The following is a 113,923-nucleotide window of genomic DNA, read 5'->3' on the forward strand; positions in this document are numbered from 1 at the left end:
GCGCCTACTTGCTCGGAGCTGCCGGAGCCGTCGACGGGGTAGTGGCGCCGCCCGCAGCAGGGGTCGAGGTCGAAGACGTAGTCGTCCGGTCGGTCTCGGCCTGCTTGTCTGCAAGCGTCTTGAATTCCGGGGCAGCCTGAAGCGCCTCGGCAGTTTCGGTTGTGGTCAGCTTGACCTCGTTGTTTTCACGGCCGACAGTGATCTTGTCCATCGGCACTGCGACGCTCTTTTCGCCGATGCCGAGGAAGCCGCCGACGCCGATCACGGCTGCGACGATACCGCCCTTTTCTTCGAAGATCAGGTCGTTGACGTCACCGATGCTCTTGTTATCGGAATTGTAGACGCCCTTGCCGATATAATCGTTGGCGCTGATCTGGGTTTCTTCCTGTTCGGTCAGATATGAGCCGGAAGCGGCTGCCATATCGTTGCCGGTAGCCGGAGCGGGCTTCGCGGCGCTATCGGCCGGCTTAGCTGCCGGATCGGCCGGTGCCATCGGGGCTGCCGGAGCCGGGGATGCCGGGGCGGCGGGCTGGGTCTGGGCGAATGCCGGTGCCATGGCGGTGGATGCCAGGAGAACGGCTGCTACCATCGTGCTAAGAGTCTTCTTCATAATCCTAACCTTCCTCTGCTCAAGTCTTTATCGAACGCGCGACTTTTCCGGGCTTTCGGCCTGCGGTTGTCGCGCCGGTTCGAGAGGAGAATGTCAAGGATAGGCCTTTGGTTCCGGCAAAAATTGCCGAAATTTTAGGCGATTTTGCCGGAACCTTTTGTTATTTCAGATGTTCGGAATGTCTTTTTGCGCGGATCAATGTCTTTTTGCGCGGGTTAAAGAATGTAAGCCGGTTCTGGTTCTGCAATCACCGGTACCGCGATCTCGAACAGGCCTCCAGCTTGCGGATCGGCCTTGCGCGCCGCTTCATCCAGCCCTTCCCATGACGAGGTGACCGCCATTCTGCCTTCGCCGATAACGGCCGGGCAGGTGGTGCGGCGAGCCGGAATATTGTAGCGCGCCAGGTGCACGCCTTCCTTCGAATAGTGGTCGACCGCGCCGGCGCCCCAGCGGGCGTTCCAGATCGTGCCGTCCGCGGCGCAGATCGATCCATCTATGCCGCCCGGCTTGCCGTTCTCGTCAACGAATACCTTGGCCTCACCATTGGGAAGCCCCGTTTCCGGATCGAGCGGTACCCGCATCATCAGGTTGACGCGAGTATCGACATAATAGCCGGTCGCTCCGTCGGGCGAGAAGCAGATCGAGTTCGGAATGCTGATACGATCGAAAAGCTTCGTCACGACACCCTGCCGCACGTGATAGATGGCGCCGGCGCCGTCCTCGGCCTTTTTGCCCATCGTGCCGATCCACAGGCTGCCCGACGGGTGAACACGCCCGTCATTGGAGCGATTGCCGGGTTTATCCGCCTCGAGTTCGACATAGGGTGTCAGCTCGTTGTTGGCGCGATTGCGGATGAAGAGGCCCTTGTCGCTGGCGATCAGCTGGCGCTCTGCATCGATCGCCGCCACGACGCTGCCCATGAAGGGCAGGCGATGGACGATCTCGCGGCCGGTCGGGAGATGGAGTTCATGCAAGGCCTTGCCCAGAATGTCGAACCACCACAGCGTCGAGGTTTCCGCTTCGAAGGACGGACCTTCCCCCAATTCGCAATAGGACGAGGAGAGGACGGAACCTTCGAATTCATAGGTGGTCGGCATGCGATATCTCCATTCGATATGTCGGGATATGTCGGTTTTGAAATCACTAGCACCATCCGGCGTGTTGCCAAACTGCATCCCTAATTGATTTGATCCCCAACAATTATCCACTGACAACGAATCGCAAAGCGTGCGACAACAATCTGGCAGGTTGCCGCATATTGAAATTGATAATAGTCAAGAATTTGAGATAATTCTAAAATTCAAGATAGATGTTGAGATAGGTAAACACTCCTTGCGGGATGATTTTTCGGATATATGCTCAGATACGGGCGGTGAGGCGGAGATTCTTTTCGGCTGGTCGCGGGAGGCTTTTGCCGCCCGGGGCCGGCTCTCTAGCTGTGTTGCAAAGGCCAGTGAGCGCTCGAATCTGGCAAGCGAGCAAAGAAACACGTGATGTCAAATATCGAGAGAGCCGCCGACCACCGCAACTTTGATGGAAATGTCGAGGAGATCGCTGGCTTAAAGACGCAGTTTGACGTCTTTCGCTTCATGAAGCGCATAACCGAGCAATATGGTTGCCGCGTCTTTTTGGTGATGACTTTGCCGGCAGCGACGTCGCTGGATCTTTCCAGCAACAGCGTCATCACCAACTGGCCTGCCGAGATGATGGCGCATTTCGACCGCGAAGGGCTGATGCACACCAGTCCGGTCATTCGCCGGCTGCGCAATTCCACCCTGCCTTTCACCGTCGATCTGGAAAACGTCAGTGCCGATCGCCGCGGCCCGCTGGTTCGCGGCATTTTCGGCCGGTTCGGCATCGTCCGCGGCGCCTACTTCCCGGTGCATGACATGACCGGCAACCGGGGTGCGGTTTCCTTCGCCGGCGATCAGGTGACCTTCAACCCTCAGCAGATGATGGAACTGATGTATGTCGCGGTTCACGTCTTCGAGCGGCTGGCGGAAATCCGCAATCTCGACGTCAGGCCGACCGACACGCTGACCGACCGCGAGATCGACTGTTTGAACTGGACCGCCGCCGGCAAGACCAGTGCCGAGATCGCCGATATTCTCGGCCTCTCCGAACACACGGTGAATCACTATCTGAACCGCGCCGCCAAGAAGCTGGATACCGTCAACCGCACCCAGGCGGTGGCAAAAGCGCTGCGCGTCGGCTTGATCAAATAGTAAAATCTGTGCTGCGTTGCACATAAAATCATCGCCGCTTGCGTCTTAATCGCCACCGGAAATGCCGCCAATTAAGGCTTTGCTGCGTTGCAGCGAGAAATCACGACCGAAGTGGTTGAAAAGCCTCAACAAAGGAAGCATCTTCCCGTCTGGCATAAATCATGCTTCTGTAGGAACAGGTCCAGAGGGGACTGCAAGCGCCCCAAGAGGCGTGACAAGAAAAGCCGCCGTCTCGATCAGTGCGCCATATGGCAGCCGATCGGGCGGCGGTTTTCTTTTCTGCGGTGTTCTGGCGCCTTGCTCAGGCCGAGTGCGAACTCCTATATATCGCCAGGCGCCGCCAACCTGTGTGGCCAAATCGAAATCGGGAGTTTTGGGATTATGGCCGACGTGACGAAGCAGGACGTTCTGGCAGTGCTCGCAAAGGTGCGCGGGCCTGACCTCGAGGGCGACATCGTTTCGCGCAACATGGTCTCCGACGTCTTCATTTCCGACAGCAAGGTCTATTTCTCGATCACCGTCCCGGCAGACAGGGCGCAGGAGCTGGAGCCGCTACGCGTCGCCGCCGAGCGCACGGTCAAGGCCATGCCCGGCGTCAAGGGCGCGCTCGTCACCCTGACGGCCGACCGCAAGGCCGGCTCCGCTCCTGCACCGCGTCCGCAGCCGGCTGCTGCGCAGGGACATTCTCATGGGCATGATCACCACGGTCACTCCCATTCACACTCTCACGCTCCTGCCGCCGGCCAGCAACAACCGCGCGCGAAATCCGGCGTGCCGGGCGTCGGCGCCATCATCGCCGTCGCGTCCGGCAAGGGTGGCGTCGGCAAATCGACCACCGCCGTCAATCTGGCGCTTGGTCTTCAGGCAAACGGCCTGAAGGTCGGCCTGCTCGATGCCGATATCTACGGCCCCTCCGTGCCGCGACTGATGAAGATCACCGGTCGGCCGCAGCAGATCGAGAACCGCTTCATCAAGCCGATGGAGAATTATGGCCTCAAAGCCATGTCGATGGGTTTCCTCGTCGATGAGGAAACAGCGATGATCTGGCGTGGCCCGATGGTCCAGTCGGCGCTGCTGCAGATGCTGCGCGAAGTCGCCTGGGGCGATCTCGACGTTCTCGTCGTCGACATGCCACCAGGCACCGGCGACGTGCAGCTCACCATGGCGCAGCAGGTGCCGCTCGCCGGCGCCGTCATCGTCTCCACCCCGCAGGATCTGGCGCTGCTTGATGCCCGCAAGGGGATCGCGATGTTCCGCAAGGTCGAGGTGCCGCTGCTCGGCATCATCGAGAACATGAGCTATTTCCTCGCGCCCGACACCGGCAAGCGTTACGACATCTTCGGCCACGGCGGCGCCCGCGGCGAGGCTGAACGCATCGGCGTACCATTCCTCGGCGAAGTGCCGCTGACGATCGACATCCGCGAGCGTTCCGACGCCGGCACGCCTGTCGTCGCCTCCGATCCGGATGGCGCTTCGGCGAAAATCTATCGCGACATTGCCGCCAAGGTCTGGGCGGAACTCGGCGGGCGCACCCCGCGCGAGGCCCCGGCGATCGTCTTCGAATAGGAATTATCGAGGCCGCTATAAAAAGACTGGTTCTGCGGGTCTTCGACTTCCGTCGCGGGCACCGCTGGCCGGTAAATTCGCCAAGCCTTTGATCTGGGTCGCGAATCGGTCTGCCGAGCGAGAGGTCTTGAACATCTCCCTCGCAAGGTCCATGGTGCAGCGCCACGAGCGAGATAAAGGCACCACTTGATTTTGACTATGGCACTCTTTATAGGCGCGTCCCGCCGGAGCCTTGCTGGTGGTTCCGACCGATTGGAACCAGCAAGCCCGCTTTTCAATTTAGGCCGATATTTCTCGGCCGGAGATCACGATTGATCAATGCCTATTGCGCCAATGGCTCGATGAAGACGCTTGCGCCGGCTGAGGCGCAGCGCGAGCTTTCCGACGATATCGTCTGGATTGATCTCGTCGAACCGACGATCGAAGAAGATCGTTATATGGAAGGCCTGCTCGGCATCCAGGTGCCGACCCGCGACGACCTGAAGGATATCGAACCGTCGAGCCGTCTCTATATCGAGAAGGATTCGGTGTTCATGACCGCCTCTCTGGTCTGGCGCGCCGACGGCAGCGATCCGCAACTGACCGATGTCGCCTTCATCTTGACCGGCAACCGGCTGGTCACCGTCCGTTATGCCGATCCGAAAAGCTTCCAGCTGTTCATCGCAGCCCTCGGCCGCATTCCGGAAGGAAGCCGTGACGGCACGACGCTTCTGGCACGGCTGCTGGAGACGATCGCCGACCGCACAGCCGAGATCATCGAGCACACGGTCGATCATATCGACGCGCTGTCCACCGATATCTTCCGCGAGCGTGGCAGGCGCCGCCCCCCGCTTTATCTGGAAAGCAAGCTTGCCAAGATCGCCGAATATCACCGGCTGGTCGCCAAGGTACGCGACAGCCTCGGCTCGCTGTCCCGCCTCCTGACCTTCCTGATGAACGTGCCGCTCATCCACAAGGAAAAGTCGGATGGCAGCCTCTGCGCTACGATCGCCCATGACGTGGAAACGCTTTCGGAACATGCAGGCTTCGTCGCCGGCAATATCGCCTTCCTGCTGGATGCTTCGCTCGGCCTGATCAGTGTCGAGCAGAACGCCATCATCAAGATCTTCTCGATCGCCTCCGTGGTCTTCCTGCCGCCAACACTTGTCGCCTCCATCTCCGGCATGAACTTTCACTTCATGCCGGAGTTGGATTGGCACTTCGGATATCCCCTTGCGATCATCGGAATGGTTACATCCGCGATCGTTCCCTTCTTCGTTTTCCGCTGGAAAGGCTGGCTCTGACGCCAGACACCCCATGGGTCACCCCGCTGAACATCACGCTGCCGAAAAGACCAAGGTCCAAGGCCTCTTCGCGCTCGCGCTCGGCTCCATCGGCGTCGTTTACGGCGATATCGGCACCAGCCCGCTTTATGCATTCCGCGAAGCGCTGAAGCCGATCGCCCATGACGGCGTCACCCAGCTCGAGGTCATCGGCCTCATCTCGCTGATGATCTGGACGCTGACGATCATCGTCACCTTCAAATACGTGCTGTTCCTGCTGCGCGCCGATAACGACGGCGAAGGTGGCACGCTGTCGCTGCTCGCCCTGTTGACCAAGGGCGGCAACGGCCATCGCGCATTCCTGATGCTGCTCGGCCTGATCGGCGCAGCACTCTTTCTGGGCGATGCGATGATCACGCCGGCTCTATCAGTCATGTCGGCGGTCGAAGGCCTGAAGCTCGTGGCACCGAGCCTGGAACGCGCCGTCCTGCCGGTTTCGGTGGTCATCCTGGTCGCGCTTTTCGCCATCCAGTCGAAGGGTACCGGTCTCGTCGCGCGCTTCTTCGGCCCGATCACCGCTGTCTGGTTCTTCGTCATGGGGGCGGGCGGTATCGCCCATATCTCCGACGACTACAGCATTCTCGCCGCTTTCAACCCGTGGCACGCCATCGAGTTCATGCTGAACGAGAGTTTTACCGGCATTGTCGTTCTGGGTGCGGTCTTCCTGACCGTCACCGGTGCCGAAGCACTCTATGCCGATCTTGGCCACTTCGGCCGTCGCCCCATTCAGTGGGCGTGGTTCGTGCTTGTTTTCCCGGCGCTGACGCTGAACTATCTTGGGCAGGGCGCTCTGGTGCTGAAGCATCCGGAAGCCATGGAAAACCCGTTCTACCTGATGTTTCCAGAATGGGCGCTGCTGCCGGTTGTCATTCTGGCGACTGCCGCGACCATCATCGCCAGCCAGGCCGTCATTACCGGCGCCTTCTCGCTGGTGCGTCAGGCGATCCATCTCGGTTATCTGCCGCGCATGCAGATCCTGTTTACCTCCGAGACCAATACCGGGCAGATCTTCCTGCCTTCGGTCAACACGCTGCTGCTGGTCGGCGTCATCGCCCTGGTCCTCGGCTTCGAAAGTTCGGATGCGCTCGCCACCGCTTATGGCATCTCGGTGACTGGCGCGATGGTCGTCACCACGCTGATGGCCTTCGAATTCGTGCGCGTAAAATGGAAATGGCCGCAGGGGCTGGCCATCGGCGCATTGGCGCCGCTGCTGGCACTCGAACTGGTTTTCCTCGGCGCCAACCTTCTGAAAATCCATGACGGCGGCTGGGTGCCGGTCATGCTGGCGATCGTTTTCACCATCACTATGCTGACCTGGCGCCGCGGCACGGGCATTCTCTTCGAAAAGACCCGCCGCATCGACGTGCCGCTCGCGACCTTCATTCCGATGGTGGAAAAGAAGAGCGACCACGCGCCGGTTTCCGTCCCAGGTGTCGCGATCTTCCTGACCAGCGACCCGGAAACCGCGCCGGCAGCACTTCTCCACAACATCAAGCACAATCACGTTCTGCACGAAAAGAACGTCATCCTGACGATCATTACCGTCAGCAAGCCGCGCGTTTCGCTTGAAGAGCGTTACAGGATCGAAAAGCTCTCCGACCGTTTCACCCTGGTCGAACTGCGTTTCGGCTTCATGCAGTCGCACAATGTCTCCCAGGCGCTCGCCTATCTGAGAAAGACCGGCTTCAAATTCGACATCATGTCGACCTCATTCTATCTCGGCCGTCGCAAACTGGTGCCGGATGCGGCTTCGGGCATGCCCATGTGGCAGGATCGCCTGTTCATCGCCATGGCGAATACGGCGACCGACCCTTCCGATTACTTCCATCTGCCGGCCAACCGCGTCGTGGAACTCGGCTCGCATGTCATCATCTGAGGTGGCCGACGGGCCACACGGGATGCTGACATTTATGTGAAACTGCTGATAAAGCCTGTGTTCCAGGCCTTTCTCATGTGAGCGTTAACCGCTCATCAAGGTTAATGAGAGATTTTCACAAGGTCCTTGTTGCCTTGTGGAGTTACCGGTTTTGCGTTCGAAGAGCGTTAAGCGTCGCAAATCCTCTGTTTTCCCGAACGTCGGTGTTCGGCTGAATGCATGGATTTCCCCGGCCGTCTTCGGCCTTGCCTCCTGGCTTGCCTTTCCGTCCGCTCCCGCGCACGGGGATCTTTCCGACCTTTTGACCGGCTTCAACGGTGCCAAACAGTGGCGCATGATGCTGATCGACTCGCCGGCCGGCTCCATCCATCAGGCCTCCCTCGCTTTCCCGGGCGCCCGCAATGCCTTCTCAGGCAATGCCGGTCTCCAGCTTGCCGACGGCCGCAAGATCGCTCTCGTCGATGAGAACAAGACGCCCGATCCGCGCCCCGACGAGGAGAGGGTGAACCGCGCCGAGAAGAAGGGCCGCATCGTTTCGGTCGAGCCGATGCTGCCGCCAAAAGCCTTCACGGCCGGCTCGGTGCTGGACAGGCAGAGCTCGCTGACCTTGCCGGTTGAAGATAAGGACGCGATGACCGCCTTCCTCCGCCCGGGCAAGAACGACGAGCCGATTGAGATGGCGTCCTTCTATTTCCGCAGAGACGAGCCGAAACCGGCCGAAGGCGATCTCATGCCGATGATCGCCGAGCTGATCAATAATCCGACCGCCGATGTGCTCGCTACCGCCTATGCCGAACCGGCGCCGGATTTCGCGCGGCAATCGCCTTTCGATGCGCTCCTGAATGAAAAGCCGAAGCCTGGCCGCTTCATTCCGCCGATCGGTGCGGATGATCATGCTTGGGCCGCCACCCCGCTGCCGGTGGATTCGTTCTCCGCCAAGCAGCAGCAATGCCTCGCCTCCGGCATCTATTTCGAATCGCGCGGCGAATCCGCCCGTGGTCAGGCGGCGGTGGCACAGGTTATCCTCAACCGCGTTCGCAATCCGTCCTATCCGAAGACGATCTGCGACGTGGTTTATCAGAACGAAGACTGGCGTAACCGCTGCCAGTTCTCCTTTGCCTGCGATAATATCGCGGACCGGGTGCGCTCCGAATATCACTGGACGATGGCCCGCGAAGTGGCAATGGCGGTGACGGCTGGCAAGATCTGGCTGCCGGAAGTCGGTTCCGCTACACATTATCATGCAGCCTATGTTCATCCCTCCTGGGCGCGCACCATGAAGAAGGTCGGCCGCATCGGTCTGCATATCTTCTACCGCACCTATGGCGGCGGCTGGAGCTGACGAGCCGCATTCCGCCGATTGGCCCGCTGATTCCCGCGACAGTTTTACCCGATCCCGGTTGCGTGGCGAATAAGTCGCTGATTTTATTCGGTTAATTTAGCTCAAACGAACGCCCTGCAACGCCTTGACTATAGGGGCGGTCAAAACTATGTTGCGCGCGACTTGAAAGCGGGCCGGAAGGCGCGAAATCCCTCGTTAGTTGCCCATTTGGGCGGTTGAAGGGCTTCCGGGGCGGAGGCTTGAAGAGGGAAGACGCAAATGACGGATGATCGTGACGATAGTCTGGAAGAGCGCCGTCGGCGCCTGTCTACCGAACTGGCGGGCAGGAAAGCTGAAGACGCGGCAGAGGCGAAGAGGGACGCACAATCTGAGGAAAGCCGCAAGGGCATGGCCCTCGGGCTGAAGATTTCCTCGGAGTTCATCTCCGCGATCGCTGTTGGTGCGATTTTGGGCTTTCTTCTTGACCGTTTTGCCGGTACGTCGCCTTGGGGATTGATCGTTTTCCTTCTCCTTGGTTTCTGCGCCGGTGTGCTGAATGTGCTTCGCACGGTGGGAATGGTGGCTCCGTCGCCTTTCTCCCAGCAAGCCGCCAAAGATAAGAAGCGGGACGGCCTCTAGGTCGTTGCATGTGAATAGGTGCCGCCTCGCGCGGCGAAGGATAAGAGGTAGACGGTGTCAAACGATCCGATCCATCAGTTCCAGATCAGCAAGATCGTTCCGATCGAGGTCGGCGGCATCGATTTCTCCTTTACCAATGCTTCTCTTTTCATGGTCGCCACCGTGGCTTGTGCCGCCGGCTTCCTTTATTTCGCAACCTCGCAGCGTGGCCTCATCCCGGGCCGGGCGCAGTCGGTTGCCGAAATGTCCTATGAATTCATTGCCGGCATGCTGCGCGAAGGTGCGGGAAGCCATGGCATGAAATTCTTCCCGTTCGTCTTCTCGCTGTTCATGTTCGTGCTGACCGCGAACCTGCTCGGCATGTTCCCTTACTTCTATACGATCACCAGCCAGATCATCGTCACCTTTGCATTGGCGGTCTTGGTCATCGGCACCGTGGTCGTTTACGGCTTCTACAAGCACGGCACGCATTTCCTGCAGATCTTCGTGCCGAGCGGCGTTCCCGGCATTCTTCTGCCGCTGGTATCGACCATCGAAGTCATCTCGTTCCTGTCCCGCCCGATTTCGCTGTCCGTTCGTCTTTTCGCGAACATGCTGGCCGGCCATATCACGCTCAAGGTCTTCGCAGGCTTCGTCGCCTCGCTCGGCACCATGGGCGCGCTCGGCATCGGCGGTGCAGTCCTGCCTCTCATCATGACCGTCGCCTTGACCGGTCTCGAATTCCTGGTCGCCTTCCTCCAGGCCTACGTCTTTGCGGTACTGACTTGCATGTACCTCAACGATGCGGTCCATCCGGGCGGGCACTAAGAATAACGACATTGGCGTCCTGGGCGTCAGTCTATAGCCGCAACAACCATTTCGAAGGAGTTTCTCATGGAAGCGGAAGCAGCAAAGTTCATCGGTGCAGGTCTGGCTTGCTTTGGCATGGCTGGTACGGCCCTCGGCCTCGGCAACATCTTCGGCAACTACCTCTCGGGCGCTCTGCGTAACCCGTCTGCCGCTGACAGCCAGTTCGGTCGTCTGGTATTCGGCTTCGCCGTTACGGAAGCTCTGGGCATCTTCTCGCTGCTCATCGCTCTCCTGCTCCTGTTCGCAGTCTGATACCTGCCAGGATATGGATCGCGGCCGCTTTTCTTGAGTGGCCGTGATCCTTCGCATTTGGAATACACCTGCCCGCCTTGGGTACTTGGAGGTGATGATGTTCGTGACCTCGGCATATGCGCAGACCGCGCCGGCCGCTACAGACCCGCATGCCGCGCCCGCAGGCGAAGTGCATACCGAAACCGGCGCTGCCCATGGTGGCGAGCACGGTGGCGGTGTTTTCCCGCCCTTCGACTCGACGCATTTCTCGTCGCAGCTCCTGTGGCTCGTCATCACCTTCGGCCTCTTCTATCTTCTGATGAAGAAGGTCATCGTTCCTCGCGTCGGCGGTATTCTCGAACACCGCCACGACAGGATCGCTCAGGATCTCGACGAAGCCGCCCGCCTCAAGGCTGAGGCCGACGCTGCCGTCGAAACCTATGAAAAGGAACTGGCTTCTGCCCGTTCCAAGGCAAATTCGATCGCCGAAACTGCCCGCGAAGCTGCAAAAACCAAGGCTGCTGCCGATCGCACTGCGATCGAAGCGGAACTGGCTGCCAAGCTTTCGGCCGCGGAAGCCCGTATCGGCGAGATCAAGACCGCTGCTTTCGCGCAGGTCGGCCAGATCGCCGAGGAAACCGCGTCTGCCGTCGTCGATCAGCTGATCGGCGCCAAGGCGACCGGCGACGACATCAAGGCTGCGGTTGCAGCCGCGAAGACGGAGGCCTGATCCGATGGCATTTGATGCAACATTCTTTGCCCTCGTCGGCCTCGTTCTTTTCCTCGCGCTGATCGTGTACCTCAAGGTACCGGGCATGATGGCGAAGTCGCTCGACGAACGTGCGAACAATATCCGCAAGGAACTCGACGAAGCCAAGCGCCTGCGCGAAGAAGCCCAGGCCCTGCTCGCCGAATACCAGCGCAAGCGCAAGGAAGCCGAAGCGGAAGCAGCCCAGATCGTTGCCGCCGCCGAACGTGAAGCTGCAGCGCTCACCGCCGAAGCCAAGCAGAAGACGGAGGAATTCGTCGCCCGCCGCAACGCGCTGTCCGAGCAGAAGATCAAGCAGGCCGAAGCCGACGCCATCGGCGCCGTCCGTGCCGCTGCCGTCGATCTCGCGATCGCCGCTGCCGAGCGGGTCATTTCGGCCAAGACCGACACCTCCACCCAGGATGCCCTGTTCAAGGACGCCGTCGGCAAGGTGCAGTCTCGCCTGAACTGATTTGATCAGACAGAGATTTAAAAAGGCCGGGGCAAAACCCCGACCTTTTTGTTCTGGTTGACAGGAGGATCGCGGATGGCTTTGATCGGTGGAAATCTGTCGCGGGAACAGGCGCTATCCCTGACCGGGCGGTTCCTCGCAGAACGCTTTGCCGATGCCGACTTCGCTTTCGTGGCCGGCTCGATCATGCGTGGCGCGGGCACTCCGTCTTCCGATATCGACCTCGTGGTTCTCCATTCGGCTCTGCCGAATGCCCATCGCCGGTCGCAGCTTTTCGAAGGCATGCCATTCGAAGCCTTCGTTCGATGGCACGCTCCGCTGGTTCCTTGAGGCAGATGTGAAGGCAGGACTGCCAGTCCTGATCCGCATGGTGGTGGAGGGCGTGGTGGTCGGCCCACGTCCGCAGCGCGCAGAGGCGCTGCGCAGCGAAGCGGCCGCTCTCCTGGCCAAGGGCCCGTCACCGCTGGGCCGAGATCAGCTCGACCGGACGCGATATGGCATCTCAAGCTTGCTGGAAGATCTGGGCGACGAGCGGCCGGATTTCGAACAGGTGGCGATCGGTGCGGCGCTCTATCAGGCACTGGGCGATTTTATCCTGCGCGCCAATGGCCATTGGTCCGGCTCAGGCAAATGGCTTCCGAGGCAGGTGATGGCCTTCGATGAGACGGTGGGCAACGCATTCACTGCGGCCTTCGATACGCTGTTTCGCGACAGGGAAGCCAAGCCAGTTCTGGAAATCGCAGAACGGGTCCTCGCACCTTATGGCGGGTTTCTGTTTGATGGCTATCGTGCCGACGCGCCGGCGGAATGGCGGCGGGAAAAGCCCGACGTCTGAGCGTCGTTGTCGTTTCCGCCGAAATCCGGGGAAGGGAGAGCCGGTAAGGCCGAGATTCTTCGCCCATGGATGCGAGACAAAGCAAGCGAAATATCAGCCCTCCGGCATGATATCCTTCTTGAGAGGTCGAAAGCTCATCCGGTGCAGTGAGCAAGGGCCATGTTTCTCGATGCCGGCTCTATGTTGTGCTGTGCCGTAGCCGGCGTGGTTGGCAAAGCCATAGGCCGGGAAAACGAGATGAGCGCGGGTCATCATCCGGTCGCGGGTCACTTTGGCAATGATCGAAGCGGCGGCGATGGAAACGGAGCGGGCATCGCCCTTGATGACGGCCTTGCCGGGGCAACAGAGGCCCTGCGGCACGTCCCGGCCATCGGCCAGCACATAGGCAGGCGTCACCGAGAGACCGGCCACGGCGCGGCGCATGGCATCGAGGCTGGCACGCAGAATGTTGCGTTCGTCGATATGGCGCGGACCGGAGGCTGCGATCGAAACCTCGGCCGTCGCCATGATGGCTTCGAACAGCACCTCGCGCTGGTTCGCCGTCAGCTGCTTGGAATCGTTGAGGCCGTCGGGAATATTGTCCGGATCGAGGATCACCGCTGCGGCGACGACAGGCCCCGCCAGCGGCCCGCGGCCTGCCTCATCCGTGCCGGCGACCGGCCAATGCCCGGCCTTGCGGGCCAGAAGCTCCAGGCTGAAATCCGGAACGAGCGGCAGGTCTTCAAAAAGCTTCGGAGAATCGGGTGGCGTGCGAGGCAACATGGCGGCAACCTCGCACGCCCACCCGACCTCCTGCAACCCCCGGCTAGGACGATGCGGCGTCGTATCCACCGGGGGCGGCGGTGGAACCGGGGAACATTTCGGCGCGAGGGGACAGGACGGCGGCGCGCCGAAAATCACAACATGTCGCGCAAAGTGGGTCGTGGTTTTGCGAGAACGACATGCGATAACAAGGCGCCAAAGCGCATGAGCAGCGCTTCGGAATTCTAAAAGGCTTGGGCATCATGCCCGATCAAAACCTGCGGGAGCCGTCATCCTCTGGCGGCGGGATGCCGGTGCCCCATGCAGGTGGCTGGAGGTGCAGGGTGCCACCTCAGAGCAGCGAGAGCTGGATGCCCCCACCATCCGGGCGGATGAACATGTCGTCGCGCATCGGCAGGCCACGGCGCACCAGGCCGAGCCGTTTTGTGGCCATTTCGAAACGCCGGCCGATCTGCCAGGCATAAGGGCCGGAGCCCTTCATCCGCTTGCTCCATTCGGCATCGTAATCCTTGCCGCCGCGCATCGAGCGCACCAGCGACATCACATGCCGGTAGCGATCCGGATAGTTCTGCAGCAGCCAGTCACGGAAAAGCGGAGCGACCTCAAGCGGCAGGCGCAACAGAACATAACTTGCCTCCAACGCGCCGGCCGCATGGCCGGCTTCGAGAATGCGCTCTATCTCATGGTCGTTCAACGCTGGAATGATGGGCGACACCATGACCGCCGTCGGAATACCGGCATCGGTCAGCGCCTTGATGGCGTCCAGGCGCTTGGGAGGGGTCGAGGCGCGCGGCTCCATGCTGCGGGCGAGCTTGCGGTCGAGCGTGGTGACTGAAATACCCACCTTGGCGAGGCCTTTGGAAGCCATGTCGGCGAGGATATCGATATCGCGCATGATCATCGCCGACTTGGTGACGATCGCGACCGGGTGATTGGCCTTCTGCAACACCTCGAGGATCTGCCGCATGATGCGCCATTCCTTTTCGACCGGCTGATATGGATCGGTATTGGTGCCGATCGCGATGGCGCGCACCTTGTAATCCGGCTTGCTCAGTTCGCGTTCGAGCAGCTTCGGCACGTCGGGTTTGACGAAAAGTTTGGATTCGAAATCGAGACCCGGCGACAGGCCCATATAGCTGTGGGTCGGTCTGGCGAAACAATAAATGCAGCCATGCTCGCAGCCGCGATAGGGATTGATCGAACGGTCGAAGGAGATATCCGGTGACTCATTGCGGGTGATCGCCGTGCGCGGTTTTTCCACCTGCACTTCGGTCCTGAACGGCTCCAGTTCCTCAAGGCTCTGCCAGCCATCGTCGAAGGCTTCGCGGCGCTCCTCCTCGAAACGGCCGCTTGGATTGAGCCCCGCACCGCGCCCGCGGCGGCGATCGACATCGATCCGCAGGCCGGACGCCTTGACCAGCGCATCGGCAATATCCGCCGTATGAGCAGGCGCTAACGCGTCCTGCCGCAAATGGGACAGCTCGTTCATTGGGTGCTCCTGACGAGGAATTCTCCCCGCTCTCGATGATTAAATTCCTAGCGCCAAAATAAGAACATTGCAAGAACAAAAATCGCGATACAGTTTGTGGCATTCCCTGTTGCAATGCGATAAATGTCAGGGATGCTGACTGTCATAATGGAATGCCGCGACAAGGAATCCGAACTGGCCCAGACGCTTTCCGTGCTGGTTTCCGGCGCCGTGGAAGGCCTGGTGAGCGACGTGGTGGTGCTGGATCACGGCTCCCGCGACGGCTCGTCGCGCGTCGCCGATGCAGCCGGCTGCCGTTTCCATACCCATTGGGATATCAAGGACATATTGCGCAGTGCGCGCGGCGAATGGCTGCTTCTGGTCGAGCCCGGCGCACGCCTGCAGAGCGGCTGGATCGAAGAGGTGATGGAATATATCGCGCTGAACAGGCAGCCGGCCAGGTTTGCGCCGTCGCGCACCTACAAGCGGCCGTTCCTCAAGCGCATCGGTCGCACTGCGCCGCCGTTGGAATGTGGCCTGCTGATCCAGAAGAAGCAGGCGATAGCGCTCGCCAAGTCCGGCATGAATCTGGAAACCTTGGCCCAAGGCCACAAGGTATCAAAGCTCGCCAGCGAGATGATTCCCGCCTGGGTCGCGGCCTCGATCCGCTAACGGCGATTACTTGCCGCCGCCGCGCTTCAGGTGCTCGTCGAGCCGCGGCATGATCTCGATGAAATTGCAGGGCATGTGGCGATAGTCGAGCTGCGCCTTCAAGATGCCGTCCCATGCATCCTTGCAGGCACCGGGGGAGCCGGGCAGCACGAAAATGAAGGTGGCGTTCGCCACGCCGCCGGTGGCGCGCGACTGGATCGTAGACGTCCCGATCTTGTCGTAGGAAATCCGGTGAAAGACTTCCGAAAAACCGTCCATCCGCTTTTCGAACAGCGGCTCCAGCGCTTCCGGCGTCACGTCGCGGCCGGTAAAGCCGGTGCCGCCGGTGGTGATCACCACGTCGATATCGGGATCGAGTGTCCACTCGCGCACCTGGCCGGCGATCTTTTGCTTGTCGTCTGAGACGATGGCCCGGGCCTTCAATACGTGGCCGGCATCCGCTATGCGGGCGACCAGAGTGTCGCCGGATTTGTCGTCCGCCAGCGTGCGCGTGTCGGAGACGGTCAGCACCGCGATGCCGACGGGAATGAAGCTGCGCGTTTCGTCGATCCTGTTCATGTGTCTCTTCCAACCGTTTGAACCGCCTGAAAATACCAGTCCGGCTTCTGGCCGTTAAGGTTTTCCGCCGCGCGATTTGCCGCGTCAGGGGAGGAAAATATCCCGAAACAGGTGGCACCGGAACCCGACATGCGGGTGAGCAGCGCACCCTCGGCACCAATCATCGCGGAGATCTGGTCGATCTCGCGCACCATTGAACGGGCCGGCGGTTCGAGATCGTTGCGAAGCGCCTTCAGATGGATGATCCATTCGCCTTCGAATGCACCGACCGGCGGATTGTCTTTGCGCGTCAGCCGCTTGAAAATATCCGGCGTCGAGACGACAACGAGCGGATTGCCGAGCACCAGCGACAGCGAGGGAAAAGCGGGCAGGGGGGTGAGATCCTCGCCAATACCCTTCACCATCAGCGCTTCGCCTTTGAGGCACATGGGCACATCGGCGCCGAGCGAAAGGCCGAGCGCGAACAGCTCGGCTTCGGGCAAGTTGGCATTCCAGAGTCGCAGCAGGCCGCGCAGGGTCGCGGCCGCATCCGCCGAACCGCCGCCGATCCCAGCTGCCACCGGCAGGTTCTTTTCAAGGTGGATCGCGACGGGCGGGCAGCGGACGCCGCGCGCGGCAAGCGCTTGACGCAGCAGATCGCGGGCCTTCAGCACGAGATTGCCGTGATGACCTTCGGCCTCCGTTGGAACGAGATGGCCGAAACGCCCCGATACAATGAAGTCGTCAGCATCCGCCGATGTAAACCCAAGCCTGTCGCCGGTATCGGCAAAGGTCACGATACTTTCGAGCAGGTGATAACCATCCGCCCGCTGCCCCACCACATGCAGGGCAAGATTGATCTTCGCGGGCGCCAGTTCAAAAAGGCCCGCGTCATCGGCGGGCCTTTGTGTGTTCAAAATGTCGGAAAACATCAGGACTTCTTGTCTGGATTTTCCGGTGCAGGCGCAACCGGTGCAGCCGGCTCGGGCTGACGGTCGGCTGTCGAAGGGTTCTGATCGATCGCCGGCAGGCCGCTGGCGATCTTTTCCTTCACATGCTCGCGGTTGATGTCTTCGCCCTCGGAAATCAGCGCCCGGTTCCACTGGTACACGGCTTCGAGCTTGCGCCCGACGCGCCAGTAGGCATCACCCAGGTGATCATTGATCGTCGCGTCACCGGCGCGCAGCTGCACGGCGCGCTCCAGCTCGGTCGTCGCATCTTCGAACTTGCCCATGCGATAGAAGGCCCAGCCAAGCGAATCGACGATATAGCCATCATCCGGCCGCGCATCGACGGCACGCTTGATCATGCCGAGACCTTCGTCGAGGTTCTTGTTCATGTCGACGAGCGAATAACCGAGATAATTGAGGACCTGCGGCTGTTCCGGATTGAGCTCCAGCGCGCGGCGGAAGCTCGGCTCGGCCTTGTCCCACTGCTTCAGCCGCTCATAGGCGATGCCGCGCTGGAAGAAGATCGACCAGTCGGAAGGCCGCGGCACGGGCCCGATCACATCGACCGCCTTGTCGTAATTTTCCGCCATGGCCTTGTAGTCCTTGGCTTCGGAAAGCACGCTGCCATAGGCGATATAGCTGCGGATGTCGGCCGGATCGGAATCGATCAGCGACTTCAGGTGCTGCTTGGCTTCATCCACCTTGCCGGTGTCGGACAGCGTCACGCCGAGCTGCAGTTCGGAAACGCGGCGCATCGGCGAATCCGCCGGCACCATCGCATAGAGCTTGATAGCGCGCTCCGGCTGTTCCAGCTTTTCGGCAATGCCACCGAGCAGGATCAGCGTATCCGGGCTCTTCTGGTCGAGAGCGTGGGAAATCTGCAGGTAGAGCGAAACCATGTCTTCGGCGCCCTGGCGGTTCAGCGCGCCGCCGATGGAGAAGAGCACGCCGGCGGCACCTTCGGAAGCGGAGGTGATCTGCTGTTCCGGCTTGTCACCCTTGTCGATGCTCTGGCGCAGCGCCTTCAGCGGCGCGTAATTGGCAACCGCGCCGTCACCGACGGCAATCGCGTCGAGTGCCTTCTGCTTGTTGCCGGCAGCGGCTTCCAGGCGGGCAAGCGCCATCACGGCACGCATGAACGTGTCCGGCGCGGTGGCGACCGCATCCTTGTTGGTAACGGCATTGTTCAGATACTGGCGGGCGGTCGAGACGTCGCCGCCGACCAGCGCCATGGCGCCGACGTGATAATCGGTGAATACCTTGAACCAGGCCGGGCCCTTGAGGCCGTTGATGGTATTGATCGCCTGCTTGGTCTTGCCGGCGCCGACATCCGTCCAGGCGGAGAGAAGCTGATGGGTCAGGCGGTCGAGATCGTTCGGGCCGGTGTAGGCAAGCACCTTCTTGGCGGTATCGAACTTTTTATCGCGCAGCGCATCGAGGCCGCGGACGATCTTGGTGATGCGCTCGACGGAGGCATCGTCCTTCAGGTTGTTGGCTTCCTTCAGGCCATCGTCGAAATCGCCGTTGAGAAGCAGCGAGATCATCAGCCGTTCGCGAATTTCAAGGTTCGCCGCATCAAAGCCGAGCGCCTTGCGATAAAGCGCGATTGCAGTCGGGTAGTCATGGTCCACGTCGGCGGTGCGGGCGGCCAGAAACGCGCCGGAGAAGGACTTCACGTTGCCGGGTGTAAACGTTACCGCTTCTTTTGGCACGGGCTTCGCTTCCGGAGTGGCCGCACCGGCAACCGTGCCGAACAGGAGAACGGTTGCGAGAGCCGCGCTGGAAAGCAGAAGGAGACTGGATCTCTGCCGCATAAAAGTGCCTTTCATGAAGAGCCGAAGCGGCTGCGAAATACCGCCACTTGTTCAAGCTCATTGATTCACAACAGAATGGCTTTTTTGAAGCACGTCCGCAAGGAAATCTCCGGCCGGGAACGGGCACTTCTCCAATCCGTGATCCGATCTTGACCCAGCGCTCAGGATAACTTTGACGATCGTTTAGTCGCCTGCCGGCTTTTCCAAAAGCGTCAGCCGTGCAAGGTCTTTAGGCCGCCCGGACAGCCTGAAGATCCGGGCGATATCGTCGATGTCGGCGATAAAGACGGTGGCCGCACCGAATTTCATTTCGATCCGGTCGCCCACCCGAACTTCCTGCCATGAACCATCCGTGAAGATCTCGAAACCGGCGAGGATTTCCACCGGCAGAGCACCGAGATCGGGATGCAGAAGGATGCGGGAGCAGAAACGCCCGGTTCCGCCATCCGCTACGTTTTCCAGAGCTTTCGACGCGATCAGCCGCTCGCCGTCGGCTGGCGAAACAAGAACGTCGATATCGGCAATCGGCATGTCACGATAACCGTGAAGCCGCATCGCAGCACCGCCGAAAACGCACCACGGATCGCGGCAATCCGCCATCAGATCGGCAAGCCGGATCAGTGCCTGCTCCAGCATTCCATCCGAAACGGTCAAGGGCGGCCCGTCAGTTGACGCGCTGGATCGAGAAATCGATGACTTCCAGAAGCGCGTCCTTGAGCGGCGAGGCCGGCAGCGGTGCCAGCGCATCGCGGGCGATCGTGCCGTAATGCAGCGCCCGGCCGATCGTGTCGTTCAGCGCGCCATATTTGGTGATCAGCCCGAGCGCCTTTTCAAGGTTCTCGTCGCTGCTCTCACCTTGCTCGATCGCCTGGCGCCAGAAGGCGCGCTCTTCCTGCGTGCCACGGCGATAGGCAAGGATAACCGGCAGGGTGATCTTGCCCTCGCGGAAATCGTCGCCGACATTCTTGCCGAGATCAGCAGCCTTGCCGCCGTAATCCAGCGCGTCGTCGACGAGCTGGAAAGCGTAACCAAGGTTCATGCCGTAGGATTTCAATGCGGCACGGGCGCTCTTGTCGGCATTGGCGATGATCGGGCCGACTTCGGCGGCGGCCGCAAACAGGGCTGCCGTCTTGGCGCGGATGACCGAGAGATAATCGTCCTCGGTCGTCTCCATGTTCTTGGCGACGGAAAGCTGCAGCACTTCGCCCTCGGCGATGACGGATGCGGCGGTCGCGAGCACGTCCAGCGCTTCGAGCGAACCGACATCCACCATCATCTTGAAAGCCTGACCGAGCAGGAAGTCACCGACCAGCACGCTGGCCTGGTTGCCCCAGATCATCCGCGCCGTCGATTTGCCGCGGCGCAGGTCGCTTTCGTCCACCACGTCGTCATGTAGCAACGTGGCGGTATGCATGAACTCGACGCTGGTCGCGAGCTTCACATGGCCGTCGCCCTGATAACCGTAGAGTACGGCGGACGCGAGGGTGAGCATCGGCCGCAGCCGCTTGCCGCCGGACGAGATCAGATGGTTGGCCACTTCCGGGATCATCTGCACATCGGACCCCGCCTTGGACAGGATCAACTGGTTGACCCTTTCCATGTCCGCCTTGGTCAAATCCACGAGGGGTTTGACGGATGCGGATTTGTTTTTACCTTCTTCCAGCGGTATGACGACGCCCAACGATCAGGCCTCCTAAATGAATTCATTGGGGCGACAATAGAAAGTGGCGCATAGTGCGGCAAGCGCAAATCGCATCCGGCTGGATTTAAAGGGGTTTTATGCAGGAGATCATCCGCACCAACGACGTCGTCGTGCTTTCGTTGTCCGAAAGCCTGATGAAGGACGCCGGTATTCACTGCCTGATCGCCGACCAGTCGATGAGCGTTCTGGAAGGCTCGCTCGGCCTTTTGCCGCGGCGATTTCTGGTGGAGACGGACCGGGCGGACGAGGCACGACGGATTTTGAAGGATGCCGGGCTTGAGGCGGAGCTGAGGCCTTGAGTGAAACTGCGGCGGTGAGCGTCGGTGGGAAATACCCCCCTCTGCCCTGCCGGGCATCTCCCCCACAAGGGGGGAGATCACAGGCGGGGGGACCTTCCCGTAAAGCTGATGATTTGCCGGGTAGAGATGTGCCGGACAGAAACGATATTTGTTTGGGGAAGCCGGTGCGCCCAGCCAATCTCCCCACTTGTGGGGGAGATGCCCGGCAGGGCAGAGGGGGGCTGGCAACCTCCGGCGTCCAATGGCGCCCCACAGCATGACCCCCACCCACACGATCGACGCCTTCCACCGCGGCAATTTCCACGTCATGCAGCCGAAGGGCGGCGGGCATCGCTCCGGCGTCGACGCCATGCTGCTTGCGTCGCTCGTGGCCTCGGACAAACCCGTCCGCGTCGCCGATCTCGGCTCGGGTGCTGGCGCGGCCGGTCTTGCCGTCGCCTCCCGCCTTTCCGAAGCCAAAATCACGCTGATCGAAAAGTCGCCGCTGATGGCCGACTATGCCCGCAAAACTCTCGAACTACCGGAAAATGCGGCCCTGAAAGACCGTGTCGAAGTCATCGAAGCCGACGTGACCCTCACCGGTAAACCGCGGGTCGCTGCCGGTCTCATCGATGAAGTCCACGATCACGTCATCATGAACCCGCCCTTCAACGACGCCGCCGACCGCAAGACGCCGGATGCGCTGAAGGCCGAGGCGCATGCGATGACGCAGGACCTGTTCGAAGCGTGGATCCGCACTGCCGGCGCGATCATGAAGCCCGGCGGGCAGCTGTCGCTGATTGCCCGGCCGCAATCGATCGTCGAAATCATCGAGGCCTGCGGCAAGCGTTTCGGCGGCCTGGAAATTACCGCACTTCATCCGCGGACCGACGAAAGCGCCACCCGCATTCTGGTCACGGCCATCAAAGGCTCGCGCGCCCGGTTGACGATGCGTGCGCCGCTTTTCGTGCATGGCGGGGAGGGGCACGCCTTTTCCGCCTTCGTCGACGACCTGAACAACGGCCGCGCCGCCTATTCCCGGCTCAGCCCGAAACGAAATCCATCAGCAGCTTGACGTTCAGTCCGGCGATCGCGACTGCAATCAGCCAGGCGATGGTCGAGAGCCAGCGCGGCGCGACAAGGGCACCCATCTTCGCCTTGCTCGCCGTGAACATGACGAGCGGAAAGACGGCAAACGAGAGCTGCAGGCTGAGCACGACCTGGGTGAGGATCAACAGTTCCGCCGTGCCCGCATCGCCATACCAGATGGTTACGAAGGCCGCTGGGACGATGGCTATGGCGCGGGTGATGAGGCGGCGCACCCACGGCGCCACTTTCATCTGCAGGAAACCTTCCATGACGATCTGGCCTGCAAGTGTGGCCGTCACCGTCGAATTCAGGCCGCAGCAGAGAAGCGCGATGCCGAACAGGGTCGGGGCGATCGCTAGGCCGAGCAGCGGCGACAGCAGCGAATGCGCCTCGCCGAGTTCTACAATATTGGTCTGGCCGTTGGCGTTGAAGGCGGCAGCCGCAAGGATCAGGATCGACGCGTTGATCAACAGCGCGAAACAGAGCGCCACGGTGGAATCGATCGTCGCATAGGTCAGCGCCTCGCGCTTTTCCGGCAATGTGTCGCCATAGGCGCGGGTCTGCACGATGCCGGAATGCAGGTAGAGATTATGCGGCATGACGGTGGCGCCGAGAATGCCGAGCGCCAGATAGAGCATTTCCGGATTGGTGACAATTTCCGTGGTCGGGAAGAAGCCTCGAATGACGCCGCCCCATTGCGGATCGGCCAAGAAGATCTGTACGCCGAAACAGAACGCGATGACGCCGAGCAGCGTGATGATGAAGGCCTCCACCCAGCGGAAGCCCAGCTTCTGTAGATAAAGGATGATGAACACGTCGAGCGCCGTGATCAGCACGCCGAGTTCCAGCGGAATGCCGAAGATCAGGTTGAGGCCGATCGCCGTGCCGATGACTTCGGCAATGTCGGTGGCAATGATGGCGATTTCCGCCAGCGCCCAGAGCGGCACGGAAACCCATTTCGGAAACGCATCACGACAGGCCTGCGCGAGATCGCGGCCCGATGCGATGGCAAGCCGGGCGCAGAGCGATTGCAGCACGATCGCCATCAGGTTGGAAAGCAGCGCCACGGCCAGCAGTGCATAACCGAACTTCGAGCCGCCGGCGAGCGACGTCGCCCAGTTGCCGGGGTCCATGTAACCGACCGCCACCATATAACCGGGGCCGGCAAAGGCGGCGATACGCCGGAGCTTCGAGCCATGCGAGGAGACGTGAACGCTGCGATGCACGTCGGAAAGCGAGGCTTCGCCGCGCTTATGCCGCCATCCATCCTGGCCGGGCCGGGAATCCTGCTTGGAACCTAGAATATCCATGATGCGCAATGCTTTCAGTTTTTCTGTAAGCGATAATGCCTGATTAGAATGATAATGCAAGTCATTCGCAACTGGAAAATTGAGCGCCGGTTTCGCGTTCGTTTTCCGGCGTTTCCGCAGGTCTGCCATTGCGTTTGTAAATCCGTCACATACATGTTTTGGCAGGTTAAACGCGATTGAGGAGTAGAGATGGCCGGGTTTTTGAGAAGGCTGATGCCGAAGCGGTTCCGAAAGCAGGGAGTGACCGTTCCGGTTGTTCGGCTGCAAGGCGCCATCATGGCCGGCGGCAGCCAGTTCAAGCAGAGCCTCAACCTCGCCAATGTCGCGCCGATGCTGGAAAAGGCTTTTTCCAAGAAAGATGCCCCGGTCGTCGCCATCTCCATCAATTCGCCGGGCGGCTCGCCTGTCCAGTCGCGGCTGATCTTCCAGCGCATCCGGTCGCTGTCGGAAGAAAAGAACAAGAAAGCCCTGATCTTCGTCGAGGACGTCGCGGCGTCCGGCGGTTACATGATCGCGCTGGCCGGCGACGAGATTTTTGCCGATCCGACGTCGATCGTCGGTTCGATCGGCGTGGTCTCCGGCGGCTTCGGCTTTCCGGAGCTGCTGAAGAAAATAGGTGTCGAGCGCCGCGTCTATACGGCCGGCGAAAACAAGGTGATCCTCGATCCTTTCCAGCCGGAAAAGGAAGGCGACATCGAATATCTGAAGACGCTGCAGCTGGAAATCCACAAGGTTTTCATCGACATGGTGAAGACGCGCCGCGGCGAGCGGCTGACGGACGATGCGACCATTTTCTCCGGCCTGTTCTGGAGTGGCCAGCGCGGCCTCGATCTCGGCCTGATCGACGGGCTCGGCGACATGCGCGAAGTGATCAAGCGTCGTTATGGCAAGGATGCCAAGCTGGAACTGATCGGCAGCGCCCGTACGCTGTTTGGCAAACGCGTCCCGGGTGTAGTATTCGGCGGGGCAAAGGCCGACGAAATCGCCGCGGGTGCGGCATCGGGTCTTGCTGCAAGCCTTGAAGAAAAGGCATTGTGGAGCCGATACGGTCTCTGAAGTCGTATCAACATACCAAAGGAAAAGCGGCAGGGGGAAATGGCGCAACTCTTATTTCTGATCATCCTCATCGGCGGTGGCTGGATGCTCTACAAGAAGTTCATCAAGGACGCCGAACGGCTGAGCGCCCGCTCTCGCCAGAAGGAGAAAGAGCGCGAGACGGGTGCGATTGCGACGCTGGAGAAGGACCCGGTGACGGGGGAATATCGGGTGAAGCGGGAAGAGGAATAGGCGCTCAGAGGCGCTCCTTGACACGAGACGCCCAGTCCGATCCGGCATAGCTGATGCAGATGATGAAGACGGTTAGCGTCTCGTCATCGACGGTGAAGCAGATAACGCCTTTTCCAGCAATGGGAAGGGCCCGCAAACTGGGGGCGAAGTCGTTTCTGATCGAACCGATCTTCGGCAGGTCTTCAAGCCGGTAGGTGGCGGCTTCTATCTCCGCCAGTTTTCTGTTTGCGATAGCGCGACCAGCATAATCCTCAATAAGATTATGGATATCGACAAGATCCTGAACGGCGTCCGAATGATATTCCAGCCGGTAGGTCGGCATCATTTGGCCTTATATTTCTCGTCGAGACGGGCGCGGACACGATCGAACATGTTATCCGCGTCCATTGGAATGAACTGATCCCGCGGCGTCGCCAGCCGGCGGCGGATTTCGTCGGCCATTCCGGCAAGTGGATCGTTCGGGCCGGCCGGCACAGGATCGTCGTTCATCAGGCTGTCGATGCCTGCTTCGATCACCTTCTCGATCGACGGAAACTGTCCATTCTCCACCAGCCTTTCGGCCTGGCGCAGATAGCGGTCCGATAATGTCACCGTGTTCTTGATGTTCATCGATCATCTCCGAAACTCAGCGCCAGTCTTATCATGGTTCCCTCACCAAAGGCAGGGCCCAACATCTGCCGACGCATAAATCCTTGACCCACGCCCCTGATGCATGGCACTCGTCCGCATCCACAAAACCGAAGATATCGCCATGACCGAACTGCCAGATCACATGTCTCCGACCCGCTCCTTTCAGGGGCTGATCCTCGCGCTCCATAATTATTGGGCCGACAAGGGCTGCGCCGTGCTGCAGCCTTACGACATGGAAGTCGGTGCCGGTACCTTCCATCCGGCGACCACGCTGCGCGCGCTCGGTCCCAAGCCCTGGAAGGCCGCTTACGTACAGCCGTCGCGTCGTCCGTCCGATGGCCGTTATGGCGAAAACCCGAACCGCCTGCAGCACTACTACCAGTATCAGGTCATCCTGAAGCCGAATCCGCCGAACCTGCAGGAACTCTATCTCGGTTCGCTGAAGGCGATCGGCCTCGACCCGCTTCTGCATGACGTGCGCTTCGTCGAGGATGATTGGGAAAGCCCGACGCTCGGCGCCTGGGGCCTAGGCTGGGAATGCTGGTGCGACGGCATGGAAGTCTCGCAGTTCACTTACTTCCAGCAGGTCTGCGGCATCGAATGCTCGCCGGTCGCCGGCGAATTGACCTATGGTCTCGAGCGGTTGGCCATGTATGTCCAGGGCGTCGACAATGTCTACGACCTGAACTTCAATGGCCGCGAAGGCGAGGAAAAGATCAGCTATGGCGACGTCTTCCTGCAGGCCGAGCAGGAATATTCTCGTCACAACTTCGAATTCGCCGATACCGCCATGCTGCACCGGCATTTCATCGATGCCGAAAAGGAATGCCAGGCGCTGCTCGCCTTCGGTGCTCCGGGCGCCAGTGACAATCAAATGCTCCACAAATGCGTCTTCCCGGCCTATGACCAGTGCATTAAGGCCAGCCACGTCTTCAACCTGTTGGACGCCCGCGGCGTGATCTCGGTCACCGAACGCCAGAGCTATATCCTGCGTGTCCGCGCGCTGTCCAAGGCCTGCGGCGAAGCTTTCCTGCAGACGGATGCAGGTGGGCTGAACTTCAGCCAGGCAGCGGCATAAGGCAAAACATCGGCGCTCGGCCTGTCGGACTGGCGTCATGATTATTTCTGAAACATTCGTTGGGGACGCTGTAAATAAGTCCCCGCGAATTTGACGGCCTTCCGGAACTGTGGCTAGTCTCCTCGCAAGGATATTGCGTCATCTGGGGGATTCGCGCATGTATATCGCTCTCGGCATAGTTGCCATTGTCGGCCTGTACGTCGTTATGATCTATAACGGCCTCGTCAAATCGCGTCAGATGGCGGAGGAGGCGTGGTCCGGCATCGACGTGCAGCTCAAGCGCCGCGCCGATCTCATTCCAAACCTTATCGAAACCGTCAAAGGTTATGCGGCCCACGAAAAGGGCACGTTCGAAGAGGTCGTGAAGCTGCGCAACCAGGCCCAGGCCGTGCCGGCCGGCGATGTTGCGGGCCGCGCCCAGGCGGAAGGCCTTCTGTCCCAGGCGCTCGGCAAAGTTTTCGCGCTCGCGGAAGCCTATCCTGAGCTCAAGGCCAACCAGAATTTCTCCGAACTTCAGGCTTCGCTCGAAGGCATCGAAAGCGAAATCCAGATGTCCCGCCGGTATTACAACGGCGCGGCCCGCGACCTGAACGTCAAGGTCGAAAGCTTCCCGAACAACCTGATTGCCGGCCAGTTCGGCTTCTCGAAGCGCGAATATTTCGAAATCGACAACCCCGCCGACCGCGTCGTTCCGACGGTCAAGTTCTGAAAACCGTCATTGGACCTTTGTGCCGCGAGGGTTTAAGAGCGCGGCCTAAGGGTTCAAATAGCGCGGCGCCTTCGAACGGGCGCCGCATCAGACGGAAGAGACGATCACCATGGGCCGAGCCAAACTTACCATCCTGCCGCCGGGCAGGCCGCTTTCCGGTCGCGCCATGCCGCCGGGCTCGAAGTCGATCACCAATCGCGCGCTGCTTCTGGCCGGCCTTGCCAAGGGCAGGAGCCGGCTGACCGGCGCGCTGAGGAGCGACGACACCCGCTACATGGCCGAAGCCCTGCGTGCCATGGGCGTCAGCGTCGAAGAGCCGGATGCCACGACCTTCGTCGTCACCGGTTCCGGCGCGCTGAAGCCGCCGGCCGGGCTGCTTTTCCTCGGCAATGCCGGCACCGCCACCCGCTTCCTCACCGCAGCCGTCGCCTCCGTTGACGGAACCGTCGTCGTCGATGGCGACGAGCATATGCGCAAGCGGCCGATCGGCCCGCTGGTCTCCGCCCTCAACGCTCTCGGCCTGAACGCTGAGGCGCCGACCGGTTGCCCGCCAGTCACGGTGCGCGGCAATGGTCATTTCGCCTCCGGCCGCGTCGAGATCGATGCCGGCCTTTCCAGCCAATATGTCTCCGCCCTGCTGATGGCAGGCCCGCTGGTGAAGCCCGGCGCCAATGCGCCGCTGACTGTTGCACTTGCCGGCACGGAAATCGGCGCGCGCGGTTATGTCGACCTGACGCTCTCCGCCATGGAAGCCTTCGGCGCCAAGGTCGAGCAGGTCGACGCGGCAACCTGGAAGATCGAGCCGACCGGCTACAAGGCTACCGATTTCGTCATCGAGCCGGATGCGTCCGCCGCGACCTATCTCTGGGCCGCCGAAGTGCTGACCGGCGGCACGATCGATCTGGGCGTTGCGAACGAGGCTTTCACTCAGCCGGATGCCAAGGCTTACGACATCATCGCAAAGTTTCCGCACCTGCCGGCCGAAATCGACGGCTCGCAGATGCAGGATGCGGTGCCGACGCTTGCCGTGCTTGCGGCCTTCAACGAAACGCCGGTGCGCTTCACCGGCATTGCCAACCTGCGCGTCAAGGAATGCGACCGGGTGCGGGCTCTGTCGCTCGGCCTCAACGCCATCCGCGAAGGGCTTGCAACGGAAGAGGGCGACGACCTTGTCGTCGCATCCGACCCGTCGCTTGCCGACCAGACGCTGCCGGCCTCGATCAATACCTTTGCCGACCACCGGATCGCCATGAGTTTCGCGCTGGCGGGCCTGAAGATCAACGGCATCACCATTCTCGACCCCGATTGCGTCGCCAAGACTTTCCCGGATTATTGGGATGTACTGGCCTCGCTCGGGGTTTCTTATACGGATATCGAATAGGGCTTTTGTTTCGGCGGGGCGCCGGGCAAGGCCAAAAGGGGGAAATCTCGTGACACGGTGGCTCTCCGGTTTTTGCCTGGCGCTTCTTCTGGCCCTGGCGGCCCTGCCGGTCCGGGCGGAAGAAACCATCCGTACCTATAATTCGGATATCCGGATCGCCGAAAACGGCGACCTGACGGTGGCCGAAACCATTACGGTCAATTCCGAAGGCGACCAGATCAAGCGCGGCATTTTTCGCGACTTTCCGCTGACCATGGTGGATGGCAACGGCCGCACGGTGCGGGCCGGGTTCGATGTCGTTTCGGTTACCCGCGATGGGCACAACGAGCCCTGGCGCACCGAAAGCATCACCGGCGGCATCCGCATCTACGCGGGAGACAAGGACGTGCTGCTGGACGATGGCCAGCATACCTACGTCTTCACCTACAAGACCGACCGGCAGATCCGTTATTTCGACGATCATGACGAGCTTTATTGGAATGTCACCGGCAATGGCTGGCAGTTCCGCATCGGCCAGGCTTCGGCGCGGGTCACGCTGCCCGGCGGCCGCGTGATCCAGACCGCAGCCTATACCGGCCCGCTTGGCTCCACCGCCCGTAACGCCCGCATGCAGTCCGCCGGCAATCAGGCGGTGTTCTCCACCACGCAGCCGCTCGGCCCGCAGGAGGGCCTGACGATCGTCGTCGGCTTTCCAAAAGGGATCGTAGCCACGCCGTCCAAGGACCAGAAGGATGCCTGGTGGATGCGCGACAATGCCGGAATGCTGCTCGGCGTCGGCGGCCTGATCGTCGTCGTCGGTTATTACATGCTGTTCTGGGTCAAGGTCGGCCGAGATCCCGCCCGTGGCGTTGCCGTGCCGCGCTGGGATCCGCCGGAAGGGCTTTCCCCCGCGCTGGTCAATTACGTCGACAACAAGGGCTTTTCCGGCGGCGGCTGGACCGCGTTTTCAGCGAGCGCCCTTGATCTCGCCGTCAAGGGTTATGTCACGTTCGACGACCTCAAGGACAAGATCGTCATCCGCCGCACCGACAAGCCCGCGCCGCGGGATGTGGGGGTCGGTCAGGCCTCCATTCTCAGTGCTGTCGGCGGCAGCGGTCAGAGCCTCGTCATCGACGAGGCGAACGGCGCCACCGTGCAGTCGGTCGGTTCGAGCTTCCGCCAGGCGATCGAGAAGGAACATCGCGGCAAATATTACCACGGCAACAAGGGTTATGTTTTCGGCGGCGTCGCAATCAGCGTGCTGTCCATCCTGTCGCTGATCGTCTTCGGCAACCTTGAGCCGGACATGCTGGCGCTGCTGCTCATTCCGGCCTTCCTGGCGGTTTTCCTCGGCATTTTCGCGGTCAAATTCGGCCAGGGCCTGCGCCGCGGTTCCTCGCTGTTTTCCAAAATCATGTCGATCTTCATGCTGGCGATCTTCGGTCTCGTCGGCCTGTCGATCGCCTCATCGCTGATCGTAGTCATCCTTTCCGAGCTGACGGGCGGCGATCATTGGCCGATCCTCGTATCGGTCGGCGGCATCGTGCTGTCGAACGTCATCTTCTTCTTCCTGATGGGCGCCCCGACGCCACTCGGCCAGAAGCTGTCGGACGGTATCGAGGGCTTGCGCATCTACCTGACGCTGGCTGAGCGCGACCGGATGAACATGGCCGGCGTGCCGACCATGTCGCCGACGCATTTCGAAAAGCTCCTGCCTTACGCCGTCGCACTCGGCGTTGAAAAACCCTGGAGCCGCGCTTTCGAAGCCTGGCTGGCGACGGCCGTTGCCGCGGGTGCCGCAGCCTCCGCCTATGACCCCACCTGGTATAACGGCAATAGCGGCGGTCGTTTCGGTGACCGCATCGGCGGCTTCTCTTCCTCCATGGCCGGCACCATCGCCTCGACCATTCCCGCACCGAAGTCTTCCTCTTCGTCCTCCGGTTTTTCGGGCGGGTCGTCAGGCGGTGGCGGAGGTGGCGGCGGAGGGGGCGGCTGGTAAACGGCAGCCCCCGCGCTCCCGCTGACGGTTCGACCTATGGCTTCATGCGTCCGTCATGATGTATATCTAGGGTGTATCCGAGCGGAGGACATGCCATGCGGGTCGTGAAGGACGGTATCAGCGTCAGGCCGATTGTAGGGTCGCACACGGTGCTGTTCGGCTTCGATGCCACGCCGGAAGCGCGCGAAGGGCTTCTCGGTTTCACGCTCGGTCGCCGAAAGTCCGGTGCCGGTGAAATCCGCTGGATGAAGGGCTTCAAGTTCTTCGAGGAAACCAATCCGCATCCGCAACCCGGCGACAGCAAGTCGACGCGTCAGCACCCGATCCAGGATTTCCAGTGGGGCGACTATGCCGCCGAACCTGCGACCTCCTACGACTATGTCGTCCAGGCGGTTTACGGCAAACCTTCCGCACTGACCTACGGGCCCGAAATCGAGCTCGACAATGTGAAGACCGCCAATGCGGCCGGCGACACCCACGGCGTCTATTTCAATCGCGGCGCCATCCCGAGCCAGTCCTTCGCGGATCGTTTCGGCAATGTCGGCCCGACGGACGAGGAGCAGAACGACCCGGCCAATGACAAGGTCAAATGGCTGTCACGCGGCCTTCTCGATGCGGCGCTTGCCTATATCGCTCAGGCGAATGGTACGAAGTTCGAGCTGCGTGTCGCGGCCTACGAATTCCACTACATGCCCATTCTCGAGGCCTTGAAGATCGCTGCCGGCACGGGTGCCAAGGTACAGATCTGCTACGACGCGGGCGACCGCAAGCAGAACGGCGATATCGTCCTCGACGAGACCAGCGAGAAGAACGTCGCCACCATCGCGGCTGCAAAGCTTGCCGAGACGAAAAACCTGACGCTCCACACGCGCTGCAACTTTTCGAAAATCCCGCACAACAAGTTCATCGTGCTGCTGGAAGACGACAAGCCGGTGCAGATCTGGACCGGTTCGACGAATTTCACTTCGTCCGGTTTCCTCGGGCAGAGCAATGTCGCCCATGTCATCCGCGATCCGGTGCTGGCTGCCACCTATAACCAGTATTGGGAAAAGCTCGCGAGCGACCCTGAGACTAGCCCGTTCAAGGCGTTCAATACCAAGACCTTTCCCGATCCGGTCGGGGCGCTGGCGCCGAATGCGGTCAAGGCGGTCTTCGCGCCCCGCAAGGCCGGTCTTCTGGAATGGTTTGCGGACCGAATGGACGCGGCCAATTCCAGCGTCATGTTCACCGCTGCCTTCGGCGTCGCCAACCAGCTGGTGGAGAAGTTCGCCAAGGACAAGGATTTCATCCGTTTCATCCTGATGGAGCGGCCGGACAGCAATGCTGAGGCTCAGGCGACGCTGGCGATCGACCGCGATACGCGCATCGCGCTCGGCGCCAGGCTCAACGAAGAGACGATCAAGCTGAAGCTGAAGGGCTATGCTTTGGACCAATGGTTCCGGGAAGAGGAGCATTTCCGCGCCAAGGGCAATATCTTCTACATCCACACCAAGATCATGCTGATCGACGCGCTGTCGGAAGATCCGCAAATCTATTGTGGTTCAGCCAATTTTTCCGATCCGTCGGTCACCGGCAATGACGAGAACATGATGCTGATGCGCGGCCCGGATTTTCGCTCGGTCGCCGATATCTACGTCAACGAATATATGCGGCTGTTCAACCACCTCTATTTCCGCACGGTGGCGATCAAGCTTGCCAAGGAAAAGCGCGGCGATCCGCGCAAGGCGGCGATATTGGAACCGGACGACAGCTGGGTCGGCTCCTATTTCAAGTCCGGCAGCTATCACGACCGGATGCGCAACCTCTTCCGGTAAGCCACGCGCCCCAAAGGCCGCTGCGGAACGGTCGGCTCCCTGCTTTGCTTTCAGCGCGATCCCCCGCTTTCATGGATGACTTTTGGCGGCGGGCTTGCTAAGTCCGCCGCACGTCATTTCCAGCGCAAAGACTTAAAGCCATGCCCGATCTGCTTCTCGAACTCCGCTCGGAGGAAATTCCCGCCCGCATGCAGCGCAAGGCGGCGGGAGATCTGAAAAAGCTCGTCACCGACGCGCTGGTGGAAGCGGGTCTGACCTATGAGGGTGCGCGCGAATACTGGACGCCGCGCCGGCTGACACTGGATATCCGCGGCCTCACCGCCCGTTCCGCCGATCAGCGCGAAGAGGTGAAGGGCCCGTCCACCAAGGCGCCGGAACAGGCGATCGCCGGCTTTCTGCGCAAGGCAGGCCTGTCGGATGTTTCCGAGGCACAGGTCGTCAGCGATCCGAAAAAGGGCGATTTCTACGTCGCGATCATCGCCAAGCCCGGTCGTCCGGCGGAAGAGATCATCGGCGATGTGATGCCCGGCATCATCCGCACTTTCCCCTGGCCGAAATCGATGCGCTGGGGTGCCGCCTCGATGCCGAAGGGTGCCCGTTTCGGCGGCGTTGACGGCAAGGGCCCGGAAAGCCTGCGCTGGGTGCGCCCGCTGCAGTCGATCGTCTGCGTCTTCGGCCCCGAGCATGAAGAGACTCAGGTCATCCCGTTCGAGATCGACGGCCTTACCGCAGGCAACGTCACCTACGGCCACCGTTTCCACGCGCCGGACGCGATCACCGTGCGCCGTTTCGACGATTATGCATCGAGCCTCGAAAAGGCGAAGGTGATGCTGGACGCCGAGCGCCGCAAGGACGTGATCCTGCACGACGCCCGCGATCTCGCTTTCGCCAATGGCCTCGAACTGGTCGAGGATGAAGGCCTGCTGGAAGAAGTCTCCGGCCTCGTCGAATGGCCGCATGTGCTGATGGGCGAGTTCGAGAAGGAATATCTCGAGATCCCTGCCGAAATCATCCGTCTTACCATCAAGACGAACCAGAAATGCTTCGTCACCCGTCCGCAATCCGGCGAGGGGCTTTCGAACCACTTCATCCTCATCTCGAATATCGAGGCGAAGGATGGCGGCAAGGAAATCATTCACGGCAACGGCAAGGTCGTGCGCGCCCGCCTATCGGATGCCAAGCACTTCTGGACCCGCGACCAGGGCAACCTGCCGGACCTTCAGACGCTGGAAGCCTCGGCTCAGAAATTCGATCTCGACCTTAAAAAGCCGCTCGACCAGCGCATGTCGAAGCTCGATGCGCTGAACGTCACCTTCCACGCCAAGCTCGGCACGCAAGGCGAACGCGTCGCCCGAATCCGCGCTCTCGCCGCCCAGCTCGCGCCGATCGTCGGCGCCGATCCGGTGCTGGTGGATCGCGCAGCGGTGCTCGCCAAGGCCGACCTGCGCACCGAAGCCGTCGGCGAATTCCCCGAACTGCAGGGCTTGATGGGCCGCCGTTACGCGCTGCTGCAGGGCGAAAACGCAGCCGTTGCCGCCGCGATCGAGGATCACTGGAAGCCGAACGGCCCCTCCGACCGCCTTCCGGAAGACAAGGTCGGCCTGACGGTGGCACTCGCCGACAAGCTCGACACGCTCGTCGGCTTCTGGGCGATCGACGAAAAGCCGACCGGTTCGAAGGATCCGTTCGCGCTGAGGCGTGCCGCGCTGGGCGTGGTGCGGATTATAATGGAGCGGAAGGTAAGGTTGGGCTTGCTCAGGGTATTGGCAAAGGGGCTTGAACCTGTCGTGGCCGCTGAGCTGACCAAAATGGATCGTGATATCGAGCAAAGAATTACGGATGCGGAAGAAGTCCTCGGCCGATACGATCTCTTGGACGAAATTCATGAGCAAGGCTGGTACACTGAAGGCCACTGGGGCTATAAGTTGGAGCGTCTCGAAGATACTGTTCCTGACCTTCTCTCCTTCTTCCATGACCGCCTAAAGGTCTACCTGCGCGACATGGGCGCCCGTCACGACCTGATCGACGCCGTCCTCACGCCCGATGCTGACGATCTTCTGATGGTCGCCCGCCGTGTCGAAGCACTGACGGCCTTCATCACCTCGGAAGACGGCAAGAACCTGCTGGCCGGCACCAAGCGCGCCGTGCAGCTGCTGGCCGCCGAAGAGAAGAAGGGCACCGTCGTTGCCGATGGCGTCGCCGACACCCTCCTGAAGCTCGATGCCGAAAAGGCGCTCTGGGCGGCCGTCCAGACAGCCTCGAAGGAAGCCTCTGAGGCGATCGCCAAGGAAGATTTCCGCTCTGCCATGGAAGCGCTCTCGATGCTGCGCGTCCCGGTCGACAAGTTTTTCGAGGATGTGCTGGTCAATGACGACGACGCGGCGATCCGCGCCAACCGTCTGGCACTCCTGAAGGCGATCCGCGAAGCCACGGGCACCGTTGCCGACTTTTCGAAGATCAGCGGGTAGGGACTGTTCGGCGAAGCCGATGGAATGATCCAGTGAATCATTCCGGAGAACCAACGCCCTGAGCTCAGGCGAAGGGCAGGGAGGATGTGCATGGAACCGGATGCTCCTTATCTCGTGCGGAGTTTCCGGCTTCACACTATCTGCATGGGCGAGGACGGCGTGCTGAACGTCGTCATGTCGCTGTCTTTCGTGGCGTTCTCCCTACTGTTCCTGGGCTTGATGTTCGTCATCTGGCGGCAGGACAAACATCGCAAGACGATGAAGGGCATGTGGCGCGGCCTGGTTTTCGACAAGGACCAGATCGTTATGCTCAAGACCTATTTTCGCAGGGGAGGCGGCCTTGCGCATGCTGCAGCACTCGCCCTGTCCGGCGGGGCGTTGGTTGTTACGATCGCACTGGCCGCCTCGATCCACGGCGTGCAGAAGGGCGATTGCCCGGCGTCGCAGGCGGCAGTTTCGGCCAGATAAACTCTCAGCACAAAACAAAACCGCCGGGCTTTTGACCCAGCGGCATGATGATCTTGTCTGAAAATATCCGGCTCAGCCGGCTTTGCGCATCTTGTAGGCCATCTGCTGCAGGCCGCCGGCAACGCTGCCGCCATTGCCGATGCGGAAACCGCGGATGAGCTCGAGCAGTTCGTCGGTATCGGCAGCAAGCGTTTCCGCCGATGCTGTGGTCTCTTCCGCCATCGCAGCATTGTGCTGGGTGGCCGCGTCGAGCTGGTTCAGCGACGAGGAGATCGAGCGCAGCGTCGTATCCTGCTCGGAAGCCGAATGGGCGATCTTGCCGACGATTTCGCTCGCAGCCTTCACCTGATCGGAAATCCGCTTCAGCGCTTCGCCAGCCTCGCCGACGAGGCGAACACCGTTCTGCACTTGACCGGACGAACGCGAGATCTGGTCCTTGATTTCCTTCGCGGCCGCCGCGGAGCGCTGTGCCAGTTCGCGGACTTCCTGTGCGACAACCGCAAAACCCTTGCCGGATTCACCGGCGCGGGCGGCTTCGACGCCGGCGTTCAGAGCCAGCAGGTTGGTCTGGAAGGCGATTTCATCGATGACGCCGATGATCTTGGTGATCTCTTCCGACGAATGCTCGATGCCGCCCATGGCTTCGATCGCCTGGGCAACGATCTGGTCGGAGCGGCTGGCTTCCGAGCTCACCGAAGTGACGCGCTTCGACGCCTCATGAGCGCCTTCCGCGGTCTGGCGGACGGTAACCGCGAGTTCGTCGAGAGCCGCAGACGTTTCTTCCAGATTGGCAGCCTGACGCTCGGTGCGCTGCGACAGCTCGTTCGAAGCGCGACGGATTTCTTCCTTGGAGCCGCCGATGTCGATGCCCTTGGCATTGACCTTGGCCATGGCGGCTTCCAGATGGGTGAGGGCGTCGTTGAAGTTGTGACGGAGCGTTTCGTAGCGCGGGCCGAGATCGTCGCAACGGACCGTCAGGTCGCCCTGAGCGAGGGCTTCGAGAGCTTCGCCGATGGTGGACACGACGCGAGCCTGCGAGGTTGCATCCTTCTGCTGCATGTCGAGATTCTGCTGGCGCTCGCGGTCGAGCTCCTGCTTCTGGCTTTCCTCGCGGGCAACCATGGCGTGGCGCTCGCGGATCTTTTCCTGCAGGGCCTGGGTGGCCTTCGCCATCATGCCCACTTCGTTCGACATCTCCGTGTGAGGGATCTTGATGCCGACATCCTCGTTGGCAACGGCGCCCAGCGCCTGATGGATGTTGCCGAGCGGCTTGGAAATGCCGCGGATGACGAAAAAGGCGGCCGCCATGCCGAACGCGAAGACGATTGCGCCGATCAGCACGGCATTGGCGATCATGCCGTTCACCTTGGCATCCAGGTCGTCCATATAGACGCCGGTGCTGATCGTGATCTTCCAGGGCTCGAAGGCCATGGCGTAAGAGGCCTTTTTGGCCACCGCGCCGCTGGTATCGCCGGGCTTCGGCCAGAAGTATTCGACCACGCCGCCACCCTTGCGGGCGATGGCAACCATGTCGCGACTGAAGAACGTGCCGGCCTTGTCCTGCTGTTGCTGCTGGTTCTGGCCGACCAGGGTCGGGACCGGGTGGATGCGCAGCGTGACGTCGTAGTCGATACCGACGAAATAGCCGTTCGGCTGGTATTTCATCTTGGTGATGGTTGAGAAAGCACGCTTCTGCGCCTCCTCGTTCGAGAATTCGCCGGCCTTTTCACGGTCGGAATAGGACTGCATCACGGAGATGGCGGTTTCCACCTGGGTGCGCAGCATGTCGATGCGCTCGTTATAGGTCGATTGCGCCGCGCCCCGGATCTGGAAATAGGAATAACCGGCAAAGGCGACGAACAGCGCCGCGATCAACAGCACGAGCTGATGGGCGATCTTCAAATTTTTCATGGCAACGGTTTCTTTCGGAAAAGCGGCGGCGGACGCCCATTGCTGCGATGGATGGAGGGGAAAACGCATCATGCGCGAGAGCCGAACGGCATGCCGAAAAGATTATGACAAACTGTTAAATATTTAGCTAAATACCCGTCCTCCGACAGAGGATCTTTGGCCGATGCAACCCCTTGCCGGACAAAGAAAAACCGCCGGGTTTTGATCCCCGGCGGCTTTTTTTGCTGAATGCCTGATCTGCCTTGCGACAGCCTCAGCTTGCCTTGCGCATGCGCTGGGCCATCTGGCCAAGGCCGCCGGAGTTCTGGGCGCCGCTGAGGCGGAAACCGCGGATGAGGCCAAGCAGTTCGTCCGTGTCGGCGGCCAGCGCCTCGGCCGATGCGGTAGTCTCTTCGGCCATCGCGGCATTGTGCTGGGTGGCCGCGTCGAGCTGATTGAGCGACGACGAGATCGAGCGCAGCGTCGTGTCCTGTTCGGATGCCGAATGGGCGATCTTGCCGACGATTTCGCTGGCGCTCTTGATCTGGTCGGAGATGCGCTTCAGGGCCTCGCCGGTTTCGCCGACAAGACGAACGCCGTTCTGTACCTGACCGGAAGACCGCGAAATCTGGTCCTTGATTTCTTTCGCGGCAGCGGCGGAGCGCTGCGCCAGTTCGCGAACTTCCTGGGCGACGACCGCAAAACCCTTGCCGGATTCACCGGCGCGGGCCGCTTCGACGCCGGCGTTCAGAGCCAGCAGGTTGGTCTGGAAGGCGATTTCATCGATGACGCCGATGATCTTGCCGATTTCTTCGGAAGAGTGCTCGATGCCACCCATAGCCTCGATCGCCTGGGCGACGATCTGGTCGGAACGGCTCGCTTCGCTGCTGACCGTGGTCACGCGCTGTGCGGCCTCGTGGGCGCCTTCGGCCGTCTGGCGGACGGTGACGGCAAGTTCGTCGATTGCAGCGGACGTCTCTTCCAGATTGGCGGCCTGACGCTCGGTGCGCTGCGACAGTTCGTTGGAGGCACGGCGGATTTCTTCCTTCGAACCACCGATATCGATGCCCTTGGCATTGACGCGGGACATCGCAGCTTCGAGGTGGCCGAGCGCATCGTTGAAGTTATGACGGAGCGTTTCGTAGCGCGGGCCGAGATCGTTGCAACGAACCGTCAGATCGCCCTGTGCCAGTGCTTCGAGAGCCTCGCCGATGGTGGAGACGACGCGCGCCTGGGAGGCCGCATCCTTCTGCTGCATGTCGAGGTTCTGCTGGCGCTCGCGGTCAAGTTCCTGGCGCTGCTGTTCTTCGCGGCCGGCCATGGCATGGCGTTCGCGGACCTTTTCCTGCAGTGCCTTGGTGGCTTTCGCCATCGTGCCGACTTCGTTGGCCATCTCGGTATGCGGGATGGCCATCGTCACGTTTTCGTCGGCAACGGCGTCAAGCGCGGAGTTGACGGCCGCCAGCGGCTTGGTGATGCCGCGGATGACGACGTAGGCTGCGCCGAGGGCGAGGAGGAGGGCACCGACGCCGATCGCAACAGCCTTCAGGATCATCCCGCGGATCTGGGCAGCCAGGTCATCCGTATAGACGCCGGTGGCAAGCACCAACTGCCAGGGCTCGAACGCTTTTGCGTAGGAAGCCTTGGCATAGTCGGCATCCGGCAGTCCCGGCTTGCTCGTGCTCAGATATTCGATGATACCGCCGCCGGCCTTGCCGATGACGATCATCTCGTCGCGGAACATCTTGCCGGCGGAATCGGGCTTGCCCTTGCTAACTTCGCCGACCTTCTTCGGATCCGGATGCATCAGCATCTTCACGTCGTAGTCATAGGCAAAGAGATAACCGTCGGGCTGGAAGGTCATGGCCGAGACCGCGGCAAATGCCTGCTTCTGGGCTTCGGCGCGCGTCAGTTCGCCTGCCGCTTCACGCTTCTGGAATTTCGACAGGATTCCGATCCCGGACTCGACCTGCGTCCGCAGCATTCCGTAGCGCTCGGCATAGATCGCCTGCGTCGAAGAGCGGAGTTCGAAATAGGTCACGACGGCGAAGCCGGCGATCAGGGTCAGAACCAGCAGGACGAGCTGATTTGATATCCTCAGGTTTTTCATGTTCGTTCCATCGTGATTGGCCGCCGCGTGCGACAGGTGGGGTCGTTCTGAGTGGGAAAGGCGCGTCCTGCGCATGGATTGTGCCGCATTGCACGGTGCTAGAATATGATGGGATATTTGAATAAAAATTTAACGTTAATTCAATTGTAGACCAAAAAAACTAATATTATCAAAGGTAAAAATACAGCGAGAGTGCAGGACGAGATGTGCGGCGCATGCGCTATGAAATAGAGATGGTCCAATTAAATATGAGATTTTAGGCCGGAGCTTGAGTTTGATCTTCGGCGAATGTGATAATTACCGTTTTTATAGCCTCCAGTCGAAAAATTTGACTTTTGTCAAAAGAAACCGCCGGGCCTTTCGACCCGGCGGCTCCCCGTCCCCCGACTATTTGTTGGATTACCCGGCCCTGCGCATGCGCTGAGCCATCTGACCGAGGCCGCCGCTGTTCTGCGTCGCGTTCAGGCGGAAACCGCGGATGAGCTCGAGCAGTTCGTCGGTATCGGCAGCCAGCGTTTCCGCCGAGGCTGTGGTCTCTTCCGCCATGGCGGCATTGTGCTGGGTGGCCGCGTCGAGCTGGTTGAGCGACGACGAGATCGAGCGCAGCGTCGTATCCTGTTCGGATGCCGAATGGGCGATCTTGCCGACGATTTCGCTGGCAGCCTTTACCTGATCGGAAATCCGCTTCAGCGCTTCGCCAGCCTCGCCGACGAGGCGAACGCCGTTTTGCACCTGACCGGACGAACGCGAGATCTGGTCCTTGATCTCCTTCGCCGCAGCGGCGGAGCGCTGAGCCAGTTCGCGGACTTCCTGGGCGACAACCGCAAAACCCTTGCCGGATTCCCCGGCGCGGGCGGCTTCGACGCCGGCGTTCAGAGCTAGCAGGTTGGTCTGGAAGGCGATCTCGTCGATGACGCCGATGATCTTGCCGATTTCTTCGGAAGAGTGCTCGATGCCGCCCATCGCTTCGATCGCCTGGGCAACGATCTGGTCGGAACGGCTGGCTTCCGAGCTGACCGAAGTCACGCGCTTGGAAGCTTCATGCGCACCTTCAGCGGTCTGTCGGACGGTGACGGCCAGTTCATCGAGAGCTGCCGAGGTTTCTTCGAGGTTTGCCGCCTGACGTTCGGTGCGCTGGGAAAGCTCATTCGATGCGCGACGGATTTCTTCCTTGGAGCCACCGATGTCGATGCCCTTGGCATTGACCTTGGCCATCGCCGCTTCGAGATGGGTGAGGGCATCGTTGAAGTTGTGACGCAGCGTTTCGTAGCGCGGGCCGAGATCGCCGCAGCGGATGGTCAGGTCGCCCTGCGCCAGCGCTTCAAGCGCCTCGCCGATGGTGGACACAACGCGAGCCTGACTTGCTGCATCCTTCTGCTGCATGTCGAGGTTCTGCTGGCGTTCGCGGTCGAGCTCCTGCTTCTGGCTTTCCTCGCGGGCAACCATGGCATGGCGCTCGCGGATCTTTTCCTGCAGTGCCTGGGTGGCCTTCGCCATCATGCCGACTTCATTCGACATTTCCGTATGAGGGATCGCCGACCGGACGTCTTCGTCGGCGACGGCCTGCAGGGAAGCATGCACAGCCGTCAGCGGCTTGGTGATGTTGCGGATGACCATGAAGGCCGCGCCGAGCGTGAAGAGGAAGGCGACGAACCAGACGGCCACGACTTCGAGGATCGTCTTGTTGATCTTGGCATCGAGGTCGTCGGTATAGACGCCCGATGCGACGACGATCTTCCACGGTGCGAAGACGCGGGAATAGGTTGCCTTTTCAAACACCTGATCCGCCGGCTGGCCGGGCTTTTCCCAGTAGTAGAGGGTGATGCCGCCGCCCGCCTGGCCCTTGGCAACGATCTCTTCGCGGAAGAGATTGCCCATCTTGTCCGGCTGGCCCTTCTGGTTCACGCCGACCTGCTTCGGGTTGTAGTGGAAGCGGGTGACGGTGTCGAAGTCGAGGCCGAAAATATAGCCGGCCGGCTCGTATTTGATGCCTGAGACTGCCGTATAGGCATATTTCTGAGCGTCTTCCTGAGTGAATTCGCCCTTCTGCGCCCGATCGTAATAGGATTGCAGGATCGAAATGCCCGATTCCACCTGCGTGCGCAGCATGTCGTAGCGCTCGGCGTAGATGGCATTGATCGAGGTGCGGACCTGATAGAAGGTCACCGCGGCGAAGGCCACCATGAGAATGGCGACCATCCCCAATAACTGATGGGAAATCTTGAGGTTTTTCATTCGACTCACTTTCAGGCAGCCGAAATCTCCCGGAGGAGCCGGAGCGGAACCAATGTTTGGGAAAAAGCGCATTCTGCGCGGACCAACGTGCTCACATCGCACTGTGGTGATGAGAGTGATCCCGGATAATTGAATAAAATTTTAATGATGGCGGGGTTGACAGTCGCAAACGCAAATATTTTAGCAGCGATGCGAAAGTCGCCGCTTAAATTTCGCGTATTCGGCGAAGTGATATTCGCAGGTCAATTTTTACTCTGTAAATATTCTAAATTTCTAATTTAGAATCAATTTACTCTGAGCTGAAAACCGTCGATCGCGAGTGGAGCAGGGGCCATTGCGGCGGCAGTGATTCCCGACACGCCGTCGATCTCCTTGGGGAGAGCGCCGGTTGTGGATTCGACATCGACGCCATCGCCGGTCGAGGCCGTCGTGGCGAGTTCGTTCTCGGTCGAACCGTTGCTTTGCGGATGAAGCGCGGCGACAGCCTTCTCCTCCGCCATCCAGTCGGGAAGCTTGCTGACATAGATGACCGGTGAGCCGCCGAACCAGACTTCGGTACGGACGAGTTTTTTCTCGCCATTGATCTCGACGATATCCGTCTTCTGGGTACCGTTTGCCAGCTCGGGCACCTTGTAGGTGGAGCTGCGGTTTTTCTCTACAATCGGCGGGCAATCGGTGCAGCGCTTCTCGACGATGCTCGGGCCGGATGCATGGCCGCTGCCGATCGCGACGATCGACGAGGCGAAAGCCGAGCTGCTTGCCAATACCATTGCAGTCGCGAGGAGGAGACGCATCACCGAGATCCTTCTTTTAGTAAGCCAAGAAGTATCGCGGTTTCGTTTCGATCCCGTCAGGAGAATCGGTAAATTTTGAATGAAACGGCCTCAGCCGGATCAGTTTTTTTCACGCGCCACAGCCTGCCAGCCGATATCGCGGCGGCAGAAGCCGTTCTGCCATTCCACGCGGTCCACCAGCGCGTAGGCGTGCGCCTGCGCCTCGGCGACGGTCTTGCCCGTCGCGGTGACGTTCAGCACGCGACCGCCGGTCGCGACCAGTGCGCCGTCTTTCAAAGCGGTCCCGGCATGAAACACCTTTTCGCCGGGTCCTGTCTGTGGCAGCGCCGCGATCGGCGTGCCCTTGTCATAAGAACCCGGATAGCCCTTCGACGCCATGACGACAGTCAGCGCCACGTCGTCGCTCCATTCGGCGGAAACCTGGTCGAGCGTGCCTGACGCCGCGGCGTAAAGCAGGTCGAGGAGATCGCTCTCCAGGCGCATCATCAGCACCTGCGTTTCCGGATCACCGAAGCGGACATTGTATTCGATCAGTTCCGGCCCCTTGGCGGTGATCATCAGGCCGGCGAAAAACACGCCGGTGAAGGGATAGCCGCTCTCCGCCATGCCGCGGATCGTCGGTTCGATGATCTCCTTCATGGTGCGGGAGACCATCTCTGCCGTCATGACAGGCGCCGGCGAATAGGCGCCCATGCCGCCGGTATTCGGGCCGGTATCACCATCGCCGACGCGCTTGTGGTCCTGTGCGGTGGCGAGCGCCAGCGCGGTCTTGCCGTCGGACAGGCAGAAGAAGCTCGCCTCCTCGCCGTCGAGATAGGCCTCGACCACGACTTCAGCACCGGCTGCGCCGAACGCGCCGTCGAAGCAGTCGTCGATTGCCGCCAGTGCTTCCTCGACTGTCATTGCGACCGTGACGCCCTTGCCGGCCGCCAGCCCATCCGCCTTCACGACGATCGGCGCACCTTGTTCGCACACGTAGGCCTTTGCCGCAGCGGCATCGGTGAAGCGCTGGTAGGCGCCAGTCGGGATGTCGTAGCGGGCGCAAAGATCCTTGGTGAAGCCTTTGGAGCCTTCCAGCTGTGCCGCGGCGGCAGATGGGCCAAAAACGGTAATGCCCGCACCGCGCAGGGCATCCGCAAGGCCCGCGACCAGCGGTGCTTCGGGTCCGATGACAACAAGGTCGATCGCCTTGTCGCGACAGAAGCCAGCGACGGCCTGATGATCGTCGATATTGAGATCGACGGCGGCCGCATGTTCGGCGATGCCCGGATTGCCGGGGGCGACATAGAATTCGGAAAGTTTCGGAGACTGGGCGAGTTTCCAGGCCAGCGCATGCTCGCGTCCGCCCGATCCGATCAAGAGAACCTTCATGTCCCGCCCTCGCGCCTCATCTGGAAACATATCCTTTGGGGCGGTTAAGGGGAGGGCGGGAAAAGGTCAAGGGCCGTTGAACATTCCGCCTCAGTTCGGCGGCCCTCGATTGCTGCATCTTGTCTGAATGTGGCCGGCAGCCTCTACCGTCTGAGAGAAACGGAGGAAAGGCCGTCGGCAAATCCCCTTAGGTTCGCCCTCGTCGAATGTTCAGTGTCGTCTGGAAGATCACCCTGTTGCGATAGGCCAGAAACGGCACGGGCTCGTCCCTGGCCCGCGCGTTGTCGAGCTTTTCGTCGAGATAGGAAATGACGGCTTCGAGTTCTTCGGTCGCAACCGCCGTGTCTGAGGCCAGAATCCTGGCTGCTTTCTTCGGCATACATACCTCCATTCCTGTCCGCTTCATGCGGCGGAGGGGAATGTAGGCCTCAACTTGGAAAGGTGAGAGGTTGTCACCTCTTTTCCACAGCAGCGTGGTTAGCATTTGTCAAACGCGTATCGTTCCGGCACATCCGCTGCTCTCCATCAATCTGTGGAACCGGTGAGGGCCTGCGTTGCCTTGCCACAAAGTTTGATTATGTTCGCCCCTCCTGTTTTGGAAGAGGACCTACATGGCCGCCGATATCCGTTTCCTTTCCGCCGCGATCGCCGCTGAAATCAACGCCCGCCCCGAACAGGCGGCTGCCGCGATCGGGCTGATCGACGAGGGCGCCACGGTTCCCTTCATCGCCCGCTACCGCAAGGAAGTGACCGGCGGCCTGGACGATACGCAGCTGCGCAATCTCTCCGAACGGCTTGTCTATCTGCGCGAGCTGGAAGCTCGTCGCGCCTCGATCGTCGACTCGATCAACGGCCAGGGCAAGATGACCGACGAGCTCTCGGGCAAGATCGCCAGGGCCGCCACCAAGGCGGAGCTGGAAGACCTCTACCTTCCCTACAAGCCCAAGCGCCGTACCCGCGCCGAGATCGCCCGCGAGCGCGGCCTCGGCCCGCTGGCGGATGCGATCTGGGCAGACCGCTCCATCGACCCGGCGAAGCTCGCCGAGACCTATGTGACGGGCGAAGTTACCGACGTGAAGACGGCGCTGGATGGCGCCCGCGATATCGTCGCGGAAAACATCTCGGAAAACGCCGACCTGCTCGGCAAGCTGCGCCAGCACATGCGCGACGGCGCGCAGCTGAAGGCGCGTGTCGTCGATGGCAAGCAGGAAGTCGGCGCCAAGTTCTCCGACTATTTCGACCATACGGAACGTTGGGCGAATGCCCCGGGCCACCGGGCGCTCGCCATGCTGCGCGGTTGGAACGAGGAATTCCTGACGCTGACGATCGATGTCGATGCCGACGATCCGTCGCCGGTCAAGCCCGCTCAGCGCATCATCGCCCTTGCCTTCGACATCCGTGACAAGGGCGCTGCCGACCGTTGGTTGATAGAGGTTGCGGGCTGGACCTGGCGCGTGAAACTCTCCGTTTCTCTGTCGCTCGACTTGATGCGCGAACTGCGCGAGAGGGCCGAGGAGGAGGCGATCCATGTCTTTGCCCGTAACCTCAAGGACCTGCTGCTGGCCGCCCCGGCCGGCTCGCGTTCCACGATGGGCCTCGATCCGGGCATTCGTACCGGCGTCAAGGTCGCGATCGTCGATGCCACCGGCAAGCTGCTGGAAACCACGACGGTCTATCCTTTCCCGCCGAGGAATGACGTTCGCGGCACCCAGGCGGAGCTGGCCTCGCTCGTCCGCAAGCACAATGTCGAGCTGATCGCCATCGGCAACGGCACCGGCAGCCGCGAGACGGAAAAGCTCGTCACAGACATGCTGACGGCGCTGCCCGCTCCGAAGCCCACCAAGGTCATCGTCTCGGAAGCCGGCGCATCGGTTTATTCCGCCTCGGAAACCGCCGCATTGGAATTCCCGCAGCTCGACGTGTCGCTGCGTGGCGCCGTGTCGATTGCCCGCCGCCTGCAGGATCCGCTCGCCGAACTCGTCAAGATCGAGCCGAAATCGATCGGCGTCGGCCAGTACCAGCACGATGTCGACCAAAACAAGCTCTCACGCTCGCTCGATGCCGTCGTCGAAGACGCGGTGAATGCCGTCGGTGTCGATCTCAACATGGCGTCGGCCCCGCTACTGTCTCGCGTGTCCGGCCTCAGCCGCTCGATTGCCGAAGCGATCGTTGCCCATCGGGACGCCAATGGTGCCTTCGCCAGCCGCCGCGACCTTCTGAAGGTTGCCCGCCTCGGCAACCGCACCTTCGAACAGGCCGCCGGCTTCCTGCGCATTCCGAATGGCAAGGAACCGCTCGATTCCTCGTCCGTCCACCCGGAAGCCTATGGCGTCGCCAAGAAGATCGTCGCCGCCTGTGGCCGGGATCTCCGCAGCCTGATGGGCGATAGCGCGACACTGAAGGCGCTCGATCCGAAAAAATTCATCGACGAGCAGTTCGGCCTGCCGACGGTCAAGGACATCATCTCGGAACTGGAAAAACCCGGCCGCGACCCGCGCCCGAGCTTCAAGACGGCCACCTTCGCGGAAGGGGTCAACGAGATTTCCGACCTGGTGCCGGGCATGATGCTGGAAGGTACGGTCACCAACGTCGCTGCTTTCGGCGCTTTCGTCGATATCGGCGTACATCAGGACGGGCTCGTCCACGTCTCGCAACTCGCCGACCGCTTCATCAAGGACCCGCATGAAGTGGTGAAGGCCGGCGACGTCGTGAAAGTGCGCGTCGTCGAGGTGGACGCGAAGCGCAAACGCATCGCCCTGACCATGCGCAAGGACGGCGGAGAGGCGGCTCCCGCACCCCGCGGCGGCGAGCGAGCCAAGCCCTCGGATCAAAAATTTATGAAAACGGAGAAGCCTTCTTCGCAGGGGGCTTTCGGCGCAGCACTCGCGGAAGCTTTAAAACGGAAGTAATTTTTATTGGCTTTCGTCAAGTTTCAATCACAGGATGCAGGTCGTCGAACAGAGGTTTGACGACCTGTTTTTTTGTGTCATTTTGATGTCGGGAATGCGCTTGAAACTCGGCAGAAACATATTAAGTTTTGCAATTAGTAAGGCAGCCTTAGTATATCGGAGGTGAGTCTATGGCCTCGTCCCTTCACATTCTTCTCAGCAAAATCATCAAAATCGGAACGCTTACCGTCAGGGGATCCGGCGGCGAGCAGCACTATGGCGGAGGAGGGGGCAGGAAAGTCACCATCCGCTTCACCGACGAGGCGGCCGAGCGCGCCATGGTCGGCGACCCGCAGCTTCAGCTCGGCGAACTCTATATGGACGGCCGGCTCGTGGTCGAAGAGGGGGACATCTACGAGTTCCTCGCGCTCATCAAGGACAACACGCTGAGCGAAGGCCTGACATTCGGCATTATCATGCGCAGCGTCGGCCGGATGATCGCTTCGCAGTTCCGCAACCGCGTGCCGATCAACCACAATCGCAAGAACGTCGCCCATCATTACGATCTCGACGAAAAGCTGTTCTCGCTGTTTCTCGACGAGGACTGGCAATATTCCTGCGCCTATTTCAATCCGCCGGGTATTTCGCTCGATGAGGCGCAGATCGCCAAGAAGCGCCACATCGTCGCGAAACTTCTTGCCGAGCCAGGCCAGAGAGCGCTGGAAATCGGCTCCGGCTGGGGCGGCATGGCCATGTATCTGTCGGAGTCCTCCGGCGTCGACGTCACCGGCATCACGCTCTCGACCGAGCAGCTCAAGATTTCCCGCGAACGCGCGATGAAGCGCGGGCTTGCCCATAGCGTCCGTTTCGAGCTGCAGGACTATTATTATATGCCGACCGCCGACAAATTCGACCGCATCGTCTCGGTCGGCATGTTCGAGCATGTCGGCCGGCTGAACTATCGCAAGTTCTTCAACAAGGTGAACGACGTGCTGGCCGATGACGGCGTCATGGTGCTGCACTCGATCGGTCAGCCCTATCCGGCGATCTACAACAATCCGTGGATCGAGAAATACATCTTCCCCGGCGGTTACATCCCGGCGATCTCGGAAGTGCTGCCGGCGATCGAAAAGGCGGGCTTGCTCGTCTCTGACATCGAAATCCTGCCGATGCATTATGCCCACACGCTGCGCCACTGGCGCGAGCGCTTCATGGCGAACAAGGAAAAGGCGATCGCTCTTTATGACGAGCGTTTCGTGCGCATGTGGGAATTCTATCTCGCCGGTTCCGAAATGGCCTTCACCCACGAGGCGTTTCACATTTTCCAGATGCAGATCGTCAAGAAGCGCACCGCGGTGCCGGATAATCGCGATTACATCTACGAGAAGGAAGCAGAGCTGAGGGCTTTCGAACAGCAGCGCATTCCACTGGATAAGATTGCGGTGTGAGGCTTCAAGCAAAGACGGATGCCGCAATCTTAGCGCGCGTCTAGGAAAATATCCCGGTTCCCCTTAGCTTGCAGAATTGGGTCGGCAACGACCCGATTCATTCGATCGGGCAGTCGTCCGGTCCAGGGGGCTTTTCAGTATGTATGCGCAGATTTTCTCGATTATCGTTCGAAACTGGACGTTTTATCTCGCCATGGTGCTTGTTTCTCTGGGGCTGACGCTATTTCAGGAAACGACTGGAACCTCTTCAACCAGCGGAGTTGGGATCTTCCTGACGATATACCTCGCCATGATCGTGCAGGGCGCGGTAATCTATTCGACGACGTTCAAGTCGATCACCAGGCATGTGCCCAGCTTCTATAAGGGCATGTGGCGCTATAGCCTGAAAGCGATCGCGCTCGCAGTGATCGCGCTGATCCTGTCCAGCCCGGCGCTCATCTGGCAAATAACCGTATCCAACGGACAAAACCTCCACGGTCTTGTATTTTTCCTCGTCGCATTCATCGTCGTCTATTCGGTATTGATGTCGTGTGTCGGAACCTGGCCGACATCCAGCATAACGGGCGTAGGGACCTCACTAAAGGATGCCTGGCGCAGGGGTATTGCAAGTTTCCCCAAGACATTGGGACACCTATTCCTGTCGTTGGTGGTGATGCAGATCGCCACCATGCTGATAGGCTTTGTTGCGGTTTTCTACTTTCCGGGTGATTTCATCACAGACGGATCTCCGAATGTGCCGATGATATTGCTATCTGCGCTTGCATCCTTCATCCAGTGGGTAAGTGTTACTTACGCGGCTGTTGCCCTGGCGCGCGTCTATGTGAGGTTTGGAGCAGACAGCTTGCCGCATAGGCTCGCACCCGTCGGCGCTTGACCGCCTCGTCAGCCAACCGATAAAACCGCGGCATGATGACGAACGCCGATAATTTTGCCGGCCGTGTGGCCGATGCTCCGTCGAACAATTGGGTATATCGGGTGCTGCCTCGGCAGGCCTGGCCCTATGCGCAGCTCGCCCGCTGGGACCGGCCGATCGGCTGGCAGCTTCTCATGTGGCCCTGCTTCTGGTCGGCGGCGCTGGCGGCCAATGCGGCGGCAAATCTCGGCACCTTTTCGCCTGGCCTGCTCATCTGGCACCTGATCCTGTTTTTCATCGGCTCGGTCGCCATGCGAGGGGCCGGCTGCACCTACAACGATCTGGTCGACCACAGAATAGACATGGAGGTCGAGCGCACCCGCTCGCGGCCGCTGCCGTCCGGCAGGGCGTCGCGTTTCGGCGCGAAAATCTTCATCCTTGTGCAGGCGATTGTCGGCCTGCTCGTCCTCATCCAGTTCAACGGCTTTTCGATCCTGCTCGGCATCGCGTCGCTAGTGGTGGTGGCAATCTATCCCTTCGCCAAGCGCTTTACCGACTGGCCGCAATTCTTCCTGGGTCTGGCCTTCTCCTGGGGGGCGCTCATGGGTTGGGCAGCGGTATTCGGCGGCCTGTCCTGGGCGGCGATCTGGCTTTATCTGGCGGCGGTCGCCTGGACGATCGGTTACGACACGATCTATGCACACCAGGACAAGGAAGATGACGAACTCGTCGGCGTGCGCTCGACGGCGCGCCTGTTCGGAGACGATACGAAGGCCTGGCTGATCGGCCTTTACGGCCTGACACTGCTGTTCATGATCCTGGCCTTCGTTTCAGCGGGCGCAGGCCTGATGGCCTATCTCGGCCTTCTTGTCGCGGCCGGCATGTTCGCCCGGCAGATCGTCGTGCTTGATATCGAGGACGGGGACCAGTGCCTCAGGCTCTTCAAGTCGAACCACCATGTGGGGGCGATCCTGTTTGCCGGTCTGGTGTTGGCGCTGGTTATTTAATGGAAAAGCCCGATCGGCTGTGATCGGGCTTCCATCGGGCGTTTCAGCGCTCCATTCTGGAGCGGCTGGAAACGCTCACTATCGCGCGGGGCGGTGGACAAAGGGACAAACAAAGCCCTAGCGGCGCGCGATAATCTCCTTACCTTCGATCTTCATCGTGACACCCAGGCTGCCGGTGGTACGGCGCACCAGGAAGCGGGGGCGGCGGGCGGCGAAATAGGAATGGCGGCGGCGCGGCTTGGTGGCGCTGGATCGTACGTCGCCGATGTGGTTTTCCAGCGGACGGGCGATGCCGTCGGCTTCGACCATCAGCATGGGAATGCGGAAAGCATCCGACCAGGAGCGCCAGTCTGCGGCGATATCGCAGAGGTCGTGGGCCACCAGAAGCGGGATGCAGAGATCCGGATCTTCGTGATGCAGTTCCAGCGTCACGGTCACTTCGCCGTCGCCATGATCGATGGCGCGGGCGGCGACACCCTTGAAGGCGCGGGCCGGAAGAGCGAAGGACAGCGGCAGGCCGCTGGCGGGAAGGATCTTGCGCAGCACGGCGCCGCGCTCGTCGATGGTGATGGTGACATCTCCTGATGTCTCGCGCAGCGCATAGGTAACCTGCTGCGGGAAACGAGACGGATCGAGCCTCAATGTCGACCCTGCCCAGACGGGCTTCAGAACAGTGTTGGTCATCGTTATGCTACCCTTGTTTTACCTGAGAGCCGTTCCGGTTTCCCGGCTTGCGTTCTCTGCGGGACTTTTGTCCTCTGATAGCTGAAGCATAGGGCGGGCATGTTCGAGACAGCTTAAAAATCGCGGTTAAGGAAAGTTTGCCTGATCGAATGGTTAGCAAAACCACCCGGGTTTGGGTTTCCGGAAGGTGAATCGGCCTGAAAAAATGCAGTCCGGCCAAGGGCTTGGTAATATCGGCACAGGTCTGAAAAGCCCCGGGCAAGGTGAGTGGGTGATGCTTGCGAAAGCATCATTCCGACTCGTGGGGCCGCCCGTCCATGGTATCGACCTATCTCACCTTCGATCTCGTCAACCGAGATATTCAGAAAAGCCTGAAGCAGGTCTCGAGCCAGACGACCGTGGCCAACGACAGCAAATATTATCAGGACAACATCGGCAAGGTGAAGAGCGTCGACGAGTTCCTCGACAACTATCGCCTCTTCTCCTTCGCCATGAAGGCCCATGGCCTGGAGGACATGATCTACGCCAAGGCGTTCATGAAGCAGGTTCTGGAAAGCGACCTTTCCGACGACAACAGCTTCGCGAACCGCCTGACGGACGATCGCTACAGCAATTTCGCATCCGCCTTCAATTTCGGCGCCGCGTCGGCCGATGCCGCCACTGCGCAGTCCAACGGCCAGATGGACAAGCTGCTCGACACCTATGACCAGACGATTGCCGCGCAGAACGACGAGATCGAAGAGAGCAACCGCTACTTCAAGGTGATGTTCGGCCCACCCGGCCTGCTCAAGAACGTCGACCAGTTCCTTCAGAACGAAGACTTGCGCCAGTTCGTCTTCACGGCTTATGGCATCGACCAGAAGTATTTCGACTTCAACAAGCTCAAGGGCGTGTTGACCAGCGATCCGAACGACCCGAACAGCTACTACCAGCAGAACTATGGCAGTACGGTCGACGAATACACCACGGACCTGACCGAATATAACGAACTCGGTGAGCGCAAGAAGCTGCTCACCAACATCGGCACCCTGACGGATTCGGTCCAGCTCGGCCAGGAAAAGAAGACGGCGCTGACGCAGCAGAGGGACGCCAAGCAGGCGGATCTTGATGCTGGCAATGGCGACGCTGTCCAGCTCCAGAAGGATATCGATGCTCTCAACAAGACCATCCAGGATACGGACGACCTGATTACGAAGGATCAGGCCAGCCTTACGACCGCACAGACCCGTGTCGACGAGCTGAACGGCCGCCTGGTGCCGGTAGCCGACGCGGACGCGCGGATGGTGGAACTGGACAAGGGCCTGAGCGGCGGCGCGCAGACCGAGATCAACGACCTCAACGAGCGCCAGACGCTGTCCACCCAGATTCCGACCTATCAGCAGGCGATCGCCGCGGGGCAGGCCAAGAAGACGGAGCTGGAAAACAGTATCGCCGGCTGGCAGGCAGAGATCGATGCCGGCGGTGACGCATCCGTCCTGCAGCCGAAGATCGATGAAGCACAGGTGAGCCTCGACGACATCAACGATGCGCTGCCGACGACCCAGCAGGCTCTTGCCGATGCGCAGGCCCGCTATGACGTGCTGAACGCTCACCTGGTGTCACTCTCTCAGGCATCCACCCGCCTGAGGGAACTGCAGGCGAAGATGCAGCAGAAAACCAACGACATGTCTTATATCGGCGTCATGAAGTCGTTGATGACGGATTTCCAGTTCAATACCGATGGCACAGTTCCCGCCACCGGCGCCCTGACGGCGGATAAGATGCAGGAGATCACCAAGGGCTTCTTCAACAAGCAGACGAAGCTCACGCATGCCGAGGCGATGTTCAACCAGGAATATTTCGAGAAGAAGGCCAAGACGGCCACGACCTTCAAGGACCTGACGGACGATCCGCGCATTCTTCAATACCTGAAGACCGCCTTCAATCTCGACAAGGCAACGGTCGTCAAATCGACCATCGAAAGCATCCTGACGACCGACCTTACCGATCCCAACAACTACATCGTCAAATTCGGCAACAACAGTCCGGACTATCTGGCGCTCAACAAGGCCTTCAATTTCAATACGGATGGCACCGTCAAGGCCGGCGGCATCCAGGACTCGCTGCAGGTCAGTACCAGCCGCAACAACTATATGAGCCGCTGGGACGACAAGCAGGAAACCCAGCACACCAAGGACGTCAAGTTCTACAAGATCGATATCGCGCAGATCAAAACGCTCGATGAATTCCTCGGAACCGAAGCTCAGACGAGCTATGAGTTTGCACTGGAAGCGGTGGGCATCGATCCTTCCACCGTCTCGAAGATCACCATCAAGAACGCCCTGAAAAGCGATCTTTCCGATCCGAACAGCTATATCTACAAGCTGAAGGACGAGCGCATCCTGTCGCTTGCCAAGCTCTTCAACTTCGGTACGGACGGCAAGGTCGCGACGCCGGTCCTGGCTCAGTCCAATTCGACGATCACCAACGTCGCCAAGGACTATATTCTTCGCCAGACCCGCTTCCTGAAAGGTGACGAACTGGACGCCGCCAAGAAAAAGGCGAGCGACGAGGCGAAATATTATACCGATACGATGCAGAAGATCGACACGCGCGATGCTCTGCTGAAAGATCGCAAGCTCATGGATATCCTGCTGACGTCAAAGGGCATCGACCCGAAGTCAGTCACCGACGATTTCCTGAAAAAGGCTTTCACCTCCGATATCAGCGACCCGACGAGCTTCATAAATACGCAGGCCGACAAGCGCTTCGCGCAGATCGTCGGCACCTTCAACTTCACCGAAAAGGGCGATATCGATCGCAGCGTCGGAAACCTGGCCCAGAACGGCGGCGAAGTCGCGGCGACCCAGGCCAATTACGTGCAGCAGCTTCTGGAAGCACAGGAGGGCGAGGAAAACAACGGTGTCCGCCTGGCGCTTTATTTCCAGCGCATGGCCGACACGATCACCGACCCCTATGTCATCCTCGGTGACGAGGCGCTGATGGAGTTCTTCCGCGTCACTTACCAGCTGCCAAGCGAAATCGGCAACATGGACGTCGACCAGCAGGCCAAGCTGGTGAAGAAGAAGCTCAATCTGGAAGAACTGGCGGATCCGGAAAAGCTGAAGAAGCTGATCCAGCGCTTCACCATCATGTACGACATCGAGAATGCAACGGTGAACTCACCGGCGCTGGACATCATGAACAGCAACGGCGGCGGCGTCAGCGCCGATACGCTCTGGGCGTTGTCGCAGCTCAAGGTCGGCTAAGCCCAAGGTTCGTTTGGGGGCCGCCTCAGGTGTCGTCGGCTTTGCCGAGCGGCTGGAAATTGGGGTCCGTATTGGCAACCAGCCAGTCGAGATCGGCGCTCATGGCGTTACGGCTTGCCTCCTCCATGCGCCGGTAGCGCGACAGAAGCTCCCGCCCGAATTCCGTCAGGCCCGCGCCGCCGCCGCTTTTTCCCCCGTGGCGGGTGAAGATCGACGGTTCGCGGAACATCCGGTTGATCTCGTCTGCCAGCAGCCAGGCGCGGCGATAGGACATGCCGATCGCCGCCCCGCCCGCCCGGATCGAGCCGTGTTCGGCGATCAGCTCCAGAAGCTGCGCCTTGCCGGGGCCGAGGCGCACGCCGTTGTCGAGATCAATGCGGATCGTCGTGCGGGGAGATTGGCTCATCAGAGGCCCGCTCCAGGGATCGCCACCACCTTGCCGGGGTTCATGATTCCGGCCGGATCGAAGGCCTGCTTGATGCGACGCATCAGGTCCATTTCGATCGGCGTGCGGATATCCGCCAGCTCGTCGCGCTTCAATTGGCCGATGCCGTGTTCGGCGGAAATCGAACCGCCGAAGGAGATCGCCAGCGGATGGACGATCGCGTTGACCTCCCTCCAGCGGGCGAGATAGGCCGCCTTGTCGGCCCCCATATCGGCAGTGACCGGCTGGGAAATGTTGTAGTGGATATTGCCGTCGCCCAGATGGCCGAAGGCGCAGATGCGGGCGCCGGGGATCGCTTCCAATACCGCCTTGTCGGCCGCCGCCATGAAGGCCGGCACCTTGGAGACGGGCACGGAAATATCGTGCTTGATCGAGCCGCCTTCCGGCTTCTGCGCATCCGACATGCTTTCGCGCATGTTCCACAATGCCCGCTGCTGCTGCAGGGAAGAGGCAATCACTGCATCCTGGATCAGGCCGTTTTCGAAACCCTGCTCCAAAAGCGACTGGATCATCGCCTCGGCCGTCTCTGCGGAATCTGACGTGGAGATGTCGATCAGCGTGTACCAGGCATGCGGCCCTTCCAGCGGATCGCGAACGCCGTCCGTATGACGCACGGTGAATTCGACGCCGATGCGCGGCATCAGTTCGAAGCCAGTCAGCGCTGTGCCGCAGAGATTGGATGCCAATTCGAACAGCTTCAGCGCATCCTCGGTCGAATTCAGCCCCGCCATCGCCACCTGGTGGCCGACCGGCTGCGGGAAAAGTTTCAGCACCGCGCCGGTAATGATGCCGAGGGTGCCTTCCGCGCCGATGAACAGGTCGCGCAGGTCGTAACCGGTATTGTCCTTCTTGAGACGGCGCAGGCCATCCCAGATTTCTCCCGTCGGCAGCACGACTTCAAGACCGAGGCAGAGCTGGCGCATGTTTCCGTAGGCCAGCACAGCGGTGCCGCCGGCATTGGTGGAAAGATTGCCACCGATGCGGCAGGAGCCTTCCGAGCCGAGCGACAGCGGGAAGAGCCGGTTTACTGCTTCCGCCGCCTTGTGGACGTCGGCCAGGATCGCGCCGCCATCCGCCACCAGAACATTGGCGACCGGGTCGACATCGCGGATGCGGTTCATGCGTTCCAGCGACAGGATGATATCATGGCCGCCGGTGCGCGGTGTCTGGCCGCCCACCATGCCGGTATTGCCCGTCTGCGGCACGATCGGCGTGCCGGTCTCGCTGGCAAGCTTCATGATCGCCGCGACTTCCGCCGTCGAACCCGGCTTCAGGAGCATGGGGGAGGAGCCCTTGTAGAGCCCGCGACCTTCCACCAGATGCGGCGCGAGATCCTTCGGGTCCGTCAAGACGTGATTGGCGCCGACGATCGCCGCGAAACGATCGAGAAGTTCGGGTTTCGGTCCGGAAATATCCATCGGCGTTTCCTTCTTTATGGTTTGTCCCGGCTATTCCCGCGGCGCTGCGGCGCGGGCCAGCCGGTCGTTGATCGCCTCGCCGAGCCCGTGATCGGGTATCGGGGAGACGGCAATACGGGTAGCACCGGTGGCATCGGCGCGCTTCAGGTAATCGAACAGGTTCGAGGCCGCTTCCGCAAGGTCTCCAGAGGGGCTGAGGTCGAAAACTGCTGCAGAATGTTCGATCCCCTTCGGGGATCTCGAACCGAAATTGATCAGCGCCTCGCCGGCCTCGATGTGATCGGCGTTGAGACGCACCGCTGCACCCGGCGCATAATGCGAGGCAAGCATGCCCGGCGCCTCGATGATTGCCGCCGGACCTTCCGGTCGGATGACCGTCAGCCCTGTCGCCTTCTCGATTTCCTCCGCCGCCACGCCGCCCGGCCGCAGGAGACGGATCGCGCCGTCCTCGACGCGAACGATAGTGGACTCGACCCCGACCGGAGCCGAGCCGCCGTCGAGGATCAGTTTCAGCTTTTCGCCAAGATCGTCGGCGACATGTTGCGCGCTGGTCGGGCTGACCTTGCCGGATGTATTGGCGCTCGGCGCCGCCAGCGGCTTGCCAAAGGCGCGGATAAGCTCCGACGCAAAACCTTTGGGCAGCCGGATGCCGACCGTATCGAGCCCGGCTGTCGCCAGTGAGTGGATACCGCTCTCGGCCTTCAGCGGCAGGATGATCGTCAGCGGTCCGGGCCAGAAGAGTTCCGCGAGTTTCCGCGAAATCGGATCGAAGACCGCATAATGCTCCGCCATCTCAAGGTCGGCCATATGGCAGATCAGCGGATTGAAGCGCGGCCGTCCCTTGGTCTCATAGATGCGGGTGATTGCCACCGGGTTCGTCGCATCCGCCGCCAGCCCATAGACCGTCTCGGTCGGAATCGCGATCGGAAACCCCTCGCCAAGCACGTCGGACGCGCGGCGCAGGGCAATATCGTGATCGCGGGTGATGTCGATGATGGTGGCGGTCATGTCGGTCAGTCCATAACGCGGACGGACCCGTCTTCAAAGCTTTTTGATGATCTCGCGCAGCGTATCGTTCGAGGCGCCGAGCAGCAGCACGTTCTTGATCGCTTCCAAAGGATCGCTGGTCTGGAACAGCAGGCCGTTCTTGCGCAGCGACCGGTTGATCTTGAGCGGTTCGCCTTTTTCGCGTTCCACGGCAACGGCGAAATACATGCGCGAATAATTGGCGCTGATCCGCTCGAAGAACTTTTCGTCCTCGCCGATCTCGGAAAAGAAGTTGGCGATATAGAAGGACCAGCTGACCGGAATACGCTTGCCGATCATGCTTTTCGCCGCCGTCACATGACAGTAGCCGAGATGCGGCCGCTCATCGAGCGTCTTGTGGAAGACGATTTTCGGAAACTGGATCGACCGGTGGAAGGAATTGATCCGCTCGTGGCTCTTTTCCCCGGCCGCTTCCAGCCGCTTGCCGGTGCGCTCGGCAACTTCATTATGGGTAAGGTAACGGCGCTCTTCCGGAAGCCAGACCGGACTGTAACGGGCGATGCGCCCGGTGCGCAGGAATTCAGAATGGGCGGCGAGCTTGGACACCACCGGTGCCGGAGGCTTCGGCGGCGGGGTCTCGAAATAGCGGATCTTTGCCTTTTCCTGCACGGCAGCTGCGCTCCCATGGATGGCGCGAGTATGAGATTTCATCCCTTAATGAATGGTTTCCCTTTTGCGAGGCTGGAGGCTTGTTCACGCGTCGTTGAACTCCCGTCGCCATTGCGGCTTCCGATGTCGCAATGTCGCCTATGCGACACGCCGGGCGGATGATTATATCCTCTTCAAGCTCAAGGTGCCGCCCTGCTAGGGAGGGTGGAGAATTGGGAAGCCGGCGAGGGCCTCAAAACCTTTATCCGGCGCTGCCCCCGCAACGGTGGTGGAGTTCAAAGGTCTGGCGAATGCCACTGGGAAAGAGCCGCAAAGGCCGCCCGGGAAGGTGCCGGATCGGTTCCCGCAAGGGAACGGCTCCTCAGCCCGGAAACCAGCCTTGGGACATATGTTTGACCGATCGCGGCGGGCGTTCGGGGCAGGGAAGCAGGCGGGCGAAATCCGTCCATGCTTTTCCGTGTCCTTCCCGCGGAGATTTTCGACGAGGAAGGCAATGATGGAATTCCGCAACCAGGTCCTGCGACAGCTCAAGAACCGCCGCGAAGGCTTCAGCCTCGAACAGCCGTTCTATACCGATCCCGAATATTTCAAGCTCGACATGCAGATGATCTGGTATCGCGACTGGCTGTTCGTCGGCCACGATTGCGAACTGCCGAAGAAGGGCGCCTATTTCACCCTGCAGATCAGCGACTATCCGGTCGTCGTCGTGCGCGGCAAGGACGACCAGATCCGCGCGCTGCACAATACCTGTCGCCATCGCGGCAGCCGCGTCTGCACCAAGGAACACGGTTCTGCGGTCCGTCTCGTCTGTCCCTATCACCAGTGGACCTACGAGCTCGACGGCTCGCTGCTCGTCGGCCGCCAGATGGGCGCCGATTTCGACAAGAGCCAGTTCGGCATGAAGAAGGTCCATTGCGAAAGCGTCGGTGGCTATATCTTCATCTGCCTCGCCAACGAAGCGCCGGATTTCGCGCCGGTGCGCGCCGCGATCGAGCCCTATATGAAGCCGCATCGCCTGTCGGAGGCCAAGGTCGCCCACCAGTCGACGATCATCGAAAAGGGCAACTGGAAGCTCGTCTGGGAAAACAACCGCGAATGCTACCACTGCGCCGGCAACCATCCGGAGCTTTGCCGCACCTTCCCGGAAGCCCCGAGCGTCACCGGCGTTGCCGGCGCGATCGACGATCCCGTCATTCTCGAACACTGGCAGCGCTGCGAGGCGGCCAATTTGCCGAGCGAGTTCAACATGTCGCCGGACGGCCAGTTCCGTGTGGCTCGCATGCCGCTGATCGAAGGCGCCGAAAGCTACACCATGTCCGGCCGCAATGCGGTGTCGCGGAAACTTTCGGACGACGTGACGATCGATGGCATCGGCACCATGCTGCTCTTCCATTACCCGACCACCTGGAACCACATGCTCGGCGACCACGCGATTTCCTTTCGCGTCACGCCGATCGGTCCGGAAGAAACGGCCGTCACCACCAAATGGCTGGTTCACAAGGATGCGGTCGAGGGCGTCGATTACAATCTCGAAGAACTGACCCACGTCTGGAACATGACCAACGACCAGGACCGCCAGATCGTCGAGGAAAACGCTTTCGGCATCCGCTCGCCGGCCTATGAGCCCGGCCCCTATTCGGCAATGCATGAAGGCGGCGTCATGCAGTTCGTCGAGTGGTATTCGAACTTCATGGTCGGCCGTCTCCAGGGCGAACAGGCCAAGCTTTCCGTGGTCGCCTGATCCGGTTCACATCCTCCGACCCGGTCGCTTATTCGTGATCGACCGGGTCTGGAAAAGACGGAACTAAGCCTCCCTTACCATGTTGTTTTCTCGACAGAACAAGAAGAGGAAACATCAGGATGACCAATCTCCGTCTGCGCGTCACGGCCATGGCCGTCGCGCTCGCATCCACCTTCACGACCTTCGTACCAGCGCAGGCTTTTCAAGTGCCCGTACCTTCCGGCATATCGACGGCAAGCCCCGTGACCGATGTCCAGTACCGCCGCGATCGCGAGTGGCGGCGTGACCGTGGTGGCTACTATAACGGCCATCGTGGCTTTCGCGACCGACGCCCGGGTTATCGTTATCACAACGGGTTCTGGTTCCCGCTGGCGGCATTTGGCGCAGGCGCACTGATCGGCGGCGCCATCCAGTCCAGCCGGCCGGCAAGCGGCCACGTCGCCTGGTGTGAAAGCCGCTACCGCACCTATCGCGCGTCCGACAATACTTATGTCGCGAGCGGTGGCGTGCGTCGCACCTGCGTTTCGCCGCGTTGAGGCGGTGAATAAACCAGGAAATCGCGAAATCGGCCGGGCATCTGCCCGGTCGTTTTCGTTTGTGTTATCAAGCGTGCATTCAGCATGATTTTTCTACCAAGGATGCGAAATGGCCGGCTTTGCGTTAATCGCAGGCCATAGGCTTCGTTCACCGGAGCTGGGGAAACAGATCGAGGGATTGGAGATTTCAATGACGTTGATGAAGAAGATCGCGGTTGCGGGGATCGCCGCTGCCGTTCTGGCCGGCTCGCTTCTGCCGGCTGAGGCCATGCCGCGCGTTGCCGCGCCGGCACCCGGCATCGATACCACCTCGGATGTGGTCACGGTGCAGTATCGCCGCCGCCATGGTGGCGACTGGTATAACGGCCATCGCGGCTACCGCGACCGCCGCGCCGGTTACCGTCACTATAACGGTTACTGGTTCCCGCTGGCTGCCTTCGGTGCTGGGGCGCTGATCGGCGGTGCGCTGGCCGCACCGGATTACGAGCCCGAACCCCAATACGTGGAACCGGCTCCCCGCTACGTCGCCCCGGCTCCGCGATATGTGGAGCGCAGCGATATCAATCCGCGCCATTACGAATGGTGCTACGACCGCTACCGGTCCTACGATTCCGCCTCCAACACGTTCCAGCCGAATTACGGCCCGCGCCAGACCTGCCTTTCGCCCTATTATTGAGCGGGAACGCATGGAATTGAAAAAGCCGTCCGGTCATGCCAGGCGGCTTTTTCGTTTGGCCTCAAATAATGCCGGCGCGTTTTAGCAACCACCAGGCCGCAAGCACGGAAAGCACGATCAGGCCGAAAGCATAGGCCGTCCCGCCGTTGCCGCCCTCCGCCGCAAAGGGCAGGGAGGATGTGTTCATTCCGAAAAAGCCGGTGATCAATGTCGGCGGCAGCATGAAGGCGGTCATGATCGACAGGATGTAGAGATGCCGGTTGGTCTCCGAAGACTGCTTGGAGTCTATTTCTTCATGCAGCAGCCGGGCACGCTCCTGCAGCGCATAGACGTCGTGATCCACCGATTCCAGCCGGCCGACCAGCCGAGATGCCGCATCGTCGAAACCCGGCGGCATCTCGTCGTCATCAGCCGCCGCTGCCCGGCGCATCAGCGTCAGTACGGTGCGCAGATGCCGGTGCAGCCGCACTACCGTGCGCCGCACGGGGGCGAGGCGGCGCCGCTCGTCGCGCGGAGCATTGTCGTAGACAAAATCCTCGATCAGGTTCAGCTCTTCCGTCAGCTCCATGACCAGCGAGATCAGCGTCCGCTGGAATTCCGCGACGATCGTCTCGAACACGTCGATCGGTTTGCCGTAGCGCGAAGCGTTCTTCTCGATCGCCGCGCGCACCCGGTCGACGGAGCGCAGCGGCTGCAGCCTTGTGGTGATGATCACCCTGTCGGACACGAAGAAATGCAGCCAGCCGATATCGCGCGTGTCGCTGTCAAAATCCCGCTGGAAATCCACCAGCGTGCCATAGATCAACTGCTCGTCGAGCGTTACCGCCGCATGAGTGTCATGGGTGGTGAGCGCGGCCGCGGCCGGTGGCGTGATGCCGGGAAAATTCTCCAGAAACGGCGTGACGCGCGTATCAGCGAGGTTGAGATGCAGCCAGACGAATCCGTCCTTCACATCGAGATCACGCCGCTCGACCTCAAGCGGCAGGCGCGTACAGGGAGAGGCGCCCGGATGGAAATGATAGGCCCAGACGAGACCGGGAACGGCGGGGGTGAGGATCGACATGGGGGAGGATTCCGGGAGCATGTGACAATCCATAGGCCTTTTGTGTGACGCAAGTTTCAACACGATTCTCTAAATCGCCAAGAGGACAATGGGAAGCAGATCGTAGAATGATTGACTTTTACGTTTACGTTTACGTAAAAAGATATGCGGAGCGTGCGTGAGCCGAAGAATCGGTTAGCATGCAGGTAGAACGGCAAACGCCGGCAATGAAGCGTCTGGGAGGAGCATCATGTACAAGGCACCGGTCGAGGAAATCGCCTTCACCCTCAATCATGTGGCAGGTCTCGCGGAAGCACTGGAGATCGGCCGTTTTGGCGATCTGAGCGCCGATCTTGTCGATGCGATCCTGGAAGAGGCCGGCCGTTTCGCCGGCAACGAGATGGCGCCGCTCGGTGAGACGGGCGACAGGCAAGGCGCGCGGCTGACGGATGGCGAAGTGAAGACGCCGGACGGCTGGCCAGAGCTTTATCGCCATTGGCGCGAAGGCGGCTGGAACGGGTTGACTGCGCCGGAAGAATTCGGCGGCCAAAAACTGCCGCATATGCTGAATGTCGCAGCGCTGGAAATGTGGAACTCCGCCTCCATGGCGTTTGCGCTGGCCCCGACGCTCACCATGGGCGCGATCGAGGCGCTGGTCGCGCATGGCAGCGACGCGCTGAAAGCAAAATACCTTGAAAAACTGGTGTCCGGCGAATGGACCGGCACGATGAACCTCACCGAGCCGCATGCCGGCTCGGATCTCGGCGTCCTGAAATCCCGCGCCGAGCGTGCCGAAAACGGCACCTACCGCATCTTCGGCCAGAAGATCTTCATCACCTGGGGCGAGCACGACGCGGCCGACAATATCATCCATCTGGTACTGGCCCGCCTGCCGGATGCGCCCGTCGGCACGCGCGGCATCTCGCTATTCCTCGTGCCGAAATTTCTGGTGAATGACGACGGGTCGCTGGGCGCTCGCAACGACGTGTTCTGCCATTCGATCGAACACAAGCTCGGCATTCATGGTTCGCCGACCTGCACGATGATCTATGGCGACGGCAAGTTCGGAGAGGAAAAGGGTGCGATCGGCTGGTTGGTCGGCGAGGAGAACAAGGGCCTTGCCTGCATGTTCACCATGATGAACAATGCCCGTCTCGCCGTTGGCATGCAGGGTGTAGCGATCGCCGAGGCGGCCACGCAGAAGGCGGTCGCCTATGCGAAGGAGCGCACTCAGGGCAAGGCGCCCGGCTGGTCGGGCACTGGAATGAGCCCGATCATCGAACACCCGGATGTCGCCCGCACGCTGATCACCATGAAGGCGCTGACCCAGGGCGCCCGCGCCATTTGTTATGCTTGCGCCCATGCGATCGACATGTCGCATCATACGGAAGGCGACGAGGCCCGCCACTGGACGGAACGCGCAGCACTGCTGACCCCGATCGCCAAATCCTTCGCGACCGATATCGGTGTCGATGTCGCCTCGCTCGGCATCCAGGTACATGGCGGCATGGGTTTCATCGAGGAGACGGGTGCGGCCCGTTACCTCCGCGATGCCCGTATCGCGCCGATCTACGAAGGCACCAACGGCATCCAGGCGATCGACCTTGTAGTCCGAAAACTGCCGCTCTCTTCCGGCAATCAGGTGAAGGGTTTTATCGGTGAGCTGAAACAGGTGGCCGACGAGGTTGCAGCCTCCAATAACCCGGCTTTCGGTGAAACCGCCGACCGGCTGAAGGCGGCGATTGCCGCGCTGGAAACCGCCACGAACTGGCTGCTCGAAGCCCAGACCGCCGGCCGCGCTTCCGATGCATTGGCGGGTGCCACGCCCTATCAGCGGCTGTTCGGCCTCGTGCTAACCGGCATCTATCTAGCCAAGGGCGGGCTCGTCTCAGTCGATAACGGCATGGGCGACCAGCGCGCCACGCTCTGCCGCTTCATGGCGGAAAACCTGCTGGCCGAAACCTCGGCTTTGAAGGATCGCGTCACGTCCGGTGCCGCGAGCCTCGAAGCCGCCCGCGCCATCCTCGCCTGAAGGAGCCTTTCGTGAGCGACAACCACATTCTCGTCGAGCGTCCGGAAGCCCAACCGGGCCTGATGGTCATCCGCTTCAACCGGCCGGAAAAGAAGAACGCCATCACCTCGGCCATGTACAACCGCATGACCGCGGCTCTGGAAGAGGCCAATGGCGACGATGCCATCCGCGCCGTCGCCTTCCTCGGCACCGAAGGCTGCTTTTCGGCCGGCAACGACATGGGCGATTTCCTGAGCTACGCCATGTCCGGCTCGAGGGAAGCGCCCGCCGCCGCCGTCTTCATCAAGGCGCTGGCGCTTGCCGAAAAGCCGCTGGTCTCCGGTGTCGATGGTCTGGCGATCGGTATCGGCACCACGCTCAACCTGCATTGCGACATGACCATCGCCTCAGCCCGCAGCCAGTTCAAGACGCCCTTCGTCGATCTCGCTCTGGTTCCGGAAGCCGCGTCCAGCCTGCTGGCGCCAAAGATCATGGGCCATCAACGTGCCTTTGCCATGCTGGTGGCGGGTGAGGGGTTTTCGGCCGAAGCGGCGCTTGAGGCCGGTGTGATCTGGAAGATCGTCGCTCCCGAAGCGGTGGAGGCGGAGACGCTGATGCTTGCCGCAAGCCTCGCCAGGAAACCGCCGCAGGCCCTGAAGATCGCCCGCGATCTGGTGCGCGGCCCGCGCGATGCGGTGTTGGCCCGCATGGACGAGGAACTCGTGCATTTCTCCGCACAGCTGAAAAGCGCCGAGGCGCGTGCCGCGTTCGAAGCCTTCATGCGGCGTTAACGCGGCCCTAACACTAGTTTTGAAGATTGCCGCTTCCCCGTCTTTTTTCGGGGCAGGGACAGGATTAGATGTTGCTCAAACGAGGAGGTATCCCGATGCGCAATATTCTGACGCTTACCGCTGTCCTGCTGCTTTCCTGCACCGCCGCATCCGCCGGTGGGTTCTCGACCGGCGCCCCTGATGCGCCGATGAGCCTCATCCAGTATGGCGGCAATACCAAATCCCGCACGGACGACCGCCAGCCGCGCCCGCAGCGTTATATCTGCGTCGTCCAGCCGGCCCAGAGCGACAACCGCAACCGCCCCTATGTCTGCCGCGCCAGCGCCGGCCGCGTCGGCGGCAGCTGCCGTTGCGACAACGTCACCGGCAGCGGCAGGCTTGATCTGGACGACTGAGGTTGCTCACTTCTCCAAAAGCGCCACCGCTTCCACATGCGGAGACCAGAGGAACTGGTCGATAGGCGTCACGGATTTGATCCGGTAACCGGCATCGACGAGGATGCGCAGGTCGCGCGCCAGCGTTGTCGGATTGCAGCTCACCGCCACAACGGTCTTTACCGTCGAACGGGCCAGTTCCTTCATCTGCTCCTCGGCGCCGGCGCGCGGTGGGTCGAAGACGACGGCATCGTAGTTCTTCAGCTCCGACACCATCATCGGCCGGCGGAACAGATCGCGTTTTTCGACCGTCACCGGCTTCAGGCCCTGCGTGTTGCGGGCGGCGAAATCCAGCGCCTTCACCGCCTTGTCCTCGCCTTCGACCGCATGCACCTTGGCCTTGCGCGCCAGCCTCAGCGAAAACGTGCCGGAACCGGCAAACAGGTCGATGACCCGCTTCGCCTTGCCGACATGCGCCAGAACCAGCTCGGCCATCGCGTCTTCCGCCGGTTTGGTCGCCTGCGTGAAGCCGCCGGCCGGCGGCGAAACCCGCACGCCGCCGAAATCGATGATCGGTTTTTGCGGCTCGATGACGATCTCGCCATTCACCGAAACCCGGGCGATACCGCGCATGGCGAGCACCGTCTCGGTAACGGCGCGGCGCTGCTTGTCGGAAAGTTTCAGGCCTTCCGCGGCGATATCGAGACCGGAAAGCGTCTCCAGCACGCTGAGGCGGAAGACCTCCGCGCCGGATGCGAGAGCCGCGCCGATCGCCCGGATGGCGTCAAGCCGCGCCACGATGCCGGGCGCGGCGATCGGACATTCCTCGATCGAGACGATATGGTTGGTCTCGGCACGGTTGAAGCCGAGCAGGAATTCCTTTTCCGTCTTGCGGGCGGAAAACACCGTGCGCCGCCGTTCGCCCGGATGGCAGGCGATCAGCTCATTCACGTCCGGCGTCAGGCCCTTGGCCTTCAGCGCATCGATGATCAATTCCCGCTTGAAGGCGCGATAAGGCGCGTCGGCCAGATGCTGCAGCGAACAGCCACCGCAGGCATCGCTGTCCGGTCCGAAATGGCGGCAAGCCGGCTCGACGCGATGGGGCGACAGGTTGGACGTCGACATGACGGTGCCGTGATCGCCGTTGCGGGCGATTGCCAGCACTTCGCCGGGCAGCGCATAGGGCACGTAGACCGGACCATCCTCGCCATTGGCGATGCCGTGCCCCTGTGCGCCGAGCCGGTTGATCGTAACGGTGACTGTGCTCATTTGGGTGTCTCCGCTTTGCGCCCTGCAAGCAGGAATTCCTGGTTGCCGTCGCCGCCGGCGATCGGGGAGGGAATGAGGCCGAGGCTCGTCCAGCCCATGTCTTCGGTCAGCCAGCGCTCCAGTTCGGCGGCCACATCAGGCGCGCTGTCGGGATCGCGCAGCATGCCGCCCTTGCCGACCGCTTCGCGTCCGGCCTCGAACTGAGGTTTGACCAGCAATACGCATATGGCGTCGGGAAGCGCCATATCCAGCGCGGGCGGCAGCGCCAGCTTCAGCGAGATGAACGAGACGTCCGAGACGATGAAGTCGATCTCTTCGCCGTTCAGGTCGTCCTCGGTCATGCCGCGGGCATTCAGCCCCTCGATATTGGTCACGCGCGGGTCTTCGGCGATCCGCTCATGCATCTGGGCGTGACCGACATCGACGGCGGTGACATGTGCCGCGCCACGCTCGAGCAGGACTTCGGTAAAGCCGCCGGTCGAGGCGCCGACATCGAGACAGTTGCGGTCTGCCGGGTGTAGGCCGAAATGGTCGAGCGCGGCGATCAGCTTCAGCGCGGCGCGCGAGACATAGGCCTTGGCGGGATCGTCGATCTCGATCGCCGCGTTCGTGGCGACGACTTGGCCTGGCTTGGTGATGACCTGGCCGTTGACGGTCACGGTGCCGCGCGCAATCGCGTCGCGCGCCCGCGAGCGGCTGTCGAACAGGGAAAGCGTCACCAGAAGCTGGTCGAGACGCTGGGTTTCTTGGGGTTTTGACATGATGGCAGTCAATGCCTGCGAGAAAGGGCGGATGCAAGCCTTTCCTTGTGGCAAAGATCGTTCCTGCAGACGGCCGGTCTTCTTTCTTGCGTAAATCTTGGCTATCGTCCGGCCTCAACAAAGGGAGAGGCGAATGCGCGGGATACTTCTGGCTGGCGGTCTTGTGCTTTGCGCATCGCAGGCATTGGCAAACGATACGACGGCGGAACTGACGACCGGCGGGCTGATCTACGTTCAGACCAGCGATGTCAGCATGGAGGAGGAAAACCTCTATATTTCCCGCGAGGAAGTGCTGGTCGATTATGTCTTCCGCAATACAGGCGACAAGGAAATCGAAAGCGTTATCGCCTTCCCGATGCCCGATGTCGTGGGCGGTTCGATGAGCGACATTGCCTATGGCGATCCGGAGGCCGACAACTTTCTCGGATTTTCGGTGGTGCAGGACGGACGGCAGATCAAGCCGGAACTGCAGCAGCGGGTGATCGCCACCGGCGTCGACCGCACCGACGAGTTGCTGGCCCAGAAAGTGCCGTTGCTCCCCTATAGCGACAAGACGGCCGAAGCGCTGAAATCGCTGCCGGCGGACGTCAAGCAGCGCTGGATCGCCGAAGGGCTGATCTATGTGGACGGTTATGATGCCGGCAAGGGTTTGCAGGAAGATCTGCGCCCCACCTGGACACTGCGCTCCGCCTATTGGTGGAAGACGAAGTTCCCGGCCGGCAAGCCGGTCAAGGTCAGCCATCGCTACAAGCCGAGCGTCGGCGGCACGGTCGCCATGAGCTTCATCCAGAACGGCAAGCCCGCCTACGAATACAAGAGCTATGTCGAGCGTTACTGCGTCGACGACGCCTTCATGAAGACCGCCGCAAAACTGGAAGCCGCCGCCGGCAAGAGCGGCCCGAACTATACCGAACAGTGGGTTTCCTACGTGCTGACCACCGGCGCCAACTGGAGCGGCCCGATCTCCAAGTTCAAGCTGACAGTCGATAAGGGCAATGAAAAGGACTATGTCAGCTTCTGCGGCAGCGGTGTGAAGAAGGTCGGACCGACCACATTCGAAATGTCGGCGACGGATTTTAACCCGACGAAAGACCTTCACGTCCTGTTCTTGACGGCGGGTGATCAGTAACGTCGCTTCACGGTCCAATTCTTGAAGATTGAAGGAAACGTGATGCCGGGCTGCTTGTGACGCCCGGCTGAAAGCGCGATCTTCTGCGGCAGAAAATTCAAAGACTGCCGGGTACCCGCATGCCGCGTTCTGCCGCCGACCGCTACGATCTGCTGACGATCATTCTGCACTGGCTGATCGCAGCACTCATTGCGGGACTGTTGGTGCTCGGTTTCGTGATGACCCGTTCGTCGATCGATCCGGCTTTGAGTTTCTCGCTTTTCCAGTGGCACAAGTCCTTCGGCATGCTGGCGCTGCTGCTGGCGGCCGTGCGGCTGCTGCATTCGTGGCTTGTGGTGCGGGTAAAACCTACGGACGGCATGGGGCATGCCGAGCATCTGGCGGCAAGATCCATGCACCATGTCCTGCTTCTGCTCGCGGTCGCGGTGCCCCTGGCCGGTTGGCTGATCGCCTCGGTCTCGCCCCTGGAAATCCCCACTTTCGCATTCAACACCATCGTCATTCCGCACCTGCCGGTGCCGAAATCCGATGCCGCCGAAGCCTGGTGGACGACGGTCCATGCGGTTCTGGCCTATTCCACGCTGGCGCTGGTCCTGCTGCATTCGCTGGCCGCGCTTCATCATCACTACCATCGGCATGACGGCGTGCTGGCGAGGATGTTTCCCCGCCGGCACCGTTCCGCCGAAACCTCCATCCGTGAGTTGAAACCATGACCCAGAAATCCGTTCTCCTCGCAACCCTGCTTCTTTCCGCAGCCTTCCCGGCGGTCGGCCGATCGGCGGTCGAAGTTCCAAGCCTGAGTGCAGCGGCCGGCCGTTATGCGATCACGCCGAAGTCGAATATCGGCTTTGCCGTCGATCAGGTCGGCGGCGGCGGCATCAAGGGCCGGTTTGGCAAATTCTCCGGAACCTTCAATCTGAAGGCGGGCGATCTTGCCCATTCCATCGTCAATTTCGAACTGCAGCCGGAAAGCGTCAGCACCGGTCAGGATCGCGTCGACGCCTTCCTGCGCTCCGGCGCGGTTTTCGATACGAGCCATTTCGAGAAGATCACGTTCCGCTCCGAGCGAGTGGAGCAGACCGGCCCGGACAGCGCCCACGTCAGCGGCACCCTGACCGCCAAGGGACATAGCTCGCCCGAAAGTTTCGACGTGAAGCTGACATCCTTCGGTGACCGGTCGATCGCCTTCAACGTCAGCGGCAAGATTTTCCGCTCGCGTTATTCCATGGATGTGGGAACGCCGATCTATTCGAACGTCGTGCAGTTCGACATGATGATCGAGGGGCAACGCGACTGACCTTACGGCCGCAGCCATCAGCTGTCGCCGCTAGAACGCGATTGGCATGATCCGATAGCCGATTGGCATCGCCTGCCAGTGCGCAGGGTGCGTTCTGCCCATAGCTTGTGCTCATCAACCCCGAAGGAGCACATCATGACCAAGACCATCCTCATCACCGGCACATCCAGCGGCCTCGGCCGCGCCACCGCCAAGCTTTTCCAGGAAAAAGGCTGGAATGTCATCGCCACGATGCGTTCGCCGGAACAGGAAACGGAGCTGACGCAGCTCGACAACACGCTGGTGACCCGTCTGGACGTCCAGGATGCCGAGACGATCCGTTCGGCGGTGGAAGCGGGACTTGCACGGTTCGGCCGTATCGATGCCCTGGTCAACAATGCGGGTTACGGCGCCTACGGCCCGCTGGAAGCGACGCCGTTCGAAAAAATCCGCCGCCAGTTCGATGTCAACGTTCTCGGCTTGCTGGCCACGACACAGGCGGTTCTGCCGCATTTCCGCGCTAACCGCAGCGGCACCATCGTCAACGTGTCGTCGATCGGCGGCCGTATGGCTTTCCCCATGGGTACGCTCTATCACGGCACGAAATTTGCGGTGGAAGGCCTGTCGGAATCGCTGCAATACGAGCTGGCGCCGCTGGGCATCGCGGTCAAGCTCGTCGAGCCGGGCGGTATCAAGACCGATTTCGGCGGTCGCTCCTTCGATCTGACCAATGATGAAAGCATTGCCGAATATCAGCCGCTCATGCAGGCGCTGTTCGGTTTCTTCGGCCCGATGATGGAAAATGCGTCGGAGCCCGAGCAGATCGCCCAGGTCATCTATTCAGCCACGACTGACGGAACCGGCCAGCTTCGTTATGCGGCAGGCGCGGATGCAGTGCAGGTTCTTGGTCAACGGGCCGCCGTGGATGACGCCACGTTCTTTGCCGGCATGAGATCGCAGTTCGGGCTCTGATCATTCCCGTCGCTCCGTCTTGCCCACAGAGGCGGAGCGATGGACAACCGGCTTCTGCCGATTCTAAGGTCACTCATGCAAACCCTCACCTACGCTCTCGACACGACCTGGCGCATTCTCCTCGCGGACCTCGGGGTCTCGGCCGCCAATGTGCTGCGCCGCGCCGGACTTCCCGACGATTTGCTGCACCAGCCGTCCGTGCGGCTTGTGCCGGAGGACTATTATCGCCTTTGGAATGGCGCCGAGCAGGAGAAGGGCGATCCGCTCTTTGCGATAAGGGTCTGCGAAGCCGTCCGCAGCGAATCCTTTTCTCCTCCGCTGTTTGCGGCGCTTTGCAGCCCCAATCTCTCGGTGGCGGCCCAGCGCGTGGCCAAATACAAGCGGCTGATCGGCCCCATGCAGATGGACGTGCGCGAAGACCGTGATGCGCTGACGATAGAATTCGCCTGGCAGGGCGGGGCACAAGCGCCTCCGGCCTCGCTGGTCATGATGGAACTGCTTTTCTGCGTCACGCTGGTCCGGATCGGCACCCGGGAAGCGATCCGGCCGATCGATGTGACGACGACCGACCTGCCGTCACCGCTTGTCCCTTACGAGGAGTTCTTCGGCACGCGTCCGCGCCGCGGACCTTTTCACAGCGTCAGTTTCGCGATCTCCGACGCGGTTCGCCCCTTTCTGACGTCGAACGAACCTCTCTGGGCCGCCTTCGAACCCGATCTTCGCCAGCGTCTCGCAGATCTCGATGCTTCCGTAACGGTCGCAAAACGCGTCCGGGCAGCGCTTCACGAAGGCATCCCGAGCGGATTGACGACGATGGAAGCGATCGCCGGCAAGCTGGCGGTCAGCAAACGCACGCTGCAGCGGCGTATCGAGGCCGAGGGCACGAGTTTTCAGCAGATATTAAAGGAAACGCGGGAAGCCCTGGCGCGTCACTATCTTGAAAAGACGGCGCTCCCCGCATCCGAAATCTCATTCCTGTTGGGCTTCGACGAGCCCAATTCCTTCTACCGTGCTTTCAGAGGCTGGACGGGCAGGACGCCCGACAGCGTGAGACAAGGCGCCTGACAGGATGTGGCAATTGAGGCCCACGCCCCCGCAATGCGGTCGCAGCTTGAGCCTCAGCCCGCAAACCCGACGCCGACCCGGCTCTGGCCGAGCGCCTTGAACACGGTCGAGACGATACCGGCGCGATCGAGCCCGGCCTTGGCATACATCGCATCCGGGCTTGCCTGTTCCATCCAGACATCCGGCAGGATCATCGAGCGGATTTTTAGGCCATGGTCGAGCAGGCCCTCCGAGCTCAGGAACTGCAGCACGTGGCCGCCGAAGCCGCCGACGGCGCCTTCTTCGATGGTGATCAGCACTTCATGATGGCGGACGAGCTGACGGATCAGGTCATGATCCAGCGGCTTGGCGAAACGCGCATCGGCGACAGCGGTAGAGAGGCCCGCGGCATCGAGGTCTTCGGCCGCCAGCAGACAATCCTTCAGTCGAGTGCCGAAGGAGAGGAGGGCCACCTTGGCACCCTGCTTGACGACACGGCCCTTGCCGATTTCAAGAATCTGACCACGCTCCGGCAGCTCGACGCCGACGCCTTCGCCGCGGGGATAACGGAAGGAGATCGGGCCGTCGTCATAAGCTGCGGCGGTGCGCACCATGTGCTTCAGTTCCGCCTCGTCGGCGGCGGCCATCACCACCATGCCCGGCAGGGTGGCGAGGAAGGTCGTGTCGAACGAACCCGCATGGGTCGGCCCATCGGCACCGACGAAACCGGCGCGGTCGATCGGGAAACGGACCGGCAGACCCTGGATCGCCACGTCATGCACGACCTGGTCGTAACCGCGCTGCAGGAAGGTGGAATAGATGGCGCAGAATGGCTTGTAGCCTTCCGCCGCGAGACCGGCCGCAAACGTCACCGCATGCTGTTCTGCAATGCCGACATCAAAGGTGCGCAGCGGAAAGGCTTCCTGCAGTTTGTCGAGACCGGTGCCATTCGGCATGGCGGCGGTAATACCGACGATCTTGTCGTCGTAGCCCGCTTCCTGCACCAGCGCTTCGCCGAAGACGCTCGTATAGGAGGGCGCGTTCGGCTTGGCCTTGGCCTGCGCGCCGGTGATGACGTCGAACTTGTTGACGCCATGATACTTGTCGGCAGCGGCTTCCGCCGGCGCGTAACCCTTGCCCTTCTGGGTGACCACATGGATCAGCACCGGACCGCGTGCATGGTCGCGCACGTTACGCAGCACCGGCAGAAGGTGGTCGAAAGAGTGACCGTCGATAGGGCCGATGTGATAAAAGCCCATTTCCTCGAACATCGTGCCGCCGGTCACGTAACCGCGGGCATGTTCGACGGCGCGGGTAATCGCCCGGTCGACATTCTTGCCGAGATAGGCCGTCAGTTTCTTGCCGAGATCGCGGAAGCCCATATAGGTGCGGCCGGAGGCAAGCCGAGCCAGATAGGCGCTCATCGCGCCGGTCGGCGGGGCGATCGACATGTCGTTGTCGTTGAGGATGACGATCAGCCGCGCATCGAGCGCGCCGGCATTGTTCAGCGCCTCATAGGCCATGCCGGCCGACATCGCGCCGTCGCCGATTACGGCGATCACATTGCGCTTCGAGCCGGAAAGATCGGCCGCGACTGCCATGCCGAGACCGGCGGAGATCGAGGTCGACGAATGGGCGGCGCCAAAGGGGTCGTATTCGCTCTCGGCCCGCCGGGTGAAGCCGGAAAGCCCGTCCTCCTGGCGCAGCGTCCGGATACGGTCCCGGCGTCCGGTGAGGATCTTGTGCGGATAACACTGGTGGCCGACATCGAAGATCAGCTTGTCGTCCGGCGTGTTGAACACCTTGTGGATCGCGACCGTCAGTTCGACCACGCCCAGGCCGGCGCCGAGATGGCCGCCGGTACGGGAGACGGCATCGATCATCTCGTCACGCACTTCGCGGGCAAGCTGCGGCAGGTCACGGTCCTCGACCTGGCGCAGGTCGGCGGGAATGATGACCTTGTCGAGCAGCGGCGTGGCGGGCGTTGATGTCACGGAATGCGGCCTCTCATCTCGTCGGCAAATCGTCTTGCCGGAAAGTCTGTCATCCTCAACATGAGAAGAAAACAGGCTTTTTCAAGTTATATGATCCGGCGTTCTAACCGATTTTAACCTATCGGCAAGGGGACAAACTCTTCCTCGTCGCCCGGTACGATATCGAAACGGCCGGTGCGCCACTCTTCCTTGGCCTTTTCGATCCGCTCCTTGGAGGAGGAGACGAAATTCCACCAGATATAACGCTTGGAGTTGAGCGCAGCACCGCCGAACAGCATCAGATGACAGCCCATCTCGCCGGCTTCCAGCGTGATATTGTCCCCCGGCCGGAAGACGAGAAGCTGGTCTGCCGCGAACCGGTCGCCGGAGACGACAAGCTCGCCGGACAGGATGTAGATCGCCCGCTCCTCATGTGCCGCCGCAAACGGGAAGCGCCGGCCAGGCTCGAGCCGAAGATCGACGTAGAGCGTGTCGCTGAAGGTCGGAACCGGCGAGCCGAGCCCTTCAAACGAACCGATCACCACGCGACCGGTCGCGCCATCCGCTTCGATCAGCGGCATGGATTCCTTAGCCGTATGCGCAAAGGCCGGATCGATCTCCTCCTTGTCGTCCGGCAGCGCCAGCCAGGTCTGCAGGCCGGAAACCGACATCGGATGGCCGCGCAGGTTTTCCGGCGTGCGTTCCGAATGCACGATGCCGCGGCCGGCGGTCATCAGGTTGATGTCGCCTGGACGGATGACGAGTTCGGTACCGAGGCTGTCACGATGCTTGATCTCGCCGTCGAACAGATAGGTGACGGTCGAAAGCCCGATATGCGGATGCGGCTTGACGTCCAGCGCCTCGTCGGCGCGCAGCAGCGCCGGCCCCATCCGGTCGAAGAAGATGAACGGCCCGACCAGCCGCCGCCGGCTTGTCGGCAGCGCGCGCCGCACCTGGAAGCCGCCGATATCGCTGGTGCGCGGAATGATCAGGTTCTCGATCGCATCGCAGGCAAATGCATCACCCGCGACCGGGTCTTTTCCGGGAAAGAAGGACATGGCCGGTCTCCGATTGTTTGAACCGAACCTAGCCTTTCGGAACGGGTATGAACAGGTTCCGTATGGAGATGGACTGTCTACTCCCTGCAGGGTTCCAGCACGACGTCCTCGCCTGCCTTCGCGCCAAGCTCCAGGCACCCGCCGTTATAACAAAGCGTCCATGCGCTCGGCGTCATGCCGGATGCCGCCAGCGAAACACTGCTCTGAGCCGGTAGCGAAGGGCGCCAGACCCACCAGCCATCCCGCAAAACCGCATCCGGGCCGGGCTCCATGCCGGCACCCGAACCTTTGATCGCGGCTTCGCGGATTTCCAGCCCGGCAGGCGTCACGCCCCAGGTCTCCCGCCATTCCGTCTTCTGTACCGAATGGGTCCACGACAGCGTGAAGAGCGACAAAGCGAGCGCCGTCACCTTGCCGCCGGCGAGGATGCAGAGACTCAAGGTTTAAGCCTCCTTGGTTCAGCCGAGCGCCGGAGTGGCCGTCGCATTTTTCGTCCGCCACCAGTGCCAGCCGATCAGTGCGACAGTCATCACCCAGCCCAGTTCGTCGGTCCATGGCAGGGCCAGAACCAGCAGCACACCGGCCAGGAATGCGAGCATCCGTTCCCAGATCGCCAACCGTGCAAACAGGAAGCCGACGACCGTCGCGCCCCAGAGCACGATACCGGCACAGGTCTTGACGAAGACATAAGCCACCTCGCCCCAATAGCCGATATAGGCGGAAAGCGGGCCGGGGTCCTGCAGCATCAGGGCAGGGGTATAGACCGCCATGTAGGGCACGAGGAAACCGGCGATTGCCAGTTTCACCGCCTGCACGCCGATCTTCATGCCGGATTCCTTCGCCATCGGTGCTGCCGCATAGGCAGCCAGCGCGACGGGCGGCGTCAGATCCGCCATGATGCCAAAATAGAAGACGAACATATGGCTGACGATCAGTGGCACGCCGAGTTCCAAAAGCGCCGGGCCGGCCAGCGACGAGGTGATGATGTAGTTCGGAATGGTCGGAATGCCCATGCCGAGCACGAGGCAGACAAGCATGGTCAGGACCAGCGAAATGAACAGGTTATCGCGGCCGATATCGATGATCGCACCGATCATCGTGGAGGCGATGCCCGTCAGCGTCAGCGTGCCGATGACGATGCCGACGATGGCGCAGGCGATGCCGACGGGCAGGGCGTTCTTGGCGCCTTCTGCCAGCGAGTCGACACAGATCATCAGCGTTTCGCGACCACCCTTGAAGACGAGGCAAGCGATGATCAGCAGGATGATCAGCCCCATCAGGAAGGTGACGCCGAATTCGAAGAAGCTTGCGGACGCCAGACCGACGGCGATCCAGAAGACGACCCGGAAGGCGGTCGGGCCGATCATCGCGGCAATCGGCGTCGAGAGGATCAGCACGATCGTCAGCGCCAGGCCCATCGTGCCGGCAAAGATCGGCGTATAGCCGGCAAACAGCAGGTAGATCAGCGCGGCAAGCGGCAGGATCAGCGGCCAGTGCTGCTTGATTGCGGCCCAGGCACTCGGCAGCTCGTCCTTGGACATGCCGCGCAGGCCCGCCTTGCCCGCCTCCAGATGCACCTGCCAGAAGCAGGCGCCGAAATAGAGGATGGCCGGGATGATCGCCGCCTTGACCACTTCCGCATAGGAAATGTTCAGCGTCTCCGCCATGATGAAGGCGACCGCGCCCATGACCGGCGGCATGATCTGTCCGCCCATCGAGGACGTCGCCTCGACCGCGCCGGCAAAGGCCGAGCGGAAACCAAAACGTTTCATCAGCGGAATGGTGAACTGGCCGGACGCAACCACATTGGCGACGCCCGAACCGGAAATCGTCCCCATCAGTGCCGACGACAGCACGCAAACCTGCGCCGGCCCGCCGCGCCAATGGCCGACGAGCCCGAGCGCCACGTCGTTGAACAGCGCGATCATGCCCGCCCGTTCGAGGAAGGCTGCGAAGACGACGAAGATGAAGATATAGGCCGCCGAGACATAGACCGGCGTGCCGTAGATCCCCTCCGTGCCATAGGCGAAATAATCGATGATCTGGTCGAAGAAATAACCGCGCGTCTGCAGCGCGCCGGGGGCATATTGCCCGAAGAAACAATAGGCGAGGAAGATGGCGCAGAGAATGGTCAGCGGCAGGCCCATCAGCTGACGGGCGCCCTCGAACACCAGAACGATCAGCACCACGCCGCAGATGATGTCCGGCGTGGTGAGGAAACCGCTGCGCTGCAGGAGCGGCGCATATTCTACCCAGTTGTAGATACCGGTCGCGAAACCGGCGATGCCGAGAAACCAGAACCAGCTCTTGCTAAGCGGCGTCCTGGCGCGCAGCTGCGCCAGAAGGCCGAAACCGAGCAGCAGCAGGAAGGCCACGTGCATGGCCCGGATCACCTGGCTCGGCAGAAACGCATAAGCCGCAGTTGCGAGCTGGAAGGTGGAAAATGCCAGCGCGATCCCGAAGGTGATCTTCGCGCCGATCCCGTCTCCCCATCCGGCCGGCAGGCCCTCGATCGGCTCTTCGGCGCTTTGCGGCGTCATCGGGTGGTGCATGGCGGGTGAGGACATGGTGTCTCCGGTAGGCTGCCCCTCAGCAAAAGAGCAGCTTTTGCTGCTCTCAACTTCTCCCCGTCGGCGGGGAGGGGAACGCGCCATTCGGCAACGTCCGATGAGAGACTTCGAGGGTGCGGCATGTATCCTTCTCCCCACGAGCGGGAAGAAGGTGCCCGGCAGGGCGAATGAGGGGCAAACCCTCCGGTCTTACTTCAGCAGCCCGACTTCCTTGTAATAACGCTCGGCACCGGGATGCAGCGGCACCGGCATGCCTTCCAGCGCCTTCTTGATGTTGATTTCCTTGGCGGCGGCGTGCGCGGCGGAAAGCTTCGGCAGGTTGTCGAACAGCAGCTTGGTCATCTGGTAGACCGTTTCGTCGGAAACGCCCGAATGGGTGATCAGGAAGTTGCCGACCGCAGCCGTTTCGACATCCGCCGTCTGGCCCTCATACGTGCCGGCCGGAATCTTCACCGAAATATACGGCGCGCCGATCTTCTCGACCTCCGCCTTCGGGATCGCCACGACATTGATCTTCAAAGAGGTCGCAAGGTCACGAATCGAAGCGACGCCAAGACCGGCGGACTGAAGTGTCGCGTCCAGCTGGCGGTTCTTGATCAGTTCGACGGATTCGGCGAACGGCAGATATTCGGTCTTGCCGAGATCCTTGTAGGAAAGGCCGGCCGCCGTGAAAATGGCGCGGGCGTTGAGTTCGGTGCCGGAGGCCGGCGCGCCGACCGAAAGGCTCTTGCCCTTGAGATCTGCCAGCGTCTTCACGCCGGATTCAGCCGAGGCGACGACCTGGATATAGTTCGGATAGATGGCGGCGATGCCGCGCAGTTTGTCGAGCTTGCCGGGGAAGCCGGCTTCCTTGTTGCCCTTCCAGGCTTCCTGAACGGAATCGCCCAGCGAGAAGCCGATCTCACCGCGGCCGGCCTGCAAAAGGTTGAGGTTTTCGACCGAGGCCTTGGTGGCCTGTACCTGGGTGCGGGCGTCCTTGATGCCCTTGCCGTAGATTTCGCCGAGCGCCACGCCGAGCGGATAATAGACACCCGAAGTGCCGCCGGTCAGGACGTTGATGAATTCGGCCGCCTTCGCGCCCGCAGCGGAAAAAGCCGTCGAAACGGCAAGCGTCGCCGCGAACATGAGATTGATTTTGCTGGACTTCACGATGCGCTCCTCCCAAAGCAACCCTTCAGATGGCGGTTATCATGGGGAGGCGGTACCGGCAGGTCAACCGCTTTATGGCCCGAATACGGCGAGGGTCTTACAACTTTAGTGGTAGATTTCGGGGCGATTAAGCGGTGGCTTACCGCATCAGGCCGGCCTTGACCCGGTCGATGAAGGCGCCTTTCAGCACATTGTAGCGGGCCCGGCTTTCCGGCGCCTCGGACACCGCCTGTTCCTTGAGCGCGACGTATTCGCGCCTCAGTTCCGGGTCGCTGCGCAACGCATCCCGCAACGCGATGTTCGATATCCACGAATAGCCGCCAAGCTCGACGAGGTGGACGAGATGCGTGCGTTCGGTGGTATCGCGCCCGCGGCCGAAAATGTGGTGCCCCGGCACGCCCGCATGGGCGGCATAGTCATAACCGAGCGCCAGAAGTGGATCATGACAGTCTTCCCAGTCGGAAAGCGGATCGAGCGCCACGATGATATCGAGGATCGGCTTGGCGCGCAGACCGGGTACGGCAGTCGAACCGTAATGCTCGATACCTTTGGCGATATTTCCGATCGCCCCTGCAAGCCGCTCGTGCTCACGGGCAAATTCCCCCGGCCATTCAGGATCGTAGTCGACCAGCAGATTGGTATTGTGCTTCAGCCCTAGCACCATGCCGACGTCATTCGCCATCGAGCGGCTCGACGCCCTGCGGTTTGCCGGCACGGTCGAGGCGGATCTTTTCGATGCGGTTTTCGGCGGCGGTGAGCAGCTTTTCGCAATGCTTCTTCAGCGCTTCGCCGCGTTCGTAGATAGCGATGGATTCGTCCAGCGCCACGTCGCCGCGTTCCAGCCGGGCAACGATGCTTTCCAGTTCGGCGACGGCCTTTTCGAAGGAATAGCCGGTGACGTCAACGGTTTCGGTGCTGTCGGTCATGGTCTATCCCTTCATCAGTCGCGAAATGTGCATGCCGGCCGATTCGGCCAGACCTTCCAGATCATAGCCACCCTCGAGCAGGCTGACGATCCGGTTGTTGGCGTATTTCCCCGCCAATTCCATCAGCCGGCCGGTCGCCCAGTCGAAATCGTCGCCGACAAGATTGATCTGCGCCAGCGGATCGCGGTGATGCGCATCGAAGCCGGCCGAGATCAGGATGAAATCCGGCCGGTAGTTTTCGAGCGCCGGCAGGACGCGGCTCTTGAAGGCTTCGCGAAAATGCTCGCTGCCGGTATCGGGCGAGAGCGGCGCGTTGACGACGTTGTTCTTCACACCCGTCTCGTCCTTGGCGCCGCTGCCGGGATAAAGCGGCATCTGGTGCGTCGAGCAGAACAACACGGACGGATCGTCCCAGAAGATGTCCTGCGTGCCGTTGCCATGATGCACGTCCCAGTCGACGATCGCGACGCGCTCGATACCATGTTTCTGCTGCGCATGGCGGGCGGCGATCGCGACATTGTTGAACAGGCAGAAGCCCATGAACTTGTCTTTTTCCGCATGGTGCCCCGGCGGCCGGGATGCGACGAAGGCATTGTCCACCTTGCCGGACAGAACGTCATCGACTGCCGCCATCGCCCCGCCGACGCCGGTCAGCGCCGCCTGGAAGCTTTTCGGGCCGACATAGGTGTCGGACTCGATCTGCTTGACGGTGTCTTCCTCGGGGATCGAGCGCATCACGGCGGTCAGATGTTTTTCCGGGTGGGCGAGCAGAACCGAATCCTCGTTCGCCTGCGGCGCCTCTTTGCGGTCGAGGCTCGCGAAATTCGGATGCTCCAGCGCGATATTGAGCGAGCGCAGCCGGTCCGCCCGTTCGGGGTGCCCTTCAGGTGTGCGATGCTCGAGGAAGATCGTATGCTCGTAAAGGCGCGTGGTCATGAGAGGCGGCCTCGTGAAGGGGGGAACTTGCAGGTGGACATTCCGGACATGGCGCAGATACTGGATTTTTTCAAGCGGACTCCTCTTGCTCTTCCGATAGTTTAGACTGCAAGAAAGATCTCACGTGTAAAGCGACGCCAGGGGGCAAGGTGGTCAAGGATACGGTCAAAGCGCAGGAGTTCCGGGTGCCGTTCCGGGACGTCGACATGAACGGAGAGATGTTTCGCTCCGCCTATGTCGTGCGCGCCGAAGAGGCGGTGACGGAATTCTGGCGCAAGCGGAAGGTAAAGGATGGCGATCCCTTCTTCATCGTCGGCAAGATCACCTGCACCTTCCATGCGCCGGTGAAACTCGGCGAGCTCGTCAAGACCGAAGTCGGCATCAGCAAGATCGGCGGCAAGTCGGCCGGTTTCCTGGTGCGCATGCTGCGCGCCGGCGAGGCCGTGGCGGAGGCCGAGGTAGTCTGGACCGCCTCCGATCCCGAAAGCCGGGAGCCGGTCGCGCTACCGGAAGAATTGCGCGACTGGCTTTATCAGTATCTCGACTGAGACCGGTGTCAGGCCCGCTGCGGCAGCAGAGGGTAGCCCACCATGACCGCGCGGCCGGCAAGCGCTGCGATCATTGCCTTCAGCACGTCGCCCGGCACGAAGGCGAGGTCGCCGAGGAAAGCGGTCGCAAGGCCGGTGCCGGTGCCGAAGGCGAGATAGGCAATGCCCATCAGGTGATCGACCACCACGCCGCCGAGCAGCGCCGCCAGGAAAAAGCCGGCGATCTGTACGATGCCGTTCTGCGAGCGGTCGACGAAATGTTCCGAGCAATAACCCGTGACGACGGCAGCGAAGAACCAGCCGACCAGATAACCTGCGGTTGGCAGGAAGAAGGTGGCAAGACCGCCGCGTCCGCCGGAGAGAACCGGCAGGCCGATCGCGACCAGGACGAGGACGAGGAGAACGGCAAGGCCGCCGCGCTTGGCCCCGAGGATGACGCCGGCCAGCATGACCCCGAGCGACTGGGCGGTGATCGGTACCGGAATGAAACCCAGCATGATCGGGGGAACGAGGCCGAGAGCCACGATGATCGCTGCAAACAGGGCTGCGAGGACGAGATCACGGGTAGACATGGTATAAAATCCCTTAACGCTGATCTTGTGTCATTTCTGACTGCGGATGCCGCGTGCGTCAATGGCGGCGGCTATCTCGTCGGCATTGCGCAGGGTCAGTATAATCAATGGCACGGCCAATGTTAGGGGTTTCGGTTTCAACCCGCGGGCGTGGTGCGCGTCGCGGATAGCCTGATACCGGTCGAGCACTTCCGGCAGGAAACGGATGACGAGGCCGATGGCGAGACCGATATCGGAGGCGGTTATCAGGCCGGTCTTTTCGAGCGGCTTCGCAGCCGTTGTGACGACCGCGATGAAGTCTCCCGTGCTGGTGGTTGCCGTTATGGTTGCGGCAAAAAGGAACAGCGCGATCAGCCGAAAAAACACCGCCGCCGCATCGACCGGGCTGTTGATAACCAGCGTGAAGACCGAAACGACGACGATGGTCAGCAGAATCACCCGCAGTCGCTGCCACGAATTGCGCCACCCGAGCCCGAGCATCGCATAAAGGCCGATGCCAGCCACGGCGGCAAATGCAAGCAACAGAGGCGAATGCAGCAGGAAGAGCAGCAGGCTGACGGCCGCGAGCCCGGCAAGCTTCAAGCCCGCCGGCAGGCGATGCAGAAACGTATCACCCTCCACATGCAGGCTTTTCATGCGGCGATCTCGCGATAACGGGCAATGACGTCGCCCGGCGGTCCGTCCGCCGCAAGCCGCCCCTCATGGAAGCACAGCACCCGGTCGAAACCGCCAATCAGGTCGAGATCGTGGCTGATGACGATGATGTTTTCCTCGAGGCCATGAATGGTCTTCTCGACGAGGCCGCGGTTTTTGAGGTCGAGCTGGTTGGTCGGTTCGTCCATGATGAGAACGTCAGGCCTGGTCACCAGTACCGAAGCAAGTGCCGCGAGCTGCAATTCGCCGCCCGAAAGCTCATGGACGCGTCGGTCGGCCAGGCGCCCGATGCCGAAACGGGCAAGAATGCCTGACACGGCTTCCTGTTTTTCGGTTTTCGACAGTTTTCGGGTGGAAAGCCCCAGCGCGATATCTTCTTTCAGGACCGGCAGGACGATCTGGTTCTGCGGGTTCTGGAAGATGAAACCGGCCAGTGCCCGCACCCGGTCACCGTCTTTGGAAGTATCGAAACCACCCACGCTCACCTTGCCGGCAGCGGGCAGAACCAAGCCATTGATCATCCGCGCAAAGGTGGTCTTGCCGGAGCCGTTGAGACCGATCACGCCGATCCGCCGCTCGGTCAGCGAAAGGGTGAGGGGATGAAGAACGGTGCGTCCCTCGAAGCGCGCTTCTGCCTGTTCGAAACGGATATCCAAGCCGGGTCCCTCGTTTTGCCGGTTCTATAGACATTAAGTGCAGAAAGGGCAAAGTGGAACTTAACATGAACATTGAAACTCAAGCCGCGGCATCCTAGTCTCTTCCCATGGCGATTCTCCTTCCGAACGATCAGGCCCGCAAAATCTTCCTCGAACGGCAGCGGCTTTCCGAACCGCCCGGCCGCGCGCTGACCAAGCTAGGGCTGTTGCAGCTCGTCGACGATCTCGGTTTCGTGCAGGTCGACAGTATCGCGACCGTCGAGCGCGCCCATCACATGATCCTCTTCTCGCGCAACCAGACCTACAAGCGCGAACACCTGACCTTGCTTCTGGAAAAGGACGGCGAGCTGTTCGAACACTGGACGCATGACGCCTCGATCATCCCGTCACGCCTGTTCCGCTACTGGAAGCACCGCTTCCGCCGCCGCGAACCGATCATTCAGGAGCGGTGGAAGAAGTGGCATGGCGAAGGCTTCGACTCTGCCTTTGAGGAAACTTTCCAGCACATCGCTGAAAACGGCGCGATCATGTCGCGCGACATGAAGGCGGAAGAGCACAAGTCCGGCGGCTGGTGGAATTGGCATCCGAACAAGACGGCGCTCGAATATTACTGGCATACCGGCAAGCTCTCGATCGCCGGCCGGGTGAATTTCCAGAAGGTCTATGACCTGACCGAACGGGTCATCGCCCAGCATCATCACGAGCCGGAAGTCGACCACGACACATTCGTCGACTGGGCCTGCCGCAGCGCGCTGGACAAGCTCGGTTTCGCAACATCCGGCGAGATCGCCGATTTCTGGGAAATCGTCACGCCGCAGGAAGCCAAGGACTGGGTGAAGGACCATCGCGACGAACTGGTCGAAATCCTCATCGAAACCGCCGACGGCAGCCGCCCGCGACCCTCTTTCGCCTTCGCCGGCTTCCCGGAACACCTCGGCGACATCCCAGAGCCGCCGGCCCGCGTTCGCGTTCTCAGCCCCTTCGACCCGCTGTTGCGCAACCGCGACCGCGCCGAACGGCTGTTCAACTTCTTCTACCGCATCGAAATCTTCGTGCCGGAGCCGAAGCGGCAATACGGTTATTACGTCTTTCCTCTGCTCGAAGGCGACCGGATGATCGGCCGCATCGACATGAAGGCGGATCGCAAGGCCGGCACGCTGGATGTGAAGAAGCTCTGGCTGGAAAAGGGCGTGCGTGCTTCGGCGGGCCGGTTGGAAAAGCTGGATGCGGAACTGCAGCGCGTGGCGCGGTTCGGCGGGGTGGAGAGGGTGAACTATGTCGACGGCTGGCGGGGGGAATAGATCAATCGTCCAGCCGGTGAACGAACGGGCCTGTTAAGAAAAGCCACAGGCGGCGCAGCAGCGTCGGCCTGTCGAGATTTTCCAGATGGCGTCGTCCCTTGAACGTCACCTCGATGCGGACTGCCGGTGTCTGGCCGGGTGTGATCGAGACAAGTCCCCTGTTCGCCGCTCGTATCAAAGCCTGACGGTCGAAATGCCGTGGGATTTCGCTTTCCAGCAGCCAAAGGGAGCCGCCATGGGCCATGAGTTGGTCCAGCACTTTCTTCATGCCTTTCATTCCGGATCATAAGCCGGCCCTGACTTTCGTGGGGCCGGCAGGATTTCTGATCCGACAACTAATCGGCATTGCAGGGTATAGCCTCCCCAATATGGGGGAGAAGACGTCTCAAACCGGCGGTTTGATGCTGGCGATCGCTGCGACGAAATCCGCCTGCCGGTTCATGCCGGATTTCTGCAAGATTGATTTCACATGGCTGCGCACGGTTTCGACGCTGACCGTATGCTGCTTTGCCGTGGCGGAAACATCGTTGCCCGCGGCAAGCGACCAGGCGACGCGGGCTTCGGCCGGGCTGAGGTCGAACAGGCCCTGGATAAGCTCGGCCGAGGGAACGCGCGAGCGGTCGACTGGCGTGACGATCGTGAAGCTGCTGGCGCGAGTGAAGATGTCGCGCGCATTGCCGCGCACCGGGATGAGATGCACGATCGCCGGCGGCGCATCGTCCAGGCGCGGCAACGGAAAGGAATGCGAATGGCCGGGGCGGGCCTGGATAGATCGCGCAATCTCTGCCTGCGCGGCGGCAAAAAGCGTGTTGGCAGGTTCATGCGCGAAACGGATCTGGTTGCCGGCGGTCAGCACGATCTGCGGCGTAAACCGTTCCATCAGCGCATTGACGGCCAGCAGCTTGCCTTCGTCGCTGAACACGGCGGAAGGCAGCCCGGTCAGCTGCAGAGCCTCGACGGCGGCGGTGATCCGCTCGAATTCCAGCCGGCTCGACATCAGCGCGGCGCGCGCCAGATGCGGCCGCAGCTGATCGAGGAAAGCGATCGAATCCTTGGTGACTGGCCCGGTTATCTTCTTTTTCTCGATCGCTACAATGAACTTGTCGCCGGTCGGCGCCTGGATGAAGGTCGACGTTCCGAGGCCGTAGCCTAAAGGCGTTAGCATCTCGGTGAAAATCGGATGCGTGTTCAATTCTTCCTCGGTGACGTATTCTGCTTCGTCGACGAAACCGTGATGGGCGATGCTGAGCAGCTTGTCCGCTCGCGTGTTTCTGTTTGCCCATCCCTCGTCGATCATCTTCTTCGACATATCCATGAGCGATGCAGACGCGAGCCAACGCGGCGGGCCGTTCGGGACGATATTGCCGAACGAAGTCCCCTGCGCACCGATCGAGAATGCCAGATCGTCGAGGACTTTTTCCCAAAGTTCCGGAAGGAACGCAGCTTCATAGATGAGATCAAGAGAACGCGTAAAATTCTGCATGACGAAATATCTTAAAAAGAACGAAGGAAGCGGCACAATGTCATCCCCTCCGTTGCCAATACGCTAACGGAGGGTTGTGATATCCAGCTACATATACCCTCGGATTACTGCTTCCACTTCAGGAAAACCGTCGAGAGCGGCGGCAGCATTACGGAGATTGAAAACTCCTTACCATGTGCCGATCCCGGCTGAGCCCAAACGTCCATCAGGCCGAAATTGGAGCCGCCATAGATTTCCGCATCGCTGTTGAACACGACCTCCCAGCGACCCTCTTTAGGTACGCCGACACGATAGCCGTGCCGCGGCACCGGCGTCATGTTCGACATTATCAGCATGTGCGACGAGCGGTCTTCGGATGTCCGCAACATGCCGTAGACGGAATTCTCCGCATCGTCGGCCACCGCCCATTCGAACCCTTCGTGGTGCAGGTCGCTGAACTGCAGCGCCGGCTCGCGGGCGTAAAGCACGTTGAGGTCGCGGATCAGCCGCTGCATGCCCGCATGCGGCGGGCTGTCCAGCAGGTCCCAGACGACCGAACCGTCATGGTTCCACTCGGTTTCCTGCGCAATCTCGCTGCCCATGAACAGTAGTTTCTTGCCCGGATGGCCCCACATGAAGCCGTAATAGGCGCGCAGGTTCGCCATCTTTTGCCAATGATCGCCCGGCATCTTGCCGAACAGCGAACCCTTGCCATGCACGACTTCGTCATGGGAAATCGGCAGCATGAAACGTTCGGAATAGGCATAGACCATCCCAAAGGTCAGGCCGCCGTGATGGTATTTGCGGTAGACCGGATCGTCTGAGATGTAATGCAGCGTATCGTGCATCCAGCCCATGTTCCATTTGAAATCGAAGCCGAGGCCGCCGTCTTCCGGCTTGCGGGTAACGCCCGGCCAGGCGGTTGATTCCTCCGCCACCGTGAAGGCATGCGGGCAGCGTTCATGGATGATGCTGTTCAGATGCTTGAAGAATTCGACGGATTCGAGGTTTTCCCGCCCGCCATATTTGTTCGGCACCCATTCGCCTTCGTTGCGGCTGTAATCGCGATAGAGCATCGAGGCGACCGCATCGACGCGCAGCGCATCCACGTGGAAATGCTCCAGCCATTCCAGCGCGGAGGCGATCAGGAACCCCTTCACCTCGTTGCGGCCGAGATTGTAGATCAGCGTGTTCCAGTCTTTATGGAAACCTTCGCGCGGATCGGCATGCTCATAGAGCGCGGTACCGTCGAACTTGGCCAGCCCCCAGACATCGGTCGGGAAATGCGCCGGCACCCAGTCTAGAATGACGCCGATGCCGGCCTGGTGGCAGCGGTCGATGAAATAGGCGAAATCTTCCGGCGTGCCGTGCCGGCCGGTCGGCGCGAACAGGCCGAGCGGCTGGTAACCCCAGGAACCGCCGAACGGATGCTCCATGATCGGCAGCATCTCGATATGGGTAAAACCGAGGCTCTGGACATAGGGCACGAGGCGCTGGCTGAGCTCGACCCAGTCGAGCGCCCGGTTGCCTTCTTCGGCAATCCGCACCCAGGAGCCGAGATGCACTTCGTAGACGGAGATCGCCCCGTCTTCGCCGCGGTTTTCGCGACGGGCACGCATCCAGTCTTCGTCGTTCCAGCGGAACGGCTTGGAGGACGCGACGATCGAAGCGGTCGAAGGCGCGGCCTCGCTGGCGCGCGCCACCGGGTCTGCCTTTTGGGCCAGGAGATTGCCATTGGCGTCGATTATCTCGAACTTGTAGCGCTCGCCATGCGTCAGGCGGGGCAGGAACAGTTCCCAGACCCCGGCCTGCGGGCGAAGCCGCATCGGATGCCGGCGTCCGTCCCAGGAATTGAAGTCGCCGACCACCGAGACGCGACGCGCATTCGGCGCCCAGACGGCAAACCGCACGCCTTCCACGCCATCGATATCCATCGGGATCGAACCGAGCGTACGGCCGAGATCGTAATGGGTGCCTTGGCCGATCAGGTGCAGGTCGAGATCGCCGAGCAGCGGCGGGAAGGAATACGGATCTTCCGTCTCCTGCACCGCATCCGGCCATTGGATACGAAAGAGATAGGGCGCCGTGCTGTTGATCCCGCCGGCGAAGATGCCGCCTTCATGGATCGGCTCCAGCTCTCCTAGTACCTTGCCCGTATCCGCCTCGATGACCGAGACGCCGAGAGCGCCGGGAAGCAGAGCCCGCACCACAATCAGCTCGCCATATTGATGCCGGCCGAGGATCGAGAATGGATCGCCATGTCTGCCATCCACAAGGGCGGCGAGGCCCTCGCGAACGGTGCCGAGCATCAGGTCTGAGCGCTCATATCTCATGGGGAAGTCTCCGATCGATCGGTGTTCGAACCTGGGTTCAGAAGTCGGGATGCAATGGCCGAGAAGCCGGCCAGTGGTAGCGGCAGCCAGTGCGGCCGGCTGCGCACTTCGTAGGCGATTTCATAAGCCGCCTTTTCAAGGAGGAAGAGGTCGAGAACCTTGTCGCGTGCTTGATTCGAAACGCGAAGCTCGTCAGAGGCCTCTACCGCATCGAAATAGGCCGTCAGGAAGGCCTGCTCCGCCCGGACGATAAACCGGTTGACCAATTCGTTGTGTCGGGCGTCCTCGACTTCGCTCACCACGTCCCGATCGAGATCGGCGGAAGCAGCAAGGTAGCTCAACGAACGCAGAAGGCCTGCAACGTCGCGCAACGGATTGGTCTTGGCGCGGCGCTCGTCGAGATCCTTGGTCGGCTCGCCTTCGAAGTCGATGATATAGGCATCGCCTTCCGCGACCAGGATCTGGCCGAGGTGGAAATCACCGTGATTGCGGGTCATCAGCGTGCCTTCGGCCGATTCCGCCAGTTTCGAGGCAATGCCGAGCAGTTCGTCGCGGCGTTCGAGAAGCACGCGCGCCTCCTGCTGCAGCGAGCCTTCCAGCCCATCGATCGTCCGCTCCAGCAGCGAGAGACTGCCGGAAATCTGGTTGATCACGTTCTGGCTCCAGCGATCGGCATCGTCCTTCTTGGCCCAAGCGGGATTGAAGTCCGGATCGTCGGTCGGCTGGGCAAGCGCCACGTGCAACTCGCCAAGCCGCGTGCCAATCGTGGCCGCAAAATTCACCAGCGGCTTGAAATGTTCGTCGGCCGCTTCGCCTTCGAGGCCGGTGACAACCACTTCGTCGATCGACCGGCGCAGGTTGCCGAGCATCCAGTTCCAGGCGTCACCCTGATTGCGGATCGCGCCTTGCACGATGATCAGCGTGTAGCGATTGCCGTCCGGTGCCGTACGGGCCACTTCGCCGAGCAACTGGGCGGTGTTCTTGTAACCGACATTGGTGAGATACCGCGTCATCTCCACTTCCGGGTGGATGCCCGGAAAGATGTGGCGGATCAGTTTCACCATCGCCACGTCGCCTAATATCAGCGAACTGTTCGACTGTTCGGCCGAAAGCCAGTGGACCTGCGTGTCCTCGTTGATGCTGGCGCAATCGAGCTGTTCGGAGCCGAGGAATTCCAGCGTGCCGGCACGACCGGAAATCACCGCCCGTTCGCAAAGCCCACGGATGACACCACGCGCCAGCCCTTCCATCGCAAAGCCGTCTGTGAGGAAACCAACACGGCGGCCCTGGCGGATGCGGGCGAGCGCCAGTTGCTGCGCCAAAGCGCTCGGCTGTGTGTCATCCCAGGCGACGGCCAGTGGCAGGAGATAGGTGTCCTTGCCGCCGCTCATGTCGACTTCGAGTTCGCAGAGGAGGATATTGCCGGCGAATGCGATTGGCGTAGCAGTCGCAACACGGGCGCCCTGCAGCACTTCGTCCTTGGAACCGAACCAGCGGCGCTTGCCGAGATAGGGCGGCAGGATGTCACGCGCGAAGGTCGAGGCGAGCCGGGGTTCATCGGCCAGTTCCTGCAGATCGCGGCGCACAACCATGGTCACCATGTCCTGCATCTGCTCCGGCGGCTCCTTGCGCCAGACCGGTCCATCCGCCTGATCGGCAAGGTGGAACCAGAAAAAGCCATAGGGTTGCAGTGTCAGCAGGTAGGTCAGTTGGCCGATCGGCGGGAAAGGCGACATACCTGTCAGCTCGATCGGCACCCGGCCGGCGAATTGCGCGAGGTCGAGTTCCACGGCCTGCGGCAGGCGCGAAAGATTGGCGACGCAAAGGATCGTTTCGCCATTGTATTCGCGCAGATAGGCAAGGATCTTGCGGTTGCCAGGCGTCAGAAAGCGCTGCGTGCCGCGGCCGAATGCCGGCTGCTTGTTGCGCAGGGCCAGCATGCGCCGGGTCCAGTTCAGCATGGAATGCGCGTCGGCGCTCTGGGCTTCGACGTTGACCGCCTCGTAGCCGTAGAGCGGGTCCATGACCGGCGGCAGGACAAGTCGCGCCGGATCAGCCTTGGAGAAACCGCCATTTCGATCCGGCGACCACTGCATCGGCGTGCGCACGCCATCGCGGTCGCCGAGATAGATATTGTCGCCCATGCCGATCTCGTCGCCGTAATAGATCACCGGGGTGCCGGGCATAGAGAGCAGCAGCGCATTCATCAGCTCGATGCGGCGGCGGTCGCGCTCCATCAGCGGCGCCAGCCGGCGGCGGATGCCGAGATTGATGCGGGCGCGGCGATCGGCGGCGTAGATGTTCCAGAGGTAGTCGCGCTCTTCGTCGGTCACCATTTCAAGCGTCAGCTCGTCATGGTTTCTGAGGAAGATCGCCCACTGGCAGTTTTCCGGAATTTCCGGCGTCTGCCGCATGATGTCGGTGATCGGGAACCGGTCTTCCTTGGCGATCGCCATATACATGCGCGGCATCAGCGGGAAATGGAACGCCATGTTGCATTCGTCGCCATCGCCGAAATATTCGCGCGTGTCTTCCGGCCACTGGTTGGCTTCGGCGAGCAGCATCTTGCCCGGATGGCTCGCGTCCAGCGCCGCGCGGATCTTCTTCAGGATGTCGTGGGTTTCGGCAAGGTTCTCGTTGATCGTCCCCTCGCGCTCGATGAGGTAAGGGATCGCATCGAGCCGGAAACCGTCAATGCCGGTATCCGCCCAGAAGCGCATGACTTCCAGCAATTCTTCGAGAACTGCCGGATTGTCGAAGTTCAGATCCGGCTGGTGGGAATAGAAGCGGTGCCAATAGTAGGCGCCGGCCACGGGGTCCCAGGTCCAGTTGGATTTTTCCGTATCGAGGAAGATGATCCGGGTTTCAGGGAATTTCTGGTCCGTATCCGACCAGACGTAGAAATCCCGTTCCGGCGAACCGACCGGCGCGTGGCGAGCGCGCTGGAACCAAGGATGCTGGTCCGACGTGTGGTTGATGACGAGCTCGATGACAACCCGCAACCCGCGCTGATGCGCGGCTTCGACGAATGCCTTGAACTCGTCGACCGTGCCGTAATCCGGGCTGACATTGGTATAGTCGGCAATGTCGTAGCCGTCGTCGCGACGCGGCGACGGGAAGAACGGCAGCAGCCAGATCGTGTTGGCGCCGAGCGAGGCGACATGGTCCAGCTTCTCGTGAAGCCCCTGGAAGTCGCCGATGCCGTCGCCGTTTCCATCGAAGAACGACTTGATATGGAGCTGGTAGATGACCGCATCCTTGTACCAGAGCGGATCGTCGTTGAACGGCTGGGATTGGCCCTGCGCCTGATTGCGGCTGCCCGTCATGTCCATTTTGTTTTCCTCCCTTATCGGACGCGCCAGATCGAGAACGGCAGGCCGTTATTCGGATCGAGCCGGATGCGTTGGACTTTGCCTGTCAGCGAGAAACGGTTGCCGCTGATGACGTCTTCCAAGGGAAGCGCGGCATGGTCCGGGAGGTTCCATGACCAGAGCGGAATTTCGACATCCGCCTCATGGGCATTGTAGGGATCGAGGTTGACGGCGATCAGCAACGCGTTCTCTCGGCCCGCACTCGTCTTCTCGAAGAACATGATATTGTCGTTCCAGGCGGTAAGAAGCTGCAGGCCGAGATGCGAATGCAGCGCCGGATTCTCGCGGCGGATGCGGTTTAAAAGTGCGATCTCACCCTTGATGTTACCCGGCCGGTCGTAATCCCAGGCGCGGATCTCGTATTTCTCCGAATCCGCATATTCCTTCCGCTTGGCATCGGGCCGGCCTTCGCAAAGCTCGAAGCCGTTATAAACGCCCCAGAGACCGGACAGCGTCGCGGCGAGTGCTGCGCGGATCAGATAGGCCGGCCGCGGTGCGTTCTGCAGGAAGTCCGGATTGATGTCGTGCGTATTAACGAAGAAATGCGGCCGGAAAAACTCCTTCGGCTCTTCGGTGGTGATCTCGCGCATATATTGCTCGAGTTCCCACTTGGCATTGCGCCAGGTGAAATAGGTGTAGGACTGCGAGAAGCCCACCTTTGCGAGACGATACATGACCTTCGGCTTGGTGAAGGCCTCCGACAGGAAGACCACATCCGGATGCCGTGAGCGGATATCGGCGATCATCCATTCCCAGAAGGGGAAGGGCTTGGTGTGCGGATTATCGACGCGGAACAGCTTGACGCCGTTATCGACCCATTTCTGCACCACGTTGCGCAGCTCCTCCCAGAGCGACGGCACGGCGTTGCTGGCGTAGAAATCGACGTTGACGATATCCTCATATTTCTTCGGCGGGTTTTCCGCGTAACGGATCGTGCCATCGGGCCGCCAGTCGAACCAGCCGGGATGCTGTTTCAGCCACGGATGGTCGGGCGAGGCCTGGATCGCAAGGTCGAGCGCCAGTTCAAGTCCTTCTTCCTTCGCCGCCTCCACCAGCCGGCGGAAATCGTCCCAGGAACCGAGTTCCGGATGGATCTCGTCATGGCCGCCGGCTTCGGAACCGATCGCATAGGGGCTGCCGGGATCTTCCGGCGCCGGCGTCAGTGTATTGTTCTTTCCCTTGCGGTTTGTGGTGCCGATTGGGTGGATCGGCGGGAAATAGAGAACATCGAAGCCCATTTCCCGGATTGCCGGCAGGCGGCGGATTACATCGTCGAACGTGCCGTGACGATGCGGATCGCCGCTCTGGGAACGCGGAAAGACCTGATACCAGCTGGCAAAAGCCGCCGCCGTACGCTCCGCATCGACAGGGATCACCGGCGAGCGCACCTTGTGCGGCCGGCGGTCGGCTTCCGCCATCAGCTCGGCCGTCCTGGGATCGAGCAAAGTTTCGATCCGCTGATCGTCCTGCTGCGCTGTCAGCTTGTCGAACAGAACCTTGAGCTGCGTCTTCAGATCGCCCTTGGCATGATCCCCCTTCACGTGATCCAGGGCATCGAGGACAAAGTTGATGCCCTCCTGGATTTCCAGTCGAAGATCGAGCTTTGCTTCATGCTTCTTGGTTAATTCATAGCGGAAAATCTGGAACGGGTTCTTCCACCCCTCGACGACGAATTCGTGCCGGCCCATCCGTTTCAGCGGAAATTCCGCCTGCCAGCGGTCGTTGGCGACGAGCTGCATCGGCACCTCGTTCCAGTCGGTCTCGTCGGCAGCACGCCACAAAAGAGCAGCAGACAGCGGATCGTGTCCGTCACCGAACACATCGGCTTCAACTTTCACCACCTCGCCGACCACGCGCTTGACCATAAAGCGGCCATCATCGACGACCGGTGTAATTTTCTCGATCGCCAGTCGCGGCGTGGAAGCAGCCTCGCTGGCGCTCGGAACCGAAACCGCTCCGACGACCGGCGCCGAAGAGCGGCCTTCGAAAATGCGCAGCTCACCCGGCTTCAGCTTCAGTTCGCCGGTAAAGATGTCGCTCTCGTCGTCCAGCCCCGTCAATGGCAGGAACGGTGCGGCGGCTTCGCGCAGAACATTGTAGGGTGCGGTCGTCACCTTGCGCAGGTCGCGGTTCAGCACCACGACACGGATTTTCTCCGATGCCCGGATATCCTCCTGATCGGTCTGCAGCAGCGCCACGGCCGGCGTCTGGCTGGACGAAATCAGTCTGAGCGGCTGGCGGGCAAACCCGGCTGCCGTCTTGTTGATCGAGGCGTTGATGGCCCGGATATCGCTCGAAAGGTCGAACGATCCCTGGTCGCGCATGCCCCGCAGACCCGCGCCATCGCCGGCCAGCGGATCGAGCGGAATGGCGGCACCATATTCGAACCCCATCGGGATCATCAGCCCGCTTGCGAAGGTCGAAGCGAGTTTCAACGCCCGGATTGCCCGGCGCTGCAGAACTTCGGTTCCATCCGTGCCATGCGCCATACGCTTGCCGAACGGCGCTTCTGGGAAAGTGACCTGGTATCCGATCTCCCGCTGGATCTGGTATTCATCCATGATCCAGCGTTCTTCGAGATTCCACCAGGCAAACGACGAAAAGCTGCCGTCGAAACCGGCGCCGATCAGCCCCTTGCGATCCTCGAAACTGCTGCCCGGCGTCCAGGCCAGAAAGGCGGTTTCCGGTGCCGATTTGCGGGTGGAAACGATCAGATTATACCAGGCTTCCGGTGCGACCTTGCCGATGCCGAGGCAGCGGAAACCGGCAACGCCAAGCTCCGTCAGCCGCGTCAGCCGCCTGCGCCAATCTTCGATATGCCGGGCTTCCTGCAGGAAATCGACCTTGCGGCTTTCGCTCTCCTGCGGCTTTCGGCGGGGATCGGCGATCACCGGCCCGCGATGCGCCGCATCCGTCGCCACCCGATCGATGACGAGATCGAGCATCAGCTTGATCTTGCTTTCGCGGGCGGCGGCCACGAGTGCGCTGATCGCTTCCTCGATATTCTCACCGAGCCCGAGCTGCGGATCGAGCCGGTCAAAATTCTTCGTGACGAAGACGCTGGCATTCTGCCCCCGCTCGAAAAGCGGGGCGCTCAAAACCGTGTCAAAGCCGAGATCGCGGGCATGCGCAAACGCCTCCCGCCATGCATCCAGCCCTTTGAGCATTAGGGGATGCACGTAATATATCTGGGGCGGCAATTGGGAGAGTGAACTGGAGGAAGCGAATTGCGGGCGCGTGTTCATCGGTTTTGCCTTGCCGTGTTCGAGCCAAAGGTTGGTCGTCTAACTGCATGGCAGCGGCAGTGGTTCCGATAAATATGCCTCAAGGTCTCGTTTTGGACTGGATCTACGGCTGAATTCGCTACCGAAGGCGTTGAAGCAGAACGGCAATCCCGAGTTGTGATGGCGCAAGAGTTTGGATTAAGAAATTTGAGCAAGCGAGCAAAAAAGAAGGCCGGGACAAAGCCCGGCCTTCTGATATTGCGGACCGCAGGCGGTACCACCATCGGCCGTCATGCTCGGGCCTGTCCCGAGCGTCTATCCACGCCGAACATGTCGAACCCGGCTTAGACCCTCGCCACAAGGGCGAGGATGACGTCGAGCATCTGGCTACTTGCGCTTACTGCTTCTCCAGCTTGCCGATTTTTGCCCACTCTTCCCAGCGCTTGGTATCCATCGTCGCGTAGTCTAGCGTCGCTTGCGGGCTTTCCAGGGTCATCGGCTCGCCGCCATTGGTACCCACGAACTTGCGGGCCTCCTCGCTGGTGGTGACTGCGGTCATCGCTTTGTACATCGTGTCGATGACAGCTTTCGGCGTGCCCTTCGGCGCCGCGAGAACCCACCAGATGCGGACGTCGACATTCGGCACGCCTTCTTCCGCGAAGGTCGGGATATCCGGCACCGACGAAATGCGCTTTGCCGTCGACACGGCCAGTACGCGCAGGGTTCCGTCGCGCGAGCGGGCAAGTCCGAAGACCGGGTCGCCGATCGTGTAGTCGATCGAACCGCTGGCGAAGTCGTTGAGCGCGTCGGCGGCGGTCTTGTAACGGACCTGCTGGGTCTGCAAGCCGCCAGAATTGACCTTGTACATCTCGCCGAGGATCGTCGATGGGAAGTTCGATGTGGAATAGGATGCCTTGTCGCCCTTTTCCTTCATCGCCGCCGTCAGCTCGGAAATGTGCTTGTAGGGCGATTTGGCATTGACCAGCATCATGAACGCCTGGCTGAACACCGGTGCGATATAGTCGAAGTCCTTGAGCGGATCATAGGGCGGGTTGTTGAAGATGTAGGGCGCCGCCGTCAACTGGTCGGCGGAGGCGATCAGCAGCGTATAACCGTCCGGCTTGGCGTTCTTCAGCGCCACGACCGAAAGGCTACCGAGGCCGCCCGGCTTGTTGTCGACGAGAAAGGTCTGCTTCATATGTTCTTCCAGCTTCTTGGCGAAGAAGCGGGCATAGACGTCGGCGCCGCTGCCGGCAGGGAAGCCTGCGATCAGCGTCACGGGCCTGTTGGGAAAATCGTCGGCCGCGGCCAATATGCCGGGTGACAAGACTGCGGAAAATACGAGCGCCATGGCGCCAGCGAAAAATTTCTTCACTGCACTCTCCTCCTGAGTGAGGACCGCTCATCGGGGATGAGCCGGTCTATAACCATGCGGACAGTCTCCTCCAGTCAGCACAGCCATGTAAGGAAGCCATATAACGCGAGGGTCGTCAAACACTCTCCATGCGGGAAGCCTTGCAAGGCCCAAATCTAATGACTTCGGTGCCCGCGCTTATGCTGCAACGTTTCCGTGGATGTTTTTAAGGCAGTTTTGTCCGTCTCTTCAGCTCCGCCGCGACCAGAAACGGCTCAATGCCCCATGCGCGCCCTCGATCGGATCTGACGCTGGAAGCGGCAGCTCGGCAATGGTGGCAAGCTGCATTTCGCTTGCCGGACCGGTCTGGATGTCCGCCTGCTGGCCTGGCGGATATCCGCCGACAACCAGGAAATCGCGGCTGGCTTCGATGCGCCGGTGACCGGTGCCGGCCGGCAGCACGAGGCAGTCGCCGGCGATCAGGCTCAGTTCCGCGCCATCCGGTCCGCCGATCAGTAGCCGTGCTCGGCCGCCGGCAATGCCGAGCACTTCATGGGCGCCGGTGTGATAATGCTGGTAGTCGAACACACCGTTTCGCCAAAGCCCCTGCCAGCGGTTCTCCCGAAACTTCGCCTCGAATTTCGGCGCCATCTCGCCTTCTGCCGGAATGGCGTTGCGATAGACCAGCACCGGCAGGTGTGGATGGTTCGGCACCCAGTCGCTGGGTTCGAAAAAGATGGTTTCGACGGTGAGTTCGCGGGTTGGCATTGTCGGTTCGAGGCTGGGGTCGAGACGGGGCGGGGTGATCCTAATGCTTCGACTCACGGCCGAAATCCTTTCGAAGCTCATCCTTGGCTTTCTCCAGCGTGGCTCGGCGGGATTTGGAAAGCTGGTCGCCGGCGCGGTTGATGTAGAAATTCAGCATCGACATGGCGGAGCGGAACGGGCTCGATTTTCGCCTGTGGCTCGCCTCGGCGGAACGCTTCAGCGAATGGGCGATCTTCTTTGCGCTGCGCTGCGCTGCTTGAAGACGCCGTCCTTGAGGTCCATCGCATCGCTATGCTCGGTCACATCCTGCGACCATTTCCTGGTGGGCATCCTGATCTCCCTGTAAGAATTTGGGATCGCTTCAGAACCAGTACCGAACGGCAATGTTCCGGCATCGTAAAATCATGAGAATGGCGCTAAGCCTGATACCGAAAAATTCTGGGAGGAAAACGGATGACCAAACTCAAAGTGGCGATGATCGGGCTCGGCATGGCGGCGGGGCACCACGCCCGCTCACTACTGGATCTTTCGGATCGCGTTGAATGCGTGGCGGCCTTCAGCCAGACCGCCGCCCGGCGCGAGGCCTTTGCCGCGCAGTTTCCGGCAATCCCGACCAGCGGCGATCTCGATGCGATCTTCGCCGACAAGTCGATCGAGGCGGTCCTGATCCTCACGCCCCCGAGCAGCCACCTGGAACTCGTCCAGCGCGCTGCGGCCGCCGGCAAGCATATCCTGCTGGAAAAGCCGCTCGATATTTCCTGGGAGCGCTCGGAAGCGATCGCCACGGCGGCCAAGGATGCCGGCGTCCTGCTCGGCATGGTTCTGCAGAACCGTTTTCGTGCCGCCGCGCTGAAACTCGACGAGATCGTCAAATCCGGTCGTCTCGGCGAGCTGGTGGAAGCCTCCGCCGCGATCCGCAACTGGCGCCCGCAAAGCTATTACGATGTCGAAGGTCGCGGTACGATGGCCCGCGACGGCGGCGGCGTGCTTCTCACTCAGGGCATCCACACGATCGACCTGCTGTTGAGCTATGCTGGCACACCGAAGGACGTCTCCTCCTTCGTCCGCACCAGCCCGATCCACAGGATGGAGACCGAAGACCTCGTCGCGGCCTGCTTCTCCTTTGAAAACGGCGCGATCGGTACCCTGAACGCCACGACCTCGGCCTATCCTGGTCTGCCGGAGCGCGTCGAACTGCTTGGCACCAAGGGTTCGGCAGTCATCATCGGCGACAGGCTGGATGCGGCATTCATGGATGGCACGACCGAAACCGTCAGCAATGAAAACACCGGAAGCGGGGCAGGGGCCGATCCCATGGCTTTCGGCCATTCAAACCACCGTGCATTGATCGCCAACTTCATCGATGCGGTTCAGAACAAGGCACCGCTCCGTGTCGATGGCGACGATGCCCTGAAGGCGCATCGTTTTATCGGCGAAATCCTGAAGGCAAGCCGCTGATGGCAACCTAAAGCCCAGCTGCCTTGCGCAGCTCCTCAGCCATCCGGCTGCGCCAGTCCTTGCCGGAGGCCTTGAATTTCTCGAGCACATCGGGATCGAGCCGCAGTGTGACAGCCACTTTCGGTGCCTCGACCTTGGGGCGGCCACGGGCGGCGATCGCTTTTTCCATCTCCTCGGCGATTTCGGGAAAGACTTCCCGGAAAGGGCGGGCACTTTTCAACTCTTCCTCGGTCCAAGGAGGATTATCGGAAACCTCGTCCCAATCTTCCTTGGTATAGCCGCGGCCCGGCTGGAATTCGGTTTGCTTCTGGGCCTTGATATTCATTCGATAAGGCTCCTTTCGTCTTTGCGAGCTGGGCGCATTGAAATGACAGAAAGCGCTTCCGAACCCAGCACCACAAAGATCGCCGCGATCGTTCCATCCTTCAGCTTGCCGATCGCTTTATAGCGACCTCTTTTTGCCGGGACAGTAACCGCGGATATGAAAAACTCGAAGGTCAGATCTCCGAAATCGAGATCGTGCTTTGTGATATTCGCAATCCGCTTTCGTTCGTCCCAAACGATCTTCATATTATTCGTACACGAAAAATTGCCGTCCCTCAACAGGACGGCAATCTAACGTAGATCAAATCGAATGCAACTAGAGCGTGATCAGCAGATAACGGTCTCGGCGATCTTGATGCCAAAACCCTCGAGGCCGACATAGTGGCGCTCGCTACGGGTCAGGAGCTTGATCGAGGTAACGCCAAGATCTTTCAGGATCTGCGCGCCGAGGCCGATTTCCAGCCATTCGCTGTCGCGGGCCTTGGCTTCGGCATGGGCTTCTTCGCCCTGACGCAGCTTGCGGCCGTGATCCTTCTGGCCGACGCCGACCGAACCCTCGCGCAGGTAGATGATGACGCCGCGACCCTCTTCCTCGATCTTCCTCATATAGCGATCGACGGAGCGCTGGGTGCCGAACACGTCGCGGGTGACGTTCTCCAGATGCAGGCGAACGGGAATATCGACGCCATCGCGGATATCGCCGAAGATCACCGCCACGTGCTGCATCGGGTCCCAGGGCAGGGAATAGGCATGTGCCTTCGCCTTGCCATGCGGAGTTTCGACATCGAAGCTCGTCTGCAGTTCGATCAGGGTTTCCTTGCGCTGGCGATAGGCGATCAGGTCGGCGACGGAAACCAGCTTCAACTGATGCTGGGCCGCGAAATCGGCAACCTGCGGCCCGCGCATCACTGTACCGTTGTCGTTGACCAGTTCGGAAATGACGCCGATCGGCGGCAGGTTGGCGAGCTTACAGAGATCGACCGCCGCCTCGGTATGGCCCGAACGCATCAGCACGCCGCCTTCGCGGGCGATCAGCGGGAAGATATGGCCCGGCCGCACGAAGTCGGAGGCGCCGGCATTCGGGTTGGCGAGGTTACGGACGGTCAGCGTCCGGTCGTCGGCGGAAATGCCGGTCGTGGTGCCGTGCTTGAAATCGACGCTGACGGTGAAGGCCGTCGTGTGGGCGCTGTCGTTTTCCGCCACCATGGCGTTGAGGTTCAGGCGCTTCGCCTCCTCGCGCGGCATGGGGGTGCAGACGATACCGGACGTATGGCGAACGATGAAGGCCATCTTGTCGGCTGTGCAATGCACGGCGGCGACGATCAGGTCGCCTTCATTCTCGCGATCGTCGTCATCGGTGACGACAACGATTTCGCCGGCTTCGAAGGCCCGGATGGCATCGACAACACGCTTCTGATCATAGGCCATGGATAATTTTCCTAGAAAACACGCCCGGGGTGAGACTGGCCCGTTTGGGCTCGATCGCGCAGATAGTGATCGGTAATCGCGCAGGCAACCATCGCCTCGCCGACGGGAACGCCGCGGATACCGACGCAAGGGTCGTGACGGCCCTTGGTGCGGAGGTCGACATTGTGGCCGTCCGCGTCGATCGACTGCCGTTCGGTGAGAATGGAGGAGGTCGGCTTGATCGCGAAACGGGCAATCACCGGCTCGCCGGTGGAAATACCGCCAAGGATGCCGCCCGCATGGTTGGAGAGGAAAATCCGCTTGCCGTCATTACCCATGCGCATCTGGTCGGCATTTTCCTCGCCGGAAAGTTCGGCGGAAGCAAAACCGTCGCCGATCTCAACGCCCTTGACGGCGTTGATCGACATCAGCAGTCCGGTAATGTCCTGGTCCAGCTTGCCGTAGATCGGCGCACCGAGGCCGGCAGGAACACCTTCCGCGATGACTTCGACAACGGCGCCGATCGAGGAGCCGGATTTACGGATGCCGTCGAGATAGTCCTCCCAGACCGGTACCATTTCCGGATCGGGGCAGAAGAACGGGTTCTGATCGACCTGATCCCAATCCCAGTTGGCGCGGTTGATCTTGTGCTTGCCGATCTGGATCAGCGCTGCACGAACATTGAGACCCGGCACGACCTTGCGGGCGATGGCGCCGGCGGCAACACGCGCCGCCGTCTCGCGGGCCGAGGAGCGGCCGCCGCCGCGATAGTCGCGGATGCCGTATTTCAGGTCATAGGTATAGTCGGCATGGCCCGGCCGATACTGGCGGGCAATCTCACCGTAATCCTTGGAGCGCTGGTCGGTGTTTTCGATCAGCATCGAGATCGGCGTGCCGGTCGAGATCATCGTCTCGCCGTCCTCGTCCATCATCACGCCGGAGAGAATCTTGACGAAATCCTCTTCGCGGCGCTGCGTCACGAAGCGGGACTGGCCGGGCTTGCGCTTGTCCATCCAGGCCTGGATTTCGGCACTCGTAAAACGCAGCCCGGGAGGGCAGCCGTCGACGACGCAGCCGAGCGCCGGTCCGTGGCTTTCGCCCCAGGTGGTGACGCGGAAAAGGTGACCGAAGGTATTATGCGACATGACGAGATACCGGCTGTGAGTGAGCCGTTGTCATATGGAAAAGGCCGCTTGGCGACAAGCTTTTCTTACGCAGGCAAGCCCACCGAAGCATGAACAGTGCGTTCGTCAGGCCGCCTTGCGCCAGCCGCCACGTGCGGTGTCGGTAAAGTCGGCGAAGGAGAGGGGACGGGAGAAGGCATAACCCTGCAGAAGGTCGCAGCCGAGTTCGCGCAAGAGCGCCGCATGCTGCATGGTCTCGACGCCTTCCGCCACCGTCTCGACACCCAGCGAACGGGCGATATCGATGATCGAGCGCACCAGCGCCTTTTCCTGTGGCGAGGAAAGGATCGGCATGACGAGCTGCCGGTCGATCTTCAGCCGCTTCGGTTTCAGCTTCAGCAGGCTGACGATCGAGGTGTGGCCGGTGCCGAAATCGTCGATCTCGATATCGATACCGAGTTCCTTGATACGTTCCAGATTGCCGGCAGCCGAATCCTCGCTCTCGTCGAGGAAGATCGATTCCACCAGTTCGAAGGAGATTTCGCCGGGCGAGATGGCGAGACCCTTCAGCGTATCGATCAGCGTCTCGTCATGCAGGCGTTTGGAGGAGACGTTGACGGAGACCTTCGGCACGCGGATGCCGGCGGCCGCCCAGCGCAGCTTGTCCTTGAGCACGGTTTCCAGAACGATCTGGTCGAGCACGGCGGAAACGTTGAGGTCCTCGGCGATCTTCAGGAAGCGATCCGGCGCCAGGATGCCGTGATGCGGATGGTTCCAGCGGATCAGCGCCTCGACGCCGGTCAGTTCGTTGGTGCGGGCGCAGAATTGCGGCTGGTAGAACGCCGTGAATTCGTGATTGTCGATGCCGGAGAGAACCTCGTCGGCGGTGCGCTTGTGGTTGACGATCTCCGCCTGCAGATTCTGGGTGAAGAATTCGTAGCGGTTGCGGCCGAGCCCTTTTGCCCTGTAGAGCGCGATATCGGCATTGACCAGCACCCGGCGGGCATCGAGGTTCAGGCCGCTTGCCTGAGCGATGCCGATCGACACGCCGCAACGACAGGAAAAACCCTCGAAATCGATCGGCTGGTGAAATTCCCCGATAATGCGCTGGGAAAGCTGCGCCATCTGCTCGGCGCTCGAATTGCCGACCGCCAGGATGACGAATTCGTCGCCGCCGATGCGTGCGACCACGTCGGTCGTGCGCACATTGCGGGCCAGAATACGCGAGGCATGCACCAGCATCGCGTCGCCGGCCGCATGGCCGAGCGTATCGTTGATCTGCTTGAAGCGGTCGAGATCGAGATGCAGGATCGAGAATTTCTGCCGTTCGCCCTGGCTGGAGCGCGACAGGCGGTCGAGTTCCATGTCGAGCTTGCGGCGGTTGGCAAGCAGCGTCAGCGGGTCGTGCAGCGAATTGTGCTCGATACGGCTCTTGGCCAGTTCGAGTTCGAGGTTCTTGGCTTCCGCTTCGTTCTTGGCGGTCTTGAGCTGGTCCGCCAGCAGAACGTCCGCGGTGATGTCGAAGGCAATCCCGACGATCTTGTCGATGCCGCTACGAGCCTTGTGGACCTGACCGACCGAACGCACGAAACGGACCTGGCCGTTTTCCAGCATGATGCGGTGGATCGAGTTGAGCTTTTCCCCGGCAACCACGGCATTGTCCGCCGCACTGATCGCCGCCTCGCGGTCTTCGGGATGCAGACAACCGAGCCAGTCCTCGCGGGTCGTGCGGCGGCCACGATAGGGCAAGCCGTAGAGCTGGTGCATCCGTTCGTCCCAGAAGGCGCTATTATCCCTCAGATCGGCTTCCCAGATGCCGCAATTATAGGAATCCAGCGCCAGATCGAGCCGTTGCGACAACTCTTCGAGGTCCTGTTCGCGGTTGGAAAGTTCGTCGAGCGCCAGTTCCAGCTCGGCATTCTTGATATCGGTCGTATCCTTGGCGTCGCGCAGGGTCTGCGTCATGACCATGTCGGCCGTCGCGTCCCAGACGATGCCGGTGGCGCGGATCGTGCCGTCGGAATTGCGATAGTTCGCGCCGGCGGATCGCAGATGCCGCAGCGTTCCGTCAGAAAGCCGGACGCGATAGATCGCGCTGCAGGGCGTATTGCTGGACGTGCAGTCAAGAATATGCTTCTCCGCCGCCGCCCGGTCTTCCCGATAGACGGAGTCCAGCCAGTCGTTCATCCGGTTGCTGTCGCCGCGCGGCGTCTTCGAATGCAGGCCCGCCGCCCGCTTGTCCCAGAACAGATGGTGATGATCGCCCGTGACCTCCCAGATGCCCATGTTCGAGGCTTCCATGGCCAGGTTGAAGCGCTGCGACAGTTCCAGGAGGTTGGCTTCACGTGCCTTCAGTGCGGCGATGTTGCGGTTGCGCTCCGAGATCAGCGAGGTCGCCACGAAGATCGGCACGATGACGGCAAGCGCTACAAGCGCCAGTCCAAGCCGGAAACTCCACTGGTTCGGCGGCGTCACGTCCCAACCGCTGCGTGGCGCGGCAAGCAGGGTCCAGCGGGCTCCCTTTGGGGCCAGCGACCATTGCATCGGGGATTGCTGCTCGATCTTGTCGTCACCGTAAAAGGCAAGAAACTCAGGCCTTTCGGCATCGCGAAGGGTTATCTGCAGCCAGTTGAGATCGAGGTAATTCTGATTGGCGGCAATCTGCGGGGCAAACGCGGTGGCTGGCGTTTCCGTCAATCCGCGTTCGTCGATCAGGATGGCGATCGCGCCCCATGAGCCGTTGCCGTCATCATCGGCAGCCACAGGAATGATCAAGGTCACCTGATCTTCCTGGGTGCCGCTGACCAGTTTCGGTCCGGTGATGCCCTTGCTGGATTTCAGGTCGTTGGCAAGCCGGCCGAGATCGACATTGCCGATCGTACCCGTGATGCTTTTCCTGATCCCGTCGCGGGTAAGAATCTCCCGCAGCCCGAAATCGGGCGCGATGGCGACCGCGAAGAAATGCTGATCGTTCCGGAATTCCTTATCGACGAAACCCTTGAAGGCCGCCGACACATCTTCGGCGTCGTCACGAAGCACATGCGCCAGATGTTGCCCTGCAACGATATCGGCATCGATGCGCGAAATGATGCGGCGGGAAAGCAGGCCGGCCATCCGTTCCGTGGTGGCGCGCATCTCGGTGCGATATTCGGCCGTGTTGCGCCGATCGAGTATGACGCCGATGGCGATCACCAGAATGGCGATCACGACGGCAATAAGAGTGGGCATGCGTGCATTGCGAAAAAGGCGCGAGGATTTGGATTTGGACGACGGCCAGATTTTCACCCGCACAGACCTTTTGTTCACTCTTCCGATACGTGGAAAACCCTAGGGGAGCAGAGTTAATTTCCCATTGCTCCGAACCCTATGAACTCGTTCGCCATTTATTGTTGAATCAATACTTGGGGCGTTCGGGGCAGGTTTCCGGCCAAACATTAAGATTGGGTAAAAGCCGGGGCCGAAATCGGAAAAGCGTTAACTTTCAGGTCATTACTTATACCGAAAATGTCACGGTCATGGGCGATTTTCGCCACAATCGGCAGGCTAATTGTGCTTCGAAACGAGACAAGACCGCCCCGACCGAAGGCTCCGACCATGCGTATCCTGATTGCCACCCTGCTTGCCACCGCTGGTATGTTCTCGCCCTTGAACAGCTGGGCGCAAAGCGCTGATGTCGAAGCGACGATCAAGGCCGTGGATGCCAAGAAAATGAACTTCACGCTGGATGACGGCAAGACCTACAAGGTGCCGGAAGAGTTCAATTTCGAGGGCCTCAAGGCGGGCGTGAAGGTGCTGGTCTTCTACACGGTGCAGGACGGTAACCGGGTGGTCAACGATCTCGAGATCGTACAGTAGAGCCTGCTGTCCGCGAAAGCATAGCCCAGTATTTCAGATAGTACGTTTAGAGCCACTCGAGGCGGTTCTCGCCGGTGTCGATCTTCAGGATGCGATCCTGCGGCGTCGGCGCTTCGGCGGCGCTGTCTTCAGGCAGGTTGCCGATCAACCGGAAGAGCGAGCGGATGACGCCGCCATGGCTGATGCAGACCGTCGGTCGATCCACCGATTGAAGCCATGCACCGATCCGCCAGCAGAGAATTTCGTAGCTCTCAGCCGCTTCGCCGGGTGGTATGAAGCTCCATTTTTCCCTTTTGCGGGCTCTGAGCCGGTCCGGCGCGATCGTCTTGATTTCCGCCAGCGTATGGCCTTCCCAGTCGCCGAATGAAACTTCGACAAGGCGTTCATCGGTGCGATAGGCTTTGGGATCGAGACCCATGGCGGTGCGAAGCCGTTCCATGGTCTCCCGCGTGCGGGAGAGGGGGCTCGCGACGAAAGCGAAGTCGCCACCGGCGCCGATCAGCTGATGAAGCCGCTCGCCATTGCTGGTCGCCTGAGAGCGACCAAGCGGATTCAGAGGAATGTCTTTCTGGCCCTGAAGGCGGCCTTCCGCATTCCAGTCCGTCTGGCCGTGGCGGATCATGTAGATGAGCACGGTCAGACCCTTGTGTAAAATCAGTCCTTGATGACGGAAATGTCCGGCGCATCGACCGCCTTCATGCCGACGACATGGTAGCCGCTGTCTGCATGATGCGTTTCGCCGGTGACGGAACGCGAGAGGTCCGACAGCATATAGAGGCCGACATCGCCCACTTCCTCAATGGTGACGGTACGGCGCAACGGCGCGTTGTACTCGTTCCACTTGAGAATGTAGCGGAAGTCGCCGATGCCGGAAGCAGCCAGCGTCTTGATCGGACCGGCGGAAATCGCGTTGACGCGGATGTTCTTCGGGCCGAGGTCGACGGCGAGATATTTGACGCTCGCCTCGAGTGCTGCCTTGGCAACGCCCATGACGTTGTAGTTCGGCATGACCTTTTCCGCACCGTAATAGGTCAGCGTCAGCATCGAGCCGCCATCGGTCATCAGCTTCTCGGCGCGGCGTGCGACCGAAGTGAAGGAATAGACCGAGATCTGCATCGTCTTGGCGAAGTTGTCGGCGGACGTATCAACGTAACGGCCGGTCAGTTCGTCCTTGTCAGAAAAGCCGATCGCATGCACGACGAAGTCGATCTTGCCCCAATGCTTTTCGAGATTGTCGAAGACGGCGTCGATGGTCGATTCGTCTGATACGTCGCAATGGCCGGCCATGAAGGCGCCAAGTTCTGCAGCCAGCGGTTCGACGCGCTTCTTCAGCGCATCGCCCTGATAGGTGAATGCGACTTCGCCGCCGTGCTGGTGGATAGCTTTAGCAATACCCCAAGCGATGGAACGGTTGTTGGCAACGCCCATGATGATGCCGCGTTTGCCTGCCATGAGGCCGGAAGCCTGAACCATACTTAGTCCCCTGAAACTTTATATGAATGTTGCCTATGACATAGGCAGCTCAAGGGTTCAAGCTGGCTTCATTCATCTCGTATTAAACACCGTAACCAAGGGTGTACGGCAGTGAAAACTGCCGCAAAAGTGTCATACAGGCCTGTTTTGCCTCAAACATACAGTCCGTGGCGCATGTGGCGCATCAGGTCGGTGACCTTTTCGTCCGGCTTCTCCCACAGAATGATGCGCAGTTCCACGACCAGATCGCCGCGTCCACCGGCGCCGTTCGGCAGGCCGAGACCTTCGAGCCGGACCGTCTGATCGGAGCCGGACCAGGCCGGGACGGTAACCGCGCGATTGCCGTCGGGCGTCTCGACGGTCATCTCGCTGCCGAGCACGGCGTCCTGCAGGGAGATCGGCAGATCCACGTGGAGATCGAACCCATCGACCCGGTAGCGGCTGTCGCGGGCGAGCTTCAGCGTGATGTTGAGATCGCCCTGTTTCATGCCGTTGATCTTGAGGCCCTGACCCTTGAGGCGCACCACATGGCCGTCGGTCATGCCCTTTTCGATGGGAAAGCGAACCTCCCGCTCGTCGGCGAATTTCACGGTGATCGAATTCTGTTTCATCAGGTCCTCGATCGTCACCGGCGCATCGACGGAGAGATCCGGGGCCTTCTCCGGCATCGGCGCGGTGCCGCGGAAGCGGCGCATCAGCGAGGCAATCAGTTCGACGGCTTTTGCCGGCAGGGGAGGGCGCTCGCCGTTCTGCTCTGCCTTGGCTGCGTCTGCCGTCTCGTCGGCAGCCGGCTGCGCCGAGGAGGTGTTCGCCCGGTTCTGCTCGCGGCCTTCGGCGCCGAAGATGCGCTCGATCACGTCTTCCGGCGTTTCCACGCCGGCGCTCTGGTTTTGCGGCTGGCCCGGCTTGGCCTGGTTCTGTTGGGCCTGCCCTGGCTGAGCTTGATTTTGCTGGGCCTGACCCTGTTGAGCCTGGCCCTGACGGGCCTGTCCCTGCGACTGGGCGCGCTGTGCTTCGGTACGCGCCAGCTCTTCCATGACTTTCTCTGCGTTGGCTTTGGCAGCCTTTGCGCGTTCGGCGGCTTCGCGCTGCGCATTGCGCTGCTGCATGATCGTCTGCTGCATTTCTGCGGCCTGATCGTAGCGCTTGCGGCGCGCGGGGTCCTTCAGGACCTCATAGGCCTGACCGATCTCGGCAAACCGGCTCGTCGCCGAGGGGTCGCCCTGATTGTGGTCAGGATGGACGGTCTTGGCCTTGGTGCGCCAGGCCGCCTTGATTTCATCGGGATCGGCGTTTTTCTTCACGCCCAGTACGGAATAGGGATCACGCATATGGACCACCGGTTACCTGAAACGGCAGGGCCACGGTTGATCCCTGGTCCCTCCGATACGCATCACATCTTGGCAGCCTCGCGTTCCAACCCTCATGTTTTGGCGCATGGCGTGCCTGCTCGCGAAGAGCGTAGAACCGTAGTCGTGAATCAGAAGTTACATCGCTAAAATGCCTACAGCTTAGGGTAAAGAAACCGTTGCAAAAGCGGCGTCCGGACCCTGCCGGCCTTACTGCTGCGTGAAAGCGGTCAGCATCCAGTCGCCGCTGCCGGTCAGGCAGGTCTGGCCGGAGAACATGGCAATGCCCTCGTAGGAATGGCGCGTGGTGGTGAAATCGCGGCAGACATGGCCGTCGGCACGCGCCTCGCGGATTTGCGATACGACGCCGGCGCTGCCGGTCGTGGTGTTGGCCCACGGAACCGACGAGGTGCCGAGTTTGGCAAGGTCGACCGAACTGACGGCATTGCGCACGGTCGTTTCGTCGGAAAGCGCGGCGCCCGTATGCTGCGGGCCGGCAACCGTGCCGGTCGAAATGCTCCGGTCGATCTTATCGCTGCTACCGAAGAGGTCCATGCTGCTGGTGCAGCCGGCAAGCGACAGGCCTAAGAGGCAGATCGCCGCGGTGCGGCTGCCAATCATAAGCGAGGACTTTGTACCGCTCTTCGACTTTGCTATCACTTCCACCAGGCGTCCTGTTCGAGAGAGATTTCGGGCACTCTTAGGGAGTATTTTAGTCAATATGTCTGAAAGCGGGTTAACAACTGGTGACTTCACGGAAGAGAACGAGCCATTCGCACTCTTCGGTACGTGGCTGAAGGAAGCCGAAGGCACCGAACCGAACGATCCGAACGCGGTTGCGGTGGCGACCGTCGATGAGCATGGCCTGCCGAATGTGCGCATGGTCCTGCTCAAGGGGTTCGACGAAAAAGGCTTTGTTTTCTATACGAATTTCGAAAGCCAGAAAGGCCGTGAGATCCTCGGCCAGAAGAAGGCGGCCATGTGTTTCCACTGGAAATCGCTGCGCCGCCAGGTGCGTTTGCGCGGCGAGGTCGAAGTGGTCACGGATGCGGAGGCGGATGCCTATTATGCATCCCGCGCCCGCGGCAGCCGCATCGGCGCCTGGGCGTCCAAACAGTCCCGCCCGCTGGAAGGCCGTTTCGCGCTGGAGAAATCCGTCGCCGAATACACCGCCCGTTACGCGATCGGCGAAATTCCGCGTCCGGCCTATTGGTCGGGTTTCCGCATCAAGCCGGTCTCGATCGAATTTTGGCACGACCGCCAGTTCCGCCTGCACGACCGCGTCGAGTTCCGCCGCGCCACTGCGGACGGCCCGTGGGAAAAGGTACGGATGTATCCGTAACCTGAGGCTCAGCGCATCAAAGCGAAGGGGATGCCCGACGCCAGTGCCGAGACGTAACGCGGCTGCTGATAAAAGCCGTTCAGCGAAATGCGCGGCAGGCCGGTGATCCGGCTTGCCGATTTCTCGCAAAGCGTTCCCGGCTGCGTCGTGACCGCGACGGTAAAGCCGATGTCCTTGGCAAGCGTCTGATCTCGCTCGGAAACCGCTTGTTTCGTGCCATAGGGATAGGCGATCGAAAGCGGTCGCTTGCCGATCAGGCTTTCCACATAATCGGCGGACTGGCGCATTTCTTCACGCGCGTCGTCCTCCGACAATCGGGCAACGGCGCGGTGGCTCAGCGTATGGGCGCCGAGCGAGGCGAGCGGATGTGCGGCAAGCGCCCGAAGCTCGTCCGGATCCATGGTCAACTCTGCCGTGATCTTCAGCGGGTCGATGCCATGCTTGCGCGACAGGCTGTCGATGCGCGAAACCGCGATCGTTTCGTCCGACGAGGCGACATAGGCGGAGAACCGGTCGAAAGCGTCGAATTTGCGCGCTTCGGACGTCAGGTCCATCACTTCCGTGCCGCCGCCGAAATCGAATGTCAGTTCGGGCTGGCTCCCGAGCAGTTCGGCAAGCGTCTCCCACCACAGCGAATGAGTGCGTTCTGCAAATCCGCGGGCGACGAAAACGGTAAACGGCGCGCCATGCTGCTCGAAGACGGGCAGGGCGTATTCGGCATTGTTGCGATACCCGTCATCGAGGGTGAAGGCCGCAAATGGCTGTTTGGTCGGTCTTGCCAGGCGCGCCGGTACATCTTCCAGCCGGATGAACTCATAACCTTCTGCATAAAGCCGCTCGATCGCTTCGCTCAAAAATTCAGGCGTGATTTCCAGATGCGCGCTGGTCTGCAAAAGGCGGTGCTTTTTCGGACGGACATGATGGAGGGTGAAGATCGCGCCGCGCCCACGCGCGTTCGACATCATTCCGGCACTGGCAAGCGCCGCTGCCATATCGAGGCCGCCGGCGACAAGACGGCGCTTGACGTCGCGGCGCCACAGCGCCTGCAGCCTGTCCTTTGTGTGCCCCACGGAGATCACGCCCACGTTACCCGATATCAGACGCGGACCCTACTCCCGACCCGTTAAGCCTTGCTGAATATACGAGCAGGAATCCGTTCTATGGGCGCAATGCATCGAATAGTGGCAGCCCGATGATCGCGGCCATGGCGATCAGCAGGAAACAAAGGCGCCGGAAGGTGGCGTCGGAAGCCGCGCCGAACAGTTTTGAGCCGATGAACAGGCCGATGCCGTAACCCGGTCCCGCCAGAAGGGAAATCAGCAGCACTTCGGCCTTCAGCAGGCCGCCGCTCGTATAGGATATGGCCGAGATGATGCTCGATAGGGGGAAATACAGGATGAGATTGGCCCGCACCGTCAGAGCCGGAATGGCGCCGCCGAGCCAATAGGCGACGACGGGCGGCCCGGACATCTGGGCTGCACCGCCGAAAAGCCCGGCCAGAGCTCCGACCCCGATCGTCAGCGGCGTCTTCGGCCTGCCGTGATACCGCCAGCCGGTGATGAGGAAGGCCAGCAGGCCGAGCGCGATACCCGAAATGATCCATCGCAGCGCGACGGATGGCAGAAGCGTCAGCAGGATTGTCCCGACCGGCACGCCGACCACCGTGCCGATCAGCATGGTGAAGACCTCCCGCCGGTTGGCTCGCCGCCAGCCTTCCGGCAGCATTCCCAATGTCATGATGCCGTCGATCACCAGCAGCAGGGCCGGCGCGATCTTCGGCCCGACGGCCGCGCTGGCGAGCGGCACGAAGATCAGCGCCCCACCAAAGCCGGAAAAGCCACGCGCCATGCCGGCGATCATGGCCGCAAAGAATACGAAGGCGAGTTCGGCGGCAGAATGACCCGGAATCCAGGCTTCCAGAAAAGCGGCAAATGGTGAGGAGGAGTTCATGGCAGGGCAGTCGTGCGGAGATGAGCGATGGCCGCACCTGCCGGGGTTTGGATGAGGGAGTCAAGCGAAAACGGGCTGGACAAGCAAGCCGGAATCACCGCTCTCCTGTGAATACAAAAGGAGAACAAATATGTTGGAGAAACTCGCCGCCCAATTCGAAGCTGCATCGGCCCGATATGCGGAAGACAACGGCATTAAACGCGATCAGGACTGGTTCGTGCTGAAGCTGCAGGAGGAAATGGGGGAACTGACCCAGGCCTGGAACCGCAAGACCGGGCGGGGCCGGGCGAAGGGCCGCAGTGCGGAAGAGTTAAACCGCGACCTTGCCAATGAGACCGCCGATCTCTTGGGTCACATCCTGCTGTTTGCCCACCAGAACGATCTCGACCTTGATGCGGCGATCGAGCGGAAGTGGTTGTTCAGGCCGGTAGCTGGGTAGCAGGTAATTCTGGAGCGATGATTGGCCGTTTTCGGTTGGCGATCCACCAATCGCATTGTTGTTCCGTGTAACCGAGAAGCAATCCTTGCCGGTGCTCCTTGTCATTGTTCCAAGGTCCGGGCATGCGCTCAAGTTCGATATAGGCCTCAATACGCCATTCCTCGCCCGGCAGGGCGAAAAAGACTTCGATAAGCCCGTCAGACTTGTCCGCACGTTCTTGGGTAATTCCAATAATCCTGCAATCTTCAACGTGCGGCCGAAAACAGGACAGTCTCTCCAGCAACCAGTCCTTCTCGTCGCAGAAGACGGAAAGCGGCTTCCGTCCATCGAGCATCAGCGGAAGCTCAAAACCTGTATGAACAAGGTAGGGAACGCGATCGATCCAGTGCGGTCGGTCGATCTGGACATCTCCATCCCAATTGGGGAGGGGCAGTCCGAGCAATTGCCCGATGGCCATTCGTTCGTTTGAGTCGAGGTAATATATGGCGCCAGTCAGATCGTCGACGTCGACCACGAGAAGACGCGCGATCGCTTCTACTTCCGCCTCGAATTTCAGTTCATGCGCAGAACAGCCGGTCTCCGGCGACAGGAATTTCAGGATGAATGTCTCTGTCGCCATGAGATTGTTTGCAATCAAGCCTTCGTCCCGCCGACCGTCACCTGATCCATCCGCAGATGCGGCTGGCCGACGCCGACGGGGACCCATTGGCCGCCTTTGCCGCAATTGCCGATGCCAGTGTCGAGTTTCATGTCGTTGCCGACCATCGAGACGCGCTTCATCGCTTCCGGGCCGTTGCCGATCAGCATGGCGCCCTTGATCGCCGGGCCGACCTTGCCGTTTTCAATGAGATAGGCCTCGGTGCAGCCGAACACGAATTTGCCTGAGGTGATATCCACCTGGCCGCCGCCAAAGGAGACGGCGTAGATGCCCTTCTTGACCGAAGCGATGATCTCTTCCGGCGATTTGTCGCCGCCGAGCATGTAGGTATTGGTCATGCGCGGCATCGGCGTGTGGGCATAACCCTGCCGGCGGCCGTTGCCGGTGGGCTGCACGCCCATCAGCCGGGCATTCTGGCGGTCCTGCATATAGCCGACCAGCCGACCATTCTCGATCAGCACATTATAGGCGGAGGGCGTGCCTTCGTCATCGATGGTAATCGAGCCGCGGCGGTTGTCGATCGTGCCGTCGTCGACGACGGTGACGCCCGGAGCGGCGACCATCTCGCCCATCAGCCCGGCAAAGGCGGATGTCTTCTTGCGGTTGAAATCGCCTTCCAGCCCGTGGCCGACGGCTTCGTGCAGCATCACGCCCGGCCAGCCGGAGCTCAGCACGACATCCATCGTGCCGGCCGGCGCGTCGATTGCGGTCAGGTTGACAAGTGCCTGGCGCAGTGCCTCATCGGCGCCGGTCTGCCAGTTGCCGGAGAGAACGAAATCGCCGAAACCGATACGGCCGCCGGTGCCGAAGGAGCCCGATTCCTGCCGGTCGCCGTCACCCACCACGACGGAAATGTTGATGCGCGTCATCGGACGGATGTCCTGCACCCGGTGACCGTCGGCGCGCAGGATATCGACCACCTGCCAGCTGGCCGCGACGGAGGCCGTCACCTGACGGACCTTGTCATTCGTGTCGCGCAGATAGGCGTCGATATCGGTGAGGAGCTTCACCTTCTCTTCGAAGCTCGGGCTACCGATCGGGTTCTCGTCGCCGTAATATTTCTTGTTGGTGCGCTGGGGGGCTGCCGCATAGGAGCCGGAATAACCGGAGGTCACCGCGCGAACCGCATCGGAAGCGCGGGAGAGTGCCGATGCCGAAAGCTCGCCGGAATGGGCATAACCGACCGCTTCACCTGCCACCGCACGCAAGCCAAAACCCTGGTCGGTGTTGAACGAGCCGCCCTTCAGCCGCCCATTGTCGAAGGTCAGCGATTCCGCTTGGGCATGCTCGACGTAAAGCTCGCCGTCATCGGCGCCTGAAAGCGCCTCGGAAAGGACCGAGCGGAGTTTCGCTTCATCGCTGTCGAAAAGGGAGATCAGGTCGGTATTCATGTCGTGCTCCTTCAGCGCGTGCCCCGGGGAAGGGCGGGGCGGCGGTTTAAGCCACGCGCTCTGTTCCAACCGATGTAGGTCCGGCGGGCGTGCGAAGCAAGCCTAGCGGCCCGATGCGCGATCACTCAGGAAGTTCTGCGCTTCGCGCGGCATCGCCGCCCGCGGCAGAATGTTGAAGGCATTGTCGCCGCTGAACAGCATGAAGGATTTCGGCCGTTCCCAGATGTCGGTGACGTTGTTCCAGTTGAGCCGGCCCTGGCCGAGGCTCGAATCGACGCCGAAGCCTTCCGGATCGACGGTGATCTCGGCGCTGCGGCCGCTCATGCGCTTGTAGCGGCGATTAAGGCTCGAGGCATGCGCCTGCCAGGCGATCAGGCTGAACAGCGCCGGAAAGCAGGCCACCGCAAAGGCGAGCAGCGCGAACGTGAACTTGGCCTGGATCAAAAGGAAAAGACAGGCGACCAGCATCAGGCCGCCTGCAGCCCAGATCATCTTCTTCTCGACGATGGTTCGCTGTATGACGAATGTCAAAAGCGCCTCGCGCACCACATCATCGTCAAAGCGGGCGGTGAAGTGGTGACTGCCGTGCAGCTCCATCATCGTATCTCTTTATATATAGCTGAAACGGGTCGTGTTGATGATCAGGGAAGCGCGTCGTAGCCTTCGCCGAAACCGGTGAGCTCGATCGGAATGCCGACGCGGTCCTGGTCGGCCGATTCGCGCAGTGCGAAGACGGCGGCCTTGCCGGCGCGCAGGATGCGCATCAGCTCATCGTCGATCTCCACTTCCACATAGCAGCCCTCCGAGAAGCAGCGGGTGAAATAGGCGCGACCGATATTGTTGTTGTCGACATAGAGCTCCATGCCGTCCTTCAACAGAACGCCGAGCGGCGCCAGGATGCGCAGGATCTTCGCCTTGCGGTCGGCGGTCTTGAGTACCACGACGGAAAGGCCGACTTCCGGACGGTCTTCGGCGATGACGTTCTGCATCAGCGCGCACTGGTCGGCGGACGCGCCGGCCGGCCGGTCGCAGATGATCGACCATGCACCGTGATTCTCGCGCACATTGCCCGGCGGCTTCGGAGCTTGCGGCGCCGGCTGCTGGGCCTGGACGCCGGGCGTCGTCGGCCGGGGCGGCTGCGGCACGGGAGCCTGTGCTGCCGGGGGCTGGAGACCCTGGGCCGGCCGCGCACCCGGCTGCGCCTGCTGAGCTTGAGCCGAAGGTGCAATAGCCGGAAGAGAGAAGGCCGTTGCAAACATCACGGCAAGGCAGGCGCGGAGCAGGGAGGGACGACCCATGGAGACCTCTGGAAGACGAATCAGTGCGGCTATTCTTGGCGTTCGCCGGATGAAATGAAAAGCCCCGCCCACTTTCCAGCCGAGTGCGGCGAAAATGGGACTCGGGCTACTTAGCACGGCATGCACACTTTATTATGAAGAAAAGCAGTGGAAAGCGCGCTAGAATGTCGCCGTCCGCTCATCTGTTTCGCCTGAGGTCGCGACAGAACAAGCCTTGCTCCGTGCCGTGCTGCTTTATCATT

The 113,923-nt window shown here is 61.0% G+C and carries 105 protein-coding genes, 1 pseudogene and 1 riboswitch; of the genes and pseudogenes, 46 read left to right on the forward strand and 60 right to left on the reverse strand.

Annotated elements, in window-relative coordinates; all coding sequences use genetic code 11:
- Window positions 1-4 precede the first annotated feature (4 nt).
- Together KX729_RS05575 and KX729_RS05580 are read right to left on the reverse strand one after the other, a co-directional pair.
- Window positions 5-610 (reverse strand): PRC-barrel domain-containing protein, encoded by a 606-nt coding sequence (locus KX729_RS05575; RefSeq protein WP_219741452.1) that lies wholly within the window; start codon window positions 608-610, stop codon window positions 5-7.
- A gap of 215 nt (window positions 611-825) precedes the next feature.
- Window positions 826-1,707 carry an SMP-30/gluconolactonase/LRE family protein gene (locus KX729_RS05580; RefSeq protein ID WP_219741453.1) on the reverse strand — a complete coding sequence of 294 codons (882 nt, stop codon included), beginning with the start codon at window positions 1,705-1,707 and terminating at the stop codon, window positions 826-828.
- Between the two features lie 396 nt (window positions 1,708-2,103).
- Here KX729_RS05580 and KX729_RS05585 point away from each other — a divergent pair, with 396 nt between their 5' ends.
- The 12 genes from KX729_RS05585 to KX729_RS05640 all read left to right on the forward strand — a co-directional run bounded on the left by KX729_RS05585 (window position 2,104) and on the right by KX729_RS05640 (window position 12,694).
- Window positions 2,104-2,835: a LuxR family transcriptional regulator gene (locus KX729_RS05585; RefSeq protein ID WP_219741454.1), complete on the forward strand. Its 732-nt coding sequence runs from the start codon at window positions 2,104-2,106 to the stop codon at window positions 2,833-2,835.
- A gap of 381 nt (window positions 2,836-3,216) precedes the next feature.
- On the forward strand, window positions 3,217-4,401 hold the full coding sequence (gene apbC, locus KX729_RS05590; RefSeq protein ID WP_219741455.1) for an iron-sulfur cluster carrier protein ApbC: 1,185 nt from the start codon (window positions 3,217-3,219) through the stop codon (window positions 4,399-4,401).
- A gap of 311 nt (window positions 4,402-4,712) precedes the next feature.
- Window positions 4,713-5,684, forward strand: a complete 972-nt coding sequence (locus tag KX729_RS05595; RefSeq protein WP_376775923.1) for a magnesium transporter CorA family protein — start codon at window positions 4,713-4,715, stop codon at window positions 5,682-5,684.
- 13 nt (window positions 5,685-5,697) lie between these two features.
- Entirely contained in the window at window positions 5,698-7,599 is a 1,902-nt protein-coding gene (locus tag KX729_RS05600) for a potassium transporter Kup (RefSeq protein ID WP_219741456.1), read from the forward strand.
- Between the two features lie 151 nt (window positions 7,600-7,750).
- Complete coding sequence (locus KX729_RS05605; protein ID WP_219741457.1) at window positions 7,751-8,941, forward strand: cell wall hydrolase; 1,191 nt, start codon at window positions 7,751-7,753, stop codon at window positions 8,939-8,941.
- Window positions 8,942-9,199: 258 nt separating this feature from the next.
- On the forward strand, window positions 9,200-9,559 hold the full coding sequence (locus KX729_RS05610) for an AtpZ/AtpI family protein (RefSeq protein WP_219741458.1): 360 nt from the start codon (window positions 9,200-9,202) through the stop codon (window positions 9,557-9,559).
- A gap of 54 nt (window positions 9,560-9,613) precedes the next feature.
- Window positions 9,614-10,366: a F0F1 ATP synthase subunit A gene (locus tag KX729_RS05615; protein ID WP_219741459.1), complete on the forward strand. Its 753-nt coding sequence runs from the start codon at window positions 9,614-9,616 to the stop codon at window positions 10,364-10,366.
- 66 nt (window positions 10,367-10,432) lie between these two features.
- Complete coding sequence (locus KX729_RS05620) at window positions 10,433-10,660, forward strand: F0F1 ATP synthase subunit C (RefSeq protein ID WP_046796018.1); 228 nt, start codon at window positions 10,433-10,435, stop codon at window positions 10,658-10,660.
- A gap of 97 nt (window positions 10,661-10,757) precedes the next feature.
- Complete coding sequence (locus KX729_RS05625; protein ID WP_219741460.1) at window positions 10,758-11,369, forward strand: F0F1 ATP synthase subunit B; 612 nt, start codon at window positions 10,758-10,760, stop codon at window positions 11,367-11,369.
- Between the two features lie 4 nt (window positions 11,370-11,373).
- On the forward strand, window positions 11,374-11,859 hold the full coding sequence (locus KX729_RS05630) for a F0F1 ATP synthase subunit B (protein WP_219741461.1): 486 nt from the start codon (window positions 11,374-11,376) through the stop codon (window positions 11,857-11,859).
- Window positions 11,860-11,934: 75 nt separating this feature from the next.
- Complete coding sequence (locus KX729_RS05635) at window positions 11,935-12,189, forward strand: nucleotidyltransferase domain-containing protein (protein ID WP_219741462.1); 255 nt, start codon at window positions 11,935-11,937, stop codon at window positions 12,187-12,189.
- A gap of 7 nt (window positions 12,190-12,196) precedes the next feature.
- Entirely contained in the window at window positions 12,197-12,694 is a 498-nt protein-coding gene (locus KX729_RS05640) for a nucleotidyltransferase domain-containing protein (protein WP_219741463.1), read from the forward strand.
- Window positions 12,695-12,787: 93 nt separating this feature from the next.
- On the opposite strand, the gene rnhB is transcribed toward KX729_RS05640, so the two are convergent.
- Window positions 12,788-13,456, reverse strand: coding sequence for a ribonuclease HII (gene rnhB / locus KX729_RS05645; RefSeq protein ID WP_219741464.1), 669 nt, complete (start codon window positions 13,454-13,456; stop codon window positions 12,788-12,790).
- Window positions 13,457-13,787: 331 nt separating this feature from the next.
- Window positions 13,788-14,945 (reverse strand): PA0069 family radical SAM protein, encoded by a 1,158-nt coding sequence (locus KX729_RS05650; protein WP_219741465.1) that lies wholly within the window; start codon window positions 14,943-14,945, stop codon window positions 13,788-13,790.
- A gap of 132 nt (window positions 14,946-15,077) precedes the next feature.
- Between KX729_RS05650 and KX729_RS05655 the strand changes: the two genes are divergently transcribed.
- A complete protein-coding gene (locus KX729_RS05655) occupies window positions 15,078-15,596 on the forward strand; it encodes a glycosyl transferase (RefSeq protein ID WP_219741466.1) in 519 nt (172 codons plus the stop codon).
- A 6-nt stretch (window positions 15,597-15,602) separates the two neighbouring features.
- On the opposite strand, the gene moaB is transcribed toward KX729_RS05655, so the two are convergent.
- The 5 genes from moaB to KX729_RS05680 form a co-directional block, all read right to left on the reverse strand.
- Entirely contained in the window at window positions 15,603-16,154 is a 552-nt protein-coding gene (gene moaB / locus KX729_RS05660; protein ID WP_219741467.1) for a molybdenum cofactor biosynthesis protein B, read from the reverse strand.
- On the reverse strand, window positions 16,151-17,065 hold the full coding sequence (locus KX729_RS05665; RefSeq protein WP_219741468.1) for a 4-(cytidine 5'-diphospho)-2-C-methyl-D-erythritol kinase: 915 nt from the start codon (window positions 17,063-17,065) through the stop codon (window positions 16,151-16,153). Before KX729_RS05665 ends, moaB begins: the two co-directional genes overlap by 4 nt.
- Entirely contained in the window at window positions 17,065-18,897 is a 1,833-nt protein-coding gene (locus tag KX729_RS05670; protein ID WP_219741469.1) for a tetratricopeptide repeat protein, read from the reverse strand. The genes KX729_RS05665 and KX729_RS05670 overlap by 1 nt, the downstream gene beginning before the upstream one ends.
- A 183-nt stretch (window positions 18,898-19,080) precedes the next feature.
- Window positions 19,081-19,551 (reverse strand): hypothetical protein, encoded by a 471-nt coding sequence (locus KX729_RS05675; RefSeq protein WP_219741470.1) that lies wholly within the window; start codon window positions 19,549-19,551, stop codon window positions 19,081-19,083.
- 10 nt (window positions 19,552-19,561) lie between these two features.
- The gene (locus tag KX729_RS05680; protein ID WP_219741471.1) at window positions 19,562-20,578 is read right to left on the reverse strand and encodes a polyprenyl synthetase family protein; all 1,017 of its coding nucleotides are present in this window, start codon (window positions 20,576-20,578) and stop codon (window positions 19,562-19,564) included.
- Window positions 20,579-20,676: 98 nt separating this feature from the next.
- Here KX729_RS05680 and KX729_RS05685 point away from each other — a divergent pair, with 98 nt between their 5' ends.
- Both KX729_RS05685 and KX729_RS05690 read left to right on the forward strand, forming a co-directional pair.
- Entirely contained in the window at window positions 20,677-20,898 is a 222-nt protein-coding gene (locus KX729_RS05685) for a putative signal transducing protein (RefSeq protein ID WP_219741472.1), read from the forward strand.
- A 256-nt stretch (window positions 20,899-21,154) separates the two neighbouring features.
- The gene (locus KX729_RS05690) at window positions 21,155-21,952 is read left to right on the forward strand and encodes a tRNA1(Val) (adenine(37)-N6)-methyltransferase (protein ID WP_219741473.1); all 798 of its coding nucleotides are present in this window, start codon (window positions 21,155-21,157) and stop codon (window positions 21,950-21,952) included.
- On the opposite strand, the gene KX729_RS05695 is transcribed toward KX729_RS05690, so the two are convergent.
- Window positions 21,921-23,276 (reverse strand): Nramp family divalent metal transporter, encoded by a 1,356-nt coding sequence (locus KX729_RS05695; RefSeq protein WP_219741474.1) that lies wholly within the window; start codon window positions 23,274-23,276, stop codon window positions 21,921-21,923. The two genes, KX729_RS05690 and KX729_RS05695, sit on opposite strands and share 32 nt — an antisense overlap.
- A 189-nt stretch (window positions 23,277-23,465) precedes the next feature.
- Between KX729_RS05695 and KX729_RS05700 the strand changes: the two genes are divergently transcribed.
- Together KX729_RS05700 and KX729_RS05705 are read left to right on the forward strand one after the other, a co-directional pair.
- Entirely contained in the window at window positions 23,466-24,332 is an 867-nt protein-coding gene (locus tag KX729_RS05700) for a S49 family peptidase (RefSeq protein WP_219741475.1), read from the forward strand.
- Window positions 24,333-24,371: 39 nt separating this feature from the next.
- Window positions 24,372-24,563 (forward strand): hypothetical protein, encoded by a 192-nt coding sequence (locus KX729_RS05705; protein ID WP_219741476.1) that lies wholly within the window; start codon window positions 24,372-24,374, stop codon window positions 24,561-24,563.
- Window positions 24,564-24,567: 4 nt separating this feature from the next.
- On the opposite strand, the gene KX729_RS05710 is transcribed toward KX729_RS05705, so the two are convergent.
- Together KX729_RS05710 and KX729_RS05715 are read right to left on the reverse strand one after the other, a co-directional pair.
- A complete protein-coding gene (locus KX729_RS05710; RefSeq protein WP_246617422.1) occupies window positions 24,568-24,888 on the reverse strand; it encodes a type II toxin-antitoxin system RelE/ParE family toxin in 321 nt (106 codons plus the stop codon).
- Window positions 24,885-25,172, reverse strand: a complete 288-nt coding sequence (locus KX729_RS05715; protein ID WP_219741477.1) for a hypothetical protein — start codon at window positions 25,170-25,172, stop codon at window positions 24,885-24,887. The genes KX729_RS05710 and KX729_RS05715 overlap by 4 nt, the downstream gene beginning before the upstream one ends.
- 163 nt (window positions 25,173-25,335) lie before the next feature.
- On the opposite strand from KX729_RS05715, the gene KX729_RS05720 reads away from it, so the two are divergent.
- From KX729_RS05720 to KX729_RS05750, 7 genes are all read left to right on the forward strand, one after another.
- Window positions 25,336-26,271: a glycine--tRNA ligase subunit alpha gene (locus KX729_RS05720; RefSeq protein ID WP_219741845.1), complete on the forward strand. Its 936-nt coding sequence runs from the start codon at window positions 25,336-25,338 to the stop codon at window positions 26,269-26,271.
- A 157-nt stretch (window positions 26,272-26,428) separates the two neighbouring features.
- The gene (locus KX729_RS05725; protein ID WP_219741478.1) at window positions 26,429-26,980 is read left to right on the forward strand and encodes a LemA family protein; all 552 of its coding nucleotides are present in this window, start codon (window positions 26,429-26,431) and stop codon (window positions 26,978-26,980) included.
- A gap of 109 nt (window positions 26,981-27,089) precedes the next feature.
- The gene (locus KX729_RS05730) at window positions 27,090-28,361 is read left to right on the forward strand and encodes a 3-phosphoshikimate 1-carboxyvinyltransferase (RefSeq protein ID WP_219741479.1); all 1,272 of its coding nucleotides are present in this window, start codon (window positions 27,090-27,092) and stop codon (window positions 28,359-28,361) included.
- Window positions 28,362-28,410: 49 nt separating this feature from the next.
- Window positions 28,411-30,339: a DUF2207 domain-containing protein gene (locus tag KX729_RS05735; RefSeq protein WP_312990550.1), complete on the forward strand. Its 1,929-nt coding sequence runs from the start codon at window positions 28,411-28,413 to the stop codon at window positions 30,337-30,339.
- 95 nt (window positions 30,340-30,434) lie between these two features.
- On the forward strand, window positions 30,435-32,153 hold the full coding sequence (locus KX729_RS05740) for a phospholipase D-like domain-containing protein (protein WP_219741481.1): 1,719 nt from the start codon (window positions 30,435-30,437) through the stop codon (window positions 32,151-32,153).
- Window positions 32,154-32,293: 140 nt separating this feature from the next.
- Window positions 32,294-34,621, forward strand: a complete 2,328-nt coding sequence (gene glyS / locus KX729_RS05745) for a glycine--tRNA ligase subunit beta (protein WP_219741482.1) — start codon at window positions 32,294-32,296, stop codon at window positions 34,619-34,621.
- A 90-nt stretch (window positions 34,622-34,711) separates the two neighbouring features.
- Window positions 34,712-35,089: a hypothetical protein gene (locus tag KX729_RS05750; RefSeq protein ID WP_219741483.1), complete on the forward strand. Its 378-nt coding sequence runs from the start codon at window positions 34,712-34,714 to the stop codon at window positions 35,087-35,089.
- 72 nt (window positions 35,090-35,161) lie between these two features.
- Here KX729_RS05750 and KX729_RS05755 read toward each other — a convergent pair whose 3' ends face one another.
- The 6 genes from KX729_RS05755 to KX729_RS05780 form a co-directional block, all read right to left on the reverse strand.
- Entirely contained in the window at window positions 35,162-37,000 is a 1,839-nt protein-coding gene (locus tag KX729_RS05755) for a methyl-accepting chemotaxis protein (protein WP_219741484.1), read from the reverse strand.
- Window positions 37,001-37,253: 253 nt separating this feature from the next.
- Window positions 37,254-39,089, reverse strand: a complete 1,836-nt coding sequence (locus tag KX729_RS05760; protein WP_219741485.1) for a methyl-accepting chemotaxis protein — start codon at window positions 39,087-39,089, stop codon at window positions 37,254-37,256.
- 399 nt (window positions 39,090-39,488) lie between these two features.
- Window positions 39,489-41,324, reverse strand: a complete 1,836-nt coding sequence (locus tag KX729_RS05765; RefSeq protein WP_219741486.1) for a methyl-accepting chemotaxis protein — start codon at window positions 41,322-41,324, stop codon at window positions 39,489-39,491.
- Window positions 41,325-41,608: 284 nt separating this feature from the next.
- A complete protein-coding gene (locus KX729_RS05770) occupies window positions 41,609-42,118 on the reverse strand; it encodes a plant virulence effector HPE1-like domain-containing protein (protein ID WP_219741487.1) in 510 nt (169 codons plus the stop codon).
- Window positions 42,119-42,217: 99 nt separating this feature from the next.
- Complete coding sequence (gene purD / locus KX729_RS05775; RefSeq protein WP_219741488.1) at window positions 42,218-43,489, reverse strand: phosphoribosylamine--glycine ligase; 1,272 nt, start codon at window positions 43,487-43,489, stop codon at window positions 42,218-42,220.
- A gap of 187 nt (window positions 43,490-43,676) precedes the next feature.
- Window positions 43,677-43,868 carry a hypothetical protein gene (locus tag KX729_RS05780; protein WP_219741489.1) on the reverse strand — a complete coding sequence of 64 codons (192 nt, stop codon included), beginning with the start codon at window positions 43,866-43,868 and terminating at the stop codon, window positions 43,677-43,679.
- A 232-nt stretch (window positions 43,869-44,100) separates the two neighbouring features.
- Here KX729_RS05780 and KX729_RS05785 point away from each other — a divergent pair, with 232 nt between their 5' ends.
- From KX729_RS05785 to ubiA, 4 genes are all read left to right on the forward strand, one after another.
- Window positions 44,101-46,398, forward strand: a complete 2,298-nt coding sequence (locus tag KX729_RS05785; protein WP_219741490.1) for a Tex family protein — start codon at window positions 44,101-44,103, stop codon at window positions 46,396-46,398.
- A gap of 170 nt (window positions 46,399-46,568) precedes the next feature.
- Entirely contained in the window at window positions 46,569-47,825 is a 1,257-nt protein-coding gene (locus KX729_RS05790; protein ID WP_219741491.1) for a cyclopropane fatty acid synthase, read from the forward strand.
- Window positions 47,826-47,964: 139 nt separating this feature from the next.
- Window positions 47,965-48,699, forward strand: coding sequence for a hypothetical protein (locus tag KX729_RS05795; protein ID WP_219741492.1), 735 nt, complete (start codon window positions 47,965-47,967; stop codon window positions 48,697-48,699).
- A gap of 35 nt (window positions 48,700-48,734) precedes the next feature.
- Window positions 48,735-49,685 (forward strand): 4-hydroxybenzoate octaprenyltransferase, encoded by a 951-nt coding sequence (gene ubiA, locus KX729_RS05800; protein WP_219741846.1) that lies wholly within the window; start codon window positions 48,735-48,737, stop codon window positions 49,683-49,685.
- Between the two features lie 117 nt (window positions 49,686-49,802).
- Here the strand turns inward: ubiA and KX729_RS05805 are convergent, their stop codons facing one another.
- Window positions 49,803-50,369, reverse strand: a complete 567-nt coding sequence (locus KX729_RS05805; protein WP_219741493.1) for a DUF6101 family protein — start codon at window positions 50,367-50,369, stop codon at window positions 49,803-49,805.
- A 317-nt stretch (window positions 50,370-50,686) separates the two neighbouring features.
- On the opposite strand from KX729_RS05805, the gene KX729_RS05810 reads away from it, so the two are divergent.
- Window positions 50,687-53,617, forward strand: coding sequence for a DUF1217 domain-containing protein (locus KX729_RS05810; protein ID WP_219741494.1), 2,931 nt, complete (start codon window positions 50,687-50,689; stop codon window positions 53,615-53,617).
- 25 nt (window positions 53,618-53,642) lie between these two features.
- Here the strand turns inward: KX729_RS05810 and KX729_RS05815 are convergent, their stop codons facing one another.
- The 4 genes from KX729_RS05815 to KX729_RS05830 are packed head-to-tail and all read right to left on the reverse strand — an operon-like array spanning window position 53,643 to window position 57,178.
- Complete coding sequence (locus tag KX729_RS05815; protein ID WP_219741495.1) at window positions 53,643-54,023, reverse strand: winged helix-turn-helix domain-containing protein; 381 nt, start codon at window positions 54,021-54,023, stop codon at window positions 53,643-53,645.
- Window positions 54,023-55,480: an FAD-binding oxidoreductase gene (locus tag KX729_RS05820; RefSeq protein ID WP_219741496.1), complete on the reverse strand. Its 1,458-nt coding sequence runs from the start codon at window positions 55,478-55,480 to the stop codon at window positions 54,023-54,025. The genes KX729_RS05815 and KX729_RS05820 overlap by 1 nt, the downstream gene beginning before the upstream one ends.
- A gap of 30 nt (window positions 55,481-55,510) precedes the next feature.
- A complete protein-coding gene (locus tag KX729_RS05825; protein ID WP_219741497.1) occupies window positions 55,511-56,488 on the reverse strand; it encodes an L-threonylcarbamoyladenylate synthase in 978 nt (325 codons plus the stop codon).
- A 33-nt stretch (window positions 56,489-56,521) separates the two neighbouring features.
- Window positions 56,522-57,178, reverse strand: coding sequence for a DUF6656 family protein (locus KX729_RS05830; RefSeq protein WP_246617423.1), 657 nt, complete (start codon window positions 57,176-57,178; stop codon window positions 56,522-56,524).
- Between the two features lie 123 nt (window positions 57,179-57,301).
- A riboswitch (cobalamin riboswitch) is annotated at window positions 57,302-57,532 on the forward strand.
- A 100-nt stretch (window positions 57,533-57,632) separates the two neighbouring features.
- On the opposite strand from KX729_RS05830, the gene KX729_RS05835 reads away from it, so the two are divergent.
- The 3 genes from KX729_RS05835 to KX729_RS05845 all read left to right on the forward strand — a co-directional run bounded on the left by KX729_RS05835 (window position 57,633) and on the right by KX729_RS05845 (window position 60,089).
- Window positions 57,633-58,877 carry an aromatic ring-hydroxylating oxygenase subunit alpha gene (locus KX729_RS05835; protein ID WP_219741498.1) on the forward strand — a complete coding sequence of 415 codons (1,245 nt, stop codon included), beginning with the start codon at window positions 57,633-57,635 and terminating at the stop codon, window positions 58,875-58,877.
- A 119-nt stretch (window positions 58,878-58,996) separates the two neighbouring features.
- A complete protein-coding gene (locus KX729_RS05840) occupies window positions 58,997-59,413 on the forward strand; it encodes a BA14K family protein (RefSeq protein ID WP_219741499.1) in 417 nt (138 codons plus the stop codon).
- Window positions 59,414-59,603: 190 nt separating this feature from the next.
- Window positions 59,604-60,089, forward strand: a complete 486-nt coding sequence (locus KX729_RS05845; protein WP_246617424.1) for a BA14K family protein — start codon at window positions 59,604-59,606, stop codon at window positions 60,087-60,089.
- A 61-nt stretch (window positions 60,090-60,150) separates the two neighbouring features.
- On the opposite strand, the gene KX729_RS05850 is transcribed toward KX729_RS05845, so the two are convergent.
- Entirely contained in the window at window positions 60,151-61,152 is a 1,002-nt protein-coding gene (locus tag KX729_RS05850; RefSeq protein WP_219741500.1) for a transporter, read from the reverse strand.
- Between the two features lie 229 nt (window positions 61,153-61,381).
- On the opposite strand from KX729_RS05850, the gene KX729_RS05855 reads away from it, so the two are divergent.
- From KX729_RS05855 to KX729_RS05865, 3 genes are all read left to right on the forward strand, one after another.
- The gene (locus KX729_RS05855; RefSeq protein ID WP_219741501.1) at window positions 61,382-63,163 is read left to right on the forward strand and encodes an acyl-CoA dehydrogenase; all 1,782 of its coding nucleotides are present in this window, start codon (window positions 61,382-61,384) and stop codon (window positions 63,161-63,163) included.
- Window positions 63,164-63,174: 11 nt separating this feature from the next.
- Window positions 63,175-63,933 carry a crotonase/enoyl-CoA hydratase family protein gene (locus KX729_RS05860; RefSeq protein WP_219741502.1) on the forward strand — a complete coding sequence of 253 codons (759 nt, stop codon included), beginning with the start codon at window positions 63,175-63,177 and terminating at the stop codon, window positions 63,931-63,933.
- Window positions 63,934-64,028: 95 nt separating this feature from the next.
- Window positions 64,029-64,328, forward strand: coding sequence for a hypothetical protein (locus tag KX729_RS05865; RefSeq protein WP_219741503.1), 300 nt, complete (start codon window positions 64,029-64,031; stop codon window positions 64,326-64,328).
- Window positions 64,329-64,334: 6 nt separating this feature from the next.
- Here the strand turns inward: KX729_RS05865 and KX729_RS05870 are convergent, their stop codons facing one another.
- Together KX729_RS05870 and KX729_RS05875 are read right to left on the reverse strand one after the other, a co-directional pair.
- Window positions 64,335-65,576 (reverse strand): class I SAM-dependent RNA methyltransferase, encoded by a 1,242-nt coding sequence (locus KX729_RS05870; protein WP_219741504.1) that lies wholly within the window; start codon window positions 65,574-65,576, stop codon window positions 64,335-64,337.
- Window positions 65,573-66,337, reverse strand: coding sequence for a TlyA family RNA methyltransferase (locus KX729_RS05875; protein WP_219741505.1), 765 nt, complete (start codon window positions 66,335-66,337; stop codon window positions 65,573-65,575). The genes KX729_RS05870 and KX729_RS05875 overlap by 4 nt, the downstream gene beginning before the upstream one ends.
- Before the next feature lie 133 nt (window positions 66,338-66,470).
- On the opposite strand from KX729_RS05875, the gene KX729_RS05880 reads away from it, so the two are divergent.
- The 5 genes from KX729_RS05880 (at window position 66,471) to KX729_RS05900 (ending at window position 70,779) form a co-directional block, all read left to right on the forward strand.
- Window positions 66,471-67,466, forward strand: coding sequence for a DUF4424 domain-containing protein (locus KX729_RS05880; protein ID WP_219741506.1), 996 nt, complete (start codon window positions 66,471-66,473; stop codon window positions 67,464-67,466).
- Window positions 67,467-67,585: 119 nt separating this feature from the next.
- The gene (locus tag KX729_RS05885) at window positions 67,586-68,179 is read left to right on the forward strand and encodes a cytochrome b (RefSeq protein WP_219741507.1); all 594 of its coding nucleotides are present in this window, start codon (window positions 67,586-67,588) and stop codon (window positions 68,177-68,179) included.
- Complete coding sequence (locus KX729_RS05890; RefSeq protein ID WP_219741508.1) at window positions 68,176-68,763, forward strand: YceI family protein; 588 nt, start codon at window positions 68,176-68,178, stop codon at window positions 68,761-68,763. Before KX729_RS05885 ends, KX729_RS05890 begins: the two co-directional genes overlap by 4 nt.
- Window positions 68,764-68,898: 135 nt before the next feature.
- A complete protein-coding gene (locus tag KX729_RS05895) occupies window positions 68,899-69,714 on the forward strand; it encodes an SDR family oxidoreductase (RefSeq protein ID WP_219741509.1) in 816 nt (271 codons plus the stop codon).
- Window positions 69,715-69,789: 75 nt separating this feature from the next.
- Window positions 69,790-70,779: an AraC family transcriptional regulator gene (locus KX729_RS05900; protein WP_219741510.1), complete on the forward strand. Its 990-nt coding sequence runs from the start codon at window positions 69,790-69,792 to the stop codon at window positions 70,777-70,779.
- A 53-nt stretch (window positions 70,780-70,832) separates the two neighbouring features.
- On the opposite strand, the gene dxs is transcribed toward KX729_RS05900, so the two are convergent.
- The 8 genes from dxs to KX729_RS05940 all read right to left on the reverse strand — a co-directional run bounded on the left by dxs (window position 70,833) and on the right by KX729_RS05940 (window position 79,370).
- Window positions 70,833-72,752 carry a 1-deoxy-D-xylulose-5-phosphate synthase gene (dxs, locus tag KX729_RS05905; RefSeq protein ID WP_219741511.1) on the reverse strand — a complete coding sequence of 640 codons (1,920 nt, stop codon included), beginning with the start codon at window positions 72,750-72,752 and terminating at the stop codon, window positions 70,833-70,835.
- 113 nt (window positions 72,753-72,865) lie between these two features.
- On the reverse strand, window positions 72,866-73,789 hold the full coding sequence (locus tag KX729_RS05910) for a pirin family protein (RefSeq protein WP_219741512.1): 924 nt from the start codon (window positions 73,787-73,789) through the stop codon (window positions 72,866-72,868).
- A gap of 77 nt (window positions 73,790-73,866) precedes the next feature.
- Window positions 73,867-74,229, reverse strand: a complete 363-nt coding sequence (locus KX729_RS05915; RefSeq protein ID WP_219741513.1) for a DUF1850 domain-containing protein — start codon at window positions 74,227-74,229, stop codon at window positions 73,867-73,869.
- An 18-nt stretch (window positions 74,230-74,247) separates the two neighbouring features.
- A complete protein-coding gene (locus KX729_RS05920) occupies window positions 74,248-76,356 on the reverse strand; it encodes a TRAP transporter permease (RefSeq protein ID WP_219741514.1) in 2,109 nt (702 codons plus the stop codon).
- Between the two features lie 192 nt (window positions 76,357-76,548).
- The gene (locus tag KX729_RS05925) at window positions 76,549-77,484 is read right to left on the reverse strand and encodes a TAXI family TRAP transporter solute-binding subunit (protein ID WP_219741849.1); all 936 of its coding nucleotides are present in this window, start codon (window positions 77,482-77,484) and stop codon (window positions 76,549-76,551) included.
- 163 nt (window positions 77,485-77,647) lie between these two features.
- Window positions 77,648-78,190 carry a GrpB family protein gene (locus tag KX729_RS05930; RefSeq protein WP_219741515.1) on the reverse strand — a complete coding sequence of 181 codons (543 nt, stop codon included), beginning with the start codon at window positions 78,188-78,190 and terminating at the stop codon, window positions 77,648-77,650.
- Window positions 78,180-78,434: an exodeoxyribonuclease VII small subunit gene (locus KX729_RS05935; protein WP_219741516.1), complete on the reverse strand. Its 255-nt coding sequence runs from the start codon at window positions 78,432-78,434 to the stop codon at window positions 78,180-78,182. The genes KX729_RS05930 and KX729_RS05935 overlap by 11 nt, the downstream gene beginning before the upstream one ends.
- 3 nt (window positions 78,435-78,437) lie before the next feature.
- Entirely contained in the window at window positions 78,438-79,370 is a 933-nt protein-coding gene (locus tag KX729_RS05940) for a histone deacetylase family protein (protein ID WP_025603221.1), read from the reverse strand.
- Window positions 79,371-79,519: 149 nt separating this feature from the next.
- On the opposite strand from KX729_RS05940, the gene KX729_RS05945 reads away from it, so the two are divergent.
- Window positions 79,520-79,918 (forward strand): acyl-CoA thioesterase, encoded by a 399-nt coding sequence (locus KX729_RS05945; protein WP_025603222.1) that lies wholly within the window; start codon window positions 79,520-79,522, stop codon window positions 79,916-79,918.
- An 8-nt stretch (window positions 79,919-79,926) separates the two neighbouring features.
- Here KX729_RS05945 and KX729_RS05950 read toward each other — a convergent pair whose 3' ends face one another.
- Genes KX729_RS05950 through KX729_RS05960 form a run of 3 tightly spaced genes read right to left on the reverse strand, consistent with a single transcriptional unit; the run spans window position 79,927 to window position 81,800 of the window.
- The gene (locus tag KX729_RS05950; RefSeq protein WP_025603223.1) at window positions 79,927-80,490 is read right to left on the reverse strand and encodes a biotin transporter BioY; all 564 of its coding nucleotides are present in this window, start codon (window positions 80,488-80,490) and stop codon (window positions 79,927-79,929) included.
- A 30-nt stretch (window positions 80,491-80,520) separates the two neighbouring features.
- Window positions 80,521-81,126 (reverse strand): CbiQ family ECF transporter T component, encoded by a 606-nt coding sequence (locus tag KX729_RS05955; RefSeq protein WP_219741517.1) that lies wholly within the window; start codon window positions 81,124-81,126, stop codon window positions 80,521-80,523.
- The gene (locus KX729_RS05960) at window positions 81,123-81,800 is read right to left on the reverse strand and encodes an energy-coupling factor ABC transporter ATP-binding protein (RefSeq protein WP_219741518.1); all 678 of its coding nucleotides are present in this window, start codon (window positions 81,798-81,800) and stop codon (window positions 81,123-81,125) included. Before KX729_RS05960 ends, KX729_RS05955 begins: the two co-directional genes overlap by 4 nt.
- A 107-nt stretch (window positions 81,801-81,907) precedes the next feature.
- Between KX729_RS05960 and KX729_RS05965 the strand changes: the two genes are divergently transcribed.
- Window positions 81,908-83,101 carry a winged helix-turn-helix domain-containing protein gene (locus KX729_RS05965; protein ID WP_219741519.1) on the forward strand — a complete coding sequence of 398 codons (1,194 nt, stop codon included), beginning with the start codon at window positions 81,908-81,910 and terminating at the stop codon, window positions 83,099-83,101.
- 1 nt (window position 83,102) lies between these two features.
- Here KX729_RS05965 and KX729_RS05970 read toward each other — a convergent pair whose 3' ends face one another.
- The 8 genes and pseudogenes from KX729_RS05970 to KX729_RS06005 form a co-directional block, all read right to left on the reverse strand.
- Window positions 83,103-83,369, reverse strand: a complete 267-nt coding sequence (locus KX729_RS05970) for a hypothetical protein (RefSeq protein WP_219741520.1) — start codon at window positions 83,367-83,369, stop codon at window positions 83,103-83,105.
- Window positions 83,370-83,486: 117 nt separating this feature from the next.
- Window positions 83,487-84,584, reverse strand: coding sequence for a helix-turn-helix transcriptional regulator (locus KX729_RS05975; RefSeq protein WP_219741521.1), 1,098 nt, complete (start codon window positions 84,582-84,584; stop codon window positions 83,487-83,489).
- Window positions 84,585-84,688: 104 nt separating this feature from the next.
- Window positions 84,689-86,896 (reverse strand): 1,4-alpha-glucan branching protein GlgB, encoded by a 2,208-nt coding sequence (gene glgB, locus KX729_RS05980; protein ID WP_219741522.1) that lies wholly within the window; start codon window positions 86,894-86,896, stop codon window positions 84,689-84,691.
- The gene (treS, locus tag KX729_RS05985) at window positions 86,893-90,228 is read right to left on the reverse strand and encodes a maltose alpha-D-glucosyltransferase (RefSeq protein WP_219741523.1); all 3,336 of its coding nucleotides are present in this window, start codon (window positions 90,226-90,228) and stop codon (window positions 86,893-86,895) included. Before treS ends, glgB begins: the two co-directional genes overlap by 4 nt.
- Window positions 90,229-90,242: 14 nt before the next feature.
- Window positions 90,243-93,512: a maltotransferase domain-containing protein gene (locus KX729_RS05990; protein WP_219741524.1), complete on the reverse strand. Its 3,270-nt coding sequence runs from the start codon at window positions 93,510-93,512 to the stop codon at window positions 90,243-90,245.
- Window positions 93,513-93,888: 376 nt separating this feature from the next.
- On the reverse strand, window positions 93,889-94,866 hold the full coding sequence (locus tag KX729_RS05995) for a Bug family tripartite tricarboxylate transporter substrate binding protein (protein ID WP_219741525.1): 978 nt from the start codon (window positions 94,864-94,866) through the stop codon (window positions 93,889-93,891).
- Between the two features lie 228 nt (window positions 94,867-95,094).
- A complete protein-coding gene (locus tag KX729_RS06000) occupies window positions 95,095-95,613 on the reverse strand; it encodes a cupin (protein ID WP_219741850.1) in 519 nt (172 codons plus the stop codon).
- A gap of 40 nt (window positions 95,614-95,653) precedes the next feature.
- Window positions 95,654-95,943 (reverse strand): annotated as a pseudogene (locus KX729_RS06005) (DUF3175 domain-containing protein).
- Window positions 95,944-96,066: 123 nt separating this feature from the next.
- Here KX729_RS06005 and KX729_RS06010 point away from each other — a divergent pair.
- On the forward strand, window positions 96,067-97,071 hold the full coding sequence (locus KX729_RS06010) for a Gfo/Idh/MocA family protein (RefSeq protein WP_219741526.1): 1,005 nt from the start codon (window positions 96,067-96,069) through the stop codon (window positions 97,069-97,071).
- A 7-nt stretch (window positions 97,072-97,078) separates the two neighbouring features.
- On the opposite strand, the gene KX729_RS06015 is transcribed toward KX729_RS06010, so the two are convergent.
- The 5 genes from KX729_RS06015 to KX729_RS06035 form a co-directional block, all read right to left on the reverse strand.
- A complete protein-coding gene (locus tag KX729_RS06015) occupies window positions 97,079-97,396 on the reverse strand; it encodes a BrnA antitoxin family protein (protein ID WP_219741527.1) in 318 nt (105 codons plus the stop codon).
- On the reverse strand, window positions 97,393-97,641 hold the full coding sequence (locus KX729_RS06020; protein WP_219741528.1) for a BrnT family toxin: 249 nt from the start codon (window positions 97,639-97,641) through the stop codon (window positions 97,393-97,395). Before KX729_RS06020 ends, KX729_RS06015 begins: the two co-directional genes overlap by 4 nt.
- A gap of 81 nt (window positions 97,642-97,722) precedes the next feature.
- Entirely contained in the window at window positions 97,723-98,823 is a 1,101-nt protein-coding gene (gene ribB / locus KX729_RS06025) for a 3,4-dihydroxy-2-butanone-4-phosphate synthase (RefSeq protein ID WP_219741529.1), read from the reverse strand.
- 11 nt (window positions 98,824-98,834) lie between these two features.
- Window positions 98,835-99,947, reverse strand: a complete 1,113-nt coding sequence (aroC, locus tag KX729_RS06030; RefSeq protein ID WP_219741530.1) for a chorismate synthase — start codon at window positions 99,945-99,947, stop codon at window positions 98,835-98,837.
- Between the two features lie 105 nt (window positions 99,948-100,052).
- Window positions 100,053-103,154, reverse strand: a complete 3,102-nt coding sequence (locus tag KX729_RS06035; protein ID WP_219741531.1) for a bifunctional diguanylate cyclase/phosphodiesterase — start codon at window positions 103,152-103,154, stop codon at window positions 100,053-100,055.
- A 366-nt stretch (window positions 103,155-103,520) separates the two neighbouring features.
- Here KX729_RS06035 and KX729_RS06040 point away from each other — a divergent pair, with 366 nt between their 5' ends.
- A complete protein-coding gene (locus KX729_RS06040) occupies window positions 103,521-103,781 on the forward strand; it encodes a DUF1344 domain-containing protein (RefSeq protein WP_219741532.1) in 261 nt (86 codons plus the stop codon).
- A 46-nt stretch (window positions 103,782-103,827) separates the two neighbouring features.
- Here the strand turns inward: KX729_RS06040 and KX729_RS06045 are convergent, their stop codons facing one another.
- The 4 genes from KX729_RS06045 to KX729_RS06060 all read right to left on the reverse strand — a co-directional run bounded on the left by KX729_RS06045 (window position 103,828) and on the right by KX729_RS06060 (window position 107,269).
- On the reverse strand, window positions 103,828-104,415 hold the full coding sequence (locus KX729_RS06045; RefSeq protein ID WP_219741533.1) for a histidine phosphatase family protein: 588 nt from the start codon (window positions 104,413-104,415) through the stop codon (window positions 103,828-103,830).
- A 20-nt stretch (window positions 104,416-104,435) separates the two neighbouring features.
- Complete coding sequence (gene fabI / locus KX729_RS06050) at window positions 104,436-105,254, reverse strand: enoyl-ACP reductase FabI (RefSeq protein ID WP_219741534.1); 819 nt, start codon at window positions 105,252-105,254, stop codon at window positions 104,436-104,438.
- 152 nt (window positions 105,255-105,406) lie between these two features.
- Window positions 105,407-106,585, reverse strand: a complete 1,179-nt coding sequence (locus KX729_RS06055) for a DnaJ C-terminal domain-containing protein (protein WP_219741535.1) — start codon at window positions 106,583-106,585, stop codon at window positions 105,407-105,409.
- Window positions 106,586-106,813: 228 nt separating this feature from the next.
- Entirely contained in the window at window positions 106,814-107,269 is a 456-nt protein-coding gene (locus KX729_RS06060) for an RT0821/Lpp0805 family surface protein (RefSeq protein ID WP_219741536.1), read from the reverse strand.
- Between the two features lie 55 nt (window positions 107,270-107,324).
- Between KX729_RS06060 and pdxH the strand changes: the two genes are divergently transcribed.
- Window positions 107,325-107,945: a pyridoxamine 5'-phosphate oxidase gene (gene pdxH, locus KX729_RS06065; RefSeq protein ID WP_219741537.1), complete on the forward strand. Its 621-nt coding sequence runs from the start codon at window positions 107,325-107,327 to the stop codon at window positions 107,943-107,945.
- 8 nt (window positions 107,946-107,953) lie between these two features.
- On the opposite strand, the gene KX729_RS06070 is transcribed toward pdxH, so the two are convergent.
- Together KX729_RS06070 and KX729_RS06075 are read right to left on the reverse strand one after the other, a co-directional pair.
- Window positions 107,954-108,994, reverse strand: coding sequence for a polysaccharide deacetylase family protein (locus KX729_RS06070; RefSeq protein WP_219741851.1), 1,041 nt, complete (start codon window positions 108,992-108,994; stop codon window positions 107,954-107,956).
- 109 nt (window positions 108,995-109,103) lie between these two features.
- Window positions 109,104-109,895, reverse strand: a complete 792-nt coding sequence (locus KX729_RS06075) for a sulfite exporter TauE/SafE family protein (RefSeq protein WP_219741538.1) — start codon at window positions 109,893-109,895, stop codon at window positions 109,104-109,106.
- 130 nt (window positions 109,896-110,025) lie between these two features.
- On the opposite strand from KX729_RS06075, the gene KX729_RS06080 reads away from it, so the two are divergent.
- Window positions 110,026-110,334, forward strand: coding sequence for a nucleoside triphosphate pyrophosphohydrolase family protein (locus tag KX729_RS06080; RefSeq protein WP_219741539.1), 309 nt, complete (start codon window positions 110,026-110,028; stop codon window positions 110,332-110,334).
- On the opposite strand, the gene KX729_RS06085 is transcribed toward KX729_RS06080, so the two are convergent.
- From KX729_RS06085 to KX729_RS06100, 4 genes are all read right to left on the reverse strand, one after another.
- Entirely contained in the window at window positions 110,315-110,971 is a 657-nt protein-coding gene (locus KX729_RS06085) for a hypothetical protein (RefSeq protein ID WP_219741540.1), read from the reverse strand. The genes KX729_RS06080 and KX729_RS06085 overlap by 20 nt on opposite strands.
- The gene (gene tldD / locus KX729_RS06090; protein WP_219741541.1) at window positions 110,968-112,383 is read right to left on the reverse strand and encodes a metalloprotease TldD; all 1,416 of its coding nucleotides are present in this window, start codon (window positions 112,381-112,383) and stop codon (window positions 110,968-110,970) included. The genes KX729_RS06085 and tldD overlap by 4 nt, the downstream gene beginning before the upstream one ends.
- 102 nt (window positions 112,384-112,485) lie before the next feature.
- Entirely contained in the window at window positions 112,486-112,983 is a 498-nt protein-coding gene (locus KX729_RS06095) for a YcxB family protein (protein WP_219741542.1), read from the reverse strand.
- Window positions 112,984-113,024: 41 nt separating this feature from the next.
- A complete protein-coding gene (locus tag KX729_RS06100; RefSeq protein ID WP_246617425.1) occupies window positions 113,025-113,681 on the reverse strand; it encodes an invasion associated locus B family protein in 657 nt (218 codons plus the stop codon).
- Window positions 113,682-113,923 lie beyond the last annotated feature (242 nt).

Source organism: Neorhizobium populisoli, from assembly GCF_019430945.1.
Lineage (GTDB): Bacteria > Pseudomonadota > Alphaproteobacteria > Rhizobiales > Rhizobiaceae > Neorhizobium > Neorhizobium populisoli.

What these genes read in the sequence shown, in the direction of transcription:
- KX729_RS05855 (WP_219741501.1), top strand. Translation starts at nt 61,382, where the DNA reads ATGTACAAGGCACCGGTCGAGGAAATCGCCTTCACCCTCAATCATGTG.
- KX729_RS05705 (WP_219741476.1), top strand. Translation starts at nt 24,372, where the DNA reads ATGGCGCAACTCTTATTTCTGATCATCCTCATCGGCGGTGGCTGGATG.
- aroC (WP_219741530.1), bottom strand. Translation starts at nt 99,947, where the DNA reads ATGTCGCATAATACCTTCGGTCACCTTTTCCGCGTCACCACCTGGGGC.
- KX729_RS05765 (WP_219741486.1), bottom strand. Translation starts at nt 41,324, where the DNA reads ATGAAAAACCTCAAGATTTCCCATCAGTTATTGGGGATGGTCGCCATT.
- KX729_RS05970 (WP_219741520.1), bottom strand. Translation starts at nt 83,369, where the DNA reads ATGAAGAAAGTGCTGGACCAACTCATGGCCCATGGCGGCTCCCTTTGG.
- KX729_RS05925 (WP_219741849.1), bottom strand. Translation starts at nt 77,484, where the DNA reads ATGTTCGCGGCGACGCTTGCCGTTTCGACGGCTTTTTCCGCTGCGGGC.
- glyS (WP_219741482.1), top strand. Translation starts at nt 32,294, where the DNA reads ATGCCCGATCTGCTTCTCGAACTCCGCTCGGAGGAAATTCCCGCCCGC.
- KX729_RS06075 (WP_219741538.1), bottom strand. Translation starts at nt 109,895, where the DNA reads ATGAACTCCTCCTCACCATTTGCCGCTTTTCTGGAAGCCTGGATTCCG.
- KX729_RS06010 (WP_219741526.1), top strand. Translation starts at nt 96,067, where the DNA reads ATGACCAAACTCAAAGTGGCGATGATCGGGCTCGGCATGGCGGCGGGG.
- KX729_RS05730 (WP_219741479.1), top strand. Translation starts at nt 27,090, where the DNA reads ATGGGCCGAGCCAAACTTACCATCCTGCCGCCGGGCAGGCCGCTTTCC.
- KX729_RS05620 (WP_046796018.1), top strand. Translation starts at nt 10,433, where the DNA reads ATGGAAGCGGAAGCAGCAAAGTTCATCGGTGCAGGTCTGGCTTGCTTT.
- KX729_RS05885 (WP_219741507.1), top strand. Translation starts at nt 67,586, where the DNA reads ATGCCGCGTTCTGCCGCCGACCGCTACGATCTGCTGACGATCATTCTG.
- KX729_RS05610 (WP_219741458.1), top strand. Translation starts at nt 9,200, where the DNA reads ATGACGGATGATCGTGACGATAGTCTGGAAGAGCGCCGTCGGCGCCTG.
- KX729_RS05835 (WP_219741498.1), top strand. Translation starts at nt 57,633, where the DNA reads ATGGAATTCCGCAACCAGGTCCTGCGACAGCTCAAGAACCGCCGCGAA.
- KX729_RS05740 (WP_219741481.1), top strand. Translation starts at nt 30,435, where the DNA reads ATGCGGGTCGTGAAGGACGGTATCAGCGTCAGGCCGATTGTAGGGTCG.
- KX729_RS05760 (WP_219741485.1), bottom strand. Translation starts at nt 39,089, where the DNA reads ATGAAAAACCTGAGGATATCAAATCAGCTCGTCCTGCTGGTTCTGACC.
- KX729_RS05785 (WP_219741490.1), top strand. Translation starts at nt 44,101, where the DNA reads ATGGCCGCCGATATCCGTTTCCTTTCCGCCGCGATCGCCGCTGAAATC.
- KX729_RS05790 (WP_219741491.1), top strand. Translation starts at nt 46,569, where the DNA reads ATGGCCTCGTCCCTTCACATTCTTCTCAGCAAAATCATCAAAATCGGA.
- moaB (WP_219741467.1), bottom strand. Translation starts at nt 16,154, where the DNA reads ATGAACAGGATCGACGAAACGCGCAGCTTCATTCCCGTCGGCATCGCG.
- KX729_RS05955 (WP_219741517.1), bottom strand. Translation starts at nt 81,126, where the DNA reads ATGAAAAGCCTGCATGTGGAGGGTGATACGTTTCTGCATCGCCTGCCG.
- KX729_RS05850 (WP_219741500.1), bottom strand. Translation starts at nt 61,152, where the DNA reads ATGTCGATCCTCACCCCCGCCGTTCCCGGTCTCGTCTGGGCCTATCAT.
- KX729_RS05575 (WP_219741452.1), bottom strand. Translation starts at nt 610, where the DNA reads ATGAAGAAGACTCTTAGCACGATGGTAGCAGCCGTTCTCCTGGCATCC.
- KX729_RS05890 (WP_219741508.1), top strand. Translation starts at nt 68,176, where the DNA reads ATGACCCAGAAATCCGTTCTCCTCGCAACCCTGCTTCTTTCCGCAGCC.
- KX729_RS05880 (WP_219741506.1), top strand. Translation starts at nt 66,471, where the DNA reads ATGCGCGGGATACTTCTGGCTGGCGGTCTTGTGCTTTGCGCATCGCAG.
- KX729_RS05715 (WP_219741477.1), bottom strand. Translation starts at nt 25,172, where the DNA reads ATGAACATCAAGAACACGGTGACATTATCGGACCGCTATCTGCGCCAG.
- KX729_RS06095 (WP_219741542.1), bottom strand. Translation starts at nt 112,983, where the DNA reads ATGATGGAGCTGCACGGCAGTCACCACTTCACCGCCCGCTTTGACGAT.
- treS (WP_219741523.1), bottom strand. Translation starts at nt 90,228, where the DNA reads ATGGACATGACGGGCAGCCGCAATCAGGCGCAGGGCCAATCCCAGCCG.
- KX729_RS05895 (WP_219741509.1), top strand. Translation starts at nt 68,899, where the DNA reads ATGACCAAGACCATCCTCATCACCGGCACATCCAGCGGCCTCGGCCGC.
- KX729_RS05710 (WP_246617422.1), bottom strand. Translation starts at nt 24,888, where the DNA reads ATGATGCCGACCTACCGGCTGGAATATCATTCGGACGCCGTTCAGGAT.
- KX729_RS06020 (WP_219741528.1), bottom strand. Translation starts at nt 97,641, where the DNA reads ATGAAGATCGTTTGGGACGAACGAAAGCGGATTGCGAATATCACAAAG.
- KX729_RS05810 (WP_219741494.1), top strand. Translation starts at nt 50,687, where the DNA reads ATGGTATCGACCTATCTCACCTTCGATCTCGTCAACCGAGATATTCAG.
- KX729_RS06055 (WP_219741535.1), bottom strand. Translation starts at nt 106,585, where the DNA reads ATGCGTGATCCCTATTCCGTACTGGGCGTGAAGAAAAACGCCGATCCC.
- KX729_RS05825 (WP_219741497.1), bottom strand. Translation starts at nt 56,488, where the DNA reads ATGACCGCCACCATCATCGACATCACCCGCGATCACGATATTGCCCTG.
- KX729_RS05840 (WP_219741499.1), top strand. Translation starts at nt 58,997, where the DNA reads ATGACCAATCTCCGTCTGCGCGTCACGGCCATGGCCGTCGCGCTCGCA.
- KX729_RS05625 (WP_219741460.1), top strand. Translation starts at nt 10,758, where the DNA reads ATGTTCGTGACCTCGGCATATGCGCAGACCGCGCCGGCCGCTACAGAC.
- KX729_RS05650 (WP_219741465.1), bottom strand. Translation starts at nt 14,945, where the DNA reads ATGAACGAGCTGTCCCATTTGCGGCAGGACGCGTTAGCGCCTGCTCAT.
- KX729_RS05910 (WP_219741512.1), bottom strand. Translation starts at nt 73,789, where the DNA reads ATGTCCTTCTTTCCCGGAAAAGACCCGGTCGCGGGTGATGCATTTGCC.
- KX729_RS06100 (WP_246617425.1), bottom strand. Translation starts at nt 113,681, where the DNA reads ATGGGTCGTCCCTCCCTGCTCCGCGCCTGCCTTGCCGTGATGTTTGCA.
- KX729_RS05780 (WP_219741489.1), bottom strand. Translation starts at nt 43,868, where the DNA reads ATGCCGAAGAAAGCAGCCAGGATTCTGGCCTCAGACACGGCGGTTGCG.
- KX729_RS05635 (WP_219741462.1), top strand. Translation starts at nt 11,935, where the DNA reads ATGGCTTTGATCGGTGGAAATCTGTCGCGGGAACAGGCGCTATCCCTG.
- KX729_RS05940 (WP_025603221.1), bottom strand. Translation starts at nt 79,370, where the DNA reads ATGACCACGCGCCTTTACGAGCATACGATCTTCCTCGAGCATCGCACA.
- KX729_RS05875 (WP_219741505.1), bottom strand. Translation starts at nt 66,337, where the DNA reads ATGTCAAAACCCCAAGAAACCCAGCGTCTCGACCAGCTTCTGGTGACG.
- pdxH (WP_219741537.1), top strand. Translation starts at nt 107,325, where the DNA reads ATGTCTGAAAGCGGGTTAACAACTGGTGACTTCACGGAAGAGAACGAG.
- KX729_RS05695 (WP_219741474.1), bottom strand. Translation starts at nt 23,276, where the DNA reads ATGGATATTCTAGGTTCCAAGCAGGATTCCCGGCCCGGCCAGGATGGA.
- KX729_RS06080 (WP_219741539.1), top strand. Translation starts at nt 110,026, where the DNA reads ATGTTGGAGAAACTCGCCGCCCAATTCGAAGCTGCATCGGCCCGATAT.
- KX729_RS05990 (WP_219741524.1), bottom strand. Translation starts at nt 93,512, where the DNA reads ATGAACACGCGCCCGCAATTCGCTTCCTCCAGTTCACTCTCCCAATTG.
- KX729_RS05920 (WP_219741514.1), bottom strand. Translation starts at nt 76,356, where the DNA reads ATGTCCTCACCCGCCATGCACCACCCGATGACGCCGCAAAGCGCCGAA.
- KX729_RS05900 (WP_219741510.1), top strand. Translation starts at nt 69,790, where the DNA reads ATGCAAACCCTCACCTACGCTCTCGACACGACCTGGCGCATTCTCCTC.
- KX729_RS05815 (WP_219741495.1), bottom strand. Translation starts at nt 54,023, where the DNA reads ATGAGCCAATCTCCCCGCACGACGATCCGCATTGATCTCGACAACGGC.
- fabI (WP_219741534.1), bottom strand. Translation starts at nt 105,254, where the DNA reads ATGGTTCAGGCTTCCGGCCTCATGGCAGGCAAACGCGGCATCATCATG.
- KX729_RS05630 (WP_219741461.1), top strand. Translation starts at nt 11,374, where the DNA reads ATGGCATTTGATGCAACATTCTTTGCCCTCGTCGGCCTCGTTCTTTTC.
- apbC (WP_219741455.1), top strand. Translation starts at nt 3,217, where the DNA reads ATGGCCGACGTGACGAAGCAGGACGTTCTGGCAGTGCTCGCAAAGGTG.
- KX729_RS05830 (WP_246617423.1), bottom strand. Translation starts at nt 57,178, where the DNA reads ATGAAATCTCATACTCGCGCCATCCATGGGAGCGCAGCTGCCGTGCAG.
- KX729_RS05965 (WP_219741519.1), top strand. Translation starts at nt 81,908, where the DNA reads ATGGCGATTCTCCTTCCGAACGATCAGGCCCGCAAAATCTTCCTCGAA.
- KX729_RS06035 (WP_219741531.1), bottom strand. Translation starts at nt 103,154, where the DNA reads ATGCCCACTCTTATTGCCGTCGTGATCGCCATTCTGGTGATCGCCATC.
- KX729_RS05690 (WP_219741473.1), top strand. Translation starts at nt 21,155, where the DNA reads ATGACCCCCACCCACACGATCGACGCCTTCCACCGCGGCAATTTCCAC.
- purD (WP_219741488.1), bottom strand. Translation starts at nt 43,489, where the DNA reads ATGAAGGTTCTCTTGATCGGATCGGGCGGACGCGAGCATGCGCTGGCC.
- glgB (WP_219741522.1), bottom strand. Translation starts at nt 86,896, where the DNA reads ATGAGATATGAGCGCTCAGACCTGATGCTCGGCACCGTTCGCGAGGGC.
- KX729_RS05805 (WP_219741493.1), bottom strand. Translation starts at nt 50,369, where the DNA reads ATGACCAACACTGTTCTGAAGCCCGTCTGGGCAGGGTCGACATTGAGG.
- tldD (WP_219741541.1), bottom strand. Translation starts at nt 112,383, where the DNA reads ATGAATACCGACCTGATCTCCCTTTTCGACAGCGATGAAGCGAAACTC.
- KX729_RS05865 (WP_219741503.1), top strand. Translation starts at nt 64,029, where the DNA reads ATGCGCAATATTCTGACGCTTACCGCTGTCCTGCTGCTTTCCTGCACC.
- KX729_RS05930 (WP_219741515.1), bottom strand. Translation starts at nt 78,190, where the DNA reads ATGGCGAATGACGTCGGCATGGTGCTAGGGCTGAAGCACAATACCAAT.
- KX729_RS05580 (WP_219741453.1), bottom strand. Translation starts at nt 1,707, where the DNA reads ATGCCGACCACCTATGAATTCGAAGGTTCCGTCCTCTCCTCGTCCTAT.
- KX729_RS05585 (WP_219741454.1), top strand. Translation starts at nt 2,104, where the DNA reads ATGTCAAATATCGAGAGAGCCGCCGACCACCGCAACTTTGATGGAAAT.
- KX729_RS06000 (WP_219741850.1), bottom strand. Translation starts at nt 95,613, where the DNA reads ATGCCAACCCGCGAACTCACCGTCGAAACCATCTTTTTCGAACCCAGC.
- ribB (WP_219741529.1), bottom strand. Translation starts at nt 98,823, where the DNA reads ATGGCCTATGATCAGAAGCGTGTTGTCGATGCCATCCGGGCCTTCGAA.
- KX729_RS05725 (WP_219741478.1), top strand. Translation starts at nt 26,429, where the DNA reads ATGTATATCGCTCTCGGCATAGTTGCCATTGTCGGCCTGTACGTCGTT.
- KX729_RS05870 (WP_219741504.1), bottom strand. Translation starts at nt 65,576, where the DNA reads ATGAGCACAGTCACCGTTACGATCAACCGGCTCGGCGCACAGGGGCAC.
- KX729_RS05770 (WP_219741487.1), bottom strand. Translation starts at nt 42,118, where the DNA reads ATGCGTCTCCTCCTCGCGACTGCAATGGTATTGGCAAGCAGCTCGGCT.
- KX729_RS05700 (WP_219741475.1), top strand. Translation starts at nt 23,466, where the DNA reads ATGGCCGGGTTTTTGAGAAGGCTGATGCCGAAGCGGTTCCGAAAGCAG.
- KX729_RS05670 (WP_219741469.1), bottom strand. Translation starts at nt 18,897, where the DNA reads ATGCGGCAGAGATCCAGTCTCCTTCTGCTTTCCAGCGCGGCTCTCGCA.
- KX729_RS05935 (WP_219741516.1), bottom strand. Translation starts at nt 78,434, where the DNA reads ATGACCGACAGCACCGAAACCGTTGACGTCACCGGCTATTCCTTCGAA.
- KX729_RS05950 (WP_025603223.1), bottom strand. Translation starts at nt 80,490, where the DNA reads ATGTCTACCCGTGATCTCGTCCTCGCAGCCCTGTTTGCAGCGATCATC.
- KX729_RS05755 (WP_219741484.1), bottom strand. Translation starts at nt 37,000, where the DNA reads ATGAAAAATTTGAAGATCGCCCATCAGCTCGTGCTGTTGATCGCGGCG.
- KX729_RS05795 (WP_219741492.1), top strand. Translation starts at nt 47,965, where the DNA reads ATGTATGCGCAGATTTTCTCGATTATCGTTCGAAACTGGACGTTTTAT.
- KX729_RS05600 (WP_219741456.1), top strand. Translation starts at nt 5,698, where the DNA reads ATGGGTCACCCCGCTGAACATCACGCTGCCGAAAAGACCAAGGTCCAA.
- KX729_RS06040 (WP_219741532.1), top strand. Translation starts at nt 103,521, where the DNA reads ATGCGTATCCTGATTGCCACCCTGCTTGCCACCGCTGGTATGTTCTCG.
- KX729_RS05975 (WP_219741521.1), bottom strand. Translation starts at nt 84,584, where the DNA reads ATGCAGAATTTTACGCGTTCTCTTGATCTCATCTATGAAGCTGCGTTC.
- KX729_RS05720 (WP_219741845.1), top strand. Translation starts at nt 25,336, where the DNA reads ATGTCTCCGACCCGCTCCTTTCAGGGGCTGATCCTCGCGCTCCATAAT.
- KX729_RS06015 (WP_219741527.1), bottom strand. Translation starts at nt 97,396, where the DNA reads ATGAATATCAAGGCCCAGAAGCAAACCGAATTCCAGCCGGGCCGCGGC.
- rnhB (WP_219741464.1), bottom strand. Translation starts at nt 13,456, where the DNA reads ATGTTGCCTCGCACGCCACCCGATTCTCCGAAGCTTTTTGAAGACCTG.
- KX729_RS05665 (WP_219741468.1), bottom strand. Translation starts at nt 17,065, where the DNA reads ATGTTTTCCGACATTTTGAACACACAAAGGCCCGCCGATGACGCGGGC.
- KX729_RS05820 (WP_219741496.1), bottom strand. Translation starts at nt 55,480, where the DNA reads ATGGATATTTCCGGACCGAAACCCGAACTTCTCGATCGTTTCGCGGCG.
- KX729_RS05750 (WP_219741483.1), top strand. Translation starts at nt 34,712, where the DNA reads ATGGAACCGGATGCTCCTTATCTCGTGCGGAGTTTCCGGCTTCACACT.
- KX729_RS05685 (WP_219741472.1), top strand. Translation starts at nt 20,677, where the DNA reads ATGCAGGAGATCATCCGCACCAACGACGTCGTCGTGCTTTCGTTGTCC.
- KX729_RS05845 (WP_246617424.1), top strand. Translation starts at nt 59,604, where the DNA reads ATGACGTTGATGAAGAAGATCGCGGTTGCGGGGATCGCCGCTGCCGTT.
- KX729_RS05655 (WP_219741466.1), top strand. Translation starts at nt 15,078, where the DNA reads ATGCTGACTGTCATAATGGAATGCCGCGACAAGGAATCCGAACTGGCC.
- ubiA (WP_219741846.1), top strand. Translation starts at nt 48,735, where the DNA reads ATGACGAACGCCGATAATTTTGCCGGCCGTGTGGCCGATGCTCCGTCG.